At 46.2% G+C, this 115,343-nt stretch carries 92 protein-coding genes (1 of these 92 running past the window's edge); 53 read left to right on the top strand and 39 right to left on the bottom strand.

Annotation, left to right across the window (positions count from 1 at the left end; translation table 11 throughout):
- Positions 1–106: 106 nt before the first annotated feature.
- Complete coding sequence (locus tag ACYVE4_RS04960; RefSeq protein ID WP_460995827.1) at positions 107–1,390, top strand: Gfo/Idh/MocA family protein; 1,284 nt, start codon at positions 107–109, stop codon at positions 1,388–1,390.
- 121 nt (positions 1,391–1,511) lie between these two features.
- On the opposite strand, the gene ACYVE4_RS04965 is transcribed toward ACYVE4_RS04960, so the two are convergent.
- Positions 1,512–4,370 carry a ligand-binding sensor domain-containing protein gene (locus tag ACYVE4_RS04965; protein WP_460995828.1) on the bottom strand — a complete coding sequence of 953 codons (2,859 nt, stop codon included), beginning with the start codon at positions 4,368–4,370 and terminating at the stop codon, positions 1,512–1,514.
- Positions 4,371–4,594: 224 nt separating this feature from the next.
- Here ACYVE4_RS04965 and ACYVE4_RS04970 point away from each other — a divergent pair, with 224 nt between their 5' ends.
- From ACYVE4_RS04970 to ACYVE4_RS04990, 5 genes are all read left to right on the top strand, one after another.
- A complete protein-coding gene (locus ACYVE4_RS04970; RefSeq protein WP_460995829.1) occupies positions 4,595–7,624 on the top strand; it encodes a SusC/RagA family TonB-linked outer membrane protein in 3,030 nt (1,009 codons plus the stop codon).
- 15 nt (positions 7,625–7,639) lie between these two features.
- Complete coding sequence (locus tag ACYVE4_RS04975; RefSeq protein ID WP_460995831.1) at positions 7,640–9,175, top strand: RagB/SusD family nutrient uptake outer membrane protein; 1,536 nt, start codon at positions 7,640–7,642, stop codon at positions 9,173–9,175.
- Between the two features lie 161 nt (positions 9,176–9,336).
- Entirely contained in the window at positions 9,337–10,233 is an 897-nt protein-coding gene (locus ACYVE4_RS04980; RefSeq protein WP_460995833.1) for a LamG domain-containing protein, read from the top strand.
- A 109-nt stretch (positions 10,234–10,342) separates the two neighbouring features.
- On the top strand, positions 10,343–12,013 hold the full coding sequence (locus tag ACYVE4_RS04985; RefSeq protein WP_460995834.1) for a glucoamylase family protein: 1,671 nt from the start codon (positions 10,343–10,345) through the stop codon (positions 12,011–12,013).
- A gap of 71 nt (positions 12,014–12,084) precedes the next feature.
- Complete coding sequence (locus ACYVE4_RS04990) at positions 12,085–13,452, top strand: glucoamylase family protein (protein ID WP_460995835.1); 1,368 nt, start codon at positions 12,085–12,087, stop codon at positions 13,450–13,452.
- Positions 13,453–13,581: 129 nt separating this feature from the next.
- Here ACYVE4_RS04990 and ACYVE4_RS04995 read toward each other — a convergent pair whose 3' ends face one another.
- The 3 genes from ACYVE4_RS04995 to ACYVE4_RS05005 form a co-directional block, all read right to left on the bottom strand.
- Complete coding sequence (locus ACYVE4_RS04995) at positions 13,582–15,123, bottom strand: FG-GAP repeat domain-containing protein (RefSeq protein WP_460995836.1); 1,542 nt, start codon at positions 15,121–15,123, stop codon at positions 13,582–13,584.
- A 47-nt stretch (positions 15,124–15,170) separates the two neighbouring features.
- The gene (locus ACYVE4_RS05000; RefSeq protein WP_460995838.1) at positions 15,171–16,307 is read right to left on the bottom strand and encodes a hypothetical protein; all 1,137 of its coding nucleotides are present in this window, start codon (positions 16,305–16,307) and stop codon (positions 15,171–15,173) included.
- Between the two features lie 164 nt (positions 16,308–16,471).
- The gene (locus ACYVE4_RS05005) at positions 16,472–18,586 is read right to left on the bottom strand and encodes a S9 family peptidase (RefSeq protein ID WP_460995839.1); all 2,115 of its coding nucleotides are present in this window, start codon (positions 18,584–18,586) and stop codon (positions 16,472–16,474) included.
- 90 nt (positions 18,587–18,676) lie between these two features.
- Between ACYVE4_RS05005 and ACYVE4_RS05010 the strand changes: the two genes are divergently transcribed.
- The gene (locus ACYVE4_RS05010) at positions 18,677–19,351 is read left to right on the top strand and encodes a DUF3431 domain-containing protein (RefSeq protein WP_460995841.1); all 675 of its coding nucleotides are present in this window, start codon (positions 18,677–18,679) and stop codon (positions 19,349–19,351) included.
- A gap of 100 nt (positions 19,352–19,451) precedes the next feature.
- On the opposite strand, the gene ACYVE4_RS05015 is transcribed toward ACYVE4_RS05010, so the two are convergent.
- Entirely contained in the window at positions 19,452–21,101 is a 1,650-nt protein-coding gene (locus tag ACYVE4_RS05015) for an FAD-binding dehydrogenase (RefSeq protein ID WP_460995843.1), read from the bottom strand.
- Between the two features lie 199 nt (positions 21,102–21,300).
- Between ACYVE4_RS05015 and ACYVE4_RS05020 the strand changes: the two genes are divergently transcribed.
- The 22 genes from ACYVE4_RS05020 to ACYVE4_RS05125 all read left to right on the top strand — a co-directional run bounded on the left by ACYVE4_RS05020 (position 21,301) and on the right by ACYVE4_RS05125 (position 44,806).
- Positions 21,301–22,794 (top strand): M20/M25/M40 family metallo-hydrolase, encoded by a 1,494-nt coding sequence (locus ACYVE4_RS05020; RefSeq protein WP_460995845.1) that lies wholly within the window; start codon positions 21,301–21,303, stop codon positions 22,792–22,794.
- An 80-nt stretch (positions 22,795–22,874) separates the two neighbouring features.
- Positions 22,875–23,297, top strand: a complete 423-nt coding sequence (locus tag ACYVE4_RS05025) for an FtsL-like putative cell division protein (protein WP_460995847.1) — start codon at positions 22,875–22,877, stop codon at positions 23,295–23,297.
- The gene (locus tag ACYVE4_RS05030; RefSeq protein WP_460995849.1) at positions 23,287–25,428 is read left to right on the top strand and encodes a penicillin-binding protein; all 2,142 of its coding nucleotides are present in this window, start codon (positions 23,287–23,289) and stop codon (positions 25,426–25,428) included. The genes ACYVE4_RS05025 and ACYVE4_RS05030 overlap by 11 nt, the downstream gene beginning before the upstream one ends.
- A gap of 100 nt (positions 25,429–25,528) precedes the next feature.
- The gene (locus tag ACYVE4_RS05035) at positions 25,529–26,992 is read left to right on the top strand and encodes a UDP-N-acetylmuramoyl-L-alanyl-D-glutamate--2,6-diaminopimelate ligase (protein ID WP_460995851.1); all 1,464 of its coding nucleotides are present in this window, start codon (positions 25,529–25,531) and stop codon (positions 26,990–26,992) included.
- 107 nt (positions 26,993–27,099) lie between these two features.
- Entirely contained in the window at positions 27,100–28,308 is a 1,209-nt protein-coding gene (mraY, locus tag ACYVE4_RS05040) for a phospho-N-acetylmuramoyl-pentapeptide-transferase (protein WP_460995853.1), read from the top strand.
- A gap of 123 nt (positions 28,309–28,431) precedes the next feature.
- Positions 28,432–28,875: a 50S ribosomal protein L13 gene (gene rplM / locus ACYVE4_RS05045; protein WP_460995856.1), complete on the top strand. Its 444-nt coding sequence runs from the start codon at positions 28,432–28,434 to the stop codon at positions 28,873–28,875.
- 6 nt (positions 28,876–28,881) lie between these two features.
- A complete protein-coding gene (gene rpsI, locus ACYVE4_RS05050; protein ID WP_460995858.1) occupies positions 28,882–29,268 on the top strand; it encodes a 30S ribosomal protein S9 in 387 nt (128 codons plus the stop codon).
- A gap of 154 nt (positions 29,269–29,422) precedes the next feature.
- Positions 29,423–30,250 (top strand): 30S ribosomal protein S2, encoded by an 828-nt coding sequence (rpsB, locus tag ACYVE4_RS05055; RefSeq protein ID WP_460995860.1) that lies wholly within the window; start codon positions 29,423–29,425, stop codon positions 30,248–30,250.
- 194 nt (positions 30,251–30,444) lie between these two features.
- On the top strand, positions 30,445–31,278 hold the full coding sequence (tsf, locus tag ACYVE4_RS05060) for a translation elongation factor Ts (RefSeq protein WP_460995862.1): 834 nt from the start codon (positions 30,445–30,447) through the stop codon (positions 31,276–31,278).
- A 365-nt stretch (positions 31,279–31,643) separates the two neighbouring features.
- Complete coding sequence (locus ACYVE4_RS05065; RefSeq protein ID WP_460995864.1) at positions 31,644–32,249, top strand: RNA polymerase sigma factor; 606 nt, start codon at positions 31,644–31,646, stop codon at positions 32,247–32,249.
- Positions 32,250–32,254: 5 nt separating this feature from the next.
- Complete coding sequence (locus ACYVE4_RS05070) at positions 32,255–32,464, top strand: hypothetical protein (RefSeq protein WP_460995866.1); 210 nt, start codon at positions 32,255–32,257, stop codon at positions 32,462–32,464.
- On the top strand, positions 32,433–33,290 hold the full coding sequence (locus tag ACYVE4_RS05075) for a mechanosensitive ion channel family protein (RefSeq protein ID WP_460995868.1): 858 nt from the start codon (positions 32,433–32,435) through the stop codon (positions 33,288–33,290). The genes ACYVE4_RS05070 and ACYVE4_RS05075 overlap by 32 nt, the downstream gene beginning before the upstream one ends.
- A 57-nt stretch (positions 33,291–33,347) precedes the next feature.
- Positions 33,348–34,346 carry a DUF3078 domain-containing protein gene (locus ACYVE4_RS05080; protein ID WP_460995870.1) on the top strand — a complete coding sequence of 333 codons (999 nt, stop codon included), beginning with the start codon at positions 33,348–33,350 and terminating at the stop codon, positions 34,344–34,346.
- Between the two features lie 75 nt (positions 34,347–34,421).
- Positions 34,422–34,751 carry a large-conductance mechanosensitive channel protein MscL gene (gene mscL, locus ACYVE4_RS05085; RefSeq protein WP_460995872.1) on the top strand — a complete coding sequence of 110 codons (330 nt, stop codon included), beginning with the start codon at positions 34,422–34,424 and terminating at the stop codon, positions 34,749–34,751.
- Between the two features lie 91 nt (positions 34,752–34,842).
- Positions 34,843–36,189, top strand: a complete 1,347-nt coding sequence (murD, locus tag ACYVE4_RS05090) for a UDP-N-acetylmuramoyl-L-alanine--D-glutamate ligase (protein WP_460995874.1) — start codon at positions 34,843–34,845, stop codon at positions 36,187–36,189.
- 70 nt (positions 36,190–36,259) lie between these two features.
- Positions 36,260–37,381: an FtsW/RodA/SpoVE family cell cycle protein gene (locus ACYVE4_RS05095; RefSeq protein ID WP_460995876.1), complete on the top strand. Its 1,122-nt coding sequence runs from the start codon at positions 36,260–36,262 to the stop codon at positions 37,379–37,381.
- 157 nt (positions 37,382–37,538) lie between these two features.
- Positions 37,539–38,630: an undecaprenyldiphospho-muramoylpentapeptide beta-N-acetylglucosaminyltransferase gene (murG, locus tag ACYVE4_RS05100; RefSeq protein ID WP_460995878.1), complete on the top strand. Its 1,092-nt coding sequence runs from the start codon at positions 37,539–37,541 to the stop codon at positions 38,628–38,630.
- A gap of 116 nt (positions 38,631–38,746) precedes the next feature.
- Positions 38,747–40,132 carry a UDP-N-acetylmuramate--L-alanine ligase gene (gene murC / locus ACYVE4_RS05105; RefSeq protein ID WP_460995880.1) on the top strand — a complete coding sequence of 462 codons (1,386 nt, stop codon included), beginning with the start codon at positions 38,747–38,749 and terminating at the stop codon, positions 40,130–40,132.
- A 37-nt stretch (positions 40,133–40,169) separates the two neighbouring features.
- Positions 40,170–40,937: a cell division protein FtsQ/DivIB gene (locus tag ACYVE4_RS05110; RefSeq protein ID WP_460995882.1), complete on the top strand. Its 768-nt coding sequence runs from the start codon at positions 40,170–40,172 to the stop codon at positions 40,935–40,937.
- The gene (gene ftsA, locus ACYVE4_RS05115) at positions 40,934–42,421 is read left to right on the top strand and encodes a cell division protein FtsA (protein ID WP_460995884.1); all 1,488 of its coding nucleotides are present in this window, start codon (positions 40,934–40,936) and stop codon (positions 42,419–42,421) included. Before ACYVE4_RS05110 ends, ftsA begins: the two co-directional genes overlap by 4 nt.
- Positions 42,422–42,488: 67 nt before the next feature.
- Complete coding sequence (gene ftsZ / locus ACYVE4_RS05120) at positions 42,489–44,036, top strand: cell division protein FtsZ (protein ID WP_460995886.1); 1,548 nt, start codon at positions 42,489–42,491, stop codon at positions 44,034–44,036.
- A gap of 65 nt (positions 44,037–44,101) precedes the next feature.
- Complete coding sequence (locus ACYVE4_RS05125) at positions 44,102–44,806, top strand: DNA alkylation repair protein (protein WP_460995888.1); 705 nt, start codon at positions 44,102–44,104, stop codon at positions 44,804–44,806.
- A 27-nt stretch (positions 44,807–44,833) separates the two neighbouring features.
- On the opposite strand, the gene ACYVE4_RS05130 is transcribed toward ACYVE4_RS05125, so the two are convergent.
- The 5 genes from ACYVE4_RS05130 to ACYVE4_RS05150 all read right to left on the bottom strand — a co-directional run bounded on the left by ACYVE4_RS05130 (position 44,834) and on the right by ACYVE4_RS05150 (position 48,680).
- Entirely contained in the window at positions 44,834–45,274 is a 441-nt protein-coding gene (locus ACYVE4_RS05130; RefSeq protein ID WP_460996062.1) for a sugar phosphate isomerase/epimerase family protein, read from the bottom strand.
- Positions 45,274–45,765, bottom strand: coding sequence for a hypothetical protein (locus ACYVE4_RS05135; protein ID WP_460995890.1), 492 nt, complete (start codon positions 45,763–45,765; stop codon positions 45,274–45,276). The genes ACYVE4_RS05130 and ACYVE4_RS05135 overlap by 1 nt, the downstream gene beginning before the upstream one ends.
- 64 nt (positions 45,766–45,829) lie before the next feature.
- The gene (locus ACYVE4_RS05140) at positions 45,830–46,669 is read right to left on the bottom strand and encodes a ThuA domain-containing protein (RefSeq protein WP_460995891.1); all 840 of its coding nucleotides are present in this window, start codon (positions 46,667–46,669) and stop codon (positions 45,830–45,832) included.
- A gap of 87 nt (positions 46,670–46,756) precedes the next feature.
- Positions 46,757–47,506, bottom strand: coding sequence for a LytR/AlgR family response regulator transcription factor (locus tag ACYVE4_RS05145; protein WP_460995893.1), 750 nt, complete (start codon positions 47,504–47,506; stop codon positions 46,757–46,759).
- Positions 47,507–47,519: 13 nt separating this feature from the next.
- Positions 47,520–48,680 (bottom strand): sensor histidine kinase, encoded by a 1,161-nt coding sequence (locus ACYVE4_RS05150; RefSeq protein WP_460995895.1) that lies wholly within the window; start codon positions 48,678–48,680, stop codon positions 47,520–47,522.
- Between the two features lie 249 nt (positions 48,681–48,929).
- Between ACYVE4_RS05150 and ACYVE4_RS05155 the strand changes: the two genes are divergently transcribed.
- Complete coding sequence (locus ACYVE4_RS05155; RefSeq protein ID WP_460995897.1) at positions 48,930–49,274, top strand: hypothetical protein; 345 nt, start codon at positions 48,930–48,932, stop codon at positions 49,272–49,274.
- Between the two features lie 56 nt (positions 49,275–49,330).
- Here ACYVE4_RS05155 and ACYVE4_RS05160 read toward each other — a convergent pair whose 3' ends face one another.
- Positions 49,331–49,900 (bottom strand): hypothetical protein, encoded by a 570-nt coding sequence (locus ACYVE4_RS05160; RefSeq protein ID WP_460995899.1) that lies wholly within the window; start codon positions 49,898–49,900, stop codon positions 49,331–49,333.
- 271 nt (positions 49,901–50,171) lie between these two features.
- On the opposite strand from ACYVE4_RS05160, the gene ACYVE4_RS05165 reads away from it, so the two are divergent.
- The 4 genes from ACYVE4_RS05165 to ACYVE4_RS05180 all read left to right on the top strand — a co-directional run bounded on the left by ACYVE4_RS05165 (position 50,172) and on the right by ACYVE4_RS05180 (position 53,680).
- Positions 50,172–51,641, top strand: coding sequence for a Gfo/Idh/MocA family protein (locus ACYVE4_RS05165; protein WP_460995900.1), 1,470 nt, complete (start codon positions 50,172–50,174; stop codon positions 51,639–51,641).
- A gap of 180 nt (positions 51,642–51,821) precedes the next feature.
- Entirely contained in the window at positions 51,822–52,127 is a 306-nt protein-coding gene (locus ACYVE4_RS05170; RefSeq protein WP_460995902.1) for a (2Fe-2S) ferredoxin domain-containing protein, read from the top strand.
- Positions 52,128–52,204: 77 nt separating this feature from the next.
- Positions 52,205–52,897, top strand: coding sequence for a YjjG family noncanonical pyrimidine nucleotidase (locus tag ACYVE4_RS05175; protein WP_460995904.1), 693 nt, complete (start codon positions 52,205–52,207; stop codon positions 52,895–52,897).
- 3 nt (positions 52,898–52,900) lie between these two features.
- Entirely contained in the window at positions 52,901–53,680 is a 780-nt protein-coding gene (locus ACYVE4_RS05180; RefSeq protein WP_460995905.1) for a 3-hydroxyacyl-CoA dehydrogenase, read from the top strand.
- A gap of 89 nt (positions 53,681–53,769) precedes the next feature.
- On the opposite strand, the gene ACYVE4_RS05185 is transcribed toward ACYVE4_RS05180, so the two are convergent.
- The 4 genes from ACYVE4_RS05185 to ACYVE4_RS05200 form a co-directional block, all read right to left on the bottom strand.
- Complete coding sequence (locus ACYVE4_RS05185) at positions 53,770–56,715, bottom strand: TonB-dependent receptor (RefSeq protein ID WP_460995906.1); 2,946 nt, start codon at positions 56,713–56,715, stop codon at positions 53,770–53,772.
- Positions 56,716–57,054: 339 nt separating this feature from the next.
- The gene (locus ACYVE4_RS05190) at positions 57,055–57,975 is read right to left on the bottom strand and encodes an FKBP-type peptidyl-prolyl cis-trans isomerase (RefSeq protein WP_460995907.1); all 921 of its coding nucleotides are present in this window, start codon (positions 57,973–57,975) and stop codon (positions 57,055–57,057) included.
- 31 nt (positions 57,976–58,006) lie between these two features.
- Positions 58,007–58,915 carry an FKBP-type peptidyl-prolyl cis-trans isomerase gene (locus ACYVE4_RS05195; RefSeq protein ID WP_460995908.1) on the bottom strand — a complete coding sequence of 303 codons (909 nt, stop codon included), beginning with the start codon at positions 58,913–58,915 and terminating at the stop codon, positions 58,007–58,009.
- Positions 58,916–59,026: 111 nt separating this feature from the next.
- Positions 59,027–59,980, bottom strand: a complete 954-nt coding sequence (locus ACYVE4_RS05200; protein WP_460995909.1) for a fasciclin domain-containing protein — start codon at positions 59,978–59,980, stop codon at positions 59,027–59,029.
- Between the two features lie 735 nt (positions 59,981–60,715).
- On the opposite strand from ACYVE4_RS05200, the gene ACYVE4_RS05205 reads away from it, so the two are divergent.
- From ACYVE4_RS05205 to ACYVE4_RS05225, 5 genes are all read left to right on the top strand, one after another.
- Complete coding sequence (locus ACYVE4_RS05205; protein WP_460995910.1) at positions 60,716–61,453, top strand: isoprenyl transferase; 738 nt, start codon at positions 60,716–60,718, stop codon at positions 61,451–61,453.
- 105 nt (positions 61,454–61,558) lie between these two features.
- Entirely contained in the window at positions 61,559–64,156 is a 2,598-nt protein-coding gene (gene bamA / locus ACYVE4_RS05210) for an outer membrane protein assembly factor BamA (RefSeq protein WP_460995911.1), read from the top strand.
- A 125-nt stretch (positions 64,157–64,281) separates the two neighbouring features.
- The gene (locus tag ACYVE4_RS05215; RefSeq protein WP_460995912.1) at positions 64,282–64,854 is read left to right on the top strand and encodes an OmpH/Skp family outer membrane protein; all 573 of its coding nucleotides are present in this window, start codon (positions 64,282–64,284) and stop codon (positions 64,852–64,854) included.
- Positions 64,855–64,874: 20 nt separating this feature from the next.
- Positions 64,875–65,546 carry an OmpH/Skp family outer membrane protein gene (locus tag ACYVE4_RS05220; RefSeq protein ID WP_460995913.1) on the top strand — a complete coding sequence of 224 codons (672 nt, stop codon included), beginning with the start codon at positions 64,875–64,877 and terminating at the stop codon, positions 65,544–65,546.
- Positions 65,547–65,781: 235 nt separating this feature from the next.
- On the top strand, positions 65,782–67,353 hold the full coding sequence (locus tag ACYVE4_RS05225) for a hypothetical protein (protein ID WP_460995914.1): 1,572 nt from the start codon (positions 65,782–65,784) through the stop codon (positions 67,351–67,353).
- A 170-nt stretch (positions 67,354–67,523) separates the two neighbouring features.
- Here the strand turns inward: ACYVE4_RS05225 and ACYVE4_RS05230 are convergent, their stop codons facing one another.
- The 5 genes from ACYVE4_RS05230 to ACYVE4_RS05250 form a co-directional block, all read right to left on the bottom strand.
- Positions 67,524–68,393 carry an aldose 1-epimerase family protein gene (locus ACYVE4_RS05230; protein WP_460995915.1) on the bottom strand — a complete coding sequence of 290 codons (870 nt, stop codon included), beginning with the start codon at positions 68,391–68,393 and terminating at the stop codon, positions 67,524–67,526.
- A gap of 84 nt (positions 68,394–68,477) precedes the next feature.
- On the bottom strand, positions 68,478–68,945 hold the full coding sequence (rpsG, locus tag ACYVE4_RS05235) for a 30S ribosomal protein S7 (RefSeq protein WP_460995916.1): 468 nt from the start codon (positions 68,943–68,945) through the stop codon (positions 68,478–68,480).
- Between the two features lie 137 nt (positions 68,946–69,082).
- Positions 69,083–69,514: a 30S ribosomal protein S12 gene (gene rpsL / locus ACYVE4_RS05240; protein WP_460995917.1), complete on the bottom strand. Its 432-nt coding sequence runs from the start codon at positions 69,512–69,514 to the stop codon at positions 69,083–69,085.
- 124 nt (positions 69,515–69,638) lie between these two features.
- Positions 69,639–69,968, bottom strand: coding sequence for a DUF3467 domain-containing protein (locus tag ACYVE4_RS05245; protein WP_460995918.1), 330 nt, complete (start codon positions 69,966–69,968; stop codon positions 69,639–69,641).
- Between the two features lie 84 nt (positions 69,969–70,052).
- A complete protein-coding gene (locus tag ACYVE4_RS05250) occupies positions 70,053–73,502 on the bottom strand; it encodes a pyruvate carboxylase (protein ID WP_460995919.1) in 3,450 nt (1,149 codons plus the stop codon).
- A gap of 336 nt (positions 73,503–73,838) precedes the next feature.
- Here ACYVE4_RS05250 and ACYVE4_RS05255 point away from each other — a divergent pair, with 336 nt between their 5' ends.
- Entirely contained in the window at positions 73,839–74,498 is a 660-nt protein-coding gene (locus ACYVE4_RS05255; protein ID WP_460995920.1) for a DUF1345 domain-containing protein, read from the top strand.
- A gap of 1 nt (position 74,499) precedes the next feature.
- Here the strand turns inward: ACYVE4_RS05255 and ACYVE4_RS05260 are convergent, their stop codons facing one another.
- The gene (locus tag ACYVE4_RS05260; RefSeq protein WP_460995921.1) at positions 74,500–74,694 is read right to left on the bottom strand and encodes a hypothetical protein; all 195 of its coding nucleotides are present in this window, start codon (positions 74,692–74,694) and stop codon (positions 74,500–74,502) included.
- A gap of 204 nt (positions 74,695–74,898) precedes the next feature.
- On the opposite strand from ACYVE4_RS05260, the gene ACYVE4_RS05265 reads away from it, so the two are divergent.
- The 5 genes from ACYVE4_RS05265 to ACYVE4_RS05285 all read left to right on the top strand — a co-directional run bounded on the left by ACYVE4_RS05265 (position 74,899) and on the right by ACYVE4_RS05285 (position 80,907).
- Complete coding sequence (locus ACYVE4_RS05265; RefSeq protein ID WP_460995922.1) at positions 74,899–75,609, top strand: ferritin-like domain-containing protein; 711 nt, start codon at positions 74,899–74,901, stop codon at positions 75,607–75,609.
- 14 nt (positions 75,610–75,623) lie between these two features.
- Positions 75,624–76,358 carry a ferritin-like domain-containing protein gene (locus tag ACYVE4_RS05270; RefSeq protein WP_460995923.1) on the top strand — a complete coding sequence of 245 codons (735 nt, stop codon included), beginning with the start codon at positions 75,624–75,626 and terminating at the stop codon, positions 76,356–76,358.
- Between the two features lie 245 nt (positions 76,359–76,603).
- Positions 76,604–77,959: a neutral/alkaline non-lysosomal ceramidase N-terminal domain-containing protein gene (locus ACYVE4_RS05275; RefSeq protein ID WP_460995924.1), complete on the top strand. Its 1,356-nt coding sequence runs from the start codon at positions 76,604–76,606 to the stop codon at positions 77,957–77,959.
- Positions 77,960–77,967: 8 nt separating this feature from the next.
- On the top strand, positions 77,968–80,529 hold the full coding sequence (locus ACYVE4_RS05280; protein ID WP_460995925.1) for a glycoside hydrolase family 9 protein: 2,562 nt from the start codon (positions 77,968–77,970) through the stop codon (positions 80,527–80,529).
- An 87-nt stretch (positions 80,530–80,616) separates the two neighbouring features.
- Positions 80,617–80,907: a hypothetical protein gene (locus ACYVE4_RS05285; protein WP_460995926.1), complete on the top strand. Its 291-nt coding sequence runs from the start codon at positions 80,617–80,619 to the stop codon at positions 80,905–80,907.
- A 67-nt stretch (positions 80,908–80,974) separates the two neighbouring features.
- On the opposite strand, the gene ACYVE4_RS05290 is transcribed toward ACYVE4_RS05285, so the two are convergent.
- From ACYVE4_RS05290 to ACYVE4_RS05305, 4 genes are all read right to left on the bottom strand, one after another.
- Positions 80,975–82,186, bottom strand: coding sequence for an ATP-grasp domain-containing protein (locus tag ACYVE4_RS05290; protein WP_460995927.1), 1,212 nt, complete (start codon positions 82,184–82,186; stop codon positions 80,975–80,977).
- 73 nt (positions 82,187–82,259) lie between these two features.
- Positions 82,260–83,735 carry a leucyl aminopeptidase family protein gene (locus ACYVE4_RS05295; RefSeq protein WP_460995928.1) on the bottom strand — a complete coding sequence of 492 codons (1,476 nt, stop codon included), beginning with the start codon at positions 83,733–83,735 and terminating at the stop codon, positions 82,260–82,262.
- An 18-nt stretch (positions 83,736–83,753) separates the two neighbouring features.
- The gene (locus ACYVE4_RS05300; RefSeq protein ID WP_460995929.1) at positions 83,754–84,830 is read right to left on the bottom strand and encodes an alpha/beta hydrolase; all 1,077 of its coding nucleotides are present in this window, start codon (positions 84,828–84,830) and stop codon (positions 83,754–83,756) included.
- A 78-nt stretch (positions 84,831–84,908) separates the two neighbouring features.
- The gene (locus tag ACYVE4_RS05305; RefSeq protein WP_460995930.1) at positions 84,909–85,337 is read right to left on the bottom strand and encodes a response regulator; all 429 of its coding nucleotides are present in this window, start codon (positions 85,335–85,337) and stop codon (positions 84,909–84,911) included.
- Between the two features lie 356 nt (positions 85,338–85,693).
- Between ACYVE4_RS05305 and ACYVE4_RS05310 the strand changes: the two genes are divergently transcribed.
- From ACYVE4_RS05310 to ACYVE4_RS05325, 4 genes are all read left to right on the top strand, one after another.
- Entirely contained in the window at positions 85,694–86,863 is a 1,170-nt protein-coding gene (locus tag ACYVE4_RS05310) for a DUF4856 domain-containing protein (RefSeq protein WP_460995931.1), read from the top strand.
- A gap of 85 nt (positions 86,864–86,948) precedes the next feature.
- Positions 86,949–88,109, top strand: a complete 1,161-nt coding sequence (locus ACYVE4_RS05315; RefSeq protein ID WP_460995932.1) for an imelysin family protein — start codon at positions 86,949–86,951, stop codon at positions 88,107–88,109.
- A gap of 19 nt (positions 88,110–88,128) precedes the next feature.
- Complete coding sequence (locus ACYVE4_RS05320; RefSeq protein ID WP_460995933.1) at positions 88,129–89,478, top strand: HTTM domain-containing protein; 1,350 nt, start codon at positions 88,129–88,131, stop codon at positions 89,476–89,478.
- Entirely contained in the window at positions 89,456–91,879 is a 2,424-nt protein-coding gene (locus ACYVE4_RS05325) for a TonB-dependent receptor domain-containing protein (RefSeq protein ID WP_460995934.1), read from the top strand. The genes ACYVE4_RS05320 and ACYVE4_RS05325 overlap by 23 nt, the downstream gene beginning before the upstream one ends.
- Positions 91,880–91,968: 89 nt before the next feature.
- On the opposite strand, the gene ACYVE4_RS05330 is transcribed toward ACYVE4_RS05325, so the two are convergent.
- The 13 genes from ACYVE4_RS05330 to ACYVE4_RS05390 all read right to left on the bottom strand — a co-directional run bounded on the left by ACYVE4_RS05330 (position 91,969) and on the right by ACYVE4_RS05390 (position 105,156).
- The gene (locus ACYVE4_RS05330) at positions 91,969–93,633 is read right to left on the bottom strand and encodes a SulP family inorganic anion transporter (RefSeq protein ID WP_460995935.1); all 1,665 of its coding nucleotides are present in this window, start codon (positions 93,631–93,633) and stop codon (positions 91,969–91,971) included.
- 107 nt (positions 93,634–93,740) lie between these two features.
- Entirely contained in the window at positions 93,741–94,016 is a 276-nt protein-coding gene (locus ACYVE4_RS05335; protein WP_460995936.1) for a hypothetical protein, read from the bottom strand.
- A 143-nt stretch (positions 94,017–94,159) separates the two neighbouring features.
- Positions 94,160–95,527 (bottom strand): HAMP domain-containing sensor histidine kinase, encoded by a 1,368-nt coding sequence (locus tag ACYVE4_RS05340; protein ID WP_460995937.1) that lies wholly within the window; start codon positions 95,525–95,527, stop codon positions 94,160–94,162.
- Positions 95,528–95,530: 3 nt separating this feature from the next.
- Complete coding sequence (locus ACYVE4_RS05345) at positions 95,531–96,214, bottom strand: response regulator transcription factor (protein WP_460995938.1); 684 nt, start codon at positions 96,212–96,214, stop codon at positions 95,531–95,533.
- Positions 96,215–96,320: 106 nt separating this feature from the next.
- A complete protein-coding gene (locus tag ACYVE4_RS05350) occupies positions 96,321–97,361 on the bottom strand; it encodes a cytochrome-c peroxidase (protein ID WP_460995939.1) in 1,041 nt (346 codons plus the stop codon).
- An 81-nt stretch (positions 97,362–97,442) separates the two neighbouring features.
- Positions 97,443–98,657 carry an exo-alpha-sialidase gene (locus ACYVE4_RS05355; protein WP_460995940.1) on the bottom strand — a complete coding sequence of 405 codons (1,215 nt, stop codon included), beginning with the start codon at positions 98,655–98,657 and terminating at the stop codon, positions 97,443–97,445.
- Positions 98,658–98,705: 48 nt separating this feature from the next.
- Positions 98,706–101,048, bottom strand: coding sequence for a TonB-dependent receptor (locus ACYVE4_RS05360; RefSeq protein WP_460995941.1), 2,343 nt, complete (start codon positions 101,046–101,048; stop codon positions 98,706–98,708).
- Between the two features lie 108 nt (positions 101,049–101,156).
- Complete coding sequence (locus tag ACYVE4_RS05365; protein ID WP_460995942.1) at positions 101,157–101,534, bottom strand: hypothetical protein; 378 nt, start codon at positions 101,532–101,534, stop codon at positions 101,157–101,159.
- A gap of 30 nt (positions 101,535–101,564) precedes the next feature.
- The gene (locus ACYVE4_RS05370) at positions 101,565–102,476 is read right to left on the bottom strand and encodes an NAD(P)/FAD-dependent oxidoreductase (RefSeq protein WP_460995943.1); all 912 of its coding nucleotides are present in this window, start codon (positions 102,474–102,476) and stop codon (positions 101,565–101,567) included.
- Between the two features lie 134 nt (positions 102,477–102,610).
- Entirely contained in the window at positions 102,611–103,873 is a 1,263-nt protein-coding gene (locus ACYVE4_RS05375) for a cation:proton antiporter (protein WP_460995944.1), read from the bottom strand.
- Positions 103,874–104,028: 155 nt separating this feature from the next.
- On the bottom strand, positions 104,029–104,247 hold the full coding sequence (locus ACYVE4_RS05380) for a cysteine-rich CWC family protein (protein ID WP_460995945.1): 219 nt from the start codon (positions 104,245–104,247) through the stop codon (positions 104,029–104,031).
- Positions 104,231–104,752 carry a PAS domain-containing protein gene (locus tag ACYVE4_RS05385; RefSeq protein ID WP_460995946.1) on the bottom strand — a complete coding sequence of 174 codons (522 nt, stop codon included), beginning with the start codon at positions 104,750–104,752 and terminating at the stop codon, positions 104,231–104,233. Before ACYVE4_RS05385 ends, ACYVE4_RS05380 begins: the two co-directional genes overlap by 17 nt.
- A 278-nt stretch (positions 104,753–105,030) precedes the next feature.
- Positions 105,031–105,156 (bottom strand): hypothetical protein, encoded by a 126-nt coding sequence (locus tag ACYVE4_RS05390; protein ID WP_460995947.1) that lies wholly within the window; start codon positions 105,154–105,156, stop codon positions 105,031–105,033.
- Positions 105,157–105,306: 150 nt separating this feature from the next.
- On the opposite strand from ACYVE4_RS05390, the gene ACYVE4_RS05395 reads away from it, so the two are divergent.
- The 4 genes from ACYVE4_RS05395 (at position 105,307) to ACYVE4_RS05410 (ending at position 113,971) form a co-directional block, all read left to right on the top strand.
- Positions 105,307–105,636 (top strand): DUF6660 family protein, encoded by a 330-nt coding sequence (locus tag ACYVE4_RS05395; RefSeq protein ID WP_460995948.1) that lies wholly within the window; start codon positions 105,307–105,309, stop codon positions 105,634–105,636.
- A 102-nt stretch (positions 105,637–105,738) separates the two neighbouring features.
- A complete protein-coding gene (locus ACYVE4_RS05400) occupies positions 105,739–110,166 on the top strand; it encodes a CusA/CzcA family heavy metal efflux RND transporter (protein WP_460995949.1) in 4,428 nt (1,475 codons plus the stop codon).
- A gap of 13 nt (positions 110,167–110,179) precedes the next feature.
- Entirely contained in the window at positions 110,180–111,400 is a 1,221-nt protein-coding gene (locus ACYVE4_RS05405) for an efflux RND transporter periplasmic adaptor subunit (RefSeq protein WP_460995950.1), read from the top strand.
- Between the two features lie 51 nt (positions 111,401–111,451).
- The gene (locus ACYVE4_RS05410; RefSeq protein ID WP_460995951.1) at positions 111,452–113,971 is read left to right on the top strand and encodes a heavy metal translocating P-type ATPase; all 2,520 of its coding nucleotides are present in this window, start codon (positions 111,452–111,454) and stop codon (positions 113,969–113,971) included.
- 14 nt (positions 113,972–113,985) lie between these two features.
- On the opposite strand, the gene ACYVE4_RS05415 is transcribed toward ACYVE4_RS05410, so the two are convergent.
- On the bottom strand, positions 113,986–115,343 hold the 3' end of the coding sequence (locus tag ACYVE4_RS05415) for a fibronectin type III domain-containing protein (protein ID WP_460995952.1). It continues 4,027 nt past the right edge of the window; the window shows 1,358 of its 5,385 coding nt (coding positions 4,028–5,385); its start codon lies beyond the right edge, outside the window — the gene reads right to left on this strand; it ends in the stop codon at positions 113,986–113,988.

Below are 115,343 nucleotides of genomic sequence, written 5' to 3' on the forward strand. Positions count from 1 at the left end.
AGACGAGTGTATATACCAATTGGTCGCTTTTTTAGACAAATTTTTTCTTATTATTAGATTTAGAGGGTTCTTCGCCTTTAGTTATCTCACTCACTTCCTTACTGATATGCCCTACCGTTCAACTCGTCGTGATTTTTTGAAGCAAAGCAGTGCGGCCGCACTGAGTCTGGCTTTATTTCCCGGTATGCGTCGGAAAGTCGCGCCCAGCGACCGTGTACGAGTAGCGCATATTGGCTTAAATGGGATGGGCACTAATCACCTGAATTGGTTTGCCAAATTGCCTGAAGTAGAAGTCGTTGGTTTATGCGATGTCGATGAAACGCATCTGGCGAAAGCGCTGAATACCCTACAAACTCTTCAACCCGGAACTACCGCCAAAACCTATCCCGATTTTCGCTATCTACTTGATCGTAAAGACATTGATGCCATTACCTGCGCAACACCCGACCACTGGCATGCTCAGGTTGCCATTATGGCATTCCAGGCTGGAAAAGATGTGTATGGCGAAAAACCTTTGTCGTACAGTGTTCGTGAAGGACAAAAAATGCTGAAAGCACTTAATAAGTATGACCGCATTTTTCAGTTAGGTACGCAGATTCATGCGGGCGATAATTACCACCGGGTTGTTGAAATTATAAAAGCGGGCGCTATCGGTAAAGTACATACCGTACGACTCTGGAAAACAGGCTTTCCACCCGTATTAGGGCCAGCCAATTATCAAACTCCGCCATCCACGCTTAATTGGGATATGTGGCAGGGGCCAGCTCCCGTCTCGTTATACACGCCCGAGCGGTGCCATTTCACTTATCGGTATTTTCTGGATTATTCGGGTGGCGTGTTTCAGGATTTCTGGTGTCATATTGCCGATGTTGTCTGGTGGTCCGTTAATCCAACGGGCCTGAAACGTATACAGGCCAAAGGTGAAGCACCCGAAGGTATTGGCGATGCGCCTAAGTGGATTGATATCGACTACGAATTTGACGGTTTGAAATTACATTGGACAAGTACCCCGCCCGACGTACCGGGTGCAGCGAAAAAAGGAATTGGTGCTTATTTTGAAGGCGATAAAGGAACACTTCTCTGCGATTATAATACGCGCGAAATCACTATCAACGGCGTAACGATGACGGATGTCGCTGAAATCCCAATAACCATTGAGCGGTCACCGGGTCACCAGCAAAATTTTATTGATTCCGTGAAATCACGAAAACAACCAGAGTCGAATCTAGCCTACGCCCGACAAATGACGTTGCCCATGCATCTCGGCTTAATCTCGTATCGACTCGGTCAGCCTCTCGAATGGAACGCACGTAAAGAAAAATTCCGACACAACCCCGAAGCCAATGCGCTCCTATCCCGTAAATACCGCAAAGGCTGGGATTTGATATAGAAGATATTTAGAAGTTTTTTGTCATTCTGACCGTAGGGAAGAATCTCAAGCTTGACTAATAAGGGACTTTGAGATTCTTCCCTACGGTCAGAATGACAAAACATTGATTACAAACTCACCCTTAATACTTTATCATAAATTCACTCAGATTCACTTCGGCATCTAAATTGAGTTTTTTCCGCAGACGATAGCGTTTCAGTTCAACACTTCGATGCGTGATATTTAGGAGTTGGGCAATTTCTTTAGTGGATAGATTCATGCGTAGGTAAGCGGCTAGTTTCAAATCACCTTGCCCCAAATCGGCATACTGATCTATGAGTCGTTTTAAAAACTGTTCGTGTACTTTATTGAAATTCGTTTCAAAGATTTTCCAGTCCTGTTCGCTCGATATGTTGTTGTCAATCAGGGTCGTAATTCGCTGAAAATCATCGCCGGGCAGTTTCCCGTTTACTTTCGCTTTTGTCTTATTTAATTCCTCCTTGAGTTGCACTAACAGCTCGTTTTTATGAATGAGAGCCATCGTTGAATTGGCCAATTCTTCCGATTTCTGAATCAACCCCTGCTCTAATTGCTCTTTTTGCAGCATAATAATTTCGCGCTGGTTTTTCTCTTCCTGCCGACGTAATCTGGCTTCCATCCGCTTTTTAAGACGCGCACTCTGGCTAGCCACGCGTCGTAAATGCAGAATATAAATCAGTCCGCAAAACGCGATGCACAAGGCCAGATAGAGCAGTTTACTCCAGGTAGTCCAATACCAGGGCGGACGAATCTCGAACGAAAGTGTACGTTCAATAGCGCTCAGATTCGATTTTAGATGAAATACATACTGACCCGGCGGTAAATTCGTAAACTCCCGCTGCTGACTCGTCGTGTAAGGTGACCAGCCTCGGGTACCGTTTTCGAGCCAGTAACTGTATTTTACGGGCTGTGTATAATAAGGCGTTGAGAAAGCAATTACGAGATTCGACTGATCATAAGCGAACGACAATGCTCCCACTGGCTGCGTTCCCCAAAAGACAGAACTCTCTGCTGGCTCGTCAACGGGCATGACCAACCGAATAATCGGTGGCGTTACAGAACGGACTCGTCGATTCAGCTCGTTTCGGGGCAGTATAGCAAAGCCATTTTCACGACAAAAAGCAATATGTCCAGAATCCAATTCTGTAATTTTTTCGAAATCCTCTACCCATTGATTGGCCTGCACAGGTATATCCGTCGATACACGTCCGTCAGATGGCGACCAACCAACCGTTCCATCCTGACGCAGTAGAAATAAGCTGGAGTCACCCATCGGAAAAATCTTACGGATGTTGTTCTCGATTCCTGAATACACGCTGGAGGCAGGCAAAAAGCGATCTTGCTGTGCATCATACATCTGTAATCCTGCCGCCGACGTAACAAGAATCCGATTTCGAAACCGACTAAGATCTCGTACAGAACCGTGGAAATACCCATTGTCGTATTCTTTACTACTGGTTACCCGACGTAAATCGGCTGATACCTGAAGTCGTTGCAAACCCAGGTTCGAGGCCTTATTAACCCAGATATTTCCGTCGGCATCTTCGGCCAGTTGCCGTACTGGTGCCGAAAATCCGTCAATTTTATGCGAAAATGCCCATTTCCCACGATCATTTCTCTGGTAAATACAGAGACTGGTGTAGGTCCCCTGGATTAGTTTGTCCGGGTAATTTTTCAATTGGCCTAGCACCCAGCCACCCGTAACCGTCGATATAAGCTGTGCCTGTGTTCCCTCGATCAGGAATGTGCCTTTGTTATGTCCGCACAAGAGCTGACCATCCATTACAGCCAGATTCCAAACCTGCCCCTGTGTGCCGGGAATCAGTGTGAAAGGCGCAGTCGGTTTCGCCAACGGCTTATGGTAAACGCCCTGATTAGTCCCTAAATAGAGATTATTACCATAGCGAGCCATATCATACGGCGTTCCAATTTCCCCTTCGTTATCAGCAAAGTATCGAACGGGCGAACTCAAGTTGATTAGGTCAATGCCTTTATCCAGTCCTGCCCACAAATTACCGTCGGCATCGGCACACATCGACAGGATCGTACTATTTTGTAAACCATTTTTCTGGTTAAAATGGTACTGTAACTGCCCAGTAGCATCTGTAATAAATACGCCATTCAACAATGTACCAAAGGCATATAAATTAGGTTTTATGCGTACAGCCCGATTTAGTCTATCATGCTGCATCAAGGTATTAAGTTGCGGGCTAAATGGCTTAAACTGAATGCCATCATACGTATATATCGCCCGTTCGGTGCCGATCAGCATTGTTTTATCATCGAGTGGTAGTATCGCATTCACCGTTTCCCGACCTAAAAATTCACTGCCTTTTATCAAGACGTAACGATCTCCCTGTAGTTCATAGAGGCCTTTGCCGATCACTTCCAGCATCAGCCGTTTATTCACCGAATGAATAAATAAAATAGTGGCCGGAGGTGGCAAAAATTGCATTCGCCCAAGCTCGTAGCGATACACAAACGCGAATGACTGGAACAAAACGCCCTGGGGGGTAATCAGAATATTCCAGATTTCTTCCTGCGAGAACTGTTTCTCCCGAATCAACGGCACCAGCGAATGATACACCAACGCACCATTCGCCCCCGGAAACCAATAGCCAAATTCGCCCAACGCGCCTGTGTAAATGCGCCCCTCTTCGTCAATAGCCACCGAACGAACGCGTTGCTTCCGGGGAAGTTCGTACACTTTCCAATTACTCCCATCAAACTCAAGCAGCCCCTTCGAATTGGCAAAATAGAGAAACCGATTTTTCCGGTTCTGAGCAACACTCCAATTCTGGTTGTAAGCGCCATAAACCAGCTTGTCGTACTGAATTAATTCGGGTTGGCAAAAGCTATAAACCGACTGAGCTTTCAACAGTCTGGTCTGGCAAATCAGCAATAAACAGAAAACAATCCATATAAAGCCAGCCACCTCAGGATTGACTTTAAATTCTCTCATAATAACACGTATGATGTACTAAAAAACGGCAAAACGGTCGTCAAAAGGCAATATGATGTAGTAATGATGTAGTCCAATTTTAGGAGCCAAGTTACGTCTAACCTAATTTTGTGCAAAAAAATATGGGAAAGTTAGTGCAAAATACAGTTGTATGACACGAGAGCAACCTATATGATTAAACGTCAACAGAATCCGTATTGATAACGGTTTTATCCTAATTAGTTATGGAAAAACTTTCTTTTCACTTAGATGCCAGAAGGGTACCTCACCTGTTTGCCTGGCTTCTACTTCTTTTAATGACCTACTCAACACAAGCTGGAGTTGTCCCAATTAAAATAACGGGGAAGGTTACAGATAGTCCTACAGGCACTGGCTTGCCTGGTGTTACGGTTCAGGTAAAGGGAACGACAACGGGTACAGTAACCGACGCCAATGGTACATTCACGATCCAGGCTGAAGAAAATGCAACCCTAATTTTTTCAAGCATTGGCTACCAGAAACAAGAGATCGCTATCAGCAGTCGAACAACTATTAATGTAGCCTTGTTCGAAGACACTAAATCACTGACCGAGGTTGTCGTAGTTGGGTACGGTACGCAACGTAGAGCGGACGTTACCGGAGCAACAGTCACAATTAAAGGGGAGGAATTGGTCAAGCAGCCCGTTTTGACGGCAACACAAGCTTTACAGGGGAAAGCCGCTGGTGTTCAAATTATTAGCAGTGGTCAACCGGGAACATCGCCCGTTATACGCATTCGAGGAACCAGTACAGCGCTGGCCGGAACAGCCGCCCTGTTTGTAGTAGATGGCGTACTGACCGATGATATCTCAAACATCAACACGGCAGATATTACGAATATCGACGTATTGAAAGATGCCTCTGCCACAGCTATTTACGGAGCGCGGGGAGCGAATGGAGTAGTTATCATTACTACCAAACGCGGTACGGTTGGCAAAATGACGGTCAACTATTCTGGTAACGCTGGTTTCCGACTACCGGCTAATCTGGTCAAAATGGCGAATGCGACGGAGTATGCCAACTACGTCAGTGCAGCCAGCGGCAATATCATCAATCCGGGCACTACGTCAACCGACTGGTATAGCCAGATTCTACGAACTGGTTTTCAGCAGAATCACGGCATTTCTGTGAATGGCGGAACCGAGAAATCAACCTACTTCCTGAGTGCAGGGTATTTCACCGATCAGGGCATTGTCATTGACAATATCTATAAGCGGTTTACCATTCGGGCTAACAACGATTTCACCTTTAATAAATATGTGAAAGCAGGAATTTCAGCCTCGTATTCCAATGGTAATAATCAAATTGCCAATCTTAATACAGCGTATAATGATGCCTATCGGGCCGCTCCCATTATTCAGTCGCAGGTTGGTGGAAAATATGGCAATACCTCTGTCTATCAAAACGTTGGCAATCCGATATTGGATATTAAGAACAATAACAACAATGCTATTGACAACCGATTGCTAGGCTCTGCGTATCTGGATATCAAACCCATCGAGTGGCTTACGTTGCGTAGTGAAATGGGAGGAGATTGGATAGCCCAGAACAGCCGGGTGTATAATTATCAGTTCAACAATGATACGACTACGTTCATAAATGCCGGTGGTAATCAGCGAAATCCAAACAGTAATCTCTCTTTCTCAAATTCACGAATCTTCCACTGGACCTGGAATAATTTAGCAACGTTCAGCAAGCGGTTCGATAAGCATAATCTTACCGTATTGGTCGGGACGACGGCGGAGCAGTATACGCTGGCCAGTTTTACAGCTTTCCGGAAAGATGTTCCAGCCGCGCAGAATTTGTGGTATATCGGTACGGGTAACGCCAATACGTCTACGAACGATGGGACTGGCGACAAATACACCCGAAACTCGTACATCGGTCGACTCAACTATAATTTCAACGACAAGTATTTATTCACAGCGACGATCCGAGCCGATGGATCGTCACGATTCCCGACACAAAATCGATGGGGTTATTTCCCTTCGGTAGGGGCTGGCTGGTTGATTACGAGCGAGCCTTTCATGCAAAGCCAACAGATTTTCGACATTCTGAAACTGCGGGCTAGCTGGGGACGCGTGGGTAACGACCGCATTCCATCGGATTCTTACACAGTTACGGTACAACCGAACCTGGCTTATCCGTTTGGCGGGGGAATTGCCACACCTGGTAGCGCCATTACTCAGATTAAAGACCCAAATCTGAAATGGGAAACGACCGAAGAAGCCGATTTAGGCGTAGAATTTTCAGCCATCAATGGGCGACTGACCGGCGAAATCAACTACTACAATAAAAAAGCCCGCGACCTGCTGATCAACGTAAAAGTTCCTTCCGTAACGGGCGATGCCGATGGCGTAGTTTTGACTAATGCCGCTTCGATTCAGAACCAGGGTTTAGAAGTTACGCTCAACTGGCGTGGTAAGATCACAAGCGATATTTCCTATCGCGTTGGCGCAAACGCAACGCTTAACCAAAACAAAGTAATTGGCCTAAACGGCGGCCAACCGATTCTGGATGGTAGCGTTGGGGCTAGTCAGGGATACACCACTCGTACCGACAATGGTCAGCCTGTAGGTAGTTTCAACGTACTGCAGGTACTGGGCGTTTTCCAGACAGGGGATGAGGTTGCCAACTACAAAAGTGCATCAGGTCAGGTTATTCAACCTTCGGCAAACGCTGGTGATTTCAAATATCAGGATACGAACGGCGATGGTAGAATTGACGATAACGACCGGGTTTATGCAGGCTCTTACCAGCCCAAAGCCTACTTCGGTCTGAACGCTGGGTTAACCTGGAAAGGCCTCGATTTAAGCGTTGATTTCTACGGCAACGTGGGCAATCAAGTGTATAACGGCAAACGCGGTTTTCGGCAGAATCAATTAGACAATATCGAACGCTCTATGGCGTACGGCCGCTGGTCGGCGGGTAGCGGTATCCAGACCGAACCGGGTGCGAATAGTGGCAACCTACCCGCATCGACCTACTTCGTAGAGTCGGGTTCGTTCGTCCGAATCAACAATGCGACGCTGGGCTATAAACTTCCCTCGACCTTACTCGATAAAGTTCACGTGAGCAACGTTCGGGTATTCGTTACGGCCCAGAATATTCTGACCATGAAAAAATACAGCGGTTTTACAGCCGAACTCCCTGGAAACCCAACCAGTCAGGGTATCGAATTGAACGCCTATCCAACTACCCAAACCTACGCGCTCGGTCTGAACGTTGGCTTTTAATCGGACTCAACAAACATGAAACGTACTACTTATATTTCACTTAGTGCTGGTTTTGCAGCTGTTTTATTGACAGCCTCCTGCCAAAGTAGTTTTCTGGACGTACCTGTTCAGGGACAGGCCACTACGGCTACCGACCCCAATTTAGCTGTTAACTTAGTCACGGGAGTGTATAATAGTCTCTATAACAGTGAAGCGTTTGGCGGAGCGGGTGGCGATGTCCACGGCATTAGCTTTATTGCGGCCACAAATATCATTTCTGACGATGCCGATAAAGGGAGTTTCGATGGGGATCAGCCCAACCTGAAAGACATCGATAATTTTGCAACGACCCCAACTAACAATTTTGTTGCCGCTCTCTGGAATGGCTATTACAGCGGCATTTCGCGGGCGAATCAGGCTTTAGCTGCCCTGCAAACAGCTTCACTTGATGCTGCAACAAAAAGTCGGCTCACAGGCGAGGTACGATTTATTCGGGGTTATTACTATTTCAACCTGGTCCGTTTTTTCGGGAAAGTACCTAAGGTAGTTCGGGTTCCGAAAGATGCGCAGGATGCCAATACCGATCCCGCTTTTCAAACACGTGCTCCAGTCGATACGATCTACAACGTCATTACGCAGGATTTACAGTTCGCCATTAACAATTTACCGTTACGAGCGCAGGCGGGTACAGGCCATGCAAATAAAGGAGCGGCCCAGGCATTATTGGCTAAAACATACCTCTATCGTAAGAATTGGCAGCAGGTACAGGCGTTGACGCAGGAAGTCATCAATTCCGGTCAGTATTCGTTGTTACCTGATTACACACTTCTCTGGCGGTATGCGGGCAATAACAGTGTCGAATCGATTTTCGAAACGCAGAGTGGTACATTCAACAATGGCGATATCGCGGTTGGTGGTTACGCCACCTGGCAAGGACCGCGCGTAGGAGGAAAAGGCGGCTGGACCGATTTGGGCTTCGGGTTCGATACACCTTCCGCCGATTTGGTAAATGCCTATGAACCCGGCGACAAACGCAAAGCATCGACGATCATCATAATCGACAATAGTGGAAGACGTGTCGGAACAGTATTGTACGATGGATTCCGAATCCCCAGCGCCGATTCCGTACAGAATCTGTATTACAACTACAAAGCCTACGCCAGCGAGAATCCGAACGTAGAGCCCTATCTGGGTAACCGCGATAAGAAACAGAAAAACGTACGGCTGCTTCGCTATGCTGACGTGTTGCTGATGTCTGCCGAAGCGAACAATGAAATCGGTCAAACTGCCCAAGCGATTACCTACTTAAACGCGATTCGCACCCGCGCGGGGCTGGCTGCAACGAAAGCTGCTTCACAGGCCGATGTTCGCCAGGCAATCTGGAAAGAACGACGGATTGAGCTAGCGATGGAACATGACCGTTTCTTCGATCTGGTACGCACCGGACGTGCTGCACAGGTGATGCAGGCGGCTGGAAAGAATTTCGTAGCGGGTAAAAATGAATTACTGCCCGTACCGAGTTTACAAATCCAACTCAGCGCAGGTCAATTGGATCAGAATCCAGGGTATTAAAGCATTTTTTGTCATGCTGAGGTACGAAGCATCTTAAGGTATCCTGACTGGATAGTAAAGATAATTTAAGATGCTTCGTACCTCAGCATGACAAATAAAAACTCAACAAGCTTTTCGATTACAAGTACATACAAATTCCAATTCAATTAAAACAACTAAATATGAAAACGACGAAAATCACAGCGTGGATAATGGCAGGTGTAGTAATGAGCACTGTGTTTACCTCCTGTAAAAAAGATGACGGAGGAGCTACTTTACCGCCAATCGGTGGATATAATGGTTCGAACGACGTAGCGGCTACGAATCTGTTGGCTCACTGGACATTTGACGGAACGAACAACGAAGACATTTCGAAAACAGCTCCTACGAAAAGTACGAATGCTACCTTCGGAACAGGAGTTAAAGGACAAGCGCTACAATTAAGCTCAGGCTATCTTCTCTATCCGACTATAACCGCCCTGAGCAGTGCCAGTGCATTAGCCAATCTAACCGTTAGTGCCTGGGTAAATACCAGCAATAATGGTACAACAGCCTCTCAAGTTTTTGGGCTAGCTAGTCCTACCGCTTCAGACTGGGGCCAAATGATCAACTTATTGCTTGAAACCGGTCAGAAAAAAGCGACTTCGGATACCTTGATCCTACATGGATTTATTGGTCAGTATGCTTCTGGGCAGCGAAGTGGTCAGGATAACGTTAACAACGGTGGCGCAGCCGATGCAGGTACTAAATATAAGGTTGTAAAAGGCGCTGGCCAATGGGTACATTATGTATTCAAATACGATGGTTCTGCATCGACAATCGACATCTATGCGAATGGAGCTGTAGTATCGAATAGTGATTATAGAGTAAGAGGTACAACCGGTCCGCTGGTATTCCCAACGCCGTCGCAAGTGCTAATAGGTGCTTTCCCAAACGTAAACTCAGGCTTTGCCAGTTCGGCCAATCAAGTTTGGCAGGGATTATTTAATGGTTCTATTGATGAAGTTCGGGTATATAACAAAGCGCTGTCTGATACAGATATTAGCTCGCTATACCAACTCGAAAAAGCAGGTCGCTAATCACTGAAAAGCGAATCATAGGGGCTGTTGAACGTCAGGGGATACAGCCCCTATCTACTACCTGTTCGTTTTCTGCGGCTCTGGTTTACTCAACGTTTTACTTATTCTAATGAACTCAACGTCCTATCTTTTAGGCTTATTCTGCCTGTTTCTTTGCTTGAGTTGCAAGAAAGCAGAGGATGCAGAGCCAGCCGAACAATTCCATTACAAATCGGTGCAGGTCAATGGACAGTCATCGTCCAGTATGAATTTTCAGAACGTTGGCGCAAATCCAGTAATTACGGTTTCCTTTTCAGCGCCCCTTCAGAAAGCATCTATTGAAACAGCAATACAGCTCGTCCAGCCATTAACGGGCGTGTCTGCTCCCTTGAATTACACCGTTTCGGCGGGCGATACGGTTATTACGCTAACACCTAAAAGTGCGCTGGCATCCTTAACGCCATACCGATTCTTAATCCAGCCAACATTAACATCCCAACGAAGTACATCCCTGAATTCGAGCGTAACCGTCAACCTCACTACCACGTTCGACAATACCGATAAATCCACCCGAATCAGCGACGATGCACTTCTTGATCTGGTTCAGAAACAGACTTTTAACTATTTCTGGGATTTCGGACATCCCGTATCAGGTCTGGCTCGGGAACGGAATACGTCGGGCGATGTCGTTACGTCTGGAGGTTCGGGGTTCGGTATTATGGCGATTCTGGTGGGTATTAATCGCAACTTTATTACCCGACAGGATGGATTAACTCGTCTGACAAAAATCACCAACTTCCTGACCAATAATGCCAAACGCTATCACGGTGCTTTTCCCCACTGGCTCAACGGTGCAACGGGTGCCACAGTCCCGTTTAGCCAGAAAGACGATGGTGCCGATCTGGTCGAAACATCTTATCTGATGCAGGGACTGCTGGCAGCTCGACAATATTTCAACAGCACAACAAGCGCCGAAGAAATTGCTCTACGAAAAACGATAAACGATCTCTGGGATGGCGTTGAATGGAACTGGTTTACCAAGAACGGCGCTGAAACGAACCTGTATTGGCACTGGTCGCCCAATTACAATTGGGACATGAATCTGCCGATTCGCGGCTGGAATGAAGCCCTGATTACCTATGTATTAGCCGCTTCTTCGAATACCTCTGTCATATCCAAAACAGTATATGATAATAGCTGGGCGCAGAATGGCAAAATGGCGAATGGCAATAGCTATTATAACATCAAACTTCCTCTCGGGCCTGCATATGGCGGACCGCTGTTCTTTTCGCAGTACTCCTTTTTAGGCATCAATCCGCACGACTTAAAAGATGCGTACGCTGATTATTGGCAGCAAAACACGGCTCATTCGCAGATCAACTACACCTATTGCAAAACCAACCCAAAACAATACGCTGGCTATAGTGCCGACTGTTGGGGCTTAACGGCCAGCGATCAGCAAGACGGTTACTCCGCCCGCGACCCAACCAACGATAACGGGACAATTGCACCAACAGCTGCTTTGGCTTCCATGCCCTATACACCAACGGAATCGATGCAAGCCCTGCGTTTTTTCTATTACAAACTAGGCGATCGCATCTGGAAAAACTACGGATTTGTGGATGCCTTCAATCTGAACAACATCTGGTTTGCGGATTCCTTTCTGGCTATCGACCAGGGGCCGATTATCGTCATGATTGAGAATCAGCGGTCAGGCCTGCTCTGGAATTTATTTATGAGTTGCCCTGAAGTGAAGAAAGGCATGAAAAATCTGGGTTTCCAAAGCCCGAACCTGAACTAACTCATCGACCTTAAGCAGTCGCTTCCTTTTCTGTTTCGCTCCCTCTCCCTTGCGTTTACATACTCTTGGATATGAAAGTCTTTTTTCTATTTTTCCTGACAATCAGCGTTGTCTTGGCCCAGCCAACGTACAAATTAACCAAAGCCGATAATGCTTTTTTGGATAGCCTACAACGCGATACATTCCAGTATTTTTGGGCCACCTCAAATTCTGAAAATGGTTTGGTGCCCGACCGTGCTCCTACCCGTTCTTTCGCTAGTATTGCCGCTGTCGGTTTTGGCTTGACCTCTTATTTGGTTGGTGTTGAACGGGGTTATATTACCCGAACACAAGCAGCTGAGCGTACAGTGAAAACGCTTCGTTTTTTTGCACAGGCTCCTCAATCCGATAAAACAACGGCTGTAGCGGGGTATAAAGGTTTTTTCTACCATTTTCTGGATATGAAAACCGGGGATCGATTCAAACAAGTTGAGCTTTCGACTATTGATACAGCCTTGCTGCTAGGAGGTATTTTGAGCTGCCAGACCTATTTCGACAAAAACACCCCTATCGAAACCGAAATCCGGCAATTGGCTGAACAAATTTATGGCCGTGTAGACTGGACCTGGATTCAACCGCGAAAACCCTACGTATCGATGGGATGGCATCCAGAAAAAGGATTTATTCAAGCCGATTGGAAAGGGTATAACGAGGGCATGTTATTGTATATACTGGCGCTCGGTTCACCCACGCATCCGGTTGGGTCAGATGTCTGGACAGCCTGGACGAAAACCTATCCCTGGGCCAACTTCCAGGGACAACAACACGTCAATTTCGATCCTCTTTTTGGGCATCAATATTCACACATCTGGATTGATTTTCGGGGCATTCAGGATAGCTACATGAAAGGCAAGGGAATCGATTACGCCGAAAATTCCCGTCGGGCTACGTATGCGAATCGGGCTTATTGTTTCAAAAATACCGGTAAATGGGATGACTACAGTTCAACCATCTGGGGCCTAACTGCTTGTGATGGCCCTAAGGATACAACTGTTGCCAATCAGCATTTCTTTTCATATCGGGCGCGGGGAGCGGCATCTACACAAATTGTAGACGACGGTACGATTGCGCCGACGGCGGCTGGCGGGTCGTTGGCATTTGCCCCTGAAATTTGTTTGCCTGCCTTAAAGGCGATGAAAACAAAATATGGTAGCAAATTATACGGCGAATACGGCTTCCGTGATGCTTTCAATCCAACGTATAAGTATGCGTCGGCTTATGCCAATGGACCTACTACAAATGGCTGGTTCGATGTTGATTATCTTGGCATCGATCAGGGACCAATTCTGCTGATGGCTGAAAATCTCCGCAGCAATTTCGTCTGGAATTTAATGAAGCGTAACCCGCACATTCAGAAAGGATTAAAGCGCGCTGGATTTACAGGTGGTTGGTTAAAGTAAGCGCTGAAACGAACAGGGGCTGTTTCTTATTTCCTGATTCTGTGTCCTCACAGACATGAGGAGTTCGGCGTTATTTATGTCCAATCAATAAACACGATAAATCACCTTAGACGGTTTTAACTGTTTCCGTCACCGCGTCTTATTCTTCAGGACGATCAGCGGCAGGTGTGTGTCCCAGGTTGGTTTAAGTCCTTCCTGAATAATGAAAGTCTTCGAGAAATTACCCAAAACAATATCCGCATCCCCATCCTGATCGTAGTCATTTACATCCATGCAAATCCAACGACCATACGATGTAATAGGTAACGCATGCGGCTGAAACTGTAGCGGTTTTTGCTGTTCGAAATACTGGAAATTTTCGGCTGGATTATGCTGAAAATCAGCAAAGAAGGCAATCGTAGCAATATCTAAATCACCGTCCTGATCGAAGTCAGTAGCTATGGCTTTCGTGCATCCGTTAATTGGATAGAAATAAGTTTGTTCATACTGAAAATTCCCCTGATTTAAATAGATATATAACCCGTGATACGGTTTTAGAATTTTTGAATAATCACTGTTATCTCCACTTGTGTACAGAATATCCAGCTTTCCATCTTTGTTAAAATCAACCAGTTGAAAACTAGTCGATCCATAATAGGATGGGAAACGAAGCAGATTACGTTCAGTAAATCCACCTTTTTTATCGTTCAGAAATAGCCAGATACCTTCGTCGCCGTGAGCGAATAAAGCCATCAGATCAGGCCATCCATCGGCGTTAAAATCCCCAATAGTTGCCTGAATTGGTCCGGCAACTTCCCGAATGGGGGTCTTGATAAACTGATGGTTGGGTTGCTGTTTCAGCCAGTACAATCCACCCCGTAAATGCCCAAAACCACAGACAACCCAATCCGTCAAACCATCATTATTCAGGTCAGCCGGAACGGATTGTATAGGGCGAATAAAATCCCGGCCAATGATCGAGGAATCCTTTTTCTGTTTACTTGATAAATCTATTGAAACAAGTTCTCCACGTGCTACATCAGCCGCACGCATCGTCCCTACGCAGGTAAAGACACCTTGCTCCTGCCCAGTAGCATCTCGCAAAAATGTGGCATGCACGGCGTTGGAGGACAACGGTTTCGACTGAGTCAGGTGTAACTGTTGATCCCAGACAGTCAGATCATTACGCAACGCATCGCTTGAATAAATTCGATGCCCCATAGTATCTATAGCTACCATCGTCGTGATAACCGTCTGTGTGGTATCAGCTTGCGGTTTCTCGAGGGAAAAAACAGCCAGGTCGTTTATTGGCTCAACAGGTTTTTGGGCTTTTTCCAGCTTTTCAGGTGCTAATGCCTCATAATAAGCAATTAACTTCTGCCAGTTTTCGTACGAAATTCTGGCGTTTGGGCCCGCATAATAAGACCCTCCCTGATAAGCTTCCACACCCAAATTGCCAGCCATAGCAGGCAGCACATGTTTTACCCAAGTTTCTTTATCTAGCGCATCGGGAGTGGGCAATAAATGGCAGGTACCGCAATGCTTCACTGCCATCTCTTTTCCTTCAGCAATCAATGGATTATCCAGCGCCGACTCATTACTGGAATGGCAGCCAGTCACAACAAGAAAGAATATCAGGAAGCTGATTCCGAGTAGCGAATAGTCAGTAAGCAGCCGTTTAGAACGAATCATTGTACGAAAATAAGTAACGAGTATCGGTAGGCTTGCGAATAAACGGTTTACCCGAACAATGCGCCAAACGTGTTAAAATTATCTGCTTTTTGTATTCGGTATGTTTTAAGAAAGGCTTTCAATACAGCGGGATTCGATAAGTCTTTGACATCTTTTTTTGTCTCCTTAATGATTCGTTTTAGCTCCCGAATGTCGTTATTAACACTAAATTCCAGACTTATCGCAGAGCGAACGATCATCAATGGCTTGTTTAGCATGGCGGAAAGTTGGCTTTGCAGACTATGTAATTCGTCGCCGAGTTCATCGGCCTGCTGTTTGAGGATTTTATTATAATACCGAAGCTGATCTTCAGCCAGCGTTTCGAGATGCTGCTGATCGATCCGATTGAACTCGAGCTGCAATCGAAGCAACGACAGCAAATCGCTTTTTTCATAAGCCTCCGTTACCCGTTTCATAATTTCCGTCTTTCGTACTTTTTCCGCTTCATCGGGCTCTCGATCAGGATGAAACGCTTTCACCAGATCCATGTAGAGCGTTCTGACGGCCTTTGTAATGTTTCGCTCTTCAATCAGTTTTTTGGCTTCGCGTTCCTGCTGTTTCGCCGACTTAGGCTTTTTGCTCCTGCGTTCTTCCGCTTCCGGCCGATGTTGCTGGAATTCTTCTTGCTTTGCCTGCATTTGCTCCTCCACATACGCCATAAATTTCTCCTTTGTACTAACATCTGCGTCCTCATCGAACGTAATGCCATACATCGAACTGGCCATTTCTTTCATGACTTCCGAAACCTGTTGGTCATTTTCGGCATCTGTAGCGTCGAACCCATCTGCATCGTATTTATCGAATATGGGTTTTAAGTCTTCCAGACCATGTTCGCTGATCAGTTCATAAGCCAGATTCAGGATTAGATCGGCTAGCTTTTTACGCTCCGTTTTCGTGATTTCAAGCCGTTCATGCGCTCGATCGAGAACGCGTACAAGATCAGCCCGAACGATAGTATAATCCCGCAACAATGGCTCATATTCCGCATAAACTCGTTGCTGAATCTTAGTTGTGAGTGTGCGAAATTGATCCAACTCTACTTCCAGATCACCGATTTTATTCGTCAGCCGATTGAATTCTTTCTGCGCTTTCGACAGCGGAGTTTTGTCTTTACCAACTATCGGAATCCGAACGAGCTGAGGCATAAATTGATTTATTATCGGGTTAGAGTGCGATCAATTTTTACAGACTATTCTTAGAAAGCATTTTTGTCATGCTGAGGAAGGAAACATCTTAAAGCGCCCTGACGAGTTAATTCGGGGACCTTAAGATGCTTCGTTCCTCAGCATGACAAATAGGATAATTATTATCACTGCCGCTCTCCTACCAGATTCAGCATAAAAGCGTACTCCAGCGCGATTTCTTTTAACGCCTGAAAACGCCCTGATGCGCCACCGTGACCGGCTTCCATATTTGTATGGAGTAGCAATTGATTAGTATCGGTTTTGAGCGCACGGAGTTTGGCAACCCATTTGGCTGGCTCCCAATATTGCACTTGCGAATCATGCAATCCTGTGGTTACGAGGAGATTAGGGTAGGCTTTCTTCTCTACATTGTCGTAGGGCGAATACGACAGCATATAATCGTAATAGGTTTTGTTTTTGGGATTGCCCCATTCTTCAAATTCGCCGGTTGTCAGCGGAATGCTTTCGTCGAGCATAGTTGTGACGACATCCACAAAGGGAACGGCGGCTACGACACCCCGATACAGTTGCGGGGCCTGATTGATGACCGCACCCATCAATAAACCGCCTGCGCTGCCTCCCATCGCAAAAAGTTTATTGGCACTCGTGTACTTATTGTTGATCAAAAACTCCGATACGTCCACAAAATCGTTAAACGTATTTTTCTTCTTCAACATCTTCCCATCGTCGTACCACCGACGACCCATTTCCTGACCACCCCGAATGTGCGCAATGGCAAAAATGAACCCCCGGTCAAGCAAACTTAGCCGTGTTGAGCTAAATCCCGGATCAGTTGAATAGCCATACGAACCGTAAGAGTATTGGAGCAAAGGAGCGGAACCGTCTTTTTTCGTGCCTTTTCGGTATACAAGCGATACGGGCACTTGCACACCATCGCGGGCGGTTGCATAGACACGCTCAGAAATGTAGTTCGTCTTGTCAAATCCACCCAGAATTTCCTGCTGTTTTTTGAGCGTTTTTTCCTTCGTATCCATGTTGTAATCGAAGGTAGAACCGGGCGTAGTCAACGAGGAATAACTGTACCGAAGAATATTCGTGTTGAAATCCGGATTATAGCCGATGCCTGCTACATAAGCGGGTTCGCCAAAATCCAGGTATTCGTCAGTTTTAGTTTTTTGATTAATGACCCGAATATTGGTCAGACCGGCTTTCCGTTCGCCTAAAACCAAGTGATTGACAAACACATCCATATTGGCCAAATACACATCAGGACGGTGCGGAATGACTTCTTTCCAGGCGGTCTTATCAGCCGTTTTCCCTTCTGGCACTTCCATTAATCGGAAGTTCTCGGCTTTCCAGTTTGTCCGAACATAGAACTTGTCCTGATAATGCACGACGTCGTATTCGTGGCCTTTCTCACGCGGTAGAAACGACTTAAATTTCCCGATCGGCTGGCTGGCCAGTAACAACCGGGATTCTGTTGAAACCCCATTATGATCGGAAACAATCATAATGTATTTCTTTGATTTAGAACGTCCTAACCCCATGTAAAACTGATTGTCAGTTTCCTCATAGACCAATACGTCAGCCTTCGGATCAGTGCCCAACAGGTGTCGATAGACTTGATAACCGAGTAATGTTTGTGGGTCTTTTTTAATGTAGAAGAGCGTTTTATTGTCAGCGGCCCAGGCAAAACTTCCAGCTTCAGTATTCGGAATGATTTCAGGATACAGTTTACCCGTTTTCAGATTCTTTATCCGTAATGTATACAGTCGACGGCTTACTGTATCTTCAGCAAAAATGGCCAATTCGTCGTTATCCGACACCTCGTAACCGCCAAGTTGGTAGTAATTATGTCCTTTCGCCATTGCGTTTCCATCAAACATAATTTCTTCCTGACCTTCCAGCGAGCCTTTTTTTCGGCAGTAAATTGGGTACTCTCCACCCGTAATGAATCGGGTGTAATAATAGTAAGCACCCTCTTTGTAGGGCACCGACTCGTCCTGCTGCTTGATACGCCCTTTCATTTCATCAAATAGCTTGTCCTGCAAGCTTTTAACTGGCGCTAATACCTGGTCGAGATAGGCGTTTTCAGCTTCGAGGTATCTGATTACTTCGGGATTTTCACGCTCGTTAAGATAGTAGTAATTATCGATCCGTTTATGTCCGTTCGTAATCAGTTCTTTGGGTTTGATAGCCGCTTTAGGCGTTGTCGGTTGTCCCTGCGTCATCGTGTAAAGTGATAATATAAAAAGAAATGAAATGTAGACCTGTTTCATGGTAGTTTGTTGGCTATCGGAAGATTAGCTGTAAAAATAACGGCTACCGTAACGAAACCTAAACGGTTTTGGAAACCTTTTAGGTTTGCTATGCTCAAACTTGTTGTTGCTCATTATACTGAAAACCTGAACTGGCTGCGCAATATTCCAGCTAATATTCAGACCACGGTATACGACAAAAATCCTGATGATTTAACAAAGCCCAACGGCATTTTACTACCTAACGTTGGCCGGGAAGCTCATACTTATCTATACCATATTATTAGCCAATACGACTCGCTGGCTGACTGGACCGTTTTCTGTCAGGGTAAACCGTTCGATCATGCGTTCGATTTCAAGAAATCGCTTCGTCTATTTGCCGAAGATCCCGACGCAATTAGTCCAACCGGCTTTCGATGGCTGGGCCATCTAATCGATACAGACGACAATCAGGGACATCGACTATTTCAGCCATGGAGCAAAAATGAAGATGGACGCGGGCTTGATTTGCAGAGCTTTCATCGAGCTGTTTTCGGTACCGATGGCCCTGATTATTACACGTTTGTGCTAGGAGCTCAATTCGCCGTCCATCGGGATGTTTTGCGGCAACGTTCGCTATCCTTTTATGAAAATGCGCTAACCGTTTCTACTTCATTTCCCGATGCCGCTCACTGTTTTGAGCGAAGTTGGAATCACGTTTTGGGTGTACCAGGAATTGATCCAGATTGGCTTGCTGGCCGGATGACAGTACATCTAAAACCGATGCGACATCAGCAAATTGAGTGAAACTCACCTCACCCCTAACCCCTCTCCTAAAACAGGAGAAGGGATACCAGTCCCCCAATTTCTCCCCTCTCCTGTTTTAGGAGAGGGGTCGGGGGTGAGGTCACCCCTCCTTAGCCGCTGCCCGCCCCGCCGTACGACCGGAGAAAATACATCCCCCCAGAAACGTCCCTTCCAGCGCTCGATAACCATGCATACCTCCCCCACCAAAACCCGCCACTTCACCAGCGGCATATAGTCCCGAAATAGGTTCGCCATTGCTCCCAAGTACCCGACCAGATAAATCGGTTTGCAGACCGCCTAGTGTTTTTCGGGTCAGAATATGTAATCGAACAGCAATTAGCGGTCCTGCCTTCGGATCGAGTATAGCATGAGGTTTAGCCGTTCGAATCAGTCGGTCGCCGAGGTATTGGCGTGCTCCGCGAATGGCTGTAATTTGTGCGTCTTTACAAAACGGATTGAGTATCTGCCTGTCACGAGCCACAAGTTCATGTTCAAGCGAAGAGAGGTCGATCAGATTCTCTCCTACCAAAGCGTTCATTCCATCGACCAAGTCAGCCAGATTGTCTTTGATGATGAAATCAACACCATGCTGTTTGAATGCTTCGACGGGCGCAGGTGCTGATTTGCCCACAGCCCGACCTACTACCTGACGCCAGCTTTTGCCCGTTAAATCCGGGTTCTGTTCCGATCCAGATAATGCAAACTCTTTGCGAATAATAGCTTGATTTAAAACAAACCAGGTATGATCGTAGCCCGTTTGGCGAATGTGTTTCAATGTACCTAATGTATCAAAACCAGGAAAAAGTGGCACAGGTAATCGATTACCGCGTGCATCGAACCACATCGACGAAGGACCAGGCAGAATGCGAATGCCATGATGATTCCAGATTGGCGCCCAGTTCTGAATGCCTTCTGTATAGTGCCACATCCGGTCGCGGTTAATTAGGTTGGCGCCAGCCGTTTCAGCGATAGCCAGCATTCGTCCATCCACATGCTCCGGCACACCCGATAGCATGTGTTTCGGTGGCGTACCCATTCGTTCGGGCCAGTTTTGCCGAACCAATTCGTGATTGGCACCAATTCCTCCTGACGTAACGATAACAGCCTGAGCCTGTAACGTGAATTCTCCGATAACTATACGGGAGCTTTTTCCACCCCGCTTCGCAGAACTTGACTCCAGAATATCGCCCTTAACGCCATGCACAACCCCGTTGGTGACGAGTAATTCATTAACCCGATGACGAAATTTCAGTGTAATTAATCCTCGTGTTACGGCTTCCTGAACTCGAAATTCAAATGGAGCCAATACGCCCGGACCAGTTCCCCATGTGACATGAAATCGTGGTACAGAATTACCATGTCCGATGGCTCCGTAACCGCCCCGCTCAGCCCAGCCGACGATCGGAAAAAAACGGACACCCTGTTGGTATAGCCACGAACGTTTTTCACCAGCCGCAAACGCAACGTAAGCTTCGGCCCATTTCTTAGGCCACTCATCCTCAGGCCGGTCGAAGGCAGCAGTGCCCATCCAATCAGCCAATGCTAGTTCGTATGAATCATGAATTTTCAACCGGCGCTGCTCAGGAGAATCAACCAGAAATAACCCACCGAATGACCAGAATGCCTGGCCACCCAGATTCTGTTCGGGTTCCTGATCGAGCAAAATCACTCGCTTTCCAGCATCGGCCAGTTCAGCTGCTGCGACCAACCCCGCCAGACCCGCTCCAACAATAAGTACGTCGGTGTCCATATGTTACAGAATACGTAGTGTCCTCTCCTTAAAGACAGTATAAACCAGAGACTATCTACCTACTTTAACCAAATGCGATTATTTTTCTAACTTTTTTCGAATCATCCGAACGGTTTACTCATTTATCGCGTCTAACCATTGCATCGAAATCACGATCGTTTTCGTATATTTAGCAGAGAATTCTGCCACCCATCCTCACATGACCCGGACGTTTTACGTGCCTCGTTTTCGGCTCGTTTTGTTCTGTATCGGCACTGCCGGTGCCCTAACCGCTTTTTACCCCGAAAAACTATCCTTTCAGAAGGTTTTTACCCGAATTAATAAAGAGGTATCCGACCACAGTCGCGCTTACGAAACCTTAAACCAGGCTTCCGAACGGGTTGGGCATCGTCTTACGGGAAGTCCAAACGGTAGTCGGGCTGAAGCTTACGCCTTTGATTTATTAGCGTCTTATGGCTTCAAAGAAGTTCGTTACGAGCCGTTTGAAGTAGAAAGCTGGATGCGTGATACGGTTACGTTATCGATTGTCCCAGCCAAAAGTGACAATTTCCGGGAAGTGCCAGTTGTAGCGCTGGCCCACTCGCCCATTGAAGCGCACGTGCGGGGAGAAATTATCGATGTGGGCAATGGTCTGGAAGGCGATTTTGCTGCACTAAAAGATAAACTAAAAGGCAAGGTTGCACTAGTCAATATCGGCCTGTCTGCACCGACCAAAGGCTCCCGAAACCTCCACCGCTCTGAAAAAACGGCACTCGCTATTCAGTACGGAGCTACGGGGGTGATTATGGTCAATTTAGTGCCGGGAAATATACTGCTAACAGGCACAGCATCGGTAACAGGCAAACTAATTCCCATTCCATCTGTCTGTATCTCACTCGAAAGTGGGGAAGCGCTTCGATCCTGGATGCAGGAAGAACATGGCCGTCTTCATGCCCTAATCGATATGACCAATACGAGCCGGAAAATAAAAGCTCGTAATGTAGTGGCTACACTGAAAGGCGCTAAATATCCTGACGAAAAAATAATTGTCGGCGGCCATCTGGACTCCTGGGATTTAGCAACGGGAGCAATTGACAATGGCATCGGATCGTTTGCGGTGATGGATATTGCCCGAACCTTTAAATCGCTGAAATTGAAGCCCAAGCGCACAATTGAGTTCGTTCTGTTTATGGGCGAAGAACAGGGACTTCTTGGGTCGAAAGCGATGGTCGAAAATCTGAAGAAATCGAATCAGCTGGATAAAGTTCGTTACATGATGAACCTCGACATGACGAATGACCCCAGCGGTTTAAACGCTTTTGGCCGAGCCGACATGGTTCCATTTCTAAGTGAAATTGGCGAAACCATGAAGTCTGTCGAATCGAATTTTGCTAATGAAATGCAAAATCAGGCTGGATTGCATTCTGATCATCAGCCTTTTATGCTCGAGGGCGTTCCAGTCGTTGGGATGAACGGCCATTTGTCCAGATCCGTTCTGGATTGCTACCATGCCAACTGCGACCGTATGAATCTGGTGAATGCTGATCAGTTGAAGAATACTGTACGGTATTCTACCATGCTCTTGTACGCCCTTGCTGATGCTGACGATATTCCAGCTCGTCGCCAGAACGATACGCAAACCCGCGATTACCTTGTGGCTCAGGGTTTACGAACGCCTTTGCAGATCGCCAATGAATGGCGCTGGAAAGAATAAATTCTTTCGTAAGGTGAGTTAGTCTGCCTACGAAACGATGTTTTCGTTTCTTTGTAATTCGATCGAATCCTAACCCAATCATGGCAAAAAATACGTTTCGACGGCCGACCGAGCCTGAACGCGCTGAGCGCATCGTTGAGCAAAAAAAACAACGACAACGACGTAAACTTAAATTAGCGTCCTGGCTGAACGACTCGATCGGCTTAGATCGACTTTTTGGCGAAGACAACGCCTGGCCAATTCAACATATAGACCGGATTTTGTGGGTTACGGCTCTCCTCATTATTTATATTGGTCTGAATCACAATGCAGAACGACTGGTTCGACGCATTCAGCGTACAAAAGCTCAGGTCGATAATTTACGTTCGAAACATACCGTTCTTCAGGCCGATTTTGACCGAAGTGGCAAACAATCTGAAATCAGTAAGCGAATAACTTACCTAAGTCTGACCGATAGTCTAACCCCTCCCCATAAAATCGTTGTCAAGTCCAATGAATATTAAACAGGATATTATCCAACGGGCAAATCACATATTTTATATTGTGATTGTTCTCGCCATTGGCGTATTGGTTCGGCTTGTCTACGTCCAGTATTTTCAGACCTACGAGGAAAAGAAAACGAAGAAAAAAATACCCTGGCGCGACGGGCTTGCCAAAACAATCTTCAAGCGTGACACGATCAAGGCAATGCGCGGCAACATCTATGCTAACGATGAACGCTTGCTGGCTACGTCACTTCCTTACTATGTAGTTGGTCTTGACCCAAGTATAGCTAAAACTGATTATTTCAATAAAAAAGTCGATTCGTTAGGCATCATCCTTTCGAGCATCTATCGGGATAAGTCTCCTCATGATTATGCCCAGCTCATACGGGATGCTCGAAAGCGAGAAAGTAAATACATACTGCTGAATCATCGTCGGATTACGTTTCAGGAGCGTCAGGAATTGCTCAAATGGCCTTTTTTCCGATCCACCGCTAAAACAGCAGCCCGTGGTGGTGTCTTACGCCCTTACTACGAGCGGTATCATCCATTTGGCCAAATGGCGGAACGCACCATCGGTAGTCTGGATGCGAGGTCTGGTCGAGGGCTTATTGGACTAGAGGCCTCTTTTCAGGACGCGTTGGCCGGTAAAAATGCGGTGGGATTGGTCGAGGTTTTATCACAAGGCGTTCGTAAGCCTGTCAACGACGGTCCTGAGATGACTCCCGAACCAGGTATGGACCTTTATACAACGATTGATGTCAACTATCAGGACATGGCCGAATCGGCGCTACGCGATGCATTAATCAAATATAAAGCTGACAAAGGCAGTGTGGTGGTGATGGAAGTCGCCAGTGGCGAAATAAGGGCCATGGCCAATCTCACCAAATTAAAAGATGGGCGCTATGTTGAAAATTTCAACCACGCGTTAGCTGGCCGAACGGATCCTGGCTCGACCTTCAAATTAGCGACGATGATCGCTTTATTGGAAGAAAAAGCCATTAATCTTGATCAAATTGTTGAAACCGGCCATTCTGCCATTCTCTACAAGGGTCATCGAATTGCCGATTCGAATGGAGGTGGTTCAGGCACGCTTACCGCTCGGCAGGTTTTCCAGAAATCATCGAACATTGGTACGCATTTACTCATGCGAAGCTATTTCTATTCCCGGCCGGATTTATACTGTCAATACCTGCGTCGGTTCCGTTTGACCCAACCAACCGGAATTCACATGAAAGGAGAAGCCATGCCGATTGTTCGAAATCCCGATATGAAAGGCTGGAGTAAGATCTCCCTGGCCTCCATGTCCTACGGATACGAAATGCAGATTACACCGCTGCAAATGTTGACGTTTTATAATGCTATCGCCAATAATGGATACTGGGTGCGGCCAACTATTGTCAAACAAATAAAACTGGCTGGTGAGGTTATTGAAGAGAACAAACCCTATGTTTCTCCAGAGCCAATCTGCTCGAAAGCAACACTACAGAAAGCGAAGGAATTACTTCGGGGAGTCGTAGCCGACGATCATGGCACGGCCCATGCAATCAACACGAAATACTATTCCATTGCCGGAAAAACAGGAACCGCCCAAAAATTTTATAATGGTGTCTATCACCCAGATAAGCATTACACGTCATTCATCGGTTATTTCCCGGCTAACAAGCCTAAATACAGCATGCTTGTAATGATCGATAATCCCTATCAGGAAGGGAAAGTAGGCAGATTATATGGAGGAGCCGTGTCGGCACCGGTCTTTAAAGTCGTATCGGATCGAATTGTGGCTTACGATATTCGCATGCATGCCCCGCTCCAAGCAGGTTCGTCGCAACCTAGTTCAACAACTAGTTTGGTGGCAGGTTATGCTGATGATTTACATACCATTAGCTCGGCACTGAACCTTACCAATGAGCCGTCAACCGAAGGGTGGGTCGAAAAAGCAGCAAGTGGCCAATGGAAATCTCGCCCAACCCGCGCCAGTCAGGTTCCCGATGTTCGGGGGCTGACCTTACGGGATGCTTTATTTCTGCTCGAAAATCGGGGATTTCGCGTGTCAATTGAGGGCCGAGGGAAGGTAAAAGAACAATCCGTTGCGCCAGGCGCAGACATTGCCAAAGCGTCGAGCAAACATATTACGCTAAGGTTAGGGTAATGATTCAAATTGCCTTTGTCGATCTGTAAATTAGGTAGTCCAAAACTCAATCTGTTTTTTTGCAGCCATCAAACGGGGTGTTGACTCGTTTATAACAGGTATGCAACTCAAAAATCTTCTGTATAAAATTCCACTGCTGGCCACATCCGGCAGCATGGATACCAACATTACGGCCCTTACCATGGACTCGCGAAAGGCGGGTCCTGGAAGTTTATTTATCGCCGTTCGTGGCACAGTTACCGATGGGCACAAATTTATCGAAACAGCCATTCGTCAGGGGGCATCAGCTATTCTATGCGAAGAGTTACCTGTCGATATGTCTCCGGGCGTTGCTTTTATCCGTGTTCAGGATTCGGCCCGAGCGATGGGGCTGGTGGCGTCTAATTTTTACGAACACCCCTCGCAAAAGCTCAAACTCATTGGCGTAACGGGCACAAATGGTAAAACCTCCGTTGCAACATTGCTTTTTCGCTTGTTCCGCGCATTAGGGTATCGATGCGGGTTGCTCTCCACCGTTCAGAATCAGATTGACGACGAAGTCATTCCGACGACTCATACTACGCCCGATGTCATTACGATCAATCAATTATTGGTGAACATGCTGACCCACGGTTGCACGCATGTTTTTATGGAAGTCAGTTCGCACGCGGTTGTGCAGGAACGAATTGCCGGCCTAACGTTTACAGGTGGCATTTTCACCAATATCACGCATGATCACCTTGATTTTCACGGCACGTTCGACAACTACATTCGCGCCAAAAAAGGGTTTTTCGATCAGCTTCCCGCTTCCGCTTTTGCCCTGACTAACGTAGATGATAAACGGGGCCTAGTGATGCTTCAGAATACAGCCGCGCGAAAAGAGACGTATTCTTTAAAAACCTTAGCCACCTTTAAAGCCAAAGTCATTGCCGACAGTCTGTTTGGCTTACATGTGCAGGTCGATGAACATGAAGTCTGGTTTAAACTGATTGGCCGGTTTAACGCTTATAACCTGCTCAGTGTTTATGGTACAGCCATATTACTTGGCGAAGACCCCGCCGAAGTCTTAACGTTATTATCGGCAATTACACCGCCACCGGGCCGTTTCGAACAGGTCGTATCTGACGACAAAATCGTGGGTATTGTTGACTACGCTCATACACCCGATGCTCTCCAGAACGTACTGGAAACCATTAATGAATTGCGGCAGGCCAACGAACAAATTATTACAGTAGTTGGCTGTGGTGGAAATCGTGATGCGGCTAAACGGCCAATCATGGCTGAAATCGCCTGCCGGTTCAGTGATCGTATCATTCTTACTTCCGATAATCCGCGCAACGAAGATCCGATGGCTATTCTGGAGCAAATGCAAGCTGGCGTTCCTCCTGTTGATTATAAGAAAACGATCACCATTGAAGATCGTCATGAAGCCATTCGCAAAGCTGTTTCACTAGCCCAACCACACGACATTATTTTGGTGGCTGGCAAAGGCCATGAAACCTATCAGGAAATCAAGGGAGTCAAGTACGATTTTGATGACCGGGCGATTTTGCGAGACGCTTTCGCGGAACGCGGAAATCAGTAACTTTGACACATGTATAATTTTGAATGATTGAATGACTAAATGATTGAATAAAAACACGAGTCACGGATTCAATCATTCAGTCGTTCAATCATTCAGTCATTAAATTTATGCTCTATTACCTCTTCCAGTTTCTTGACGAACGCTATAATTTCCCTGGTGCCGGGGTTTTCCAATATATCTCTTTTCGTGCCTTAGGTGCAGTAGTGACCTCCTTATTGATCGCGGCCATTTTTGGACGACGTATTATTGATACCCTGCGTAACCTCCAAATTGGCGAATCCATCCGGGATTTGGGACTGGAAGGGCAAATGCAGAAACGGGGAACACCAACCATGGGGGGCTTTATTATTCTGGCGTCGCTTCTGGTTCCAGCATTACTATTCGCGAAACTCTCCAATGTATACGTCGTGCTAGCCCTTGTATCAACTGTCTGGACAGGCATGATCGGCTTTCTGGATGATTATATTAAGGTATTCAAGAAGAATAAAGAAGGACTACAGGGTAAATTCAAAGTTGTAGGCCAAATTGGCCTTGGTATGATCGTCGGGCTGACGCTTTACTTTAACCAGTATGTTAAAATTCGGGTATACGCTCCACGCAGACTGAGCACCTCCAACGTACCCGATATATACACCGATATTAAATCGACCCTAACGACGGTTCCCTTCGTCAAGAATAATGAGTTTGACTACAGCTCTTTATTGTTCGGCTTTCTCCCGGACGAATACACGTGGATCATTTATGTGCTGGTCTGTATTTTTATTATTACAGCGGTGTCGAACGGCGCAAATATTACAGATGGCATCGACGGATTAGCCGCTGGCACATCAGTGATTATCGGCCTAACAGTTGGCGTATTAGCTTATCTGTCAGGAAATAAAGTCTTTTCTCAGTATCTGAATATCATGTATATTCCAAATGCTGGAGAGCTGGTGATTTTCTGTGCTGCTTTCGTCGGTGCCTGCGTTGGGTTCCTTTGGTATAACTCCTACCCTGCTCAGGTATTCATGGGCGATACGGGCAGCCTGATGCTTGGTGGTGTTATTGCCGTCTTGTTTCTGGCGATTCGCAAGGAGTTAATGATCCCGATTATCTGCGGTATTTTCCTGGTTGAACTCGTATCTGTCATTACACAGGTTAGTTATTTTAAATATACCAAGCGTAAGTATGGAGAAGGCAGGCGAATCTTTTTGATGTCGCCCTTACACCATCATTTCCAGAAGAAAGGCTACCATGAAGCTAAACTTGTAACACGCTTCTGGATCGTGGGAATCATTCTAGCCGTGCTGGCCTTAGCTACATTGAAGCTGAGATAGAATGATTTCGCTTACAGTCTTGCTTTTCAGGGCTATATAGTCTATATTTGCACTCCCGTTTAGAAAGCGGGAGTGCCTTTTTATGGGCAAGTCATTAGAAATCAACCAATTAGTCTCCATAAAGTGAATACGCTCAGTTACAAAACGATCTCTGCCAACAAAGAAACGGCGCAGAAAGATTGGGTTGTGGTAGACGCTCAGGGTGAAGTGCTTGGTCGGCTGGCCAGCCAGATCGCACGCCTGATCCGCGGCAAACACAAAACCAACTTTACTCCGCACGTTGACTGCGGAGATAACGTGATTGTCATCAATGCCGAGAAGGTACGTCTAACAGGCGCTAAGATGACTGACAAAGTTTACGTTCGCCACACAGGTTATCCCGGTGGTCAACGGTTCGCATCGCCCCGGTTGTTACTTGAAAAACACCCAGAGCGCATCATCGAGCATGCTGTGAAAGGCATGTTGCCGAAAAATCGGCTTGGTCGGCGGTTGTACACCAACCTGTATGTTTACGCTGGTGATCAACACCCGCACGAGGCTCAGCAACCCACAGCAGTTAAATTCTAAGTCATAATGGATCGTATTAATACCATTGGCCGCCGTAAAACTGCCATCTCGCGCATTTACATGTCGGCAGGGAGCGGAGCCATCTCGGTGAACGGAAAAGATTACAAGCAATATTTCCCAACTGAGGTTCTGCAAATCATTTTGAACCAGCCTTTTGCTGCCGTTAATGGCACAGGCGGCTACGACGTTAAAGTAAACGTTCGTGGTGGTGGTGTAGCTGGTCAGGCTGAAGCAACCCGGATGGCCATTGCTCGTGCACTGGTCGAAATGAATGCTGAATTCCGTCCAGCCCTTAAGAAAGAAGGCTTCCTGACACGGGATTCGCGCATGGTAGAACGGAAGAAGCCAGGTCGGAAGAAAGCCCGTCGTCGGTTCCAGTTCTCGAAACGTTAATTGGCAGAGGGCATTGGGCCAATGGAGTTGGGGATTTACCCGTTACTCCATCCTCTTTCACCTATGCAAAATTGTCCAGACTGCGCTTAGATGATGCCGATGCGTGGTGCTGCGTATTTTTTTACTTATTCTTTTACATTGTTCATTTTAGGAAATGGCACAAATCGAATATAAAGACCTCTTAGACGCTGGTGTACACTTCGGTCACCTTACGCGTAAATGGGACCCCCGGATGGCTCCGTATATCTTCATGGAGAAGAACGGCATCCACATTATTGACCTTAATAAAACAGTAGCTGCTCTCGATGAAGCTTGCAATGCTATTAAAGGTATTGTTCGCTCAGGTCGGAAAGTGATGTTCGTTGCTACGAAAAAACAGGCTCAGGAAATTGTTTCTGAAGAAGCGCGTCGCCTGAAAATGCCTTACGTCACTGATCGTTGGCAAGGTGGTATGCTGACCAACTTCGCTACGATTCGTAAGTCGCTGAAGAAAATGCAAACGCTTGACAAAATGCTGAAAGACGAGGAGACCGTCAAAAGTATTGCAAAGCGGGAGCGTTTGACTCGCACACGTGACAAAGAAAAACTGGAGCGAGTATTAGGTGGTATTGCCGACCTGACCCGTCTACCAGCGGCACTCTTTGTCGTTGACGTAAAACGCGAACACATTGCTGTTGCTGAAGCTCATCGCCTGGGTATCCCTGTTTTTGCGATGTGCGACACCAACTCGAATCCTGATTCAGTAGAATTTGCTATTCCAGCAAACGATGACGCTTATAAGTCGATTGCTTTGATTACGCTTGCTATCGGTAAGGCCATCGAAGAAGGTCTGATGGAGCGTAAACAAGACAAAGACGATCAGCGCGTTCAGGAAGAAGAAGACGCAAAACGAGCTGAAGATCTGGCTCAGGCTCGCGCTGAAGGTGCAACACAACCTGAAGCCGAAGCCGCTCCCGTTGCTGAAGACGAGCAGGAAGCATAAAAGAGTTATAGAGTTGTACGGTTAAATAAGTATAGAGTTTTTTAGTTTATGAGAACTTTATAACGATAAAACGATAAGACTCTTTAACTTAAAAATAGCCCGTAGCCAGCCGCTATGGGCTATTCCATTTCAGTAGACAATACATTGATTACCGAATAACGTTTGGTATTTTAACTTACTAACAACCTATTTTTATGGCAATTACCGCTGCTGACGTAAATAAACTTCGGCAAGAGACCGGAGCCGGTATGATGGACTGTAAGAAAGCCCTTACCGAAGCTGATGGCGATTTTGAAAAAGCAAAAGAAATTCTGCGGAAGCAGGGTCAAAAAATAGCCGATAAGCGGGCTGATAATGCTACCGCAGAAGGTATTGTGCTGGCACACGTTAGTACAGATGGCAAATCAGGTAAAGTAATTGCGCTGGCCTGCGAAACCGAACCTGTTTCGAAAGTTGAAGCCTTCCAAAATCTGGCGATGGCGGTTATGAGTGCGGCCGTTACAACGGATGCTACTGATAAAGCTGCTTTGCTGGCTACACCTCAAGCCGACGGTCGGTCGTTGCAAGATCATATCACTGACCTGATGGGTAAAATCGGTGAAAAAATTGATGTGGCTTCGTTTGAAACTGTCTCTGCTGATAAAGTTGTATCGTACATTCACTCAAACGGTAAACTTGGTGTATTAGTTGGTTTGACCAATACCAATGGCAACGATGTTACGGAAGTAGGTAAAGATATCGCTATGCAGATTGCCGCTATGAAACCCGTTGCTTTAGATAAGGACGGCGTGGACGCTACGATCGTTCAGCGCGAAATTGAAATCGGCAAAGAACAGGCTCGTGCCGAAGGCAAGCCCGAAGCAATGCTCGAAAAAATTGCAATGGGTAAACTGAATAAGTTCTATAAAGAAAATACCTTGCTTAACCAGGAATTCGTAAAAGATAACTCGCTTACGATTTCTCAGCTTCTGGACAAAACCAGCAAAGGGCTGACAGTATCTGCCTTTAAGCGGGTGGCTATTGGTTAATTAGTTGCCAGTATCTATAAATGAAAAAACCCGGCCAGATGGCCGGGTTTTTTCATTTATAGATGATTAATCTGATCTACCCTTCGGGCATATTATAAGCTGGCTAAAAATACTACATCAAAAATACATCAGCGCCCATATTGCTACTTGCTGCTGATTTGACGAGCCTAAAAAATCTATCTACTTTGTATTCTACATTCTACTATTGCCACTTAACAGGGATTCAAGTATACTTGAGGAAGTAACAGGCTAAATCTTACTAAGAAGTCAGTTATTTATCCTAGTTATTTACGTAACCAAATTTTTACAAAAAAATCGGTTACCTTTTTACCTCTTTTATGTCTAAACACCCATTATCATCTACAATGGAGCATTATTCAGATGAAGAGTTGGTTCGCTTCTATGTCGATACACAACGAAATATCTACTTCGAAAAGCTATATGAACGATACTGTGATAAGGTATATAGAAAATGCCTGTCTTTTACGAAAGACCCTGTTCGGGCTGAAGATCTGACACATGATATTTTCCTAAAGCTGGTTGTTAAACTTGGCAGTTTTAGAGAGCAAGCTAAATTTTCAACATGGCTGTATTCAATCACGTACAATTATTGTACGGACCAAATTCGTTCACATAACTTGCATCGGGAGGTCTATATGGACGAAGGCTGGGAGCGTTTGGATATAGGAGCAGAAGACGGTTTAGCTGAATTAGCCGAAATGGAGGCTAAACAGCTAGAACGCGCACTTCGCCAACTTCCACCCGACGAACAAACGCTGCTGCTTATGAAATATCAGGATGATATCAGCATTCGGGATATTGCGGACATAAATGGGCTGACAGAAAGTGCAGTTAAGATGCGGCTGAAACGATCGCGAGATAAGCTTCGGAAACACTATTTACAAGGAGCTATTTTCTGGTTGTTACTCGCCATTAAAATGGTTTTATCGATTCGCTGGCCTTTTAAATAGCCCCAATGGCAACGTCCAATCCATTTAAAGAGCTGGAATCTGATGCAGTTTGTCCTCCACACCTGAAAACAGAGCTAGTTTCTGAAATCGAACTGATTCGAAATGCGGTTACACTCGTCGATGTCTACATCGGCGATCTATTCGCATTGGCTTCCACATTAGTTAACCCACCACCTATATCCAATGACAATAATTCTAATGGCACCGCTTCCTGAGCTTACGGAAGTGCTACGTAACACCTTTCAAACCCTTATTGATCAATTCGTCGAATTTGTACCCCGGGCTCTGGGTGCCCTGGTTATTCTCTTGATTGGGATCGGTTTTGCTCGATTAGTTTCTTTGATCATACGGCGGGTTCTGGGAAAAGTTGGTTTCGACAAAATAGGTAATCGCCTGAATGAGATTAGCCTGATTAAACAATTAAAAACAGAGATCAAGCTCAGCGAAATTATTGCCAAGGTACTTTACTACTTCATTTTGCTGGTTTTCATTAAAGCGGCAACCGAAAAATTGGGCGTGGGTGCTATTACCGAAATGGTAGCCTCACTTATAAATTTTATTCCGAAGCTTATTGCAGCAGCTATTATGCTTCAGGTTGGTGTACTGATTGCCGATACCTTACGGGGAGCAGTTATCAGTGTATGTCAATCGTTCAACATCGCATCGGGCCGTTTGCTGAGCATGATTGTGTTTGTCTTCTTTCTGGTTATTACCGTCATCAGTGCACTAGGGCAGGCTGGCATTAATACGGAACTGCTCGAATCTAGTTTTAACCTGATTATTGGTGGCGTCATTTTCGCCTTCGCTATCGGTTATGGGATTGCTTCACGTGATTTAATGGCGAATATTCTTTCCTCTTTCTATACAAAAAACAAGTATAAAGAGGGACAGATCATTCAGATTGATGATGCTAAAGGCGAGATCATTAAGGTTGACAATCTGTCGATTACATTGCGCACTGGCGAAACAACAACCATTATTCCGCTTCAAGCTTTGCAAGTAAAAAAGGTAGAAGTGTTCGAAAAGGAGTCGGCCAACTAGCACTCTCTCAGAGAGAGGACTATTCAATACAATCATACCTCTTAACAGTTAACCTATATGAAGAAAAATCTGCTCTACGTGTTGATTAGCTGGCTTACCATTCATCAAATTCAGGCCCAGGACTCTATCAGAGTTACCACTAATTTTAAGGATACCGTAGCGGTAAAACCCGATACCTCTTATTGGCAAAAGTCATTTAGTGGTGGAGTTAATTTCAACCAGGCTTCATTCAGTAACTGGTCGGGGGGTGGAGTTAACTCCGTTGCGATAGGAGCCGTTGTTGCTGCCCGTGCTCTCTACGAAAAAGGGAAAACTTCGTGGGATAATACGGCCGATTTACAGCTTGGTTATGTAACACAACTGAGTACTACTCGCAAAGCCGCCGATCAAATTATCCTTATTTCTGTCGTCGGCCATCAGATTGCACCAAAGTGGGATCTGTTTGTGTCAGGCACGTTCAATACGTTTTTTGCCCCTGGTTATCGATACGATAAATTACCCACCGATCAACCCCGACTAAAAGTATCCAACTTTTTTGCTCCTGCGCAATTGACAATTGGTGTCGGCGCATCGTATAAACCTAGTGATTGGTTTGCTCTTCGAATTAGCCCCATTGCTCCTCGCTTTACATTCCTGGCCGACGAGAGTGTACGAGTTCGTCAACAGGCAGATGGCACGTACGTTCCTGATCCTACGCAGAAAGCATATGGAGTTGATCCGGGGAAAAGTAGCCGAACCGAATGGCTGGCCTTCCAGCTGCAGGCAGCTCTCAACCGAAATCTAACCGAGAACATATCACTTAACGCTCGGTATCAGCTCTTTACGGAGTATTCGAAATTGGATAACATAAACCACCGTCTCGATCTGATTCTGACCGCTAAAGTCAGTCAATATTTAAGTACTACATTCGGGTTAATTGCCTTATATAATAAAGATTTCAGTTCTGATCTTCAAATTCAGCAAACGCTGGCAATCGGCCTTGTATATAATATCAGTTCATTCAAAAAGAAAAAAGATACACTTAAATCGGGCGATCCTTTACCAGGAAGGTTTTGATTTTAACCAAATAGTAGATACTTTGCTCACAACTAGTACCACTTGTTACTTTTCTAACCCAAAAATCACAAGTTTATGCTGAACGAATTCAAAACTTTCATTGCCCAGGGAAACGTCCTGGACTTAGCCGTCGGCGTTATTATTGGTGCAGCTTTTGGCAAAATTACCACGTCGCTTGTAGAAGACATTATTAACCCAGTTCTTGGTCTAGTACTAGGAGGAATCGATTTCAGTCAGTTAAAAGTTGTGTTGAAAGAAGCGGTCGGCACTACTCCGGAAGTAGCCATTCGATACGGTAATTTCCTGAATACGGTTATTCAGTTTTTAATTATTGCGTGGGTTGTTTTTATGATTGTGAAGATGGCTAACCGCGCTCGTTTGTCGAGTTCAATGGCTGGTAAATAAAAACACCCAGAGAAAATTTGGTTGAAAAGCCCTGATTGGTAGTCGGGGCTTTTCTATTTATGCGTTACTTTGCTACTAGTAAGTTTTTATTATGTCAGCTCAGAAAATCGTTGTTCTTGGTGGAGGTGAAAGTGGCGTTGGAGCTGCCTTGTTAGCACAGGCGAAAGGCTTCGATGTTTTTCTGTCGGATAAAAGTGCCCTGAAAGAAAGCTATCGCACAACGCTTCAGCAAGCCGGAATTCCCTTTGAAGAAGGGCAACATACCGAAGAAACGATTCTGGATGCTGTCGAAGTCATTAAAAGTCCAGGAATTCCATCCACTGTTCCGTTAGTACAAAAACTTCGGACACAAGGAACGCCCGTCATCTCGGAAATCGAATTTGCAGCTCGTTACACAAAAGCGAAACTGGTCGGGATTACGGGCAGTAATGGTAAAACAACAACGACTTTATTAGCGTATCATCTTCTCAAAACAGCAGGGCTAAATGTAGGGCTAGCCGGTAACATCGGCGACAGTTTTGCCGAACAGGTCATTCTCGATCAATTCGACTATTACGTACTGGAACTCAGCAGTTTTCAATTAGATGATATGTATGATACGCATCTGGAAGTAATGGTCTTGCTTAACATTACTCCCGATCATCTTGATCGATACGCTTACAATTTCCAGAATTACGTTGATTCTAAATTTCGGATAGTACAAAACGCCCAACCAGCCGACACGTTCATATTCTTTACTGAAAGCCAGCCTATTGTAGACGAATTAGCCAAACGAAATCCAGTCGTAAACCGACTACCTGTTTCATTGCAAACGGATGTAGATCCCGGTGGGTATGTACAGAATGGACAACTGATTGCAGCGTATAACGGAAGCTCGTTCACAATTGATCAGGCGGAAACGCCCTTACGAGGCCCACATAATGCGATTAATATGTTGTCGGCCATTTTGGTTGCTAAATCGCTCAAGGTTTCGAATGATTCGATTGTAGCAGGACTGAAAACATTCCAGAATGCCGCTCACCGGCTTGAACCAGCTGGCACAATCAATGGTGTGCAGTTTATCAACGACTCAAAAGCGACAAATGTTGATTCGGTTTTTTATGCGTTGTCGAGTATGGATACGCCAACCGTCTGGATTGCAGGCGGATTGGATAAAGGGAATGATTATAGCCAGTTGGATGATTTAGTTCGTCAGAAAGTAAAGGCACTGATTTGTCTTGGTGTAGACAATCATAAATTAGTAGCCTATTTCGATCAGATAGTACCCGTGATTTATGAAACCCAGTCAGTTACCGAAGCCGTACAAAAGGGATTGGAATTTGCACAATCCGGCGAAGTCGTGCTTCTTTCACCTGCCTGCGCAAGTTTTGATCTGTTTAAAAATTACGAAGACCGGGGCAATCAGTTCAAAACAGCCGTACAGGCATTAATTAAATAGTTTCAGATTGAATAATTGAAACTTGACCCCTGCAACTTAAATTTTATCCAAACCTATAAACTTAAAAAACATGGCTCTTCGCGAGTGGATCCGCACCAATCTTAAAGGTGATCGTCAAATCTGGTGGATTGTTCTCTATTTGTCGATCATGAGTATCCTGGTTGTGTATAGCGCAACCGGCACGAAGGCGTTTCGGGAACTCGACGGGAATACAGAGGTTTTTCTGCTCAAACATGGATCTCTGCTGCTTGTTGGGTTAGCCTGTACCTACTTTGCCCATAAGGTTAATTACGTTTATTATGCCCGACTATCGAAATTCGGCCTTTGGTTATCCATTCCTTTATTACTGTGGGCTTATTTCGATGGCGAAAAAATGAACGGCGCGTCGCGTTGGGTAACGATTCCGATCATCAATCAAACCTTTCAGCCGTCGGATCTGGCAAAACTGGCCCTGATTTCCAATCTAGCTGCCATGTTGGCCAAGCGGCAACGGTTCATGAATGATCCAACCGTTTTGTTCAATCTGATTCTATGGATTGGTCTGATCTGTTCACTAATTATTTTGTCTAATACATCAACAGCACTGTTATTGGGAGCAACCTGTTTTCTGTTGATGTACATTGGTCGGGTACCTGTTCGCTACTTAGGGTATATGATTGCGGTTTGTGTACTTTTTGGCAGCATTGCTTTGCGGGTTGGCCAGCGTTTAGAAACGGCTATTAATCGGATCAAGAGTTTTTTTGATCCTAAAAATATCCCTGATCAGGTTAGGGAATCTTACATTGCTCTGGCCCATGGCAGCCTGGCGGGAACAGGGCCAGGCAACAGCCACCAGCGCAATACGCTCCCTAATCCATTTTCTGATTTCATTTATGCCATTATTGTTGAAGAATATGGTCTACTGCTGGGAGGTATCCCCGTTGTACTGGCTTATTTATGGTTCCTGTGGCGAGGTATGACAACCTTACAGAAAGCCACCCGACCATTTGGCGGACTTCTCTCAGCAGGTTTAACCTTCAGCATTGTCTTTCAGGCCTTCGCCAGCATTTGCGTCGCAATTGGAATGGTTCCGGTAACGGGTCAGCCACTCCCTCTACTAAGTATGGGGGGCACATCACTCATATTTACTGGTCTGGCAATAGGTATCGTCCTGAGTGTCAGTCGCGATGAAGCCGACGAAAGTAAAATTTAAGGGATTTACGAAACGATCCGCCATCGTGCGGTACGGTTTACGATCTATGATTTATAGAGTGCGCTCTATTTATCAATTCGTAAATGCATAAAATAATAAGGAATCTATTGGTTTATCCTATATCGTAATTCATCAACCGCAAACCGTAAATCAATACATGAATGTTATTATCAGCGGGGGGGGAACCGGCGGTCATATCTATCCAGCCATTGCTATTGCTAACGAATTAAAGGTAATTGACCCTACCACGAAAATCCTGTTCGTAGGTGCCGAGGGCAAAATGGAAATGGAAAAAGTCCCTCGTGCCGGCTACGACATTCTGGGATTACCTGTGGTGGGTATCAAGCGCGAATTGACACTATCCAATCTGGGATTTCCTTTCAAATTGGGAAGAAGTTTACTCCGAGCACGACAAATCGTCCATGATTTTCAACCCGATGTAGCTGTAGGTGTAGGTGGATATGCCAGCGGTCCACTTCTGTTGGCCGCATCGATGAAGAGAATTCCAACGCTGATTCAGGAGCAAAATTCGTATGCTGGACTGACGAACAAAGTATTGGCTCGCTGGGCAAAACGTATATGCGTTGCCTATCCTGACATGGAAACGTTCTTTCCAGCTGCTAAAATTAAACTAACAGGAAATCCCGTTCGAAGCGATATTCAATTAGCTGATCAGCAAGTAGAAGCTGGTCGGAAGTTATTCAATCTCGAAGCTACTCGACCAACGCTGTTAATTATTGGTGGTAGTCAGGGCGCTCGGAAAATCAACGAGAGTATCGAAGCCGGTTTAGCTCGTTTTGTCGAAGCGGGTATTCAGGTAATCTGGCAAACTGGCCCTGCTTTTATTGAGCGAGCCCGAGCAGCTGTGGCGGCATTGCAATCGCCCTTAGTTAATGCTTACGACTTTATATACGATATGGATAAAGCCTATGCGGTTGCCGATGCGGTTGTGTCGAGGGCAGGAGCATTATCCGTATCTGAACTATGCATAGTAGGTCGTCCGGCAATTCTGGTCCCCTTCCCGGCAGCCGCTGAAGATCATCAAACTAAAAATGCCATGAGTCTGGTGAATCATAAAGCCGCTTTATTGGTCAATGATCGAAACGCACCTGAAGAACTCGTCACGGCAGCGCTTAAGTTGCTGAATGACCCGGCCCAACAGAGACAATTAAGTAAGCAAATAAAAACGTTCGCCAAACCTAATGCTGCTCAAGATATTGCGGCCGAAGTCATTAAACTAACTAAGTAAAGAATAATATCGATTTTGTCATGCTTCCTTCGTCAGCATGACAAAATCGAAACGTTAAAACAGGAACAAACTCAAATTCTCCTCCTTCTCTATTACTATTTTCTTCCTCCAACGAAATGACCCTGGATCAGTTCAAATACATTTATTTTCTTGGTATTGGTGGCATTGGCATGAGTGCCTTAGCGCGTTGGTTCCGCGTCAACGGCTACAGTGTAGCCGGATACGACAGAACATCAACGGCCTTAACCGACGCTTTGCAAGCAGAAGGCATTACTATTCACTTTACCGAAGATGTTGATCAGATACCCGTTGTGTTTCGGGAGAATCCTGCCGAAACGCTTGTGATTTATACACCCGCCGTTCCGAAAACTCACCATGAATACATTTACTTAACCGAGAAAGGTTTTATCCTCCAGAAACGCTCGCAGGTACTAGGCTTACTGGCAGGCCAGATGACGACGATTGGCGTAGCCGGAACGCATGGAAAGACCACTACCTCATCGATGGTTACGCACATTTTGCGGGATTCGGGGGTGAACTGTGCGGCTTTTCTGGGGGGGATTACGGCGAATTACGGCACAAATTTTTTACTCAATGAACCTGCCGAGGACTTACGTTCAGTGATATGCGTTGTCGAAGCCGATGAGTTTGATCGATCGTTTCTAACTCTTTTTCCTAAATATGCTATTGTCACATCAACCGATGCTGACCATTTGGATATTTATGGTGCACACGAGGCTGTCTTAGAGTCGTTTGGCTTATTTGTAAGCCAGATTGAGCCTGATGGTGTACTGTTTATGAAAAAAGAATTAACGCTGGCCAATAAAACAAAAGCGGAGGTTCGACAGTACTCACTACAGGCGGGTGATTATTATAGTCAAAATTTACGTATCGAACAGGGTGCTTTTATATTCGACTTAGTATATCCGAATGGTATAATTTCCGATATTCACCTCATGGTTCCCGGATTTCATAACGTAGAGAATGCGGTTGCGGCTGGAGCAGTAGCTCTGGAGGTAGGCGTATCGCCCGACTTAATCCGTTCAGCACTAAATACATACCGGGGAGTTCGCCGTCGATTCGAGTATATTCTTAAGACAGATAAGGCTATTTTAATTGATGATTACGCTCATCATCCGGCTGAGGTATATGCTTTTTTATCATCGGTCAAAGCCTTATATCCAGATCGCGAATTAACCGCTGTTTTTCAGCCACATTTATTCAGTCGTACCCGCGATTTTGCCGATGGTTTTGCGGAAAGTTTATCCTTAGCTGATCATGTTATTTTGCTGGATATTTATCCTGCCCGCGAACTTCCAATAGAGGGAGTAACGTCTGATTTAATTTTCAAAAACATACGCTCGAAAACTCGCCAAAAATGCACCAAAGAGGAATTGTCTGACGTTGTGCGAAAAACAAAACCTTCGCTACTTGTCACAATTGGCGCAGGCGACATCGACCAACAACTTTCAACGTTAAAAACTATTTTAATAAGCCAGTAGATAAAAATATATGAAAAACAATTAAGCTTATACACAGATGTTTTCTACCTTTAAATCATCCAAAAAGTTATTGTTTGCTGTAGGCGGAATTTTAACCTTGTTTGGCCTTATTGCTTTTACCGAAATTAAGCATGGTCAGAAGCGGGTAAAGAACGTAATCATACAAATTGATCAGATTGATGGCCATAGCTTTTTAACCAAAAAAGACATAATGGGTTATCTGACCAAAGAAGGTATCGATCCTATTACAGACAAAAACTATGCCGATATTGATTTACAACAGTTAGAAACACGAGTAAAACAGCATGGTTTGGTAAAAAACTGCCAGGTTTCGCGTGACTTAAATGGGGATTTGCTCGTCGTGATAGAACAACCCCGTCCATTGGCTCGACTGGTATTGTCGGAAGGCGGAAAAGTATCAGGCCAGTATGTTAGTGAAGAAGGACGTTTTTTTCCGATTTCGATGAATTATTCGGCCCGTGTACCCATTTTAACCGGCCGCTATTTCATTAAGAATCATTCGCTGGAGAGTATGCAAAATCAACCGTTGTTGACTTTGTTAAAACGAATACATGAGGATCCGTTTTGGCGAGCACAAATTACAGAATTATCGGTTGATGAACAGGGCTACGTAACCATGTGGCCTGAACTGGGGAATCATCGAATTGAATTCGGAAAACCGGATGAATTAGATGCAAAATTTAGGAAATTAAAATTAGTCTATACCAACGTTTTACCTGCCAAAACCTGGGATCGTTATAGCCGGATAAACGTTGAGTATCGAAATCAAATAGTTTGCGAATGACAAAAACGGGCATGGACGAGAAAATTGTAGTTGGTCTGGATATAGGCAGCACCAAAGTTTGTGCTGTGGCCGGACGGTTGATTCGGAATAACAAAGAGCAGGAAACGCTCGAAGTGCTTGGAGTAGGCGAAACAAGTCTGACCGATGGCGTTGCCAAAGGTTCGGTTGTGAACGTCAACAACACCGTTAATGCCATTCGACGGGCTGTAAATGAGGCATCTAACCAGTCGAATCTGGATATCCACCTGGTAAACGTCAGTTTCAGCGGTTCACACGTTGCGTCGGTTAAGTCGAGTGGCAGTATCACTCGATCGTCGTCGGGCGATGAAGTGCAAACTGAAGATATCGATCACTTGCTGAACGATATGTACCGCACGTCAATCCCGGCCGATAAGGAAATTATCCATGTGCTGCCGATGGATTTCGTAGTCGATACCGAAACGAATGTCAATCAACCCGTTGGCCGCAATGGCGTTAAACTTGGAGCTGATTTTCAATTAATTACAGCTCAGGCAAACGCAGCACGCAACATTCGCAAGTGCATTACCCGTAATAATCTGGCGCAGGATACCATGATGCTGTCGGCGCTGGCTTCGGGGTTGGCCGTTTTGACCGATGAAGAAAAATACGCAGGTGTTGCCTTGGTCGATATTGGTGGGGGAACTACTGAGGTGGCCATCTACTACCGGAATGTCCTTCGTCATGTAGCAGTATTCCCCTGGGCCGGTAATAGCCTAACGTCGGATATTCAGGCGGGTTGCAAAATTCTCCCGAATCAGGCCGAATTGCTCAAGAAAAAGTTTGGCAATGCCAATCCGGGCGAATATAATGTAAACGAAGTGGTGGCTGTTCCAGGTTTAAGTAATCGCAAGCCTAAAGATGTGCTACTGAAAAATGTGGCTGTCATTATCGAAGATCGACTTCGCGAAATTGCCGCGCTTGTACAGGCTGAAATTATTCGGTCGGGTTACGATGGCAAATTGCTGGGCGGTATGGTTCTGACAGGCGGTTCAGCCTTGATTCCAGGTGTTGAACACATTTTCGGACGCGTAACTGGCATTGAAGAAGTGCGCGTTGGTTTCCCGGAGCATCTGGAGCCAAACGGTCGCGCTGACTTAGTTGGAGATCCCGCTCATGCTACGGCTGTTGGTCTGGTCTGGGCAGGTTATAAAACCATCGATAACCGCATCTCTTTCATTACGGACCCCAATAAGCTTGTCAAGGAAGAAGAGAATCCACCTACCAATATCGGCGGAACCAGTGGCAATGGACATAGTGGCCCCTACAGTGGCAATGGTTCATCCACTGGAAGCGGATCGCGCGGTCCGCAAGGTCAACAACGAGGCCAGGAAAAAGAACGCGAACGGGAAAAAGACCCCGAGCCAGAATACGAACAGGAAAAACCAGGTATACTGGATTGGTTACGAAAAGTACTCCAGCCTATTCGCGGAAATGAGACAGACACCTATTCAAAACTACAGTAATATCACTTAACTGTCGGTAGAATAGGTTATCAAGAGTTTTAAAGTATAGACACCACATTCCCATACGATGAATAGTCAGGGCTATAGATTCGAAATGCCATCTGACGATAACCCAGTTATTATTAAGGTTATCGGCGTTGGCGGCATGGGCGGAAATGCCGTCAAGCACATGGATAACATGAAAATGCATGATGTCAGTTTTGCCGTGTGCAATACTGACCGTCAGGCGCTCATGAGTAATCCGGTGAAAACAAAACTGCAATTAGGCGACGGCTTAGGCGCAGGTACGGAAGCACAAGCGGGCGAAGATGCGGCACGGGCCAGTATCGAAGAGATTGAGAACCTGCTAGCCCCTCCCACCAAAATGGTTTTCATCACGGCAGGGATGGGTGGTGGAACCGGAACGGGGGCGGCCCCTGTCGTAGCGGAAGTAGCCCGTAAGTTAAAATTGCTGACTGTAGCCGTCGTAACAGCTCCTTATTGGTATGAAGGTATTGAGAAAAAAGAACAAGCTAGAATAGGTATCGAAAAACTACAGGAAAGTTGCGATACCGTACTGGTTGTTCTGAACGATAAACTGGCCGAGCTGTATAGCGAATTGACCTGGCAGGAAGCATACGCCCACGCGGATGACGTACTGGCTAATGCGGTAAAAAGTATTGCCGAAATCATTACCACCCAGGGTGATATCAACGCCGACTTTGCCGACGTGAAAAAGGTGCTTCAGGGCGCTGGTCAGTCGGTAATGGGTTCGGCAGAAGCGGAGGGGGAAGACCGGGCACTGCAAGCTATTGAAGCCGCTCTAAACTCACCTTTGCTCAATGATCACGATATTCTGGGAGCCAAGCGTATCCTGTTAACGATTTCGTCGAGTAAGAAACACGCTATGAAGTTGAAAGAACAGACGGCGATTTCTGAACACGTAGCTAAAAAAATTGCGAAAGAAGCCCGAATGTTTAAGTTCGCGGCTATTACGGATGATAATCTTGGTGAGAAATTACGGGTCACTATTATTGCGGCCGGTTTTGAAGGAACCAGTAAGTTGCTTGATAAACTCGGCCCTTCAGATGGTAATGTAGAAAAGGAAAAAACTGACCAGGAGGATAAAACTGAGGAAGGCGCTAAAGATGAGAGTACGACTACTCCAAATGGAGCTAGTACTGACGAAACACATAAAGAAGAAATTACCAATACAGAAGAACCTAAAAATGATCCACCTGTAGTTAATCAGGAGCCAAAGGCACCAGAAAAGCGTAAAGAACCTGTACTCGTAGGACCTGATGGTGACGACATTGATGGTTCTTTAACCGGAGGTAATCGAAATAATGGCGTTCATACTCCGACAGGTGGTTATACTGGTGGTTCCACGATTGTCAATCCAGAGCCTCCTATTAACACAAATATCTTTAAGGATCAGGACGTTGATGTATTGGAGATCGATGAAGCACGGCCCGACGATGCTGAGTTGATCAGAAAAACAATCGAAGCTTTTGTAAAAGGGCAATATTTAGCCGCTGATCTGGATCGACCAACGTTTGAACGTAATAAAACGGTCTTACATCCTATTCCACTTCTCTCCGATCTGGATTTTGTACGATCGAATTTACATGATTAATCGGGGCTAAGATTAGTTAAATGTGAGGCAGAGATTCCGACGAGTCTCTGCCTTTTTTATCACCAATGGCATTTATCTATACCGATGTAAAAAAGTCGATTCAGGCACTGGCAAAACCTGAGAGAGCAATTGAGGTTGCCCGATTTTTCAAGACGGGCCCCGGACAGTATGGTGAAGGCGATCAGTTTTTGGGCCTCACTATGCCCGAACAGCACATCATCGCTAAACAATACCGGGCTCTGTCGATGTCAGAGATTGAGAAACTGGTACAAGATCCATACCACGAATGTCGGATGGTTGGTCTGCTGATCTGGGTATATCAGATGAAGAAAGCGGGGCCTATTCAACGAGCAGAAATTCTGGAACGATATCTTGCGAACCGGAACTACATTAATAACTGGGATCTTGTCGATGTTACCTGCCCTCACATTGTTGGCAAATCGCTGCTGAATAGCGATGGATCAATTCTCTACGATCTGGCCAAGGAAAACCATCTTTGGAGTCAGCGAATCGCCATTGTTTCAACCCATGAACTGATTAGACACGGGCAGTTTGGACATACCTTTGCCATTGCCGAATTGCTCCTCCCGCATAAACACGATCTGATTCATAAAGCCGTTGGCTGGATGCTCCGTGAAGTAGGGAAGCGTAATCCTGATGCGCTGGAAGAATTCCTGCACGATCACGTTCGAAAAATGCCCCGCACTGCTCTTCGCTACGCCATTGAACGATTCGAGCCAGCGCGACGCAGATATTATCTGGATTTGTAAATCACGGTTGCGCTATACAAAAGCATCCTATGCCAATGAAATTTGTGCTTTATCGGCCTGACTAATTACAAATTGCCGAGCTTCGTCGTATTCTTCTGGTGTACGCAAATGTTCCAGAAGAAAAGGCACTTCTCGAGGAAGGGACACAACGTTACGGATATAGGTAGCATAGTCCATGTGGCCTTTTCCGGGCATAGTTTCGGCAAAATGTACGTCTTTACCGTGCACATCCTTGGCATGAACCGATACAATCCAGCGACCTAGCTTCTGGAACGTTTCATTAATGAGGGCGGTGTTGTTGTAATAACGGGCCGGGCTGTTAATGATGTTAGCGATATCAATATGGGCGGCAAAGGCCGGACGATCAATAGCTTTGATGAATTTCAGATAGGAATCAGGTCCGTCGGGCAAGCTCCATCCCATCATTTCCAGCGCAAACTTGGCTCGTTTGGGTTTTACCGCGTCGATTACTTTTCGGCAATTCTCAACTGTTGCATCGAAATATTCCTGCGTCTTCGAGCGTCAGGGCCATCCCATTGCTTAGGGTTATACGAACCGCCAATAGCTACACAAGTCAACGCACCAACAGCATCCGCTAAAGCCAGACGTTGTGTCACATAATCCAGGTTTTTGCGTCGCTTTTCGGAATCGGCATCCAACATATTTACCCAAGCTCCGACTTCGGCAATTATTACATTTTGTGCGGCAAACGCTTTTCGGACAGCGTCAATTTTTGTCCTGTCACTTAGCTCAACAGGTGGTACGTAAGCTGCACTATAATGTAGCCGCCTATGCTCCCGTGCTAATTCATCAGGATCATCGCTCTTCAGAAAAATAGGGCCGCCCAATCGCAAATGCTTTTGTGCCGCACTTTTCCCAGATGCATAATAAGGCAATAATGAACTTCCTGCCAGGAAAGTAGATGCTTTTAGAAAATGACGACGCGAGAGGATAGCCATGTGCGCTTGGGTAATTATTCCCGTGTTTTTATCAATAATCCGCAAATTTGCGAGAATAATCTCTTCACTTTTTCCTACTCCCCAACCACATTAGGGCATCAATCAGGAACTTATTCTGGGTTTCGTTTTCGAAGGTGAACGACAATTCTTTGTTCGTTTTATTCTCATAATCAATATCATTGTGACCCATATTCGAATAGATCATGCGGTATTTCTTATTGGTCCAGACAACAGGATAATAACCACTATGCCAGATCTCATGCGGTTTAGGACCCGTTCCGAGCGGAAAGCTGGTTGAATCGATAGACATAAGAATGTCAATATTAGGGTTTGTCCGAATATCGTTCGTCCAGCGATACCATTCGTTCGGGGCCGTTTTGAAGGTTTTGGGCATACGTTTTGTCGCCGGATGTTTCCGATCCTCGACCCGTAGAATAGCCGATGTTGGGCGCCAGGTATTGCTTTTATATGAACCCGCTCCGATAAATTCATTATGATACCAGTCCCAATCCTGCGGATATTTCGACGGGGTAAGCGCAAAACCAGCAAAGTGAAAACCTAGCCATCCTCCCCCGTTTTCCATGTATTTTTTGAACGCTTCCCGCTGAGCTACCCCTTCGGGCCGCGTATCCAGGAACAGCACAACCTGATAATTTGCCAGAAATTCGGCATTCAGATTATTCCAGTCGTTGGTAGAGTCGTACGAAAACCCATGCTTCTTGGCCGCTTTTGGAAACCATCGATTAGCCTCATGTACATAGCTAATGTGGGCTTTATCATTTTGCGCTGTATAAAAGGCAATGACCTTGAATTTTGGAGTTTTACTTTGAGCCTGAAGATTGGCAGCCAGACAAAACAAATTGACAATGAGAAAGTAAGCCGTTTTTTTGCGAAGCCAGGTCATACGAGTTTTATCCAAGGTCTGCTCTCTAAAGCCAGAAAGCAAATGGACATACTAACAGGACTCAAACAGAGCACTCTTCGGGATTCATTACTCCAGCTTCAATACACGTCCTACTTCTTTGTGATACAATCGACCGATGGGTAACTCCTGCCCCGATAAATCAACGTGGCTTGGGGTGTAAGCTGTAATTTTATCGACAGCGACGATAAAGGAACGATGAATACGCAGAAAACCGGCATCTGGAAGCATTTCTTCTAACGAACTGATGCTTTGCTTCACAACCAGCGGTTTGCCCGAAGCGGTCACGATTTTGATATAATCCTTCAGGCTTTCGATGTATAAAATGTCGCGAATGAACACTTTGACCATTTTACGGTCGGCCCGAAAATAGAGGAATGAATTATCCGGAATCTTCGCAGACGGCTTATCGATTGGCTGAACCGGGGCACTTTCGGGTGTTGCATTTACCGTCGTACCCGATTCGATACGCATCACTTTAGAAACGGCTCGCAGAAACCGCTCAAACGAAATTGGTTTTAACAGATAATCTACCACGTCCAATTCAAAACCATCCAGCGCATAATCGCGGTAGGCCGTCGTAAAAATGACTTTAGGGGGCTGACGTAAACTCCGCACAAAATCGGTACCCAAAAGCTTGGGCATCTGAATATCTAAAAAAAGCAGATCAACGGGTGTATTCTGTAAAACACTGAAAGCCTGAATCGCATTGTAACATTTACCGACTATTTCCAGTCCGTCAATCATCGAAATATGCGACTCGATAACGGCTAGTGCGGGAGGTTCATCGTCAACAAGCAAACAACGGATGGGTGGCATAGTCGCTTCTTAATCAGACAGTTTCAATGAGTTGTATCGTTGGTATTGGTTGGACGATTTCGATTGGCGCTAATTCCATAATCAAGGCAACCATAAACGTTTCCCCTTCGCTTATAATCCGCAATTCATGGCGTTTTTCGTAGAGCAAATTCAGACGTTTTTTGACATTCTGCAAACCGATTCCACCAATCTTTGCCGAATCATCCGACGAAGGTTCCCGGCTGTTGATCACCTTAAATTTGAGTTGATTTCCCTGAACAGATAAGTCGACATGCATCCAGGACTGCTCTAATTGTTCGCTGGTACCATGTTTAAACGCATTTTCCAGAAATGGAATCAGCAACAATGGAGCAATTAATTTATGTTGGTAATTGCCCGTAATAGTCAATGATAAATCCAGTCGATCGCCATACCGAAGCTGCTCTAGACCAATGTAGTTGCGCATAAACTCAATCTCTTTCTGCAACGATACTTCCGGCGCATTACAATCGTACAGCATATACCGCAGCAGTTCCGATAGCTTCACTACAACCTCTGGCGAGTGATCAGCTTTCTGAAGTGTCAGTGCGTATAAATTATTGAGGGTATTGAACAGAAAATGGGGATGAATCTGTGATTTCAGTAACTGCAGTTCGGCCTGTAGTTTCTCCCGTTCTACCTGCTGAAAAGCCTCCTGTTTTCGATACCAGATTTTGACCAGCTTAATAGCCACAGCAAACCCGGCAATGGTCGTTGCTCCGCGCATACCCGCCATCATGGCAAAAAAGAACGAATTGCCCGAATAACGTCCGTGTATGAACATCCGGACGGGATACACAATAAATTCAGCGATAACGGCCGAAATAAAAGCTGTCAGAACGACCAGTACGATTGTACTCATCACTACCCACAAATAACGTCCCTTCATCAAATAGCGAGGAATTACCCAATACATCAGGCTATAGGACAGAAACATGTGGGCAGGCATGAATAATACCGAGTCGATACCCGATACGAAAAAGCCTTTCAGAAGAGCCGTTGGCCAGGCAACACCTTCGTGAATGAGGTAATTAGCGGGTAAAAACCCGTACGTAATCGTGAAAAAAATAGCCCAAACCAGCCAGAATAACCCATGCCTGGCCAGTCGCTGCCGGGGTTGATTGGAGAAGACAAATTCTTCGTTCAAACGTTGCATACTTCGGTCGATTTCCTAACCGAAGATAGACAAACAGAACGGGTTCACCTATAAGCTACAGCAATTGTCGACAGACGACGATTCTGAGTCGCTGAACGACGATTTTGCGACTAAAATGACGTTGATAGACTGGAAAATGACGTATGGCGACAAGCCTGAGCTGACAGGCGAAATTCCGGGCGGGGTTTGTATTGTGTTTCTACTTTTGACTCAGTTAACGACTAACAGTAAACACAAAAAAAACAGACCATGAACACACTCGCAAAATTCCGCCTGGCCGTTGTAGCCCTCTCACTATTAGCTTCTTCAGTTGCCGTAGAAGCCAAACCTCTGAACGACAAAGAGCCGGTCGTTTCGACGAATGGTTTCTGGGTGATCGAAACAGCGCCCGAAAATGCTACTTCTACGGTACGTTTCTATACAAACGACCAACGATTGATCTATCAGGAAACTGTCAATCAAAAACTAAACATCCATCGTCGGAAAATCAAACAGCGATTGACTATAGCGCTGGAACAGGCGATGTTCGTTTGGAATGCCACTCACCAGATCCCGACCGACCGTCAGTGGGTAAGTGTCTTAGTTGAGAAGTAAGAAATTAGCAGCAGAGGTGTCACTTCGTTGTGCGGCACCTCTGCAAAAATCAATTACTAGTCAGCAGTTTGCGTTGAAGGGCCTTTATAGAAAGCTTCAACCAATTGCTGGGCTTTGAAGACGGGTTTGGTGTTGAGCCAATGAATCTCATCGAATGCAGCCAGCTTTTCGGGCTGATCGTAATAAATGTCTTTCAGGTTGTCCAGCGTAATGAAGTGAATTGGCGAATCGAGCTTCCGGCTAAAGAAATATACATTTTCGCCAGCGCCTGTCAGTGTAGACCGTTTGCTGTAAATCATCACTCGATCCGAGTGTTCAATACGATACAATTGCCCATCGACAATTCGATAATCGACACCTTGTAGACGCTCTCCCCACAAATTGCTCATGGCAATTTTTACTTCCTGACTATTAGGCTCATCAACCTTTACAACCGGTTGGAAATCCTCGTTTTTCAATCGATAACCTGGCTGATCCGTATCGAAGCCGGCTGTCAGTTTGTGGTTTGCAAAATCAGACGCAGATTGGTAGATACCATTGTCGGGAAACGGAGCCCATTTATCGTTTTGTTGAGCGAATGTTGAAAGAGGTAGCGCTGCTAAGGCTACGAATACTAAACTTTTCATGACTATAGGATTAATAAAGTGAAACAAAAAACAATGTTCAGGCGATGGTCGTGTTATCACGCCTAAATCATGTAAGTAGTCTTGTTTCCATCCATTTGTAAGTCTAATTGGCTTTTTTGTGTCGTGCTCTGCAAACTTGCTACAGGCAAATGAGCGTGAGTTAAAAACGATTTTAACAAGCGATTAAAATCGTTTACACTCCAGGTCTGAAAGAGCTGTTTATTCAGGTAAATAGTTCGTTCTCTTCGCTTTGTATAGAAATCTCAACTCTATGCAATCCAACAGACGCACATTTATCAAAAGCCTTTCGGCGGCTTCAGCTCTTGTCGCGACGGAGGGGCTGGCAAAGCCATTTGGTGTTCCTGCCTATATTCCAAATTTGATGAAGGTTAGTCCGAACGACAAAATCCGGATTGCCACCATTGGAATGGGTATTCAGGGTAACTTCGACACGCGGGCTGCGCTGCGCAATCCGGATGTCGAACTCGTGGGTGTCGCTGATTTGTACACAGGCCGACTCGAACACGCCAAAACGGAGTACGGAAAAGATAAAGACCTGTTTACCACGCGCGATTACCGCGAAATTCTGGCCAAGCCAGATGTTGACGCCGTATTAATTGTTACACCCGATCACTGGCACGACCATATTACGATTGCTGCCCTAAAAGCAGGCAAACACGTATATTGCGAAAAGCCGATGGTACAGCATCTGAACGAGGGCAAAGCGGTGATTGATGCGTGGAAAAAATCAGGTAAAACCATGCAGGTAGGCAGCCAGCGGATTAGTAGTGCTTCATTTCAGGAAGCAAAACGCCTAGTTGAAGCGGGTGAAATTGGCGCCATCAATTATATTGAATCGAACAGCGACCGCTTCAATGCAATCGGTGCCTGGAACTACTCCATTCCGCCCGATGCATCTCCCCAAACCGTTGATTGGGATCGATTTATTGGCGATGCGCCCAAGCGCCCGTTTGATGCCATGCGCTTTTTCCGTTGGCGGAATTACAAGGATTATGGTACAGGCGTTGCTGGAGATCTGTTTATCCACCTGATTACGGGCGTTCATTTTGTGACCAACACGCTAGGGCCAACCCGCATTTTCTCGTCGGGAAATCTGGCTTACTGGAAAGATGGCCGGGATGTACCCGATGTAATGTCGTGTATCATGGATTACCCCAAAACGGATAAGCATGAGGCTTTCCAGATGGTGCTCCGGGTCAATTTTGCCAACGCGGGCAAGATTAGTAATGTCACGCGTATCATCGGAAACGAAGGTCAGATCGAGTTTTCGGAAGACAATCTCATCATGACGAAAAAGAAACTACCTATTGCGCCAGGCTACGGCAATTATGATAGTTTCTTTACATTCACCGAACCTGTCCAGCAGGAATTTGTGAAAGCTTACGATGCCAAATATCCGCCCGAAACCCGCACCGCCGAGCCCGTAAAAGAAGTAAAGTTTACCGCTCCGAAAGACGACGACGCGCACGCAAAACATTTCGGCAACTTCTTCGAGAATGTACGAAAAGGCAGTCAGGGAACTGTTGAAGATCCAGTTTTTGGGTTCAGAGCGGCCGCTCCGGTACTCGCGTGTAACGAAAGTTACTTCGAACAGAAAGTCGTGTATTGGGACCCGGTCACGATGACGCAGAAAAATCCTGGCGGTTCAACAACGACGAAACCGACCAAGAAAAAACAGCCACCGGTTTCGTCGGCCAAAACTGTGGCGAAAAAATCATAAGGAGTCGTTATTAAGTAAAACAGAGAAGCCTTCTCAGAAATAGTTTTAGCGACTATTCATGAGAAGGCTTCTTTTGTGTAGGCACCTCCGGTTCTCCTAGCGACGAACAGCCTTAGTGGAATAAATTGAGGACTACATCAGCATCCTTCGTACCTTTGAGAAAGCATTCAATCCTGTTTTATGAAATACAAAAAGCACGTCTTTATCTGTAACAACCAGAAAGCCGCACCCAAAAAATCCTGTGGCGAAGCCCACGGCAACGAGTTAGTCGATGCATTTAAAGCTGCCCTTGCTGAGCGCGGTTTACTAAAAGAAATGCGGGCGCAACGAACAGGCTGTCTGGATGCCTGTGCTTTCGGCCCTGCCCTGGTAGTATATCCAGAAGGCACTTATTATGGCAATGTACAACTCTCCGACGTAGCTGAAATTGTCGATAGTCATTTAGTAAACAATCAACCCGTCGAACGGCTTAAGCTAGAGTATTAACGTTGTAGAGCTGTAAGGTTGTAGAGTCCTATTCTTATATGGACTATTGCACACCCATACCTGTACAACTATAGAATATGAAATACAAGCACCTGTTTTTCGACCTTGATCATACGTTATGGGATTTCGACCGAAATTCAGCCGAATGTATAGCTGAGCTGTTCGAGATATTCCGACTGGCGGATTTAGGAATATCGTCGGCCGAAGAATTTAGTCGTCATTTTATTGCGATCAACAAGAAATTGTGGGCGGATTACGACAAAAATCTAATTGAGCATACCTATATCCGGCAACACCGATTTCCAATGGTATTTCGGGCTATGGGCGTCGATGACGCTATGGTTCATGCGGATCTCAACGTGGAATATTTGAAGTTACTTCCCCGCAAGGCTCATTTGCTGGACTCAGCCAAGGAAATTCTGGATTATCTGCAAGGTCGTTATACAATGCATATAATCACGAATGGGTTTGCTGAAATTCAGGCAATCAAGATGGCTAGTTCGGGAATCGCTCATTACTTTACCCATGTAGTTACCAGCGAAAAAGCCAACGCTAAAAAGCCAGATCCGCTCGTATTTCAGTACGCAATGGAAATTAGTGGTACCACTGCAGATGAGAGCATTATGATTGGCGACAATTACGAAGCCGACATTTTGGGCGCTAAACGTGCAGGACTGGATACAATTTATTACAATCCGGAAGGCAATGAAGTAGCTGATAAACCAACCTACTCCATTCAACACTGGAACGAGTTAATGACGATATTATAGACGATGCAATTAACCAACGCAACCGCCATCGTTACCGGAGGAGCATCCGGTTTGGGCGAAGCAACCGCCCGAATGCTGGTAGCAAACGGAGCCAATGTGGTCATTTTAGACCTAAACGACGAACGAGGGAATGCACTGGCTGACGAGTTAGGGGTTCAGGCCCGGTTTCACCGAACCAACGTGACCGACGAAACCGATGTTCAGGCAGCGATCAATTTGGCAATTGACGCGTTTGGTGGATTGCATATTAACGTCAATTGCGCGGGCGTTGCTGAAGCCAGAAAAACCTTAGGGAAAGTTGATGGTGTGTATGGTGCGCATTCACTGGCGGCTTTTCAGAAAGTGATTTCGATTAACCTCATCGGTACATTTAACGTAATCCGCATGGCCGCCCTAGCCATGGAACATAACGAGCCAAACGACGAAGGTGAGCGAGGGATTATTATCAATACAGCATCGGTAGCGGCTTACGATGGACAGATAGGTCAGGCTGCCTATTCCGCGTCGAAAGGTGGTATCGTTGGGATGACACTCCCCATTGCCCGCGATTTATCCCGTTCGGGCATCCGCGTAATGACCATTGCGCCCGGCTTATTTGAAACCCCTTTACTGGCTAGTTTACCTGAAGAAGCCCGGTTATCACTAGGCCAGCAAGTGCCTTTTCCGTCACGATTGGGTCGACCAAGTGAGTATGCGATGCTGGCGAAAAGTATCATCGAGAATCCAATGCTTAATGGAGAAGTAATCCGATTGGATGGAGCGATCCGAATGGCTCCGAAATAGTCCAATAGTTGTGAAATAAAAAAGCCACCCAATAGAGCGGCTTTTCCCCTCTCCTAAAACAGGAGAGGGGCCAGGGGTGAGGTTAACTCTTAGAAGCTCACATTAACTCGACCGAATACATATCGTCCGTTGAAGCCGCCCTGATTGGGTTGATAGATGAAACGACCCCGGTTCGAATTATCACGACCAGAGGCATAGTCAGTACTACCCAGCGCATTACGAGGATCAATATAAATTTGATCAGGATATACATCGAAAATATTATTAGCCCCAATCGTAACGCCAACATTTTTCGTGGCTCGGTAGGTTAAGATTAGATCGGTAGTCCAAACTGGCTTGAACGTTTGATCGACGTACGCATGACCAGACTCGTCACGGAGAAATTGTGTATTCCAGAACGTACCATCGGCCTTTTTCGCATCCGGATCGGTAGCCGTCTTAAATTTCACTTCACCGAATCGGACCGTCCGAAGCGATACATCAACTTTACCGATTGTATAGAGCGCGCTTAAATTCCACTTGCTTCTCGGCAGATAATCTTCAATAATCGAAATCTGATTCCGATCAAACAACGACGTACGATACCATGTGCTAGGGTTTGCATCGACGGGATTATTTTTCGGATTATCGATCAACGGTGTACTATTGATTGCCTTAACTGTATTCTTGTTAAAGTTTACAGCCGCCGACAGCACTAACTGTCCTTTACCCACTTTAATCCGTTCTGTACCAACAATGTCGATACCTTGTGTGCGGGTGTTAACCGCGTTGGCAAAGAATCGAACCAGGTTTACGCCGGGATAATCAGCATCGGCAAAGCCTAATTGAGCACGGGTAAATGATCCCGAATACACAATTCGATTCGTAATATCAATCTGATAAGCATCAACGGTTAATGTAAATGCACGGCCAGCGCGAGCAGTAATACCAGCCGCAAGGTTCACCGATGTCTCGGGTTTGAGCGCATCCACACCAATTACATTCCGAACAATAGGGCTGTCGTTATTCAGTGTCAGCGTGTTTGAGGGTAATCCGTTGACGAACTGGGTACTTGTATTCTGAAAATACCGCTGGTGGAGCGAAGGAGCGCGGAAGCCGGTACTAGCCGATCCACGTATCGCAACGGCAGGTGTCACTTGCACACGAGCCGTCAACTTACCGTTGATAGTCGAACCAAAATCACTATAATGTTCATAGCGACCAGCAGCGCCTACCAATAAAATGCCTTTTTCACCTTCCAGATCTACATATAAAGCCTGGCTGGATCTGGATTTATTCGTTTCATCGGCGGGCTGATAGCCTGGAAACACTTGCGCGCCCGGAGCCGCAACCACTGTTGTTGTTTGTGGAGCAGCCAAGGCCAGACGCCGATTCGGGTCGCCTGAATATGAATTCGGTTCACCAGCTATAATCTGGAAGTTTTCAAAACGCAATTCGCCACCGTAAGCTACGCTAAGGGTTGAATTGTTCGACGCCGTAAATCGGCGGCTAAAATCCAGATTGACGGTATTCTGCAGGAAACTAAGTTTTCCGGCATCAAATGTCGTTGGCGGATTGTCGTTGGCGGGTAGAGAAGCATTAGCCGAATTGGTCACGGTAAATCCAAAGGTATTCTGGCCTATGACGTTACTAACATCCACATTCCACTGCCTCCACATGGTTTTATAGCCTAAAATGGCCGAACGGTCGTTAATACTCGACTGAATACCAGGGAGAAAACCATCTGGATAATATAATGACCCATCAAGTTTAACCGGCTGCTGATTTCGCGAATTAGGTATGCGGTTGTTGCCATATCCTGTACCCGTTCGATACGTGATTCCGCCCGAAAAATAAAATTCGGATTTCTGATTTGTGGCAATTCCACCATTCAAAAACAGCCCTACATTTTGTGCATTGGAATTACCTAGAATCATGTTGTGGCGATCATAACCACGCTGCTGAATAAGGGCCTGATCCTGAGCGATCAATGCTTGCCGAGTGGCAGCATCGGGGGTTATTCCTGGAAATCCACCTGCCGTACCTAAATAAATCGTTGGCGAATTATCATCGGCACTTCGGTTGGTTCGGTCGTGATTATTATATTGCCCACTTACGGATAAACGCCCAGCGGCTCCTAAGCGGAATCCTTTCGTAAAGTCGAACTGGATTGTGCCACCATCATTAATTTTCTGGGTCTTCTGATCCTGCCCCCCATTGATGGTTGGAATCATATACTTGATGGTTGTCATATTCTGACCGCCCGTCAGCGAGGCTGAAAATCCATCGTAATTTTTCTTCAGCACCACATTAATAACCCCTGCAATAGCATCAGTACCATACTGAGCGGCAGCGCCGTCGCGCAATACTTCAATACGCTCCACAGCCGCTACCGGAATAACGTTCATGTCCGTTCCGACAGAACCCCGGCCAACTGAGCCGTTGATGTTGACCAGTGCTGTAGTATGACGACGCTTTCCATTAACCAACACAAGTACCTGGTCGGGTCCAAGGCCGCGCAACGACGCAGGGTCTATATGATCCGTACCATCCGTAACGGTCTGTCGATTGGAGTTGAACGAAGGAGCTACATAATTCAATACCTGACTGATATCGACCTGCGAAAAGCCTTTTAATTCTTTCGTCGTAATAACATCCACAGGTGCTGCTGTTTGTACATTGGTGCGCGCTGTTTGTGAACGCGACCCAATAACGACAACTTCACTCAACGCCGAAGCTGATTCTTTTAGCGATGCATCTGCCACCGTGACGTCTCCAGCTTTTACGGTTACTGGCAGGCTCAGTGTTTCGAAACCGACAAAGCTTACGCGAAGTGTATAATTGCCCGGTGCTATCGTCAAATTATAATCGCCATTCGCATCAGTTGTTGCCCCAACATTTGTATTGACTACAACGATCGTTGCTCCCGGAATCGCTGATTTAGCCCCGCCATCAATCACATGCCCTCGTACGCTCTGCGCTAAGCCAATAGTGGTTGTTATCATCCATAAAGCTATGACCAGCCTAAAACGATTAAAATAATAGTAAGTATTCATAAGTTGTCATATTAGTTAATTAGCAAAAGTACAGTGAAATTATCCATCAGCAACCTGTAACCATATAATATTTTGACTTCTTACATCTAAACAAAATTTATTTCACTATTTATTATCAAATAAAGAACAAGTAAAACATAATGAATTATTTAGTATACCATTTAACAGCAGGTGGATTAGCTAAAAACTATAACTCTCGCTATTAAAAGTAGAGCAGTTACATGTAACGTATAAAATTGAAATAGCTATAAAAATTAAGTATAGCGCTGATCAGTATAGGTATAAAAAAAACGGCTTACCAAATTGGTAAGCCGTTCCAAACAGGTTGTATTCTGTATCTTATTTCGCCGAAACTAACTCAATATCGAAACGTAAAGGGGCATAGGGAGGAATGACGTAATTTCCGTTTTGTACAACGCCCGCAGTTGAGTAACCCAGTTTAGATGGAAAGATAATCGTTGCTTTTTCGCCAATTCGCAGTTTTGCTAACCCTTCGTCGAAACCAGGAACAAACTGGCCGAGAGTGGCGGAGTAAGTTCCTGTACCAGTACTATCAAAAGCGGATGCAGAGCGTAAAAGCTGGCCTTTATATCTAATCGTAAGCGTTTGAGTAGAGGATGGCACACTTCCGCTGGAATTTTCCTGGGTTTTTATGAAGCGTAAACCCGTATTCGTTACCTCCGTTGGCGTCAGCTTATTCGCCGTCATGTATTCGTTAATCTGCTGATCTTCTGTCCGTACGCGTATTAGTCTAATATCAAACCGAACGGGTGAATTTGCAGGTAGCAACGAAGTCGATCCATCTCCGAAGGCCAGTATAGAAGGCATAAGTAAGGTGGCTTGTTCACCCTCATGCATTTTCAATAGACCTTCTTCCAGACCAGGCAACACACCTCCCGAATAAAATTGACGATAGGCAGATTTCGACAGGTAGGTCGAATCTAGCAGCACATCCGTAACAGTCACCGCGTTGGCCACATTACTAGGTCCAAGCAATGCATAAAGCCGGTAATTAAACTCAATTTCCTGCCCATTTGCTGGAGATACACTGGATGAAGTAGCTCTTGTTAAGGAATAAAAAAGTCCCGAAGTAGTGGTTGTTCCCGACAGACCTTTGGTAGTAGCATAGGTTTTGATGTCAGCCACATTGCCTTGAAAAATATTTTCAGAGTTGCCCGCTGGGTCAACTACACTATTGGAACAGGAAGCCAGCCCGCCAATTAATAGCAGGGCCAACAAGTAGAGAGGTAACGTACGCATGAAAAAAGAAAAACTAGTTTTAGGTATTGCTTTATTTAGCCGAAATCACGTCAATGTTATAGAGCAAAGGGGTGTTCGGGGCAATCTTGTAGATATTATTAATCAAAAGACCGGTTGTTGAATACCCCACCGTCGAAGGAAAAATCAGCGTCGCTTTATCGCCAACTCGCAACAGTTTCAGGCCGTCATTAAAGCCCGTCACATTGTATTGATTCAGGCCGGTGCTTGTGCTATCGAATCCAATCGCCGTTTTAGCCCGAAGTTGTTTGCCTACATAATTCGCCTGTATCGTCTTATTAGTAGCGAGTGCCGTTTTAACCGAATCACCGGTTGGGTTCGCGGTTCTCATAATCAGGCGAATGCCACTAGCCGTAGTTGTAAGAACAGTCAGTTTATTGGCGGCTATGTATTCATTAATCTGTTGTTCTTCCGTCCGCGCCCGAATCAAACTCACGTCGTACCGAACAGGTATATTAGCCGCAATTAACGGACTAGTTGAACCAATACTTTTGAACGCCAAACTGGATGGCATCAACATGATCGCCGTTTCACCTTCATGCATTTTCAATAACCCTTCCTGCAAACCCGCTTTCAGTGCTCCCTCAAAAAACGGAAAAAACGTAGACGTTTTCGCGTAAGTGGTATCAACGGCCTTATCTACAATAACTGCAGTATTACTCTCACTAGGAGTTATCGTTGATAAAGTATACATCAACTCAAGCTCCTGCCCAAATGCCGGGACAACAGTTGATGTGCTTGGTTTAGACACACTATAATATAATCCAGAGCTGGTAAACGAACCCGATATTCCCTTAGTGGTAACGTAACTTTGTATGTTCGCTAGTTCTGACGCATTGGATGTACTCACATCTTCAGGTGAACACGAAGCCAATCCAATCAGCGACAAAAAGCATAGAATGATAAATTGAAGTTTATGCATGAAAATAAACGAACAACATACTAACTACGCTTGTAGACCCACAACTGTGGCAAAACGTTGGTATGTGGATTAAAATTTCTGTTTTTACTCCCTAAATTAATCATCTCCCGATCAGGGCTGTAGTACCTGATCAATCAAATGAATGACTCCATTGGCCGTAGTCAGATCGGACTGTTTAATACTGGCAGCCGTTGTATTTTTAGCCCCTTTTACGGTAATCTGACCGGCTCCTACCGTCACAATAAGTTTATTACCACTTGATAATGTATTGAAACTTCCTGACTGAAGCTGATTCGAGAACAACGCTCCCGACACAATATGGTACATCAGAATATTGACCAGATTCTGCGGATTAGCCGACTCAATGGCAGCAATTGTATTATAGGTCTTATCCGCTTTAAAAGCCGCATCAGTCGGGGCAAAAACGGTAACTGCGCTAGACGCCGTTGTGCTGGTCAAAGCCGTTACCAATGCCGGATTGCTCGTACTGACTCGTTTAACAGCCGCTGCCAGGAACGTTAAATTCGGGTTATTCTGAATCGTTGCCAGCATCGTTCCGTTTGCGGGACTCAACACACGATCAATGGTATGGAAGTAGCCGTTGGCCACTACAATATCTGTCTGAACTAGTTTCGCATTGTTAATATAGGTAGACCCATCGGTCGATTTGTTAACAAAAGCGACGCCTTTACTGGCCGTTTCAACCGCATTCGATCCAGACGGAATCGTTGTTATCGGCGCTTTCCCGTATAGCGCATGATATAGTACAAAAGTCCGTGCCTGATCTTTTGTCATGGCTTTTATCGATTCGGCAGTTAAACCAGACGCCTGAAACGCAGCATCTGTTGGCGCAAATAGTGTCATATTACCTGCTTTTAGAGCATCCCCAACCTCTCCATATGCCATAGCCAGTTGGAACAAACCAAACTGGCTATCTTCCAGAATTCGATCGGTAATGGTTTGGGGTATTGCTACAGCATCGTCAGATTTCTGGCAACCCAGCGAAATAAGAAGCAGCGCAAATACAACAATTCGGCTCAGATACATCGAAAACGAAGTGATCATTGAATAAACGTTATGAAACAGGTCTATATCAAAAAAACGTATCGACTCTGTTTTTATGTTTTCCTCCGACCACAAAGATACCTAACAAAGAGCGAAAGAGTGAATAACCGAACTGACAGCCAGACAAGAGTGATGAATGCCTTGTGTTAATTCCGGATAACTCTGGTTCTTGTCGAATTCTTGGATTCTGATGACAGGCGAATGAATTCTTTTGCGCAGTTGGTGCAACGGTAGGCCTTAACAAAGGAAAACGCCTTTTGCCAACCCTTCCGAGATGCCCTACGAACATCTGTTTCCCCACAACGTGGGCACTGGCGACGAAAAACCACGTTTTGCCAAAACAGGTAAATGGCAATGACGATAACAATAAGCGCGATGTAAATAACAGGCAAGTGATCGAGTAAACGATTGAGCATGGCAAATAAAAAGAAGCGAACAAGATACTACTTAATTCCGAATTAATAATAACCATAATCCACTATGAACTTCATCTCCATATGCCATTGAATTACGGATAGCTCGCAAAGAACTACGATCCCTAATAGTCCATAATGACTATTAGAGTAGGAGCGAAAACAGCCAGGGCTAATCCCCCTTTATCATCGTAAAAACGATTTTAATAAAAATTAACGACCAGATAACTGGCCGGATTCTGTTGACGAGCGCAGGTTTGTCGTGATAAATAGGTATTTTTGTTCCCTTGTATCTTAAGTTTTGTTAAAACTCCCCGTTGGGATGAAGGAACACATTGATCCGAGCAATCTGCCGCAGCACATAGCCGTTATCATGGACGGAAACGGACGCTGGGCAAAGCGTCAGGGAGCTGCTCGGGTGTTTGGCCACCGTAACGCCATTAAGGCTGTTCGGGAAGTAACAGAAGGGTGCGCTGAGTTAGGCGTCAAATACCTAACCCTTTACGCCTTTTCAACCGAAAACTGGAACCGACCGAAGTTTGAAGTCGATGCACTTATGACCCTGCTGGTACATACCATTCGGGACGAGATAAAGACATTGATGAAAAACAATGTGCGGTTAGATAGCATCGGTAACAAAGACAGCTTACCTGCCGATTGTCAACGCGAATTGGCTGAAGCTATTCGCGAAACCAGCCAGAATACCGGATTGACACTGATATTAGCCCTTAGCTACAGTGGTCGCTGGGATATTATGGAAGCCGCCCGCCAACTAGCGATTGAAGCTAGAGATGGCAAACTTGATCCTGATCAGATCACTGAATCAATGTTCAGTCAACATCTGACGACCGGCAGCATTCCCGATCCTGAACTGATGATTCGAACGAGTGGCGAAATGCGTATCAGCAATTTTATGCTTTGGCAACTGGCCTACTCAGAGCTCTATATGCCCGACGTGCTCTGGCCCGACTTCCGAAAAGAACACTTGTACGAAGCTATCGTCAATTATCAACAACGTGAACGTCGATTCGGCAAAACCAGCGAACAAGTAGTAAAATAATCCGGGTTTGGGAGTAGGGCGTGTTCGATGAAAATAAGTAGTAGCGATTCCAACCCTCACATCCCTAATAGAATCCAGATAACCAACCAGTTAACAAAAATCAACTTGGAACACCGTATAAAAATCTTAATAGGGGCTGTTTGTCTGCTCGTAAGCCTGTTACCCGCTCAGGTTTGGGCGCAAGTACGAGTAGGTGTAGGTCGCGACACTCCTGCTCAACCTGCAGCCGAGACGAATGAATTACTCAACTACGCTAGCCCTAAAGAATATGAGGTTGTAGGATTAACCGTAACCGGCACCCGTTATCTGGATCCTAATTCGCTGGTTTCCCTGGCGGGATTGAAAGTTGGCGATAAAATTCGGATTCCGGGCGAAGTCGTTGGCTCGGCAGTACGAAAGTTAATGGAGTCGGGCCTGTTGGACAACGTCGAAATGTTCGCGACGAATGTTAATGAGAGTAAGATTTCGCTGATGTTCCGGGTTCAGGAACGGCCTCGTCTTTACCGGGTTAATTTCGTAGGCGTGAAAAAAGGGGAACAGGACAACCTGAAAGATAAAATCAAGCTTAACCTGGGTAAAATCGTAACGAACACGATTACGAAAAACACACAGCTGGCTGTTCGCAAATTCTTTGTTGATAAAGGTTATCTGAATACAAAAGTTAAAATCACGACTATTCCCGACAGTGCCCGTAATAATGCTACAATGCGGGTTTCGGTGGATAAAGGGCAGAAAATAAAGATTGCCAAGATTAATTTCGAAGGTATAGACGAAGTCGATGAACAGGCCGTGCGGATGAAAATGAAAAGCACGAAAGAAATGCGTTTTGGCCGCCTTTTCTCTCCTTCCAAATTCATCCCGAAAAAATACGAAGAAGACAAACAGAAACTTCTTGACTATTACAATAAGCTCGGTTATCGCGATGCCGCGATTGAACACGATTCGATCATCAATAATGGTGGTCGGACGATCAGTATCAACATGAAGTTGAACGAAGGTCACCAATATTTCTACCGTAAGATCGATTTTTCGGGTAACTACCTCTATACCGCCGATCAGCTTCGGAGCGTTTTGGGTGTCAATAAAGGCGATACATACAATCCCGAAGATTTAGAAAAGCGAATGAACGGCAATCCAGGTCAGGATTTGAGTTCGCAATACATGGATTTGGGGTATTTGTATTATAACGCTCAAGCGATCGAAAAAGCCATCGAAGGAGACTCGATTGATCTTGAGATTCGGATCTTTGAAGGCAAGCAGGCCACGATTAACAAAGTGATTCTGAACGGTAATACCAAAACCAGTGATCACGTAGTAATGCGTACGATTCGGACGTTACCCGGTCAGAAATTCTCGAAAACAAACCTGATTCGTACCCAGCGTGAATTAGCCACAATCGGCTATTTCGATCCTGAAAAAATCGGTATTAACCCTGTACCTCAGAGCGATGGTACAGTAGATATTGAATATAGTGTTGAAGAAAAGCCATCTGACCAGATCGAGTTATCAGGTGGTTGGGGTGGTTACGTAGGGTTCGTGGGAACGTTGGGTCTGACATTTAACAACTTCTCAGCGCGCAATATTCCTAACTTCAGTGCCTGGAAACCACTTCCCGCAGGTGATGGCCAACGCGTTCAGCTTCGTTTTCAGGCAAACGGGAGTCAGTATCAAGTATATTCGTTATCCTTTACCGAGCCTTGGCTAGGCGGTCGGAAGCCGAATGCTTTATCGGTAAGTGCTAGCCATACGGTTTATCGGACGTTCTACGATCCACTGAATCCATATAGTATTTATCAAAGTCTGCAAGGACGTACTCCAACGGGTTCTTACACAAATACAGCTATTACGATTGGTTTAGGGCGTCAGCTAAAAGTCCCAGACGATTATTTCTCGCTGACGAATTCGATTTCCTACCAGCGGTATGATCTGAAAAACCTTGACTTGTTCTATATCGGCTATAAAGACGGGATTTCGAACAACATCACATTCAATACAACCCTGTCGCGCAATAGCATCGATAACCCTCAGTTCCCACGGAACGGATCATCGTTTACGTTGAGCGGTTCGTTTACACCACCTTACTCAGCCTGGCGTACCACAACAGCCACTGAAAAGCCTGAAGACAAATACAAGTTTGTTGAATACCACAAATGGATGTTCGATGCCAGCTGGTTCCAGACGATCTTCGGAAAATTGGTACTTAATACGCGTGCTCACTTAGGCTTCCTGGGTAGCTATAACAAACGTACGACCATTGGTCCCTTCGAGCGATTCATTTTGGGTGGTTCTGGCTTAGCGGGACAAGGACAGTTTGCGCTTGCACAGGACATTATCGGTTTACGTGGTTATGACGATCGTAGCGTTTATACTGCTGATTACGACCGTGCTGTTGATCAAACGTCTCGTAGCCAGGGTGGTGTGGTATACAACAAGTTCGTAGCAGAACTTCGCTATCCTGTTTCGTTGAATCCGTCGGCTACAATTTTCGTACTGACGTTCTTGGAAGCGGGAAATAACTGGGCAAGTTACAAGCAGTACAATCCATTCGATCTGAAACGGTCGGTTGGTTTTGGTGCTCGTATTTTCATGCCTGCCTTTGGTTTGATCGGGATTGACTACGGCTACGGTTTCGACAAGATTCCGGGCGTAAAAGACAAAGCGTCGGGTCAGTTCCACTTCACAATTGGGCAGCAGATCAGATAAGATTTGCGAAAGCTGATCGTTAAATGAGTTTATAAGGTATGGTTTTTGTAAGAAAGCTTATCATCCCTGCTTCATAAACCTGTTTGACAATCAATCACTTCCTGCAAAAAATTGCCTGGCTCCCGATGAAAAAAGTCCTGTTATTCGTATTTTTGTATGCTGTAGTCCTTAGTAATTCTGCTCAGGCGCAGAAATTCGGGTACATCGATTCGGAGTATATTTTCAGTAAAATGCCCGAATATCAGAAAGCTCTCAGCGAAATAGACAAGTTCGCAGATAAGTGGTCAAAGGATATTCAGGATAAATACGTCGAAATCGAAAAACTGCAAAAGGCGTATCAGGCCGAAGAAATTCTGCTCACCGAGGATATGAAGCGTGATCGCCAGCGTGTAATTAGTGATAAAGAGCGTGAAGCCCGTGAATACAACAACAAAGTTTTTGGTTATCAGGGACTTTTGTATGAGAAAAAAAAGGAGTTGATGAAATCACCTATGGATTTGATCAACAGGGCTGTTGAAAAAATATGTTTGCAGAAAAAACTGGAGTTTATGTTTGATAAAGCGTCTGATTTCGTGATGCTTTATACAAATCCCCGGCACGATTATTCTGACTATGTAATGGAAGAACTGGGCCTGGACACTAAACCAACTGCTGCCACCAGCAATCCAACAAATAAAACAACCACAAAACCTAAGTAGTACAAACAACTAATTTCGAAATGAAGAAAAACCTCGTCATGGCGTTTGCAGCAGCCCTTCTGGTAGGCAGTTTAAACGCCCAGGCACAAGCCCCAACGACAACGCCCACTACGACAACCGCAGGTCCGCTGAAGTTAGGCTATACGAACATTGATTACGTCCTGTCGCAAACACCTGAAGCTAAAGATATTCAAAACCAACTGACCATTCAGCGGACCCAAACCGAAAACGAGCTGAAGCGGATGCAGAAGGAATTGGAAGATAAATACGCTGCCTACGAAAAAGGAGCTGCTCAGATGTCGGATGTAATTCGGAAAGACCGCGAAACGGAGTTACAGAGCCTTCAGGCACGGATTCAGGAATTCGGCCAAACGTCACAGCAGTCGCTGCAAACGAAATATCAGCAATTGGTAAATCCAGTTGTTCAGAAAATTCAGAAAGCAATCGATGCGGTTGCCAAAGAATCTGGATTCCAGTATGTGTTTAATCTCGATGCGGGTGCCAATACTATCCCCATTTTATTGGTCGCTCCTGAAGAGAACAACATTACGGAGCTGGTTCTGAAAAAATTAGGCATTGACCCTGCCAAAGCTGCCGCTGCTGCCAAACCAGCTACCACTGGTGGAAGCACACCTGCTACCAAGCCTGCTACTCCAGCAACGGGTGGAGCAACGGCACCAAAGAAAAATTAAGGTTTTTTGACTAATTGAATAAAGCCTCTTCTTAACAGGAGAGGTTTTTTTATGACATTTCATGCCGACTAAACCAGTTTAAACTTATTACTTTCTCTAAGAAAAATATAATTTTTATAAGCAAACTTGTCGTTTTCGCTAAGAAAAATCTCAATTTTGTCCTTTAAGTAGGGCAAGACAAAATCTTAGGCTGTACTTTTACGTTTTCCCAAACAGACCACCTCTAATCGTCGCAATGACCCGAACTACTGGTATACTAGTATGGATGTTGCTAATCGCTACGATTGTTAGCACCCATGCGCAGGATTCCAAACCATTACAATTAGTATTTCCTACACAAGCCAACTGGAATATTGTTGCCGAAGGCAGTACTGTCCGGTTTGATATAAAAGCAATCGGTGCGCCAACCGATACGCTCACGTTTGACTTCGGGAGTGATACGCCGGACGGTATGCATCTTGATTCGCTGGGTCACTTTACCTGGACACCCAGCTTTGATTTGGCCGACCGAATTCAAACCACGAAAACCTATCCCGTAACGTTTGAGGTACGCAATCAGCGTGATCAAGCAGCTACGCATACGATTGAGTTTAAAGTACTACATGTCAATCGTCCTCCTGTCATTGGCGAATTACGGCCCTTTTATGTAAGCTACCGGACGCAGAATACGTATAAAATGGACGCTCAAATGGTGCATGACGACGATGGCGATCCTATCGTGTTTATTCCCATTGCTGATCAAATGCCTGAGGGCAGCAAATTGTCATCGCAAGGCGAATTAACCTGGACCCTATCGTTAAATCAGTTTAATCGACTGAAGCAAAACCCGCAATACATAGAATTTTGGGTAGAAGATCAACCCGCTAAAGCGCGTACCAAAGGCCGATTGAAAGTAGAGGTTACGCAAATGGATTTACCTCCCGAAATCACAGTTATTCCGAGAGAAGCACATTACAAGCTGCGCGAAAATGCTACGGTTAATCTTAAGTTCTATTTATCAGACCAGAACGGCGAGGACGATGTTTCTATGTTCGGTTTTTTATCAGATAATCAGCAAATTCCCAAAACAGCTCTGATCAAAAATACGCCAAATCAATACGAGTTTATCTGGCAACCAGGTTACGATTTCGTTAAAGATCCCTACGATTCACTTAATGTTCAAATCACCTTTTACGTGCTTGACAAAGCCCAAAATCGAGCGGAACAGCGAATTACCTTCACGATTTTAAATGCCGTAAATGAGGCTGAAAAAGATCGTTACTACTATGCTCAATACCGACAGGCATTAGTACAGGCTTGGGGATTGGTAGAGCAATTGGCCGAGAAAGAAGAACAACTCAAACGTGATTATAAACGAGCGAAAGGTGGTAAACGGAATCGCTCGGTTGCGAATGCTTCGTTAGGAGCCATTACTGGCGTATCACCCGCGGTTACAAATGGCAATCCTGATTCCCAACGGCTTATTTCGGCCGTAGGCGGAACAGCGGTTCTGACGATGGGTACGCTCGAAGCAACGGAGGTTATCGGTAAATCGATGAAAGATTTACTTGATCGTTATAACTACGTACTGGGCAAGAAAAGTGAGCTACAGAACAAGGGAGATATCTTTTCTCGTGAATTCGCGCTCAAATCGACCCGACGTAACGGTGAGTTCGTCAAAAAATTAGATGATTTCCGCAATTCGATGAGTTTGAGCGGCTTAGTTGCCCTTGAATTGGATGCCAATTGGCAGAGCAAAAAAGAAGCGACGGATAAAGCCATCAAACGAACATTCAAAGACTTCACCCCGCTAGAGGAAACGCAATAATAGGTTCAGGCTTTTTTCGAGAATATTTTTTGTCATTCTGACCGCAGGAAAGAATCTCAAATTTTCCTTACTTGAAGTGAGGGTAGATTAAGATTCTTCCCTACGGTCAGAACGACAAAAACGCTCAGCAGAAGTAGGTTTTAACCGTTTCAATTCGAAAACAGAAACGGTTATACTATTTCAATTGTAAATGTAGCTTCGAACACCCCTCCTACTTCAACCTGTTGAATCGCTTCTTTTTCCTGGATGGGTTTAGGACTTCCTTCGCTATCCGCACATCCCAGCCAAGGCTCGATACAAACAAAGGGCGCGCCAGGCTTTGCCCATATACCCAAATAAGGGAACTCTGGAAAATCGACCTTGACAGCGTGATTATGTCGATCGCTCCGAATCGATACACGCTTGGAAGATAGATTTTTGAATACCAACGCATCCTGATCAAATAAATGCTTCGTTAAGTGAAGTCGATTCCCTTCTGTCGGTACGACTTTCGTTTCACCCGTGAAATAGCCTCCCCCCGAGAGCATGTGAGTTTCCAGGGTTTCCTCCTTCTCAAATTCGATAAAATAGTCTTCGTACGACTCATTTACGTAGAATGGAACGTTAAATGCCGGGTGAGCACCAACCGAGAAATAGACAGTTTTATCATCCTCATTCACAACACGATAGGTAATCGATAATCGAGGCCCTTCTATTTCGTATATAATCTGAAATTCAAAGGCATACGGGTAATGTGTTCGCGTTATCTCGCTCGAACGCAACATAAACACAGCATGCGTATCCGATGATTCAATTGTTTCCAGCGTCGACTGCCTCGTAAAACCATGTCGTTCAATTGGATAGGTTTTACCATCGACCAGCAGTTGATTATTGAGACAACCGCCTACTACCGGAAACAAATTAGGTGCATGCCAGCCCCATATACCTGGGTCGGCTTGCCAAAGGTGTTCAATACCAGTTGGCTTATGAAGAATCGAAGTGAGTTCAGCACCTTTGGGGCGGATCAATACGCGGAGATGATCGTTTTCTAGAGTCGTCATGGTGCCAAAAATAACAAAAGCCGCCCAAACTGAGCGGCTTTTGCAAAATCAACAGCCATCGGGAAACTGGTCTGTTGAGTTGGTTTAGAACCGGAAGTGCGAAAACGCCTTGTTGGCTTCGGCCATACGGTGCGTATCGTCCTTCTTTTTAACAGCTGCGCCTTCACCTTTTGCAGCTGCGACGATCTCGGCTGCTAACCGATCTACCATGGTTTTTTCACCCCGCGAACGAGCATACTTAATAAGCCATTTCATGCCTACCGCGACTTTTCGGTCTGCCCGTACTTCGGTTGGCACCTGGAAGGTAGCTCCACCGACGCGACGACTTTTTACTTCAACTGACGGCATTACGTTGTTCAATGCCTTTTTCCACGTATCGAGTCCACTTTCGCTTGTGCGTTTCGACACTACGTCAAGGGCATCGTAGAAAATTGAGTACGCCAGGCTCTTTTTGCCTTCGTACATCAGGTTATTTACAAATTTGGTTACCAGGACCTCTTTATATTTTGGGTCGGGTAACACATAACGCTTGGGCGGTTTCGCCTTTCTCATGTTTCTTCAGATTTTTGGTCTTACTCTGAACGCGGCCAGCCACGAGCTTTCCAACGTCCAGTCGATTTTTTGATATATGATGTAGGGGTATGATATATGCCATTATTGATACATCATATATCCTATATCACACTTAATTATTTCTTCTTACCTTTTGCTGGTGGAGCACCTTTGCCGCCTTTGGCTGGAGCCTGACCTGGCTTCGGACGCTTAGCACCGTATTTCGAGCGGCTTTGCAGACGACCGTTTACACCGGCAGTATCCAACGCACCCCGAACAATGTGGTAACGAACACCAGGCAGATCTTTAACCCGACCACCGCGGATCAATACGATCGAGTGCTCTTGTAGGTTGTGACCTTCACCTGGGATGTAGGCGTTAACTTCCCGGCCGTTCGTCAGACGAACCCGGGCAACTTTACGAAGGGCCGAATTCGGCTTCTTCGGCGTCGTAGTGTACACCCGTGTGCACACGCCCCGACGTTGCGGGCAGGCGTCTAAAGCTGGCGACTTCGACTTGTCGACAAGCTTCTCACGGCCTTTACGCACTAATTGTTGTATAGTAGGCATTCTTGATTTTGGTTACGAAAAAACAGTCTTCCCGAATTTTGAGGTGCAAAGGTAAGAAAAATAGTGATAAATTATTACTAACACCTCTCAATTTATCGTTCATCACTCATTGTTTATCACTATTTTACGCTTGTCCACCTGGGCCACCAAAGCTCCCGGATGGGAATCGGAATGTATCGTTGGGTTGGTTGATCCCTCCGTAGGCTTCTTCATAGCGGCTAATATTCTCGCGCAGAGCATCTAATAGGCGCTTGGCATGCTCTGGTGTTAAAATAATACGTGCTTTTACCTTGGCTTTTGGCACACCGGGCATTAGTCGGATAAAGTCCAGAATAAACTCACTATTTGAATGAGCGATCATGGCTAGATTGGCATAAACACCCTCGGCAATTTCTTCACTCAATTCGACATCAATCGCACCTTCGGGATTCGGGTTTTGCTGTTGATTATTCATTAGTATAAAACGGTTTAAAAGAGAAACCAACAGGCGGTTAGAGTTGCCTGTTGGTTTTGAATTAGTTAATTCGATTACACAAAATTACGACAATTCCAGGATGCAATCGTCCTGTTCAACAACAGTACCCTCTTTGAGTTGAATTCCGGCAATTGTTCCTTCCTTCTGAGCAGCTACAATACTTTCCATTTTCATAGCTTCGATCACAAACAGGGGTTGATTTTTCTTGACAACATCGCCCGGCTTGACCAGAATTCTCGTCAGACGACCCTGTAGCGGAGCTCCCACATCACCTGGTTTAGCTACTTTAGCATGCTGAAGCTTTTCAACTTTTGAGGCTTTATCCCGAACTTTTACCTGCCGACTCTGACCATTCAATTCAAACGTGATCGTTCGCATACCGAACTCGTCAGGTTCTGATTTGAACAATAGCCGGACGAGAATATTTTTTCCTTCTTCAATGTTGATCAGAATTTCCTCGTTCTCTTTCAGGCCATAGAAAAACGCGGGCGTCGGGATAATGCTGACGTTTCCGTATTGCTCGTTGGCTTTGTAATATTCGTCGTACACCTTCGGGTACATCTGGTATGACAGATAGTCTACGAAACCATCGTTCAGCGGGTATTTCTCCTGAAAGAGCTTGAAATCCGCATCAAAATCAATTGGTTTCAGATGACTATTCGGGCGATCCGTAATTGGTTCTTCACCTTTCAGGACAACTCGCTGAATATCTTCCGGGAATCCACCAACGGGTTGGCCTAAAATTCCCTTCATCAATTCTTTTACCGATTCCGGGAAAGCTAATGACTCACCTCGTGTCAATACATCGTTAGCCGTCAGGTTGTTGGCCGTCATGAAAATAGCCATATCCCCAACCACTTTCGATGAGGGCGTTACTTTCACGATATCGCCAAAGAGTTGGTTAGCAACCGAGTAATTCTTTTTCAGCGTTTCGAATTTATCGCCCAAGCCCGTAGCAATTGCCTGTGGTTTCAGGTTGGAATACTGCCCGCCCGGAATCTCGTTCTCGTAAACCTCGGCGCTGCTGGCTTTCATACCCGACTCAAACGGATAATAATACTCACGCACATCTTCCCAATAGTTTGAGTAAGCATTCAGGGAAGACAGATTCATGGGGCATTCGCGCTCGTGTCCTTCCATCATAGCAACCACCGAATTGAAATTTGGCTGCGACGTCAGACCGGATAATGCCCCCAGCGCACAATCGACAATATCGACACCAGCATCAATAGCTTTCAGATAGGTAGCCGCCTGAATACCAGCTGTATCGTGGGTATGCAGATGCACCGGAATACTAACCGCTTTTTTCAACTCACGCACCAGAACATCGGCAGATAAAGGCTTGAGTAACCCAGCCATATCTTTAATTGCCAGCAGATGAGCCCCTTCGTCCTCAAGTTGGCGGGCCATATCGAGGTAATATTGGAGCGTATATTTTTTCTGATTTGGTGAAAGTACATCGCCGGTGTAGCAGATAGCCGCTTCACAAAGCGCATCGGTTCGTTCACGGACGGCGCGGATACTCACTTTCATGGCTTCGACCCAGTTAAGCGAATCGAAAATGCGGAATACATCGATACCCGTTTCCCACGATTTTTCTACGAATTTCTCAATCAGGTTATCGGGGTAAGCCGAATAACCGACTGCGTTGGAACCCCGGAACAGCATTTGCAAAAGCATATTCGGCATGGCCTCGCGCAGGGCTTCCAGACGCTTCCAGGGGCTTTCATACAGGAAGCGCATGGATACATCGAAGGTTGCACCACCCCAAACTTCCATTGAGAAGAGTTCAGGGTGATTCTTGGCAAATCCTTCCGCTACCTTTTGCAAATCCTGCGTCCGAACGCGGGTGGCTAGCAGAGACTGGTGACCATCGCGGAAGGTTGTATCCGTGTAGAGAACGCATTTTTGATCGTTAACCCACTGACTGAAATTTTCCCGACCTAGCTCTTTCAACCGATCCCGATTCCCTTTTGGATACGAGCTGTAGGTATCGAACGTCGGAACGATTGGCGTGCGAAAAATCTTGCTATCATCTTTCTTTTTAACCTCTGGATTTCCGTTTACGATGACTTCGGCGAGGTAATTAAGTACCCGCGTAGAACGGTCCTGTGGTTTCCGGAAATCAAATAGTTCAGGATGATTTTCAATGAACGATACTCGAGCTTCACCTCGCTGGAAAATTGGGTGTCGAATCACATTCTCCAGGAAACCAATATTCGTTTTAACCCCCCGGATTCGGAATTCAACCAGGGCCCGCATCAAACGTTGGGTAGCCCCTTTGAGTGTTCGTCCCCGTGCCGACACCTTCACAATCATCGAATCGAAGTAGGGCGAGATTTTCATGCCCGCATAGCTACTTCCTTCGTCCAGACGAATACCAAATCCGGCAGCATTTCGATACGCTGTGATCGTTCCAAAATCGGGTTTGAAGCCGTTTGCAGGGTCCTCCGTCGTAATCCGGCACTGGATTGCGTAACCGTTCAGTGGAATTTCGTCCTGATGATTGATGTAAATGCCATTATCGGAAAGCCGATAGCCCATCGCAATCAGAATCTGCGTTCGGACGATATCAATACCGGTTACTTCCTCTGTTATTGTATGCTCAACCTGAATCCGGGGATTTACTTCGATGAAATAGATATTCTCGTTTTTATCGACTAGAAACTCAACCGTTCCTGCATTAGAATAATTAACGGCCTTCCCCAACTGAAGCGCGTAGGCATACAGTTTATTCTTTGTTTCCTGCTTCAGTCCAAACGAAGGAGCAACTTCAACTACTTTCTGAAACCGTCGTTGTACAGAACAGTCGCGCTCGTAGAGGTGAACGATATTCCCATGCTGATCGCCAAGCAATTGCACCTCAATATGCTTTGGATCTTCGATGAATTTCTCCAGGAAAATGGTATCATCCCCAAATGCATTTTTTGCTTCGTTCTTTGCTTCAGTAAAAGCCTTGGGAAAATCTTCGGCATTACGCACGACGCGCATACCTCGTCCACCGCCACCAGCAGCGGCTTTTACCATAACCGGAAAGCCAATCCGTTCGGCTTCGCTCAGGGCAAATTCGGGCGTCATGTTTTCTTCCCGCGAGTCCGGAATCAGCGGAACATTCGCCGTCGTTGCCAGATTTTTAGCCCGAACTTTATCACCCAATGCATCCATAGCCTCGGGCGATGGGCCAACGAAAATAATCCCCTCCTCCCGGCACCGTTTTGCCAGTTTTACATTCTCCGACAGAAAGCCGTAGCCTGGATGAATGGCATCGATCTTGTGTCGCTTAGCCAGCAAAATAATTCCTTCAACATCCAGATACGGTTTCAACGGATCTTCATCACGACCAATCTGATACGCTTCGTCAGCTTTATACCGGTGAAGCGAATAGCGGTCTTCATACGTGTAAACGGCAACTGTTGTAATACCCAGTTCGGTAGCGGCCCGCATGATCCGGATAGCGATTTCGCCCCGGTTAGCGACTAGCAGACGTTTAATTGGTCGGATGTATTCTTTCATGGAATCTTAATGAAAGTGCCTTTTGGCTGTAAGGATGTCAAAAAACACGGCAAGATGGGCCAAAATTTTGAAAATGCCTTCCTGTACCGTACAATCTTTGGAGAAGGCAGGTTTTTCCGGGAATATTGCAGAAATCAACAAAACCACCCAGTATACTTTCGGCTAGCTTTACCTGCTTTATATAAGGCACGTTTTATTACTTTTGCCTATCTCATACTACTTACTTCGCGAAGGTGGTAGTCATCGGGAAATGAATGATTTATTGGCCCGTGAATTTTTGTCGCGCTTTATAACTTATAGCGCCGTAAGCTTAAAATCATAGCCAACTTATATAATATGATTTCTAAGCTAATCAAGCAGATTGCCCGTTTCGATTCGCATTATCGGCTCTTTATTGCTCTGACGGTCAGTGCACTCACTTTTTTTCTTATTCCTGATCGGTTTTCGTTTACTGATCCCGTTCGTCTGACAATCCTCTGGGTGGCTTTTGCAGCAACAATATTAATCTTGGCCTGGATATCGATGCTGCTAACTCATCCTCGCGATTTACCTAAGGAAGCGCATCTTCAGGATTCGACCCGTTTCTGGATGCTGGTTATCCTTGTTATTGCAGCTGTAGCAAGCTTATTTGCTGTGATAGCGCTTCTCAACGCAATGGATAAGAATAAGGAGGTACACTTACTATTGCCCACAACGGCTGTTGCCTGCGCCTGGCTATTAGTACACACTGTGTTTACACTTCGGTATGCACATTTATATTATGGCAATCATATCCGAAAAACGGGACCGCCGAAAGGATTGGATTTTCCGAATGAGGATGAACCTGATTACCTCGACTTTGCCTATTTCTCTTTCGTAATTGGCATGACTAGCCAAGTATCCGACGTAGCGATCAGGGCAAAAGTTATGCGTCGTACAGCTCTGGCTCATGGTATACTTTCCTTCGGCTTCAACGCTATTATCATTGCCCTCACCATCAGCGGGCTATCCAAATGAGTTAGTCACCATCTCGATTGGTTGACCGTCGGACTGCGGCTGCCTGCTTTTTTGCCTTTTCGGCTTGTTCTTTTTCATAGATTTCACGTTGTCGTTTATCAGAAATCAGGTTCCGATAAAGACCATTCAGTACAAAGATGTCATCGACCTCGTCGATTAGCCGATGGAGTTGTTCACGAACTTGGTTAATATTCATTGAAAAAAAGGTCAGAACCTATATAGAAAAGTGATCGACAAAAGTAGGCTTGAAAGCTGATTCTCTCCCAGCGTTTTTCGGTAGACATATTTTTTTAGAATAGATTGTTCGTATAGAAATCCAAATCTTTTTCTCGTCCGTATGTGCTTTAGACCAACAAAGTATAATCTTGATGGTTAAAGTTGCTAAGAACCATTTAATGTTATGGAAAAGAAAGAAAAAGAAATAGGCCTGTCTATGTTGCCAGGTGAAATGGAGCCAGTAATGGTAGGCCGCCGACTGTTTTTGCGCTATGCGGGCGCGTTAACAGCCGGAGGAGCTCTATTATCTGCTTGCGGAGATGAAGAAAATCCAACCACCGTAATGGCCCCAGTCGATTTGGGAAGTGGTGACACAGGTATCCTGAACTACGCCTATGCTCTGGAACAACTCGAAGCTGCTTTTTATACCCAAGTTATCGCTACGCCGTATGCGAATATGCCGGATGTCGAAAAAGCGATATTGACCGATATTCGTGATCACGAAATCATTCACCGCGAATTCTTCAAAGCGGCTCTGGGAACAAGCGCTATTGGGGCGTTAACGCCAGATTTTAGCAAGATTAATTTCACTGATCGAACGAGCGTTTTGGGCGCAGCAAAGGCATTTGAAGATTTAGGTGTATCGGCCTATAACGGGGCTGGTCGATTAATTACGAATGGAGATTATTTGGTTCTGGCCGGTAAGATTGTGTCGGTAGAAGCTCGTCATGCAGCGGCTATTCGAGATCTGATTAGTGTAAGGTCAGCTGATTTTGCTGGCGACGATGTGGTAGACGCCAATGGTTTGGACAAAGCCAACGCGCCCTCTGTTGTATTACCAATTGCACAACCCTTCGTTAAAACGCAGATCACAGCGACCAACCTTCCCAAGTAAACCGGACATAAGCCATGAATTTCTTAAAAATAATTTCTGATATCGAGCAAATTGATCCTGAAGTCAGTGATCGCTATCGCTTCTATTCTCGCCGGAACCTGCTGAAATTTGGTTCAAATTTGGCAGCCGCTGGTATTCCAACGTTGGTTGCCGCTAGCCTTAACAAAGCCTTAGCCCAATCCACAACGCCTTCGGCAGCCGCTGTCGCAGCGCTGAATTTTGCGCTCACGCTCGAATATCTGGAGGATGAGTTTTATCGTATGGGCTTAGCCGCTCAAGGCCTAATTCCAACGGGCGATCGAACGGTTATTTCGCAGATCAGCAAACACGAAACGGCACACGTCAATCTCTTGAAAACAGCCTTAGGTACGGCTGCGATTGCGAAGCCAACATTCAAATATCCAACAGGAACTTTTACGACCTACGCAACCTTTTTGGCAACTGCCCGCGTATTGGAAGATACAGGTGTTCAGGCATATAAAGGACAGGCTGGCGAACTGATCAACGATAAAGCAATTTTGCAAACGGCGCTTCAAATTCACTCCGTCGAAGCCCGGCACGCGTCGGAAGTGCGTCGGATGTTGGGGCTGAAAGGCTGGGTTTCGGATACAACTCAGACTACGTTCAAGCAAGGCACGGTTGATCTGAAAACGCTGAATACTGGAAAATCGGATGACGCACTTCGGGAGGCTTTCGATGAGCCCCTGACGAAGGCACAAGTGTTAACACTGGCAGCGCCATTTCTGTAAAAATATATAGGGAGACCGGGAAACCGGCAAGGGTGACGAAAGGCATCGGGGTTTTCTCTGGTGCCTTTTTTTATAAGCCCACCCTAAATCCTTCTCCCGTGTAGAGGAACCAAAAAAATGAAGATCGCAAAGTTCCTTCCCACTGGAGAAGGATTTAGGATGATGTAATGATCGTAGATATATAATCATTACATCTCCATACTTGCCCATATTTAGCGAACTTCGCTTGCCTAAGTGATAGTCGCATGAAATTTCTTCGTATTCTACTTAAAATCCTGTTGGGACTGGTTGTTTTTATCATACTGTTTCTGGCTGTTAGCCTGGCCCCTGTTGATGAGACGCCCTACCAGCAAATGCCCTATTATAGTCAAACTAAACAACGGTTAGACGCGCTTCCTGATGCTCCCACTGCAAAAACTTCAATTCGGGCAGGCTGGGCGAAAGCGAACATTACGCCACCATACACAACTCCAACGGGTGGTTACGGTGCTCGGCGCGGCAAACATTGGCATGTTGTCAGCGACTCAATTTTTGCACGGGCCATTGTGCTGGATAATGGCTCGACAAAAGTGGCAGTTGTCGGTCTGGATTTGCTTATTACACCCCCTACTGTAGCTGAAGTCCTGAAAAAACGCTTGCCTGAAGTAGGGCTGAAATGGGAGTCTGTCTATATGGGCGCTATCCACTCGCACAACAGCATTGGTGGTTGGGCACCCGGATTGGTAGGCGAGTTGATTGCCGGTGAGTACGATGAAAAAATTGTGACTCGCATTGTTGAAGGTGTTCTAAAAGCTATTCGGCAGGCGCAAACGACAATGGCTCCTGCGCAGGTTGGATATGGGCAGGTCGATGCCACGGATCATATTTACAATCGAATTGGGCATTCAGGACCGACGAAGCCACTTGATGGATTGGTTCGTCTGCTGGAGCTGAAAAAGGCAACGGGCGAGTCGGCATTGATTTGCTCATTTGCGGGGCACGCTACATTATTTGAAGATAGCATGTGGGATTACCTCAGCCGCGATTATCCCGGTGCGCTGGTTGATCGACTGGAGAAAAAGTCGGCCAATTTTGCCGTCTTTCTGGCAGGTGCGGTAGGGAGTACTGGACCAGAAGCCCGAGGCAAAACGGATTTTCAGGAAATCCAGAATTATGCGGGCGATCTAGCGGCTCGTATTGAACAGACAGTTCCTACCATTCGGCTTAAATCCGATAGTACCTTAGCTATGCTAACGTTGCCGCTCGGCCTCCGCGAACCGCATCCCCGTGTGATTGGCAACTGGCGCGTTCGTCCCTGGTTGTTTCATGCTATTTACGGCGATTACCCTTCGGATCTGAAAGCGATACGCATTGGTCAGACGGTAATGCTCGGAACTCCCTGCGATTATTCGGGTGAATTTGTAGCTGACTTTAAACCAATCGCTCAGCGCAGAGGAGTTAATCTTATGATTACCAGCTTCGATGGTGGCTACGTCGGTTACATTACACCTGATGCCTATTACAATCGCTCAACCTATGAAACTCGCGATATGAACTGGTTTGGGCCTTATAATGGAGCTTATTTCGAAGAAATGATGATGGGGTTATTGAAAAAAATATAGCTTGATCCATGTTTTTTCGCCTGACCTTTTTACTGACGATAGCCGTCTGCGTTACTGCTCTTATCGTCCATACGAATGATTCCGCCGTTATACGTATTAATCTCTTAGGTTATCGCCCCAATAGTCTCAAAATAGCGGTATGGGGCAGTCTGACCGAGCGAACGATTCACACGTTTCAACTTATTGAAGAACAGTCTGGTCAGGCGGTAAAGACATTGCCAACGAGTAAAGCATTTGGGCAATACGGTTCGTTTCAGCAAACCTATCGACTCGATTTTTCGGCTATACAAAAGCCCGGTCAGTATTATCTCCAGACAGATGATGGTACGCGATCACCCAGTTTTCGGATTGGTGAAGATGTATATAAGGGCGCGGCTGATTTTTGCCTACGCTACATGCGTCAACAACGAAGCGGCTATAATCCTTTTTTGAAAGACTCCTGCCATACGCACGATGGCTATACACTTTACGGTCCGATGCCCGATAGTACGCATATCGATGCATCTGGTGGCTGGCACGACGCGTCGGATTATTTACAATACGTAACTACATCGGCGAATGCTACGTATCATTTACTAGCTGCTGTTCGCGATTTCCCATCGGCCTTTGGCGATGACTATCAGGCGAATGGATTGACGGGCGCAAATGGCTTACCTGACGTACTCGATGAAGCACACTGGGGATTGGACTGGCTCCTTAAAATGCACCCTACCGACGATTGGCTGTTCAATCAACTCGGCGACGATCGAGATCACGCGGGCATGCGCATTCCGAAAGAAGATAATTTTTATGGAAAAGGTCTCGAACGTCCCGTTTACTTCGCGACGGGCCAGCCGCAGGGGATGTTTAAGTACAAAAATCGCGCTACGGGCGTTGCGTCGACAGCGGGAAAAGTTAGCAGTGCGATGGCGTTGGGTTGTCAACTGTTGCAGAATCGTCAACCGACTTATGCCAACCTGCTCCGTCAGCGATCACATTCAGCTTACAAATTAGGCCTGGATAAACCGGGAAATTGCCAGACGGCACCCGGTCGTGCGCCCTATTTCTACGAAGAAGACAATTACGTAGATGACATGGAACTGGCTGCCGTTGAGCAACTTAATCTACTTGGAGCGACTGGCAAACAGGCCCAGAAATGGTACAAGATCGCGCTGGATTTTGCCCGTCAGGAACCCGTTACGCCCTGGATTCTGAACGATACCGCGCGGCATTATCAGTGGTATCCGTTCGTGAATGTTGGACATGCCGAACTGGCGAAAAAACTGCCAGTCAGCCAACGAAAAACGGTTACGGATTTTTACAAACAGGGAATTGATATTATCTGGAAACGGGCAGCCCAGAATGCATTTTATCGAGGAGTGCCGTTTACCTGGTGTAGTAACAATTATACGGCTTCGTTTGCAACGCAATGTTTCTGGTATCGACACCTAACAGATGATAAACAGTATGCAGCACTCGAACAAGCCAATTTCGACTGGTTATTTGGCTGCAATCCGTGGGGAACCAGTTTCGTGTACGGGCTCCCGACCAATGCTGATACACCCGCTGATCCGCATTCGGCGTTTACGCACCTGAAAAATTATCCAATCGATGGCGGTCTGGTGGATGGCCCGGTTCGGGGAAGTATTTACAGTAAACTGATTGGCATTACGCTTTATCAGCCCGATGAATATGCGGCTTTTCAGAGTACTGTAGCCGTTTATCACGATGATTATGGCGATTACAGTACCAATGAACCAACCATGGATGGCACGGCTTCCCTCATTTATTTGCTGGCTGCCAAACAGGCTGAACAGTTAACTAACGCCAATAAACCTGCTCCGAAAAAGGCAAATCAGCCGGTAAAAAAACAGAATCGATTACAAACGTCTGACCAGAAATCGACTTATTTCAAAGGTGCTAAAATTCGAGGAGATACTACTGCTCGTCGATTAGCGCTGGTATTTACAGGCGATGAATTTGCTGATGGTGGCCACACTATAGCCCGAACGTTACGAAAACACGGCGTTCGGGCTTCGTTTTTTCTAACGGGCCGTTTTCTGCGGAATCCAGCTTTTTCGTCAATCATCGAACAATTAATTCAGGAAGGCCACTACCTCGGCCCCCACTCCGACCAGCATTTACTCTATTGTGACTGGCGCAAACGCGATAGTCTACTAGTCAGTCATGAACAGTTTCTGGCTGACTTACGAGCGAATTACGTTGCATTGACCCGATTTAATCCGCAACAAACAACCCGAATCTTTTTACCCCCTTACGAATGGTATAACGATAGCATTGCTGTCTGGACAAAAACGGAAGGTGTTCAATTAATCAATTACACGCCCGGTACGCTTAGTCATGCTGATTACACAACTCCGGAAGATCGCGCTTATCGCAGCAGCGACATTATTCTTCAATCGATCCGAACTTACGAAGCCCAAAATAGCTCAGGTCTGAACGGGTTTATTCTGCTTATGCACATTGGCACAGGCCTCACGCGAACGGATAAATTGTATAATCATCTAGACGAATTACTGATAGAATTGGAGCGAAAAAAGTACCAATTCGTTCGCATCGACAAACTGTGATATTCTGCTCAAACTTTACGCATGAAAGTTGGTTGATATACATAGCGTTATCAATCGATACGCTTTACTCAACGAACTAACTTTTTTATGCGTACGGTCATTATTTGCCTCACCATGAGTTTGGCTGGCACACTCTGCTTCGCGCAGGCTGATTCATCAAAAATTGTCAATCAGGAGCCTGTTCAGCGACAGGTAGCTATACCAGGCATTGATACGCCCACATCGGGGCCGGGCCTTACAGCACAAGTTCCGACGAACACACCTCCGCCCCCTCAGAACGGGCGTAAAACCCGGCGTACACAGCCTCCCAGCGATCCTCGCAATTTTGGCGTAGCCGTGCCAATTGGAAAGGCGAAAAAGGATACGTTACGGAATTAATATAGCTTTTTGTCATACTGGCGCAGGACGCTTTGAGATGCGTCCTACGTCAGCATGACAAAACCAGTTAATTAGTCGGCTTGTCAGGAAGAGGAGCTGATGCATGGAATTCCTGATAAATCCGGTGCATGTAATTGTCCAGCAAATCCAGAATCTGGGAACGATCATCGGCACGGACAATCAACCCGACGTGGTATTCTTTTTTCATACGCCACCAAATTTCCGACTCTGTAAATACCGATAGATCAGGCCATTGCTGCCGGGCTAGCGAGACAATTAATCCTGAATAATTTTCCGTATCGACAGGCGGAAGGTAATGCTCCTTACGAGCCATAGCGACCTCTAGTTTCGCCCATTCTCGCCATAAATTTACCCCTGAAGCAGCTTCAACCATTTCGGCAATATGCGCTCCTCCGACCCGTGAGGCTGTTTCCAGAAAATACAACTCGCCATCATGATCACCTCGGATATATTCGGAATGAGATGCACTGTAACGCATCCCGAAAGCATCCAGAACCTGATCGTTTATCTGCCGCAAAGCAACTGTTTCGGGCGAATCGAGCGGTAACGAAGCCGTCCGGAATACGCCCCCACCGTGCGCAACTTCCATAGGCGTTGCCAGATATTGACTCACCCTGGAAAAAACCGCTTTGCCATCTACCGACAACGAATCGACGTGATATACTTTACCAGGTTTAAATTCTTCAATCAAATAATGATGGCGTTTGTCTTCGAGCAAATGAATCGCCGACCAGGCTTCTTCCAGCGAATGTACTTTCCGGATACCGGTTGCCGATGCTTCTGAACGAGGTTTGATCAGCCAGGGAGCTTCAGTTGTTTGCAGATATGCCGTAACCGTTTCATCATGGAAAATCGGGCTGAACGCAGGTACCCTAATGCCAGCTGAAGCGGCCCGCATCCGCATAGCGAGTTTATCGCGGAAATAACGGGAAGTTGTCTGGCCCATGCCATCAATGCGGAAGGTTTCGCGAATGAGCGCCCCTTTTTCTACGTCAAAATCATCTAGTGCTACCACTCGATCAATTTTTCGCGAACGCATCGCATGAGCTAAGCCTACAATCATCTGTTCCAGATCATTTGGCTCGTTGCTCGGGGAAGTCAGGTAAAAAAATTCATCGATCGCTTCACGAGGCCAGTCTTCTTCAGCTAGTTTCTGATTGGTCAGCAGGTAAACCGTATTGCCCAATTCCTTACACGCCCGCATGAACTCATGGCCTTTAAAAAAGGTAGCAATACACAAAAACGACAACTGGCTCATAGACGTACGTAGTTTCAGGTTTCAAGAGTCAAACAAACAATTATTGGGCAAAAAAGCAAACGACAAACTATTCTTAGCGAGTTTGGTCAATCAGTGCCTGTAAATACGCGATCAGAAGTCGAATCCCAAATCCGGTCGCATTTTTTTGTAAGCCGAACTCGGTATCAGCAAAGGCCATCCCGGCAATATCCAGGTGCGCCCAGGCTGGATGATTTTCGGTAAAAACTTCCAGAAATTTAGCCGCACTAATAGCTCCCGCAAACGGTTTGCCGCTATAGTTTTTCAAATCAGCGACATCCGATCTGATGTCTTCCTTATAGACATCCCATATAGGTAACCGCCATAATCGCTCGCCTGTTTGGTCGGCAGCTTCGAGAAGTTTACTGGATAATTCGTCGTTATGCGTGAACAATCCTGCGGCATGATAGCCCAGTGCCGAAATAACATTGCCCGTCAGCGTAGCCAGATCAATTAACACATCGGGACTATAATTATGAATCATATAGCCTAGCCCGTCGGCCAGAATAACGCGCCCCTCGGCATCGGTATCAATAATTTCGATGGTCTTTCCGATGTAGGAGGTAATCACATCGCCAGGTTTGGTGGAACGGCCGTCAATGGCATTTTCGGTGGCCGGAACAATGCCAATCAGATGAATGGGTAACTTTAGTTTTGCCGCTACTTCAACCGTTCCGAGTACAGCCGCAGCTCCGCCCATATCGCTTTTCATCAGGTGCATATTCGACGACGTCTTGATCGAAATACCACCTGTATCGAACGTAACCCCTTTCCCAACCAATCCAATTTTCAGGGTGCTGGTCGCGTTTTTTGGTTTATATTCTGAAACAATCAGCACCGGAGGTACATCGCTTCCCTGACTTACACTCAATAATGCCCCCAATTTCTGACGTTCCAGTTCCGATTTATCCAGCACCGTTACGCTATAATCATACTGTTTGCCAGAAGAAACTGCCCAATTAGCCAGGGTTTGTGGATGCTTATAATTAGCGGGCGCATTCATCAAATCCAGCATCTCTCGCTGAGTTTGAGCTATCGCTTCGGCGTTACTTAATGCCGTTTGTGCGGCAGGCAACGCTCTTTCTTGTACATAAAGCGTTAGTTGGCCCGCGTCGGAAAAAATAGCGGGGCCTTCTGGTTTTTCAGTCTGATAAAGGTGTAAATCATAACCGCCCCAACGAACACCCAGGACTACTCCTTCAACCCCATTTCCGTTCACCCCCGTCAGGTCGATCGCTAGTTGAGTCGATAGTTTTCCTTTTTGATCGAAGAAGAACTTTCGGAAAACTCGTAGCCAATCTATTTCCTGCGGATCGTTACCAACGCCGAGCAGGTATGCTTTTGTACCCTCCGAACCATAAAGTACTAAAACTTCTTTGGCTTCTGCCTTAAAATCGCGCTGTAAAACGGCGAGTGGTAGATTAAATTTCTGAGCAAGATTCGTCAGTTGCTCCGTCAACGCATCGGACTGGACCACTGGAATAATTAAATCGCCATCAGGCGATGTCTGGCTAGATAAGGTAATATTCATTGGATAAACGGATAACTATCAATAAAATAACCACTCGACAGCTTTAGGAAATTCATGTCCCCAATGGGCTTCCTGATGCGTACCAACGGGATCGACTGACAGGTGAATATCGATTGGATTTCCTCCGTATTGCTGACGAGCTAATGTATCGTTGAATCGCTGAATATTCGGCACCATATACTGCGACTCTTTCTCTCCACCATACACATAGATTTTCATCGGCACTGGCGCCTGAAAGCGAATAACGTCAAAATAGATCTTCGGCGAAATCCAAAGCGAGGGTGAAAATACCAGCAATAGTCCAAACACATCGGGATGCATAAGACCACCATAAATACTAATCAGCCCCCCCAGCGAACTGCCACCAATACCGGTATGAACAGCATCGGTCAGAGTACGATACTGACGATCAACAATAGGCTTTAAGATACGGCGAATAAAATCCAGATAATACTGTCCTCTGCCCTTTCCCGCGCGGGTGGGATGAAACGTAAATTCCCGAATTCGTTCATCGTGAGCGTGATCAATCGAAACCAGAATTACTTCATGATGATTTCGAGCCGCTAATAGTGCCATTTTCTGGTCGATCTCCCAGCTGCCATAACCAACTCCTCCCCCAAACAGATTCTGTCCGTCGTGCAGATATAAAACGGGGTAGCGCTTGTCGGTTGCCTCATAATTATAAGGCAACAAGACATGTACACGGCGGGTCTGGCTGATTTTGGGAACTTGAAATGTATCGCCAAGCAATTCGATTTTTGGGAGAAACGACGGATTAAACGGCATGCCAAACCATCGCCAATGCGGTACATGCTCCCGTTTAATATGTACCGACCGCTCCACTGAACGATTCGCAACACTTTCACCCGATGCGCTAAGTTCCACTTGGTCCCAACCACCTCGCGTGTATTTATATTCCAGTCGCCGGGGCAGCGACATACCTTTGGGAAACTCGAAAATGTATTGTCCCGGCCCGGCGGGTTGCATCTGAAATTGAAGTAAATCGGGAAGCCAATCGCAAAAATTACCCGATACGAACACCGGGCGATCGTCAGTAGATGGGGTACTTAATTCTAAACGTAGCGATGAAGACATACGTACAGAATCAGATACCAGGGAAAGTTGGTTCAGATTACAGGCAGAAAATTATGTATTGAGCGTGTAATGAAGAACTTAGGCTAACGCCCATCGTTCTGTCAAGCCTTTCACGAGCGTAACCAATTGATTATAAAAGGCAGGTTTTGTCAGACACTGATTAGCACCAAGGGCTAGACTACGACGGTAATCACTGGCATCCGACGAAGTCGTAAGCATCACAACGGGTAATTGCGAAAATTTCGGTGAATTCCGTAGTAACGTTAGTGTTTCAAAACCATTTTGACGGTTCATGTTGATATCCATCAAAATTAGCTTAGGCAATTGGTCACAATCGGCTAACTGAGGTAATAGTTGATCGCCGTCGTTCAGCGTTCGGATAGAAATTGGGCTTTTCAAATCTTCAAAGGCCGAACGAATAAAGAGCCGATCGTCTTCATCGTCATCGACGACCCAAACCGACGGAGGTATGTTTAGCATCGAGCCAGTTGACACGTGAAAAGCCATGATTAAAGTACGCCAAGGTAAATCCGGAATGGCAAGCAATTCACCGACTGACTACGGTGTAATAAAAACCACAAAGGGAGCGAATTCATCACATCAATAGCGCGCCAATTACGACTACGGAACTATTTAATGGATACAGATAAGATTGCTGGTGTGCAGTATCAAATATAAAACTTCATTGGTTAACAACCTATAAATGATCGATTTATTTAACAACACTTTAATTATTTTTTACGCTTCCTAAACTTCAGCCAAAGGTATACAGAATTAAAACAAGATTAAAAAAATTCCTTCTCTATAACCAGTCTAAATAAAATAATAATACTTTTGTGGCTGATTCCAATCAGCCATTGACTATGTTAAAGCCAACTTTATTCACTAAGCTTGCTTACTGCTTCTTCTTACTAGCCGCTCTTGCTTCTTGCGAAGACGAAGAAAATCCGAATACGATTCGCCCTCAGTTCCGTAAATCCGTTGATTATGCGAAACTGACGGATACCACAACCTACGCAAACTTCTTTGTTGACGACAAAGGCGCAAAAACAGTTGATCTGACAACCGGCGCGAATCGACTAGCTATGTTCCGGGCAATCAATACCTACAACGGAACGGCTGCCAGTGCAGGGGCGGTACTTGATGCAACAGTCCTGAAAAATATGTTCTCGAATACAGGCAGCCCATTTTCAGGAACGGCTAACGCAGGCTTAAATACGTCGGGCGTTCAGCTGCGTAATGTAACGGCCTCGTCGCTATCAACTACCGATGCGGAGAAAGAACGGACAACCATCGAAGCGGCTTTTACCCCAATGGCCACCATCAGCAAATCGACCACGGTAAGCGCTGCCGAAGGAAAAGCCGGCAAACTCGGCACCTATATGGTGGATGAAAAAGGAATCGAATGGGCGCAGATTATTCAGAAATCACTGATTGGCGCATTCCAGGTAGATTATATCGCCAACGTATTACTAAGCGACAAAAATCTGTCTCTCGACAATACAACTTTAGTGACTGGCAAAAGCTACACGCAGCTGGAACAGAACTGGGACGAGATCTATGGTATTCTGACCATCAACCCAGTATACGGCGGAAAAGCTACAGCGACTTCTTCAGGCGAAAGCTTTATTGGTTCTTACCTGTGGGAATACAATAAGGAAGATTTCCCAAAAATTCACAAAGCTCTTTTGACTGGTCGTGCCGCTATTGTTAACAACGACATGACGCTTTTGAAAACACAGGCGACCTTCATCCGGTCGGCTATGGAAAAAGCGATTGCCGCTGCTGCACTTGGCTATCTGGACAAATGGAAAACAGGCACAACTGACGCTGCTCGAGCTCATGCTATTGGTGAAGGACTGGGCTTTATTTACAGCCTGCGCTATGCTAAAATGAATAGTGCTGATGCCGCTTTCTCCGATGGTATCCTCAACAACCTGGTTTACTCAGCACCAAATGGCTTCTGGGGATTGACAAACGACAAGATCAATACAGCTTCAACAGCTATTAAAACGAAATTCAAGATGTCTTAACCAGTTCGTTTGCTGGTAGTCGTCAATCTACATAATTCATTTACAGAGCGGTAGTTCACTTACCGCTCTGTCCCTTTTTACAGCTATGAAACAATTCAGGTGGAAACAGATCGGGTATGTGTGTACGTTTGCAGGTCTATTATGGGCTTGCGGAGGTAGTAATACGGACGACCCCAACCCAACACCCAATCCGCCAACCGACCAGGCTGCCAGCGATCGTAAGGCCATGCTGACCAACATTGCCGACAATATCATTGTACCTGGTTACGGAAATTTTAAAACGAAGTTTGAAGCTATGGTGGCGAAGTCGGATGCGTTCGCGGCTAAACCTGATAAAGCTTCTCTGACTGATTTTAGGCAAGCCTGGGTCGATGCGTACACCGAATGGCAAAAAGTTGAACTCTTCGATGTTGGCCCAGCAGAACAGAACACGCTCCGGAATTTTTTTAATATTTACCCAACCAATACAACGGGTATTGAAGAGTACATTACTGCCGGTTCAGGAACGTTCGAAACACCTGCATCTTACCCCAAACAGGGTTTTCCAGCTCTGGACTATATGATTAATGGTGTCGGCACAACCGACGATGCCATTGTGGCTCGCTACACAACAGCCACAGATGCGACTAAACGAATTGCTTATCTGAAACGACTTACCACCCAAATGACATCTATGTTCAACACCGTGTATACGGCCTGGACAACGGGAGGATATCGGGACACATTTATTAACTGTACAGCCTTAAACGCTGGCTGTTCGACCGGAAAACTGGTAAACGGCTACGTACTGAATTACGAACGCTATATCCGTTCGGGTAAGGTTGGAATTCCTTCCGGCGCAATGACCAACGGAACGGTATCGCCCGATAAAGTGGAAGCGTATTACAAAAAAGACATTTCGCTTATACTGGCTAAAACCGCTCATCAGGCATCCATCGACTTTTTCAATGGCAAAAGTGTCAAAACGGGTCAGGAAGGTCCAAGCCTGAAAAGCTACCTGAATAGTATTGGTGCGAAGGACAGTCAGACCGGGAAATCGCTGGTTGATATTATTAATGCCCAGTTCGATGTGGCAAACCAGAAATTGAACGCGTTGAAAGCAAACCTGTCTGATGAAGTTAAAACCAACAATGCTGCAGTGGTTCAGGCGTATGCGGAAATGCAAAAGGTTGTTCGGATGATCAAGGTAGATATGACGTCAGCTATGAGCATCACGATTACATATACCGATAACGACGGAGATTAGTCGCTGTCTACTGTTTTTCATGCAGGCTTACTTTCGCAAAACTACCCCGGCGGCTCCGTTGGCTATTTTCAGAATCACGTTTGGCCTGATGCTGCTGGGGAGTATTGTCCGTTTTTGGGGCAAAGGCTGGATTACCGAATTGTACATTAAACCACGTTACTTTTTCCCATTTTACGGATTCGAATTTGTCCGGCCGCTAGGCTCATACACCTATCTGTTGTTTGCCGTTTGTGGTCTGTCGGCATTATTCGTAGCCATCGGCCTTTTTTACCGATTGGCCAGTATTAGCCTTTTTCTCAGCTTTACATACATCGAACTGATTGACAAAAGCACCTATCTGAACCATTACTATTTCACGAGTATGGTTTGCCTGCTGCTGATTTTTCTGCCAGCTCATGCCTACTTTTCTGTCGATGCCTACCGACGTCGTGATTTAATCGCGGATCAGATTCCGGCCTGGTGCATCGACACGCTGAAACTGTTTGTTGCGTTGCTATATTTCTTTGCAGGATTAGCCAAACTCAATAGTGACTGGCTACTGCACGCGCTTCCGCTACGGATCTGGCTGCCTGCACACAACGATCTGCCAATTATTGGCCCATTGCTTAATCACAACTGGATTCCATATGCATTCAGCTGGTTCGGTTGCCTGTATGATTTGAGCATTCCGTTTCTGCTCTGGAACCACCGAACACGACTATTCGCTTACGTCGCTGTGGTTGTTTTTCATGGATTAACGGCCATACTTTTCCCGATTGGCATGTTTCCTTACATCATGATCGTTACGGCCCTGATCTTTTTTTCAACGGACTTTCACAAGCGAATTATCCGACAGCTTGGCAAATGGCTAACCATGCCAACGCGATTTATGCGTCCTGAACGAGTCTATCGTTTTCAGCCTATTATCGCCAATAGCATACTAGGATTCCTGGCAATCTTCTTCGCCTTTCAATTGGTCTTTCCGTTTCGGTATCTGCTGTATCCGGGCGAATTGTTCTGGACCGAAGAAGGCTATCGTTTTTCGTGGCGGGTGATGCTGATGGAAAAAGCAGGGTACGCTCAGTTTACGGTGAAAGACAAATCCGGAAATCACATCATTGTCAACAACAACGATTTTCTGACAACACTACAGGAAAAAATGATGTCGACCCAGCCCGATATGTTGCTCCAATACGCTCATTTGTTACGTGATTTTTATGCTCAACAAGGATTTCGTAACCCACAAGTTTACGTCGATTCATATGTAACGCTCAATGGCCGTATGGGAAAACCATTGGTCAGCCCAACTACGAATCTGGCTATTGAACAGGAATCATTTATGCATAAAGCCTGGATTACTCCATTCCATGATACGATTTACGGTTTTTAGTTTTTTTACGTTTTGCCTATTTCCCTCAACTTCCTTTGCTCAATATCAACTTTTGGGCAAGGTGCAGGCTCACCACGATAGCTCTGCGGTGAAGGGCTGTACGGTATATATAAATGATGGTAAACGAACAACCACAACCGATACGCTTGGACAATTTACCTTTGAAAATTTGCCGAACGGGCAATACATTTTGCAAACGACTTGCCCGGATTTTAAAGCTTCTAAACAGACAGCAACCATTAACGGGCAAAATCAGACGGTAACGATTTGGCTTAGCAGTCGACTCGAAACGCTGAATGAAGTGACGGTTACGGATAAGCAATCGGATTTTGGGTTTACACGGATGCGGGGTGTCGAAAATATGGGCATTTACGAAGGCAAGAAATCGGAAGTAATTATCCCTGAGCAATTGGTCGCCAACTTATCCATAAACAACGCTCGTCAGATTTATGCACGAGTGGCGGGGTTAAATATCTGGGAAAATGAAGGAGCCGGTTTGCAGTTGAGCATCGGCGGACGCGGTCTCGATCCAAATCGTAGTTCCAATTTCAACGTTCGGCAGAATGGCTACGATATCAGTGCCGATGCACTGGGCTATCCAGAAAGCTACTACACACCACCAACCGAAGCCGTCGGACGAATTCAGATCGTACGCGGAGCCGCTTCGCTTCAATACGGTACTCAGTTTGGTGGACTACTTAATTTTGTGATGAAAAAGCCCATCACCGACCGAAAATTTGAGCTGACAATCCGGCAAACTCTTGGCTCGTTTGGGTTTTATAATACTTTCACCAGCGCCAGCGGAACAGTTGGAAAATTGAGCTATTACACCTATTTCCAATATAAAAAAGGCGGTGGCTGGCGCCCTAATTCAGATTTCACAAACTACACCGCTTTTGCCGACATCGACTATCGATTCTCGGAGAAAACGGTAATCGGTTTCGACATTACCCAGATGAGTTATCTAGCCCAACAACCGGGCGGCCTGACCGACGATATGTTCCGCGAAAATCCGCGCCAAAGCAATCGGGAACGAAACTGGTTTAAGGTCAACTGGACGATGCCAGCTTTGCATTTCGACCATAAATTCAACAGCAACCACGAGGTCAATCTACGCGTATTTGGGTTGTATGCGCATCGCTATTCGCTGGGTTTTCGGCCAAACCGAGTGGCTAGCATCGACGACAACAGCGAACGCGATCTGATCAAAGGTGATTTTCAAAACTGGGGTACCGAAGCGCGTTACCTGAAACGCTATTATCTGGGTAAAAAACAGGCTGTATTGCTGGCCGGTGGTCGGTATTATCATGGCTTCAACCATAGTCTTCAGGGGTTAGGCAGTAAGGGGAAAGACGCTGATTTCAATTATATTAACGACGCTCAGGCGATTACATATGACTACCGATTTCCCAATCGAAACGTAGCCTTATTCGCCGAAAATATTTTCTACATCGGCGATAAATTGTCGATTACACCGGGCGTCCGATTCGAATATATTCACACCACCGCCGATGGTTTTTACGGCAATACGATCCGCGATTTGGCTGGTAATATTATCAGTTCAAGTCGTACTAATGAGTTCCGCACGAATGGGCGTCAGTTTGTCCTGGGCGGTCTGGGAATTAGCTATAAACCGACAAGTCAATTAGATATCTACGGCAATATATCGCAGAACTACCGCTCGATTACATTTAGCGATATGCGAATCGCCAATCCATCAATGGTTATTGATCCGAATTTACAGGATGAAAAAGGCTATTCGCTCGATTTGGGTATTCGCAGCACACAAACGACGCTGTACAATTTCGACGTAAGCGCGTTCTATCTCAATTACAATAATCGAATTGGCGAAGTCCAGTTTTACGACCAGAATGACCGCGTTCTTCGACGTCGGGGAAATATTGGACAGGCCGTTATTATGGGGCTGGAATCCTATGCCGAAGCCGATTTTCTGCGCTTAGCTAACCCATCGAATCCCAATCTGAGCGGTGTTTTGTTTGCTAACGTAGCGCTGATTCATTCGACTTATAAAGCCAGTGAAGTAGCGGGCGTTGTCGGAAATCAGGTCGAGTTTGTACCCAAAGTCAACCTGAAAAGCGGGCTTCGGTTGGGCTACAAAAACGTAAAAGCATCGTTTCAGTACACCTATCTGTCGGATCAGTTTTCGGAGGCAACCAATGCTACTGAAGGTGGGGTTTCAGCCGTTATTGGCCTGATTCCGGCTTATACGATTATGGACGCCAGCTTGTCTTACCAATTCAGACGGTTTCGGCTGGAGGGTAGTTTAAATAACCTGACCAATCAGTTTTATTTCACGCGCCGGGCTACAGGTTATCCCGGCCCTGGCATTCTTCCGTCTGACGGACGAAGCGTTTATCTGACCTTGCAGGTGAAATTATAAGATAGTACGAATTTCTGAAAAAGAAATTAGCTACCGAACAAGGTTTCAGTAGCTAATTGGCATTCCCACTTCTTAACAGGCTAAATTCTTTATCCGCCAATCGACGTCGTTTTGAGTCGATTCAGATTAAGTTGTGAATCAGTACGTTGATAGTTGTTAAATAATTCTTCTGACGTGTAAGTATACGGCTGATCCGAGTTGGCTGGGCTCGGCCGGAAAATGAGCTGAATATTCCGTTCCTTGGCCGAGATACCAAAGTTCTCGATAACCTGCACAACGTCGCTGTCTATGTACGATGAATGGCTTCCGTCAATTTCCAGGATAACATTATCAGGTACACTTTTCAGCAGTTTTACCAGTTTTGCTTTACTCAAAAACGATACATGATCGCCCAGGCTCACGTGAATCCGCTTGACACCGCTGTCCCAGTCGGCTCGTACGTGGTGCGTATTCCGGTAATGATCACGGAGGATGAAAAATACGCCCGTTACCATCCCAATACCAATACCCGTTAACAGGTCTGTCAGTACAACGGCAATGACGGTAATAACAAATGGAATGAATCGGGCAGGCCCCTGAGCAAATGTCGTTTTGAACACATCGATTCTGGCCAGTTTATATCCCGTAACCAGCAGAATAGACGCCAGACTTGCCCATGGCATTTTGTTCAGCAATGTTGGAAGTGTTATCACACACACTAGCAGCAATGTACCATGGATAAGTGCCGCTACTTTCGTACGCGCACCGGCGTTGATACTTACCGAACTACGCACGATTACGGATGTCAGCGGAATACCACCAATCAGGCCACTTACCACATTACCAACACCCTGCGCCTTTAACTCGTGGTTAGAGGGAGTTTTTCGCTTCAGCGGATCAAGCTCATCAGAGGCTTCAATGGCCAGCAATGCTTCCAGACTGGCAACCAGCGCAATCGATACGGCCGAGGTATATACTAACGGATTATTCCATTGCGAGAAATCGGGAAGCGTAAATAATTGAAAGAACCCTTCTACACTATCCGCAACCGGCAGTTGCACTAAATGATTGCCTGACAGCGCCCAATTTGGAAAAAAGGTCTTTGCCAATTCATTGATACAAATCCCCAGCACGACGACAATCAGGGCCGCTGGAACATTCTTGATGAAGGCATATTTCCGAAATGAAGGTTGTTCCCAGATGAAGAATATAGTTAACGAAAGTAGTGTAATCAGCACGGCAATTAGGCTGAATTGCCCCATTGCCATTCGTAATTGTTCGCTAAGATTGAAACCATCTGGCTGGAAAAGTGCAAGTCCTTCGGCAGCATCGGCATCGTAGCCAACCAGGTGCGGTAGTTGCTTAATAATCAGCATAATACCAATACCAGCCAGCATACCTTTAATGACCGACGATGGAAAGAAATTGCTGATAATACCGGCTCGCGCAAATCCTAAACCGATCTGGATAAGCCCGGCAATACACGTCGCCAGTAAGAAAGCAGGGAACGATCCAAGCGCCTGAATAGCTGTCAAGGTAACAACAATGAGTCCTGCTTCGGGGCCGGAAATACTAAGCGCCGAACGACTTACTAACCCGACAACCAAACCACCGACAATTCCTGCAATGATACCTGAAAACAGAGGTGCTCCGGAAGCCATCGCAATGCCCAGGCAGAGCGGAACGGCCACCAGAAACGAAATCGAACCGCCCCGGAAATCGCCCAGGCGGCTGTTTACATCGATCGATTGAGAGACTTTCTTCTTTAAAATCATGGTTGTGGTTCGTTGTATTCGTTGAGTACTAGGAATTTGTGCCTGCTATAGATTCATTCTTAAACATAAGTAATCGGCTACAGCAGGACTTTACAGGGCCGAAAAGATTATAATTCGTTGGTGGTCGGAACCTGCCTTGCTACCGAAGGTTGGCTCGTCGAGAGTTTTTTTACTGACGTCGCTTCGATTTCACGAAGGCGTTGCTCTAGCCGGATCGTTTCTTTGTACAACGAATCGGCACGCTGGCTCTGGGTTTTGTACTGCGTCCGGTACGTCTGCGTATCCTGGCGACTATCGAAGTACAAATTGAAAGCGATACAGCCAAAAATAAAGCCCCAGATGGTGATCCAGTTTACGTATTTGTTAGGTTGTCTGTGTCTCATCGTATAGTTCTCCTTAGGTCAAAACAGTTGAGAAGAAGCCATGTAGATTTCTACATAACAAAGTTCTGACAATCAAGCCCTGCATTAATTAAGGGCTTGTTAGAAGTCAATGAGAAGACAATTAGAAGTTGATTAGAAAACGATTAGAACGTTTTGGGCAGCCGAACGGTAAACGTTGTACCTTTATCTGGCTGCGATACAACGTCAATTTGACCATAATGGAGCTGAATGATCCGATACGTCAGCGGCAGGCCAACCCCGTGTCCCTGAATTCGTTTGACATTCTGCGCGCGAAAAAAGGGTTCGTAAATACTTTTGAGATCGGCCTCTGAAATCCCGATACCTTCGTCCTTAAACTGAATCGTAACCCATCGGTTATTTGCGCCGAGGGTTACATTCACCTGCTTGCTTTCGGAAAATTTGCACCCATTTTCCATCAAATTGAAAAAAGCCGAATACAGCAACGATTTATTTCCGGCAATGGTCAACGATGGCTGAATCTTTTCCATTTCACCCTCAAACGCAAACACAACGGAGTATTCGGCCTGATGATTCATGAGCATCTGTGCCGCCTGATAAATCACTTCATCGATAGCGACTTCGCTGAATTTCAGGGGCGTTGCTTCCAGACTGACCAGGGTGAGATTGAGCAGGTTATTCGTTAGTTTATTCATGCGCTGAATAACATCCAGCGCGGCTTTCCATTTGGCTTCGTGCTCTTCAACGGTGCGTGGTTTCAAGAGCGTTACCTCAATCTGACCCGTTATGATCGTCAGTGGAGTACGCAGTTCGTGAGAAGCATTGGCCACAAAATTTCGCTGGACTTCAAACGCTTCCTGCACCCGATCGAGCATCAGATTAAAAGTTCGCGCCAGTTGAGCTATTTCGTCGCGGTCGTTACCGGCAGTTACTCGCTGGGCCAGATTAGAGGCTGTAATCAGGTCTACCTCTCGAATTACCTCCGAAATCGGGCGTAGCGACCGGCCAGCATAGGCCCATCCGACGGCTCCTACCAGTGCCAGACTACAGAGCAGACCCACGCCCATAATCGTACTTAAATGACCCATTTCTTCAATTCCGTACTGGTCGTAGGCCGAGGCTACCAGTACGTATTGTTTCTTCTCATGGGGATAAATAAACCCGACAATTTCAACCTGATTCTGTCGCAGAAATACTTCTTTCTTTTCGCGAATCCGCTTCAGTATCTCCGGTTTTACGATGGATCGGGGTTGGGTTGAATAGACCATTCGCCCCTGCTGATCATAAATGTTGATTTGCTCTTTGGGCAGGGCTGTCAGATTATTTCGCTCGATAACATGCAACAGACGCGTATCGATTTCCTCTTCATCCAGCAACAGACGAGCTATTGTTTTCGCTTTGTCGCTTAACCGCAAATAGAAATCCCGCTGCCGGAAATATTCGGCGGTAGCATATACGACAAAGGAAAATAGCAGCAGAATGGCCGCCACAACGCCCACAAATGTGAAGGAAAGGCGGGTGCGAATTCTCATAAGTTATTGATCAGAAGCCTGCATGATGTAGCCAATACCGCTGATGGTATGAATGAGTTTGGGCGAAAAATCCTTGTCAATTTTTCGGCGCAGGTAATTCACGTAAACATCCACAACGTTGGTGCCGGTATCAAAATTCAGATCCCAGACATGCTCCATAATTTCGTTACGAGTCAAGGCCCGGTCCTGATTTTTCATAAAAAACTCAAGCAGAGCAAGTTCACGAGCCGTCAGGAGAATTTTCTGATTACCACGTTTTACCGCTTTGCTTTGCTGGTTGAATTCGAGGTCGGCAATTTTAAGAATAGGTGCTTCGCCAACAACGTGTCCATTCCGTCGGTTAAGTGCCCTTAATCGCGCGACTAATTCGCGAAATTCAAACGGCTTCACCAGATAATCGTCGGCGCCAGCATCAAAACCTTCCAGTTTGTTGTCGGTGCTGCCAAAAGCGGTCAGCATCAGAATGGACAGTGTTTCGTATTTATTCCGAATCATCCGGCATAGATCAAACCCGCTAATAATCGGCAGATTCACATCCAGAATCACGGTATCATACTCGTGTTCAGCCAGTTGTTGATGGGCTTCCATAGCGTTACCTGCAATATCGACCGAGAAATCATATTCTTCAAGGCCGCTTTTTATCAGCGATGCCACTTCCCATTCATCTTCTACAAGTAAAATCCGCATAACAATTCCGATAACAATTTCTTAAGGCAAAGCTTGTCGTACTATGCAGATTGCTAAAGCCAATACGTGCCGAACACCAAAGATAAGGCGATAGTTGCGATATGAATTATCTGGATTCGGCAAACCGACGGTCCTGCAAAAACGAGTCGTCGGTCAGCATACGCAAAAAGGCTACGATGTCTGCCTGTTCGGTGGGCGTGAGCGAAATGCCGAGAATGCTCGTTTCACGGTCTCTTTTCAGAAGGTGGTCCAGTGTTTCGCCGTGCTGAACGCCATTCCCATAATGAGCTACGACTTCTTCTAAGGTAGCAAATCGACCGTCGTGCATATAGGGAGCTGTTACGGCTACATTGCGCAACGTTGGCACTTTAAACTTGTACCGATCTTCGTCTTTTAACGTGATGTCGAAATGCCCCTGATCGTTGCTCACGGTTTGGGACAGACCGATATTGCGAAACGAGAAGTCGGTGAATAAGGGTTCTGGATGACAACCACTGCATTTTCGCTCAACCAATATCCAGCCCGCCCGCTCGGCCTGAGTGAACGTAGCGCCTTCGTTACGGACGGCTCGGTCGTAGCGCGAATTGGCCGACACCATCGTAAGCACAAACTGCGAGATCGCCTTTAAAAACCGCTCACTGGTGATGTTGGAGTTCCCAAACGCCTTCGTAAACAGAACGGGATAGTTGCTCTTTTTGCGAAGTTTCTCCAGAATATTGGGAATCGACTCAGCCATTTCGCTCTCATTCTGAATAGGTACCATCGGGAATAAATCCAGATCGTGTACGCTCCCATCCCATCCGAAATGACTCGACCAGGCCAGGTTTGCCAATGGCATTGCATTTCGCCTGGTCGACAAATCATTGATACCCCGGCTGAGTGCATTACCGGGCTGGGTAAAACCCGATGCCTGTTGGTGACAACTGCCGCAACTGATTCTATTGTCTTTCGATAGAATGGGGTCGTAAAACAGGGTTCGGCCTAACTCGATTCCGGCTTCGGTCAGTGGATTTTTGTCAAATGGATAAACTGGTTGCGGGAAATGGGGAGGTACGTTGAAAAGAAGCGGTTTCTGATTGGCAGATAAGAAAAACGCCATTATCAGCAACGCGACCGACGTAATAAGTATCGTAATTTTCAACGTCATGATCTACAGCTACCAATTTATCCCCAAACCAGAAGAACCGGTTTCATTGGCCCATCTGTTTACAAAAAGTCTGTTAAATTACTAAAAATCATCTACCCGACGCACTACAATAACGGCCTTCTCTTTGTTCATTGTCTGCTCGTAAGCGATTAGTGCTCCTTTTTTCGTAGCAATGACCGTCGGATAGGTTGCATTTGCGGTTTCGGGTGTGATATATTTTGTGGGACTGATGGCTTTGGCAGTCATCACCCGCATACCAATTCGTTGCGCAAATGACCCCATTTCGCCAGAGCCATCTTTCGAAATCGATTCATCCCAAAGCCAGACTAATTTCCCTCCCGTGTTAGCTACCTGCGGGTGTTTTGCTCGGCTGGTCATCAGGCCATCGACCAATTTTGACGAACCTATTTGCGCCAATCGGATACCCGCTGCATTTTCTTTACCCGAAAACCAGGTAACCAGTATATCATTGTCCAGAGCCGCTACAGAAGGCCCCGCGTGCGGACAGGCATTCACCTGCCAATGGTCAGCAAAAACGAGCTGGGGTTTTGTAAAGGTTTTACCGCCATCCGACGAAACCGACGTACTGATATCACGCGATGCTGCTTCGCCAGCTTTAGGTGATGACACTAGATCCCGATACGTGATGTGAAGAGCTTTTTTCGCATCGACAAACAGATTAGTTCGGCAGCACTGACAGGCATTATCATCGACCAGTACGGCATCACCAAAGCCCTTTCCTTTACTAGTCTGCGCAAACACAACAGGTCGACCTTCGCGATTCGGCAATTTTTCGTCGAGCCAGACAGCACCAATTTCGCCATTGGACAAACGAATTACATCACTGAACGAGTGGCTTTTACCGGGAGTAGCATCCTGATGAACGGGTTTGGGTTCCGTCCAGGTTTGTCCGTTGTCGGAAGACATCGTATAGAGCAAATCGCCCGCAAACCGCGAAGCTTCTGTTGGCCGGGGTACTTCAAAAACCGCCAGCAACGTACCATCCGATTTAACGGCAATTTTGGGCATGCCTTCGGCGTGAGAGGATAGGTTCGCAGGCGCTTTCACGCGAATTTTCTCGCCAAATGTTTGCCCATCATCCGTCGATATGGCATAGTAGAAAGTGCTTCCTTTTTCAGCGTCTGTTTCCACCCAACTCAGAAGTGGATTTCCGGTGGCATCGGTCGTTAAGCGCGGTACGGCACCCGTAAATTGAGGATTGGAAATAGCTTTTTCATTCGCTGGTTTTTCAGCTACCAATCCTAAGAATAGGAATAAGAGGAGCAAATTTTTCATGATGGATCGTCTTTATTTCTTTCGTTTCTGTCGTTTATCTGAATGCGGTTATTTACCCGAAAAATCGTACTGAATGCCGAACACAAACGTGCGCGGAGCTGCGGGGTTATAAGTCGTTCGATCAGTGGCATTGTTGCCTCGTGTCGCATTGGTGGCAAAGAGCGCATTCGTCATGTTCAAAACGTTGGTAAATACCTCAATGCCTTTCCACTGATAGCCCATCCGAACGTTCGCAAAATCGTAGCCGCCATAACTAACCGTATTCGTCTGATTCTGAAACCAACTTGATACGTGCTGCCACTCAACCGACGTGCGGAAGTTTTTGAGCCAGGCGGGGTAATAGCTGACCTCGGTGTTCCAGAGCGTTCTTGGCGCCGAAGGCATATCCTTCCCATTCACATTCTGAATAGCATCGGAAGCTCGCTGACTGAGCGTAAAATCCACAAATTGATGGACTGCATGCGTACCGCCGAACCGGAAAAATAGCTGCTTCGATGGTCGATACGTAACCCCCAATTCGAGACCTCTGTGCAGCGTTCGCCCAGCCGATTGGTAGTCGAAAGAATTGTCGGGCAGGCGAATGTTGAGGAGTTCATTCGTACCAGTCATCTGATAGACAGCTCCGTCTAGGTAGATTTTATTAGATAGAAATGATGCCCAACCGCCAATTTCCACATTGTCGAATTTGGCCGGTTGCAGGTTGTAATAGAACAAGTCGCCGGAAGCCGTCGGAGTTGTGCGTTTCAGGAAAATAGCGGTAAGCGCCGGAGGGGAAAATCCTTTGGCGTAGTTGGCGTATAACCCTTTACCATGCCCCAAATCATAGGTCGCGCCAATTTTGGGAGTTACCTGGCTATACTCTTTCCCGCCCGAACTTTTATCCAGCGCATTGATGTAATCGAACGCCATCCGGTCGTAACGCAGGCCTGCCGATAGTCGAAGTTTAGGCAAAGGCTCGAAGTCGTATTGCAAATAAGCAGCCGTGTTATAGATATCGGCCTGATAATTAGCTAACTGCAAATCGGGGCGTTCTCGTAACTGCGTGTATTTCAGCACTGATTTTTTGTCGGGCCGCAGTTCAGCAGCCAGCTCCGTCTGATAGGCGTAATATGTATTTGGCGACAAGTCGAGCGTGGCTCCGGCAATGAGTTTGCTATTCAGGAAGCGTAGTCGCTGTGTGTGTTGCGCGATGAAGCCGTAACTCTGAAAATCGTTGCTGTTAATTTGCCCGGTAGCCGTTGACGCACCACTCGTCCATCGAATGGCATAGGTTGGATTTTGGCCCACGCTGTTGTTACGTCCAAAGGCCGTTATAAACGACTGCGAGCCATTTTTCCAATCATGTTCGAGCGTTAGTCGACTCCGTAATGAAAAAGTTTTTCGGTAAGTAAAATCCGTCGTACTTACGTATTGTCGGGCGAAAAAAGCTGTACTGTCTACATTGCCACTGGTTTGTGAGTCGTAATTATTGTAGGATAATGTACCCGTCAGACGAGTTTGGGACGTAAAAGCATATTCCAGTCGAGTGAAATACGACGATTTATCATAATTAGAGCTGCTCATCCAGGAATTACGCTGGCGTGAAATGAAGCCGCCGAGATAAATCCCAAATTTACCCTGCCTTGCCCCTGCCCCAACCTGAAGCCGCTGATAACCCCATTGATCAACCTGAATGCCGACTCGCGCCGTTGATACAGCAGTAGGTCGTTGCGTAATAAAATTGACGGCTCCGCCCACCGCTTCCGGCCCGTAAATCGACGAGACAGGTCCTTTTACCACTTCGATAGAACTGACCGTAAACTGGTTCATTTCCAGCAACGCATTGTGATTGAATACGCCCATCGGCCGAATCGGAACGCCGTCTTCCAGATATAGGAAATAAGCATTGGTCGTCATCGGCTGGCGAATTGCCATCATGTGCTGTTCGTTGTTCAGATTGACCATCAGCACACCCGGCGTTTTGTTAATCACTTCGTAGATGCTCGTCGGCTTGGTTTCGTTAATGAGCTTCGGTGATAGTTTGGCAATCGCAATCGGCGTTTCGGTACGTAAAGCAGCCTCCCGGTTTCCGGTCACGACAACCGTTTGCAAGTCTTCGACCGCTGGTTCCAGAGCGATTCGTATTGGTTGTCCGGCAGTAAGGGTTATAGCTTGTTTTCGGTAACCAACGGCTGAAGCTGTCATTGCTAAAGCCGAATTTATCATCGAGAATCGGCCATTTACATCGGTCACTGCGCCAGATTTCCCGTCTGCCCATGTCAGGGTTACGCCCGGAATCGGTTCTTTGGTCTGGGCGTCGAAGACAATCCCTTGGTCGATCGTCTGTGCACAGGCACAGAACGTACTAATAGCCCATAACCAACCGGCTATGAGGACTTTATAAGTGTTCACGAAAGCTTAGTTTAAGTCGAAGAAATAAATAGGATGAATGCTCTCAAGTCTACAGGCGTTGAGAAACATTTTCCGAACAGCCAATAAACAGCCGCCCGTCGAACAGACTTAAACTCGTGGGGGATGAAAAAATCGTACGGAAGGGGCCAGATAAGCTGGCATCGCATACGCAGAAAAAGAAGTCGATGTCAACGCAGCCCAGATTGGCGGGAATTGAAAGACAGAATTAGCCTGAAAGAACAGTTGAACAACGGGCGTATTTTGTACGCGCTCCGTCGTTTCCTTATCCTGTTTATCCTGACGCTCTTTCAATTGTTTGGCCAGATAGCATTGCCCATCGCAATGCAGTTCAGGCTTATCGCGGTTTTGGCAAAGTACCCGCGCGATATAATCCTTGTTGGCATGATAATACGCAATAATTCCCCACTGGCTGACCGTTGGCAGCAGCGTTGCAACGAGGAGAATATAAATGAGCGCATTTCTCATACCACGCAAAGGTACATGTGCGATAATGGTTTATACAAAATTTTCCTCAATCAATTCTTTATTGATAGCAGCCGCAGTTCGAAGACCGTTTGCTGCCGCAACCAGAACTTGACGCATCATGGTTTGTGTATCACCAGCGGCATATACGCCCGGTATGTTTGTACGTCCCATCTCATCAACTTGTACAAAACCCATGCCATCATGTAAACAGCCCAATTGCTCAGCAAGATCAGACGCCTGATGAAGTTTCGGACGGGCAAATAGAGCGTTTAGCGGATAACGTGTCTGATCAGCCAGCAGCAAACCATTCAATTGTCCGCTTTCATGTAAAATAGCTGAAATCGGTGTTTCAATGATCGCTATCTGGTGTTTCTGTAGCAGGGCAGTTTGCTCAGTAGACAACGTAGATGGGCCGTTTGTAAATAACGTCATACTAGGACTCCAGTGGCGAATGAGTCGACCAAACTCAAACCCCTCGTCGCCATTAGCCAGTACGGCCAAAGCCTGCCCATGTACTTCATATCCATGACAATAGGGGCAGTGAAGGACCGAGATTCCCCAACATTCGGCCAGACCCGGAATTGGCAAAAGTTCATCAGTCAACCCCGTTGCCAATATTACTTTATTAGCTGTGTAGGTTTTTCCAGTATCGGTTGATATCACAAATCTGGAATCTTGTCGGGTGGCTGTTGTGGCAGTAGCCTCTATAAATTGTACGCCTGGGTAAGCCAACGCCTGTTCACGAGCGATAGCACTTAATTCGGCGGGGGTAGCGCCATCGCGAGTCAAAAAACTATGCGAATGCGGTGTTTGGCGATTGGCAGGTTTCCCACTATCCAATACTAATACCCGACGCAGCGAACGGCCCAATACCAAAGCTGCACTAAGACCAGCGTAACTACCGCCAACAATAATTACCTCGTAATCAGACGACGAAGCCATACGTGTTTGTGTATGATGTATGAAATAGGATGTATTAATTTGAGGAAAGTGGCAAAGTTACACCTTAGCTTTTGTCTTTGCAACAACGTTGCAAAAACAAAAGCTAATTCATTTGAGCACGAAACCGGTATACTTTACTTGCTCACTGCGTCAACCAATTCGCGACTATTCTTTGATTTGGTCAATTTACCGACCGTAAGTCCCTGAACAAGGATGGAGAAAACAACGATAAAATAGGTGATCGCCAGAAATAGGTTTTTATTCAATGATTCGTCGATAGACAACGCGAGTGCTACTGAAACACCACCCCGCAGACCTCCCCAAACCAGGATTGTAATGGTTTGCCGGTCGAATTTTGTCCGGAAAGGAATTAGAAGTGTGGGAATCCAAATCGATAAGAAACGAGCAAAAAGTACCACCGCAATACTAATAATCCCAATCAGCCAATAATTGGTAATGTGCGGTATCAGGAGCAACTCGAAGCCAATAATCAGGAAAAGAATAGCGTTCATGATTTCATCGATCAGCTCCCAGAATTTATCCAGATAATCGCGGGTGTTAACCGAAATTCGGGTAGCTTTCCCGAAATTCCCAACAACCAGTCCAGCCGCAACCATGGTCAGCGGTCCCGAAATGTGCATGGCGCGAGCAATCAGATAACCACCCATAACCACAGCCAATGTAATCAGAGCCGAAACGTTAGCACTGTCGATACGTTGCATAGCCCGCGAACCGATAAAGCCTAACAATACGCCCATACCAAAGCCGCCAAGCGCTTCTTTAATGAGTAACCACGAAATATTCAAAAAAGAAACATCAACGTCTGACCCTTGCGCGAGCTGAAGAAGAACGACAAAAACCACAACCGCCACGCCATCGTTGAAGAGCGATTCGCCAGCCACTTTAGTTTCCAGCGCTTTGCGTACGCCCGCTTTTTTCAGAATACCCAATACGGCAATTGGGTCGGTTGGCGAAATCAATGCCCCAAAAACCAGACATTGAATTAATGGTACGTTCAGCCTGAATAAGGGTAATAAGTAGTACGTTAGAAAACCAACCAATAACGTAGAAATGATTACGCTGACGGTCGAGAAAACAATAATAGGCGCACGTTGCTCACGCAAGTCTTTCAGTCGAACATGAATAGCACCGGCAAACAGCAGAAAATTGAGCATTGCCCCCATCAGTATTTCGGTAAAATCCAGGTTGGCAATGAAGTTGGAAAAATTAGTAAACAGCCTTGGAAAGATATTACCTGTAATAACCAGTGCGATTGACACCAGCATGGCCATCAGCATAATACCAATTGTAGACGGTAATTTTAAGAAGCGTTCGTTTACATAAGAGAAGATAGCTGTAAGAACAATTAGGACCGAAAAAGAATAGTATAATTCCATATAATAACGATTTGAGTAAACTTATAAATCGCATTATACGAAAAATAGTGAACTTTTGCTAACCTTTTCTAGAAAAATGGCCTAGTTCTGGATTAACCGATAGCTATTCGTTCGGGCAATGAAGAAGATTCATGGATGCGGAGGCCGCAATTAATTTATACTTCACTGGTGGTTAATTGACCATATTCCGCCTGCAACGTGCGCAGGCAATCAGCACAAAGACATCCCTGAAATAATGAACCAATGTACTGCCGCTGGGATTCGGTTAGTTGAACAGGCTGACACTGGCACAGATTAACGCTCCCCGCCCTACATTCAAACGAACGTTCACAACGCGGACAGGCTGTATGTTCGGGTTTAGACGGTAGGTTCATGGGTATGGACCTCCTGTTCGAAGGCAATGAAATTGACAAGTTGTTTCTGGCGATTATAGACGGGCTTAATGATCACCTCACATAAGTACGTTGTCTGGTCTTTTCGGTAATTCAGAAGCTGTGCTTTCACTCCTTTTTGCTTCTCTAATGCCTGTCGCACCCGTCGACGTGGCTTTAAACCGGTCATTATTCCCTGCAACATCGTCGGACGATTACCTAACACTTCATATCGCCCATAACCGGTCATTTCTTCAAACTGGGTATTGACGTACTGAATAGTCATCGCGAGATCAGTAACAACAACGGCCCACTTATCATTCTCCAGCTCATCTCGAACGGATTTAGGAAGTACCCACTCCTGCGCATTGGCCAGTTCCATCAAGCCTGTTTTATCAGTTGATGGAACTGGCTTTTGCCAAAATTCCCAACCCGCCAGCAAAGGGGTCACCACAGCGGGTGGGCCCTGCTTGGCAAGTTGTTTATCGTATGGACCACAGAAGTTCATAGCCACAAATATAGGCCTTCTGATAGCTGTTGGTTATCAGAAAGATTTGTTATTAAGTTGTATAGACTCAATAACAAATTCGCGAGCGTTTTGGGCAGCCTGAATTATATTTTTTAGCATTTCTTGAGTATTTCCTGAATAGTTGATACCTACCTGCCTACTGATTATTAATCAAATTCTTTCTGATTCAGCTCGATAAACTTGATCCATTTTTTACCATCGCGGCTAAATTCGCCTGTTTCATACCATATTTTTTGGGTTGGATCGAGCGTAATGATTTACTTGGTTTTGCCGCCATTGTTGGGTACATCGAAACCCCATTCAAATGTATTGTCGGCCAGAATTTCGAAATAGGCATCGGTTGTAAAGCCTTCTTTTACGTACGATCTGAACTTGAGCTTCATTGGTTTTCAAACTCCGGCCCATTCCTTCAATTTCCAGTACCAGGCCATTAAGCCGCCATAAATAGATAAATCGCTGAAAATTACTTCATCTGCTGTGTTATTTTCTTTTTGATAACCTGTTGCATTGGCATAATCTCTACTTTTAGGACCATGAAAGTAGTCATTTCTATTTTTTCATTCTGGCTGTTGCTGCTGACAGGTTTACCCTGCCCGGATGCAGACTGCCATGAACACGTAAATCGAACGGCTACTACCTCGTCAATCCCAACCGATGACCACGATCACGACCACAAAGCCCCTTGTAGTCCGTTCTGTCACTGCGCTACGTGCTTGGGTTTTTCGGTTCCTCAGCCATTCGGCTATGTGCTCTTCACCGAACTGAGTGGCCCGGTTGTCTCCCGGCAGCTTTTTTCTTACCAATCTCCCAGCCATACCGACGTACTGCTCGGCATCTGGCAACCGCCCAAACTCTGGGCCTGAATAACGTAACCTTCACGTTTCATTTTACGCACGTTTGTCGAAAACGTGTGCAGTTGACTTGTGTATTGCATCCATTCATCACTCACTTGTTCAGATTCGACCATGCTGGATCGCATTATTCGTTTTTCTATTCAGAACAAACTGATTATCGCGCTATTGACACTTGCGTTAGTCGCTTGGGGCGGTTATTCGCTGACCCGTTTACCCATCGATGCCCTGCCCGACATTACCAATAATCAGGTTCAAATCATTACCCAAAGTCCCGCGCTGGCCGCTCCCGATGTGGAGCGTCTCATTAGTTTTCCCGTCGAGCAAACGATGGCTACATTGCCTGATTTGACCGAAATTCGATCAATGTCTCGTTTCGGTTTATCGGTCGTGACCATCGTATTTGATGATGACATAGACGTTTATTTCGCCCGTCAACAGGTTTTTGAGCGACTTCAGCAAGTGCGATCCCAGATTCCATCCAATGCCGGAGAACCTGAGTTAGCACCGGTTACAACAGGTTTGGGCGAGATTTATCAATACGTCATTCGAGCAAAACCCGGCTACGAAAAAAAATATTCGCCAATGGAATTGCGCTCAATCCAGGATTGGATTGTTCGGCGACAATTGCTGGGTACAAAAGGCGTCGCCGACGTCAGCAGTTTTGGCGGTTATCTGAAGCAGTATGAAGTAGCCGTTGATCCGCAACGACTCCGGGCTGCAAACGTAACGATGGATGATGTGTTTACCGCCCTACAACGCAATAATCAAAATGCGGGTGGCGCTTACATCGACCGACGCCCAAACGCCTATTTCATCCGTTCCGAAGGGTTAATAGGTTCCCTGACCGATATCGGTAAAATTGTCGTCCGCCGTACGGATGAAGGTATTCCCATACAAATCCGTGACGTTGCGCAAGTCGGACTGGGCAATGCTGTTCGCTACGGAGCCATGACCCGAAATGGCGAAGGCGAAGTGGTTGGGGCTATTGTTATGATGCTCAAAGGAGCCAACTCTTCCGAAGTGATTGGTAACGTTAAGCAGCGCATTGAACAGATCAGAAAGTCGCTACCAGAAGGTGTAGAACTCCACGCGTTTCTGGATCGAACCAAACTGGTCGAACGCGCTATCGGTACTGTCGAACGCAACCTGATTGAAGGAGCCCTGATCGTCGTCTTCGTTTTAGTATTGCTACTCGGTAACTGGCGTGCTGGATTAGTCGTAGCGTCTGTAATTCCGCTATCGATGTTGTTTGCGGTTTCGCTAATGAATCTCTTTGGTGTATCGGGTAATCTCATGAGCCTCGGCGCCATCGACTTCGGCCTTATCGTAGATGGAGCCGTAATCATCGTCGAAGCCACGTTGCATCATTTGCAAAGGCGAATGAGCGATTTCAGGGACTCTGCTCCAGACTTTCGCTCTTTAACCCAGTCCGAAATGGACCAGGAAGTTTTCGAATCAGCGAGTCGGATACGGTCTTCGGCGGCATTTGGGGAGCTTATTATTTTGATTGTGTATCTGCCAATTCTGGCGTTGGTGGGTATTGAAGGAAAGATGTTTCGGCCGATGGCACAGACGGTCGTTTTTGCGATTGCCGGCGCATTTATTCTGTCGCTAACGTATGTACCAATGATCTCGGCACTTCTACTGAGTAAAAAAATCAAATCCCATACAAAGCCAACGATTTCAGACCGAATCATGACCTTTTTCCATCGCATTTACGATCCAATTATTCGCTGGACGCTGAACCATCGAGGGTTAGTTGTTGGCTTATCGATTGGCCTGTTTGTATTTACGCTTTTTGTATTCAGCCGATTAGGTGGTGAGTTTATTCCTCAACTCGACGAGGGTGATTTTGCGGTCGAAACGCGCGTGATGACGGGTTCTTCGCTCTCGCAATCTATTAATGGAGTCACTCAGGGCGAACGTGTCCTGAAGGAGGCTTTTCCCGAAGTAATTGAAGTAGTCGGCAAAACAGGAGCCAGCGAAATTCCCACCGATCCAATGCCACTTGAAGCTTCTGATATGATGGTTATTCTGAAAGAGCGGGACGAGTGGACATCAGCAGAAAGTCAGGAGGAATTAATCGAGAAAATGCAGGCTAAACTGAGTCAGATACCAGGTGTGAGTTTCGGCTTTCAACAACCTATTCAAATGCGTTTCAGCGAGTTAATGACGGGCGTTAAGCAAGATGTAGCGATAAAGCTTTATGGTGAAGACCTAAATGTATTATCTGAATTTGCTCCCCGTATCGGAAAAGTAGTGAGTTCGGTGAACGGAGCGCAGGATTTGTACGTGGAACAGGTTTCGGGGCTTCCGCAAATCGTTGTTCGTTTTGACCGGGATGCGCTGGCTCGTTTTAGTTTATCGATCGAAGAAGCGAATCGGTATTTAGAAGCCGCTTTTGCCGGAGCTTCGGCGGGTTTAGTCCACGAAGGCGAACGACGATATGAACTGGTTGTCCGACTGCAATCAGAAAGTCGGCAGCGGCTCGAAGATGTCCAGAATTTATTGATCACCAGCGCGGGTGGACAGACTATTCCACTGAGTCAGATTGCGGATGTTTCGTTTCAGAACAGTACCAATCAGATTCAGCGCGAAAATGCCCAACGACGCATTACGGTTGCGTTTAATGTGCGCGGGCGGGATGTTGAAAGTGTAGTAAAGGAGTTACAGCAAAAACTAAATGAACAGATCAAGCTACCCGCAGGCTATTATATGACTTACGGCGGTCAATTTCAGAATTTGGAAGAAGCCAAAGATCGACTCAGCATTGCCGTTCCGGTAGCGCTGGGGCTAATTTTCGCGCTATTATTTTTTACGTTCGGTTCCGTACGGCAAAGTCTCCTGATTTTTTCAGCGATTCCTTTGGCGGCCATCGGCGGTGTTTTTGCGCTCTGGCTACGTGGCATGCCATTCAGTATTTCGGCAGGTGTGGGTTTCATTGCGCTGTTTGGCGTAGCTGTTCTAAACGGAATCGTGCTCATTGGGGAGTTTAACTACTTAAAAGCCAGCGGCCAGACTGATCTACGAACGATTATTCTGGAAGGAACCGCCACCCGACTTCGTCCGGTCATGATGACGGCTCTTGTAGCATCCCTGGGTTTTCTGCCGATGGCTCTAGCGCAAACGGCGGGGGCCGAAGTACAACGCCCGTTGGCAACCGTGGTGATTGGAGGGCTGGTTTCGGCTACATTGCTTACCTTACTGGTACTACCCTGTTTGTATTGGTGGGAACAAACCCGTTTTGGTGCAAAAAAAACGACGTTAGCAAGTACTCAGGTTAGCTATATAGCGGCCTGTCTTTTGGTTATCAGCTTATTGTTTGGAGGATCAACAACGGTTCAGGCACAAACGTCTGTAACAACAACAGGGCCACTTACGTTAGACGCGGCTCTGACACAAGCGCTGTCTGCAAACGGATCAAGTCGGGTGAGTAGCCTCAATACAGCCATTCAACAGACCAATCGGCGAACAGCTCGAGAGATTGGCCGAACGGATGTATCGTGGCTGGGGGGGCAGTATAATTCGATTATGTGGGATAATAATTTCACGATTACCCAGAGTATTCCCAATGGCAAACTGATTCGGGGATTGGAAAAACTGGCCGATGCGTCGATTCAGGGAAGCCAGTTACAAGCCCGATTTATTCAAACCGAGTTACGAACACGCGTAAAAAGTACGTACCTCGAATTAACGTATCTCTCCGAACGATTGAAGCTGCTGATTTCGCAGGACAGTTTACTCGGAACGTTTCGCCGGGCAACCGAAGTACGACTACGCACGGGTGAGGGCACCGCGCTGGAAGTAGCCACGGCCGACAATCTGCTGGGCGACGTTCGGAATCAACGCGCGCAAACGGTCGCTGACCGGGAGATTGCGATTAGTACGCTGCAAACACTCCTGAATACCAGTACCACCTTAACCTTGCCCGATGGTCCGCTTCCACGCCGAGCAATACCTACGCTATCTGATTCAGCACTGGCCCAAAACCCAACGTTAGCCTTGCTTCGTCAACAGATAACAATTGCCGAAGGACAGATCGCCGTGGAACAGGCGCGGTTACGACCTGATTATTCGGTAGGCTATTTCAACCAATCGCTTATCGGAACCCAGAGCGTCGATGGCCAGGATCGGTATTTCAATGGTGGCAAACGATTTCAGGGCGTACAGGTTGGTATCGGAATTCCCATTTTCCAGAAAGCCCAGCGCGCCCGCATCGAATCGGCCCGATTAGGCCAGCAAGCTGCCGAAGCTGCGTTTACTTATAACCAACGAAACCTACAAGGCGAACTCGCAGCCGCTGTGCAGCAAATCCGAAAACAGCAGGCCAGCTTAACGTACTACGAACAAACAGGATTACCCGTTGCGCAACGGTTGGCGGAAGGTGCCGAAAAAGCGTTCCGAGCAGGAGAAGCCAATTATCTGGAATATGCCCAGGCCTTGACCCGCTCTTACCAGACACGCACCAATTATCTGGATACCATCAATCAATACAATCAGGCCGTAGTTGCGCTTGAGCAATTGCTAGGACTGCCTTAATCCACCATAAACGATGCTCAAATTTTTTAAATTATCTCACCTAATCCTTTTACTAGGACTGCTTAGCAGTACGCTTGCCTGCAAGAAACAGGAGGCCGAACAAAAAGGTGACGATCATACCCATGAACACAAACAAACGGATCTAGTCGAGCTATCTGATGATCAGCTTCGGATTGCTTCGATTCAATTGGGCAGTGTATCCTACCGGAATTTAAGTCATTCGGTTCAACTCAACGGGCGACTGGCTGTACCGGCCCAAAGTCAGGTGATCATCACGGCTCTACAAGGAGGCTTTATTCGGGCCATTCCCCTCCTACCCGGTCAGCCAGTGCATCAAGGGCAGGTCTTGGCCCGAATCGAAAATCCTGAACTGGTTCAATTGCAGCAGGAATACGCAGAAAGCCACAGTCGTCTGACGTATCTGGAAGCGGAACAGGTGCGCCAGCAAGAACTTAGTCGCGAGAATGTGAGTGCGTTGAAAGTACTTCAGCAAACAACATCCGAATTGAAAGCGACGCAGGCTCGCGTAACGGGTTTGAATCAACGAATTCGGCTGGTCGGCTTATCGCCAAAGGCTGCACTGGAAGGTAAATACAGTGCCTCGTATGTCATCACAGCTCCTCAGTCGGGAGTTGTAACAGATGTACTGGCATCGACGGGTCAATACGTGCAACCAGCAGATATGATCGCCAAATTGACCAGCAATCAAGGTTTATATGCAGAACTGACGGTATTCGAAAAGGATTTACCCATGATTCGGGAAGGTCAGCAGGTTAGTTTATTGCTAAACAACGAAGGTGGCCGTGAGCGATCGGGGCGAATTAATTATATCAACCGCGCTATCGACACCGACCGTTCTGTCCGTGTGGTAGCAAAAATTGATAAGCCTGATGCACAATTGACACCGAATACCTTTCTGAAAGCTAAGCTAAACCTGGGCAACAGCCGGGTTACGGCACTACCCGAAGAGGCCATCGTATCAGCAGAAGGTAAGGAGTACATCTTCATCGTGACCACTGAAAAAGCGCCTGAACACCATGAACATGAAGAAGCGCATACTACGGTTTTCAAACAGATACTGGTACGCCGGGGCGTTACTGAAAACGGGTACTCGCAGGTAACGCTTCCGGGTAACATCGATTGGCAAAAGACGCAGGTTGCGGTGAAAGGCGCCTACGAAATTCTATCGCAGCTCAAAGCGGCAGGGGGCGAAGAAGACGAACATGGACATTGATAAAAAACCAAACTCAACCACCTTTATTTCTGTTAGTTAATCAACAACGTAATGGAAAAACTACAGATAGATTTACCCGTATTGCTACCAGATTTACCAGACGAAAAAGACCAGTGCGTTCGTCGGTTGATCGATCTATTGGCGGAGCGAACCGGCATTGATAAAGTCCATATCCGATCCGATTCTTCGGATGGATCTACTGCGGATCATACCGCTCAGCTTTGTATTCACTACGATCCGCAGCTAATATCGCTCAATCGGGTTCAAACGCTGGCGCAACAAGCTGGCGCCGAAATCACGCATCGGTATGGGCATTTTGTGGGTTACTTATCGGGTATTCGGCACGCCCGCCATGCGCGAATCGTTGCAGAAAAAATTCGTCACTGGCAAGGTGTACTGGAAGCTTCCGTGTCTGCTTCGGGTGCGGTTCACCTGGAATTTGACCAGCAAAAAACCAGTCTTTCAACACTCTTACAGCATCTCAAGCAAAACGATACACCCGCCGAAACGTCACAAAATAGCACGACTATCAATCACGGGCATGATCATAGCCATGAAGGGCATACACACGATCATGCAGAACCGCATACGCACTCGCATAACGAACAGGCAGGTCATTCGCATGGCGACGGGCACAATCACGGCGGCATCTTCGGACCAAACACAGAACTGATTTTTGCGATTCTGTGCGCTATAAGTCTGGGTATTGGCTTTGGACTTTCCTATGTAACAGGCTTACCAAATTGGCTAAGTTTAGCACTCTACGGACTAGCCTATTTTTTCGGGGGATTTTTTACGGCCAAAGAAGCCATTGAAACCATTCGTCGCGGACAATTCGAGATCGATTTTCTGATGCTCGTGGCTGCGGCTGGCGCAGGATTTCTGGGAGAATGGGCCGAAGGTGCCTTATTGCTGGCCTTATTCAGCATTGGTCATGCGCTTGAACATTACGCAATGGGACGAGCCCGCAAATCCATTGCGGCCCTAGCTGACCTCAGCGCTAAAACGGCCACCGTCCGACGAAATGGCACGACGCAGGAGGTAGCCGTCGATGAGTTACAGATTGGCGAAGTCATCATTGTAAAACCCAATAGTAAAATCGCTGCTGATGGTATTGTAATTAAAGGAGGTGGGCCCGTTAATCAGGCTCCCATCACGGGCGAAAGCGTACCTGTTGACAAGGTTGCCATTGCTAATCCCGATACTGATGTTTCGACGACTAAAGCTGAAAACCGAGTCTTTGCGGGGACGATCAATAGCACAAATGTTCTCGAAATTAAGGTAACTAAAGCCGCTAATAATTCAACGCTGGCACGACTTATAAAACTGGTTAACGAAGCGGAATCGCAGCAGTCGCCGACACAGCAGTTTACGGATCGGTTTGAGAAATGGTTTGTTCCGGCTGTACTTATTCTGGTTGTTAGTTTGTGTTTCGCCTTTCTGGTGATCAATGAACCTTTTTCGGCCAGTTTTTACCGGGCTATGGCCGTTTTAGTGGCGGCAAGCCCCTGCGCCTTAGCAATTTCTACCCCGTCGGCCGTTTTAAGTGGTGTTGCCCGAGCCGCCCGCGACGGTGTATTAATCAAAGGTGGGCGACCGCTGGAAGATTTGGGCGAACTGACAGCAGTGGCTTTTGACAAAACCGGCACACTTACAGAAGGAAAGCCTACGCTGAATCAGATTACCACACTTAATGGCACTGAAAACGAATTACTAACCGTAGCCGTAGCCGTTGAAAAATTGAGCGATCATCCACTGGCAACCGCTATTGTAAAAGGAGCCACCGAGAAATTAGGCAAGGAATCTATTCCCGAAGCCAAGAATTTGAAAGCGCTGACGGGCCGGGGGGTTCAAGCTGAAGTTGCGAACAAACCCGTTTTTATCGGCAATAAAGCCCTTTTTGAGGAACAGAAAACACTCACAGACGCTGTACGATCGAAAGTAGATGAACTGGAAGCAACCGGATATACGGCTATGATTGTCCGTCAAGACGATACATTTCTGGGTATTCTGGGCGTAATGGATACACCCCGCTCCGAAGCGAAAGCAACACTCCAAGCTCTGAAAGAGTTAGGCATCCGCCGTATGATTATGCTAACGGGCGATAATCAGCGAGTTGCTGACAGCATTGCCAAACAAGTTGGTCTGACCGATGCTTTTGGCGATCTGCTTCCCGAAGCCAAAGTCCAGTCGGTGCAGCAATTGCGACAACAGGAGGGCAAAGTAGCCATGGTGGGCGATGGCGTTAACGATGCGCCAGCGATGGCGAAAAGTACGGTTGGTATCGCCATGGGAGCCGCCGGTTCCGACGTCGCGCTGGAAACCGCCGATATTGCGCTCATGGGCGATCAACTGGAGAAACTTCCGTTCGCTATCGGCCTAAGCCGTGCCGCTCGACGAATTATCCGTCAGAATCTTTTCATCAGTTTGGGCATGGTCATACTCTTGATTCCACTGACTATTCTTGGTGTCGCCCGTATTGGCCCCGCTGTCATTGCTCATGAAGGCTCAACTCTTGTCGTAGTTTTCAACGCCTTACGATTGTTGGCATTTCGCTCGAAAAAGGCTTAAGCAAAGTATACTCTTTATTGGTTGATCTGTATGGTTGCACCTGGCCCAACGTTCAATTGAGCACTTGCTTGATAGGAAATAATCAATGCCTTCGCAGCAAAGCCGTTCGGGACGCTCAAAACATGGTTCAATTGAACCTGATCCCCCGCAGTCGGCACTCGGTTACAGGACCACACAGTCGGATCATCCCATGATCCATTGCGTAGCGTATACATTCCCGACGGGCAATCGTTGTCCGTTTTGAACGAAGCCGTTATCTGATAAGTCGTTTCGTCTTCGCTACATTGGCTCGCGACCTGCCATTCGTAACTAGTGTTGTTTGTTAATCCGGTCAGCGAGTAGCTGGTTGTTGCAATGGCTGGTATGGTATTCCAGATTGTTGTACCAACTCTGCGCCATCGAATGGTATAGTCAACGCCTTCCCCGGAATCATTCCATTTCAATACAGCCGATGTGGTTGTCAAATTCTCCGTCTTCAGAGTAATCGGTGAGTTGCATTGTGTATGGAAAATCTGCGATAAACTATAATCGGGCTGGCAGGGTGTGCGCAACTGCCACTCATAATCTGTATCGGTAGTAAGGCCCGTCAAAATGTAGGGGGCAGTAAGATTTCCAGCCACAACTGCCCAATTAATATCACCAACGGCCCGCCAGCGTAAGTCGTAAATAGCTGATGCATCAGTCACCCAATTTAATCGAGCGCTGCTAGACCTTACATCAGTTGTCATCGACTCAGTGGTATAATAACAGTTGGTCGAAAAAGTAGGGCCAACCGTAAAAGGCCCGTCGACAGCCGCTATACAAGCCGCCCGAACCTGGTATTCATAAGTAATGCCTGGCGTTAGCCCTGTTAATTTATAAGGTGGTGTTACCGCAGAAATAGTATTCCAGGTTGTACTGCCTTCTGCCCGCCATTGAAACTGGAAATCTGGACCACTACCTTCCCAATACAGTTGGACCCAGTCAGATCCTTTTGTAGCGTAAATACTAAAAGACGCAGCGGAAATACACCGGGTTTTGAACTGCAATGGACTCGCATAGGCAGTAAGTGTATTCCCCTCGCAATTCGTCGCGACGGCCCATTCATAGGTGGTATTATCAGTCAGGTTAGCTAATACATACGTACTGGAAGACAGCCCAGTCAAGGTCGTCCAATCATTTGCCCCTACCACCCGGTATTTAAGCGAATACAGCGAGCTAGTGTTATTCCAGATTAATTGAGCTGAATGGGTATTCACATTTGCCGTATACGTCAGGCCAGGCATAGGACAAATCGTTCGGAATACGACTGGATAACTTGCATTTGACTCACTTGCTGAGCACTGAGTTAGCAAACGCCATTCATAAAGTGTACCCGTACTTAAGCCGGTTA

This window comes from Spirosoma harenae (assembly GCF_054776975.1).

Coding starts and splice junctions, on each gene's coding strand:
- ACYVE4_RS04960 (WP_460995827.1), top strand. CDS start 107: ATGCCCTACCGTTCAACTCGTCGTGATTTTTTGAAGCAAAGCAGTGCG.
- ACYVE4_RS04965 (WP_460995828.1), bottom strand. CDS start 4,370: ATGAGAGAATTTAAAGTCAATCCTGAGGTGGCTGGCTTTATATGGATT.
- ACYVE4_RS04970 (WP_460995829.1), top strand. CDS start 4,595: ATGGAAAAACTTTCTTTTCACTTAGATGCCAGAAGGGTACCTCACCTG.
- ACYVE4_RS04975 (WP_460995831.1), top strand. CDS start 7,640: ATGAAACGTACTACTTATATTTCACTTAGTGCTGGTTTTGCAGCTGTT.
- ACYVE4_RS04980 (WP_460995833.1), top strand. CDS start 9,337: ATGAAAACGACGAAAATCACAGCGTGGATAATGGCAGGTGTAGTAATG.
- ACYVE4_RS04985 (WP_460995834.1), top strand. CDS start 10,343: ATGAACTCAACGTCCTATCTTTTAGGCTTATTCTGCCTGTTTCTTTGC.
- ACYVE4_RS04990 (WP_460995835.1), top strand. CDS start 12,085: ATGAAAGTCTTTTTTCTATTTTTCCTGACAATCAGCGTTGTCTTGGCC.
- ACYVE4_RS04995 (WP_460995836.1), bottom strand. CDS start 15,123: ATGATTCGTTCTAAACGGCTGCTTACTGACTATTCGCTACTCGGAATC.
- ACYVE4_RS05000 (WP_460995838.1), bottom strand. CDS start 16,307: ATGCCTCAGCTCGTTCGGATTCCGATAGTTGGTAAAGACAAAACTCCG.
- ACYVE4_RS05005 (WP_460995839.1), bottom strand. CDS start 18,586: ATGAAACAGGTCTACATTTCATTTCTTTTTATATTATCACTTTACACG.
- ACYVE4_RS05010 (WP_460995841.1), top strand. CDS start 18,677: ATGCTCAAACTTGTTGTTGCTCATTATACTGAAAACCTGAACTGGCTG.
- ACYVE4_RS05015 (WP_460995843.1), bottom strand. CDS start 21,101: ATGGACACCGACGTACTTATTGTTGGAGCGGGTCTGGCGGGGTTGGTC.
- ACYVE4_RS05020 (WP_460995845.1), top strand. CDS start 21,301: ATGACCCGGACGTTTTACGTGCCTCGTTTTCGGCTCGTTTTGTTCTGT.
- ACYVE4_RS05025 (WP_460995847.1), top strand. CDS start 22,875: ATGGCAAAAAATACGTTTCGACGGCCGACCGAGCCTGAACGCGCTGAG.
- ACYVE4_RS05030 (WP_460995849.1), top strand. CDS start 23,287: ATGAATATTAAACAGGATATTATCCAACGGGCAAATCACATATTTTAT.
- ACYVE4_RS05035 (WP_460995851.1), top strand. CDS start 25,529: ATGCAACTCAAAAATCTTCTGTATAAAATTCCACTGCTGGCCACATCC.
- mraY (WP_460995853.1), top strand. CDS start 27,100: ATGCTCTATTACCTCTTCCAGTTTCTTGACGAACGCTATAATTTCCCT.
- rpsI (WP_460995858.1), top strand. CDS start 28,882: ATGGATCGTATTAATACCATTGGCCGCCGTAAAACTGCCATCTCGCGC.
- rpsB (WP_460995860.1), top strand. CDS start 29,423: ATGGCACAAATCGAATATAAAGACCTCTTAGACGCTGGTGTACACTTC.
- tsf (WP_460995862.1), top strand. CDS start 30,445: ATGGCAATTACCGCTGCTGACGTAAATAAACTTCGGCAAGAGACCGGA.
- ACYVE4_RS05065 (WP_460995864.1), top strand. CDS start 31,644: ATGGAGCATTATTCAGATGAAGAGTTGGTTCGCTTCTATGTCGATACA.
- ACYVE4_RS05070 (WP_460995866.1), top strand. CDS start 32,255: ATGGCAACGTCCAATCCATTTAAAGAGCTGGAATCTGATGCAGTTTGT.
- ACYVE4_RS05075 (WP_460995868.1), top strand. CDS start 32,433: ATGACAATAATTCTAATGGCACCGCTTCCTGAGCTTACGGAAGTGCTA.
- ACYVE4_RS05080 (WP_460995870.1), top strand. CDS start 33,348: ATGAAGAAAAATCTGCTCTACGTGTTGATTAGCTGGCTTACCATTCAT.
- mscL (WP_460995872.1), top strand. CDS start 34,422: ATGCTGAACGAATTCAAAACTTTCATTGCCCAGGGAAACGTCCTGGAC.
- murD (WP_460995874.1), top strand. CDS start 34,843: ATGTCAGCTCAGAAAATCGTTGTTCTTGGTGGAGGTGAAAGTGGCGTT.
- ACYVE4_RS05095 (WP_460995876.1), top strand. CDS start 36,260: ATGGCTCTTCGCGAGTGGATCCGCACCAATCTTAAAGGTGATCGTCAA.
- murG (WP_460995878.1), top strand. CDS start 37,539: ATGAATGTTATTATCAGCGGGGGGGGAACCGGCGGTCATATCTATCCA.
- murC (WP_460995880.1), top strand. CDS start 38,747: ATGACCCTGGATCAGTTCAAATACATTTATTTTCTTGGTATTGGTGGC.
- ACYVE4_RS05110 (WP_460995882.1), top strand. CDS start 40,170: ATGTTTTCTACCTTTAAATCATCCAAAAAGTTATTGTTTGCTGTAGGC.
- ftsA (WP_460995884.1), top strand. CDS start 40,934: ATGACAAAAACGGGCATGGACGAGAAAATTGTAGTTGGTCTGGATATA.
- ftsZ (WP_460995886.1), top strand. CDS start 42,489: ATGAATAGTCAGGGCTATAGATTCGAAATGCCATCTGACGATAACCCA.
- ACYVE4_RS05125 (WP_460995888.1), top strand. CDS start 44,102: ATGGCATTTATCTATACCGATGTAAAAAAGTCGATTCAGGCACTGGCA.
- ACYVE4_RS05135 (WP_460995890.1), bottom strand. CDS start 45,765: ATGGCTATCCTCTCGCGTCGTCATTTTCTAAAAGCATCTACTTTCCTG.
- ACYVE4_RS05140 (WP_460995891.1), bottom strand. CDS start 46,669: ATGACCTGGCTTCGCAAAAAAACGGCTTACTTTCTCATTGTCAATTTG.
- ACYVE4_RS05145 (WP_460995893.1), bottom strand. CDS start 47,506: ATGCCACCCATCCGTTGTTTGCTTGTTGACGATGAACCTCCCGCACTA.
- ACYVE4_RS05150 (WP_460995895.1), bottom strand. CDS start 48,680: ATGCAACGTTTGAACGAAGAATTTGTCTTCTCCAATCAACCCCGGCAG.
- ACYVE4_RS05155 (WP_460995897.1), top strand. CDS start 48,930: ATGAACACACTCGCAAAATTCCGCCTGGCCGTTGTAGCCCTCTCACTA.
- ACYVE4_RS05160 (WP_460995899.1), bottom strand. CDS start 49,900: ATGAAAAGTTTAGTATTCGTAGCCTTAGCAGCGCTACCTCTTTCAACA.
- ACYVE4_RS05165 (WP_460995900.1), top strand. CDS start 50,172: ATGCAATCCAACAGACGCACATTTATCAAAAGCCTTTCGGCGGCTTCA.
- ACYVE4_RS05170 (WP_460995902.1), top strand. CDS start 51,822: ATGAAATACAAAAAGCACGTCTTTATCTGTAACAACCAGAAAGCCGCA.
- ACYVE4_RS05175 (WP_460995904.1), top strand. CDS start 52,205: ATGAAATACAAGCACCTGTTTTTCGACCTTGATCATACGTTATGGGAT.
- ACYVE4_RS05180 (WP_460995905.1), top strand. CDS start 52,901: ATGCAATTAACCAACGCAACCGCCATCGTTACCGGAGGAGCATCCGGT.
- ACYVE4_RS05185 (WP_460995906.1), bottom strand. CDS start 56,715: ATGAATACTTACTATTATTTTAATCGTTTTAGGCTGGTCATAGCTTTA.
- ACYVE4_RS05190 (WP_460995907.1), bottom strand. CDS start 57,975: ATGCGTACGTTACCTCTCTACTTGTTGGCCCTGCTATTAATTGGCGGG.
- ACYVE4_RS05195 (WP_460995908.1), bottom strand. CDS start 58,915: ATGCATAAACTTCAATTTATCATTCTATGCTTTTTGTCGCTGATTGGA.
- ACYVE4_RS05200 (WP_460995909.1), bottom strand. CDS start 59,980: ATGATCACTTCGTTTTCGATGTATCTGAGCCGAATTGTTGTATTTGCG.
- ACYVE4_RS05205 (WP_460995910.1), top strand. CDS start 60,716: ATGAAGGAACACATTGATCCGAGCAATCTGCCGCAGCACATAGCCGTT.
- ACYVE4_RS05215 (WP_460995912.1), top strand. CDS start 64,282: ATGAAAAAAGTCCTGTTATTCGTATTTTTGTATGCTGTAGTCCTTAGT.
- ACYVE4_RS05220 (WP_460995913.1), top strand. CDS start 64,875: ATGAAGAAAAACCTCGTCATGGCGTTTGCAGCAGCCCTTCTGGTAGGC.
- ACYVE4_RS05225 (WP_460995914.1), top strand. CDS start 65,782: ATGACCCGAACTACTGGTATACTAGTATGGATGTTGCTAATCGCTACG.
- ACYVE4_RS05230 (WP_460995915.1), bottom strand. CDS start 68,393: ATGACGACTCTAGAAAACGATCATCTCCGCGTATTGATCCGCCCCAAA.
- rpsG (WP_460995916.1), bottom strand. CDS start 68,945: ATGAGAAAGGCGAAACCGCCCAAGCGTTATGTGTTACCCGACCCAAAA.
- rpsL (WP_460995917.1), bottom strand. CDS start 69,514: ATGCCTACTATACAACAATTAGTGCGTAAAGGCCGTGAGAAGCTTGTC.
- ACYVE4_RS05245 (WP_460995918.1), bottom strand. CDS start 69,968: ATGAATAATCAACAGCAAAACCCGAATCCCGAAGGTGCGATTGATGTC.
- ACYVE4_RS05250 (WP_460995919.1), bottom strand. CDS start 73,502: ATGAAAGAATACATCCGACCAATTAAACGTCTGCTAGTCGCTAACCGG.
- ACYVE4_RS05255 (WP_460995920.1), top strand. CDS start 73,839: ATGATTTCTAAGCTAATCAAGCAGATTGCCCGTTTCGATTCGCATTAT.
- ACYVE4_RS05260 (WP_460995921.1), bottom strand. CDS start 74,694: ATGAATATTAACCAAGTTCGTGAACAACTCCATCGGCTAATCGACGAG.
- ACYVE4_RS05265 (WP_460995922.1), top strand. CDS start 74,899: ATGGAAAAGAAAGAAAAAGAAATAGGCCTGTCTATGTTGCCAGGTGAA.
- ACYVE4_RS05270 (WP_460995923.1), top strand. CDS start 75,624: ATGAATTTCTTAAAAATAATTTCTGATATCGAGCAAATTGATCCTGAA.
- ACYVE4_RS05275 (WP_460995924.1), top strand. CDS start 76,604: ATGAAATTTCTTCGTATTCTACTTAAAATCCTGTTGGGACTGGTTGTT.
- ACYVE4_RS05280 (WP_460995925.1), top strand. CDS start 77,968: ATGTTTTTTCGCCTGACCTTTTTACTGACGATAGCCGTCTGCGTTACT.
- ACYVE4_RS05285 (WP_460995926.1), top strand. CDS start 80,617: ATGCGTACGGTCATTATTTGCCTCACCATGAGTTTGGCTGGCACACTC.
- ACYVE4_RS05290 (WP_460995927.1), bottom strand. CDS start 82,186: ATGAGCCAGTTGTCGTTTTTGTGTATTGCTACCTTTTTTAAAGGCCAT.
- ACYVE4_RS05295 (WP_460995928.1), bottom strand. CDS start 83,735: ATGAATATTACCTTATCTAGCCAGACATCGCCTGATGGCGATTTAATT.
- ACYVE4_RS05300 (WP_460995929.1), bottom strand. CDS start 84,830: ATGTCTTCATCGCTACGTTTAGAATTAAGTACCCCATCTACTGACGAT.
- ACYVE4_RS05305 (WP_460995930.1), bottom strand. CDS start 85,337: ATGGCTTTTCACGTGTCAACTGGCTCGATGCTAAACATACCTCCGTCG.
- ACYVE4_RS05310 (WP_460995931.1), top strand. CDS start 85,694: ATGTTAAAGCCAACTTTATTCACTAAGCTTGCTTACTGCTTCTTCTTA.
- ACYVE4_RS05315 (WP_460995932.1), top strand. CDS start 86,949: ATGAAACAATTCAGGTGGAAACAGATCGGGTATGTGTGTACGTTTGCA.
- ACYVE4_RS05320 (WP_460995933.1), top strand. CDS start 88,129: ATGCAGGCTTACTTTCGCAAAACTACCCCGGCGGCTCCGTTGGCTATT.
- ACYVE4_RS05325 (WP_460995934.1), top strand. CDS start 89,456: ATGATACGATTTACGGTTTTTAGTTTTTTTACGTTTTGCCTATTTCCC.
- ACYVE4_RS05330 (WP_460995935.1), bottom strand. CDS start 93,633: ATGATTTTAAAGAAGAAAGTCTCTCAATCGATCGATGTAAACAGCCGC.
- ACYVE4_RS05335 (WP_460995936.1), bottom strand. CDS start 94,016: ATGAGACACAGACAACCTAACAAATACGTAAACTGGATCACCATCTGG.
- ACYVE4_RS05340 (WP_460995937.1), bottom strand. CDS start 95,527: ATGAGAATTCGCACCCGCCTTTCCTTCACATTTGTGGGCGTTGTGGCG.
- ACYVE4_RS05345 (WP_460995938.1), bottom strand. CDS start 96,214: ATGCGGATTTTACTTGTAGAAGATGAATGGGAAGTGGCATCGCTGATA.
- ACYVE4_RS05350 (WP_460995939.1), bottom strand. CDS start 97,361: ATGACGTTGAAAATTACGATACTTATTACGTCGGTCGCGTTGCTGATA.
- ACYVE4_RS05355 (WP_460995940.1), bottom strand. CDS start 98,657: ATGAAAAATTTGCTCCTCTTATTCCTATTCTTAGGATTGGTAGCTGAA.
- ACYVE4_RS05365 (WP_460995942.1), bottom strand. CDS start 101,534: ATGAGAAATGCGCTCATTTATATTCTCCTCGTTGCAACGCTGCTGCCA.
- ACYVE4_RS05370 (WP_460995943.1), bottom strand. CDS start 102,476: ATGGCTTCGTCGTCTGATTACGAGGTAATTATTGTTGGCGGTAGTTAC.
- ACYVE4_RS05375 (WP_460995944.1), bottom strand. CDS start 103,873: ATGGAATTATACTATTCTTTTTCGGTCCTAATTGTTCTTACAGCTATC.
- ACYVE4_RS05380 (WP_460995945.1), bottom strand. CDS start 104,247: ATGAACCTACCGTCTAAACCCGAACATACAGCCTGTCCGCGTTGTGAA.
- ACYVE4_RS05385 (WP_460995946.1), bottom strand. CDS start 104,752: ATGAACTTCTGTGGTCCATACGATAAACAACTTGCCAAGCAGGGCCCA.
- ACYVE4_RS05390 (WP_460995947.1), bottom strand. CDS start 105,156: ATGAAGCTCAAGTTCAGATCGTACGTAAAAGAAGGCTTTACAACCGAT.
- ACYVE4_RS05395 (WP_460995948.1), top strand. CDS start 105,307: ATGAAAGTAGTCATTTCTATTTTTTCATTCTGGCTGTTGCTGCTGACA.
- ACYVE4_RS05400 (WP_460995949.1), top strand. CDS start 105,739: ATGCTGGATCGCATTATTCGTTTTTCTATTCAGAACAAACTGATTATC.
- ACYVE4_RS05405 (WP_460995950.1), top strand. CDS start 110,180: ATGCTCAAATTTTTTAAATTATCTCACCTAATCCTTTTACTAGGACTG.
- ACYVE4_RS05410 (WP_460995951.1), top strand. CDS start 111,452: ATGGAAAAACTACAGATAGATTTACCCGTATTGCTACCAGATTTACCA.